At 38.4% G+C, this 115343-nt stretch carries 115 protein-coding genes and 1 pseudogene (2 of these 116 only partly in view); 114 read left to right on the forward strand and 2 right to left on the reverse strand.

Annotated elements, in window-relative coordinates; all coding sequences use genetic code 11:
- The 8 genes from pyrF to O7776_RS04335 all read left to right on the forward strand — a co-directional run.
- Positions 1–526: the 3' portion of an orotidine-5'-phosphate decarboxylase gene (gene pyrF, locus O7776_RS04300; protein WP_274309403.1), read on the forward strand. The gene continues 185 nt to the left of window position 1, outside the view; only the last 526 of its 711 coding nucleotides appear in the window; the start codon falls outside the window, past its left edge; the stop codon is at positions 524–526.
- 1 nt (position 527) lies between these two features.
- Positions 528–1160, forward strand: coding sequence for an orotate phosphoribosyltransferase (gene pyrE, locus O7776_RS04305; protein ID WP_274309404.1), 633 nt, complete (start codon positions 528–530; stop codon positions 1158–1160).
- Positions 1161–1623: 463 nt separating this feature from the next.
- A complete protein-coding gene (locus tag O7776_RS04310) occupies positions 1624–2637 on the forward strand; it encodes an ABC transporter ATP-binding protein (RefSeq protein WP_274309405.1) in 1014 nt (337 codons plus the stop codon).
- Positions 2634–3581 carry an ATP-binding cassette domain-containing protein gene (locus O7776_RS04315; protein WP_274309406.1) on the forward strand — a complete coding sequence of 316 codons (948 nt, stop codon included), beginning with the start codon at positions 2634–2636 and terminating at the stop codon, positions 3579–3581. The genes O7776_RS04310 and O7776_RS04315 overlap by 4 nt, the downstream gene beginning before the upstream one ends.
- Before the next feature lies 1 nt (position 3582).
- Entirely contained in the window at positions 3583–4545 is a 963-nt protein-coding gene (gene opp4B, locus O7776_RS04320; protein WP_274309407.1) for an oligopeptide ABC transporter permease, read from the forward strand.
- 36 nt (positions 4546–4581) lie between these two features.
- Positions 4582–5493, forward strand: a complete 912-nt coding sequence (locus O7776_RS04325) for an ABC transporter permease (protein ID WP_274309408.1) — start codon at positions 4582–4584, stop codon at positions 5491–5493.
- A 20-nt stretch (positions 5494–5513) separates the two neighbouring features.
- On the forward strand, positions 5514–7346 hold the full coding sequence (locus O7776_RS04330) for an oligopeptide ABC transporter substrate-binding protein (RefSeq protein ID WP_274309409.1): 1833 nt from the start codon (positions 5514–5516) through the stop codon (positions 7344–7346).
- Positions 7347–7796: 450 nt separating this feature from the next.
- A complete protein-coding gene (locus O7776_RS04335; protein ID WP_274309410.1) occupies positions 7797–9299 on the forward strand; it encodes a succinyl-CoA:acetate CoA-transferase ScpC in 1503 nt (500 codons plus the stop codon).
- Between the two features lie 45 nt (positions 9300–9344).
- Here O7776_RS04335 and O7776_RS04340 read toward each other — a convergent pair whose 3' ends face one another.
- Positions 9345–11027 (reverse strand): Rqc2 family fibronectin-binding protein, encoded by a 1683-nt coding sequence (locus tag O7776_RS04340; RefSeq protein WP_274310441.1) that lies wholly within the window; start codon positions 11025–11027, stop codon positions 9345–9347.
- Between the two features lie 515 nt (positions 11028–11542).
- Between O7776_RS04340 and O7776_RS04345 the strand changes: the two genes are divergently transcribed.
- The 15 genes and pseudogenes from O7776_RS04345 to spoVM all read left to right on the forward strand — a co-directional run bounded on the left by O7776_RS04345 (position 11543) and on the right by spoVM (position 25416).
- Positions 11543–12418 (forward strand): YicC/YloC family endoribonuclease, encoded by an 876-nt coding sequence (locus tag O7776_RS04345; RefSeq protein ID WP_274309411.1) that lies wholly within the window; start codon positions 11543–11545, stop codon positions 12416–12418.
- A gap of 15 nt (positions 12419–12433) precedes the next feature.
- Complete coding sequence (gene gmk, locus O7776_RS04350) at positions 12434–13051, forward strand: guanylate kinase (protein ID WP_274309412.1); 618 nt, start codon at positions 12434–12436, stop codon at positions 13049–13051.
- Between the two features lie 5 nt (positions 13052–13056).
- The gene (gene rpoZ / locus O7776_RS04355) at positions 13057–13281 is read left to right on the forward strand and encodes a DNA-directed RNA polymerase subunit omega (RefSeq protein WP_241367931.1); all 225 of its coding nucleotides are present in this window, start codon (positions 13057–13059) and stop codon (positions 13279–13281) included.
- Positions 13282–13456: 175 nt separating this feature from the next.
- Positions 13457–14002: pseudogene (gene coaBC, locus O7776_RS04360) on the forward strand (bifunctional phosphopantothenoylcysteine decarboxylase/phosphopantothenate--cysteine ligase CoaBC); the annotation flags it as partial.
- 14 nt (positions 14003–14016) lie between these two features.
- Entirely contained in the window at positions 14017–16425 is a 2409-nt protein-coding gene (gene priA / locus O7776_RS04365; protein WP_274309413.1) for a primosomal protein N', read from the forward strand.
- A gap of 25 nt (positions 16426–16450) precedes the next feature.
- Positions 16451–16942: a peptide deformylase gene (gene def / locus O7776_RS04370; RefSeq protein WP_274309414.1), complete on the forward strand. Its 492-nt coding sequence runs from the start codon at positions 16451–16453 to the stop codon at positions 16940–16942.
- A gap of 3 nt (positions 16943–16945) precedes the next feature.
- Positions 16946–17887: a methionyl-tRNA formyltransferase gene (fmt, locus tag O7776_RS04375; protein ID WP_274309415.1), complete on the forward strand. Its 942-nt coding sequence runs from the start codon at positions 16946–16948 to the stop codon at positions 17885–17887.
- Entirely contained in the window at positions 17884–19245 is a 1362-nt protein-coding gene (gene rsmB / locus O7776_RS04380; RefSeq protein WP_274309416.1) for a 16S rRNA (cytosine(967)-C(5))-methyltransferase RsmB, read from the forward strand. Before fmt ends, rsmB begins: the two co-directional genes overlap by 4 nt.
- Before the next feature lie 4 nt (positions 19246–19249).
- Positions 19250–20398: a dual-specificity RNA methyltransferase RlmN gene (rlmN, locus tag O7776_RS04385; protein ID WP_274309417.1), complete on the forward strand. Its 1149-nt coding sequence runs from the start codon at positions 19250–19252 to the stop codon at positions 20396–20398.
- A gap of 10 nt (positions 20399–20408) precedes the next feature.
- Complete coding sequence (locus tag O7776_RS04390; RefSeq protein WP_274309418.1) at positions 20409–21155, forward strand: Stp1/IreP family PP2C-type Ser/Thr phosphatase; 747 nt, start codon at positions 20409–20411, stop codon at positions 21153–21155.
- 3 nt (positions 21156–21158) lie between these two features.
- Positions 21159–23123 carry a Stk1 family PASTA domain-containing Ser/Thr kinase gene (pknB, locus tag O7776_RS04395; RefSeq protein WP_274309419.1) on the forward strand — a complete coding sequence of 655 codons (1965 nt, stop codon included), beginning with the start codon at positions 21159–21161 and terminating at the stop codon, positions 23121–23123.
- A 14-nt stretch (positions 23124–23137) separates the two neighbouring features.
- Positions 23138–24019, forward strand: a complete 882-nt coding sequence (rsgA, locus tag O7776_RS04400; RefSeq protein ID WP_274309420.1) for a ribosome small subunit-dependent GTPase A — start codon at positions 23138–23140, stop codon at positions 24017–24019.
- A gap of 2 nt (positions 24020–24021) precedes the next feature.
- Complete coding sequence (gene rpe, locus O7776_RS04405) at positions 24022–24687, forward strand: ribulose-phosphate 3-epimerase (protein ID WP_241367940.1); 666 nt, start codon at positions 24022–24024, stop codon at positions 24685–24687.
- Positions 24684–25313 carry a thiamine diphosphokinase gene (locus O7776_RS04410; protein ID WP_274309421.1) on the forward strand — a complete coding sequence of 210 codons (630 nt, stop codon included), beginning with the start codon at positions 24684–24686 and terminating at the stop codon, positions 25311–25313. The genes rpe and O7776_RS04410 overlap by 4 nt, the downstream gene beginning before the upstream one ends.
- Positions 25314–25323: 10 nt before the next feature.
- Positions 25324–25416 carry a stage V sporulation protein SpoVM gene (gene spoVM, locus O7776_RS04415; protein WP_241368672.1) on the forward strand — a complete coding sequence of 31 codons (93 nt, stop codon included), beginning with the start codon at positions 25324–25326 and terminating at the stop codon, positions 25414–25416.
- 590 nt (positions 25417–26006) lie between these two features.
- Here spoVM and rpmB read toward each other — a convergent pair.
- Positions 26007–26195, reverse strand: coding sequence for a 50S ribosomal protein L28 (gene rpmB / locus O7776_RS04420; protein WP_049668398.1), 189 nt, complete (start codon positions 26193–26195; stop codon positions 26007–26009).
- A gap of 450 nt (positions 26196–26645) precedes the next feature.
- On the opposite strand from rpmB, the gene O7776_RS04425 reads away from it, so the two are divergent.
- From O7776_RS04425 to pnp, 91 genes are all read left to right on the forward strand, one after another.
- Positions 26646–27008 carry an Asp23/Gls24 family envelope stress response protein gene (locus tag O7776_RS04425; RefSeq protein ID WP_241367942.1) on the forward strand — a complete coding sequence of 121 codons (363 nt, stop codon included), beginning with the start codon at positions 26646–26648 and terminating at the stop codon, positions 27006–27008.
- Between the two features lie 18 nt (positions 27009–27026).
- Positions 27027–28673, forward strand: a complete 1647-nt coding sequence (locus O7776_RS04430; RefSeq protein ID WP_274309422.1) for a DAK2 domain-containing protein — start codon at positions 27027–27029, stop codon at positions 28671–28673.
- 167 nt (positions 28674–28840) lie between these two features.
- Positions 28841–29503 (forward strand): L-serine ammonia-lyase, iron-sulfur-dependent subunit beta, encoded by a 663-nt coding sequence (gene sdaAB, locus O7776_RS04435; protein WP_241367944.1) that lies wholly within the window; start codon positions 28841–28843, stop codon positions 29501–29503.
- A gap of 11 nt (positions 29504–29514) precedes the next feature.
- Positions 29515–30435, forward strand: coding sequence for an L-serine ammonia-lyase, iron-sulfur-dependent, subunit alpha (sdaAA, locus tag O7776_RS04440; protein WP_274309423.1), 921 nt, complete (start codon positions 29515–29517; stop codon positions 30433–30435).
- A 117-nt stretch (positions 30436–30552) separates the two neighbouring features.
- Complete coding sequence (gene recG, locus O7776_RS04445) at positions 30553–32592, forward strand: ATP-dependent DNA helicase RecG (protein ID WP_274309424.1); 2040 nt, start codon at positions 30553–30555, stop codon at positions 32590–32592.
- Positions 32593–32660: 68 nt separating this feature from the next.
- Positions 32661–33083 (forward strand): VOC family protein, encoded by a 423-nt coding sequence (locus tag O7776_RS04450; protein WP_274309425.1) that lies wholly within the window; start codon positions 32661–32663, stop codon positions 33081–33083.
- 121 nt (positions 33084–33204) lie between these two features.
- Entirely contained in the window at positions 33205–33777 is a 573-nt protein-coding gene (gene fapR, locus O7776_RS04455) for a transcription factor FapR (protein ID WP_274309426.1), read from the forward strand.
- On the forward strand, positions 33774–34769 hold the full coding sequence (gene plsX, locus O7776_RS04460) for a phosphate acyltransferase PlsX (protein WP_274309427.1): 996 nt from the start codon (positions 33774–33776) through the stop codon (positions 34767–34769). Before fapR ends, plsX begins: the two co-directional genes overlap by 4 nt.
- Positions 34770–34795: 26 nt before the next feature.
- On the forward strand, positions 34796–35749 hold the full coding sequence (gene fabD / locus O7776_RS04465; protein ID WP_274309428.1) for an ACP S-malonyltransferase: 954 nt from the start codon (positions 34796–34798) through the stop codon (positions 35747–35749).
- Positions 35740–36486 (forward strand): 3-oxoacyl-[acyl-carrier-protein] reductase, encoded by a 747-nt coding sequence (gene fabG / locus O7776_RS04470; RefSeq protein WP_241367951.1) that lies wholly within the window; start codon positions 35740–35742, stop codon positions 36484–36486. The genes fabD and fabG overlap by 10 nt, the downstream gene beginning before the upstream one ends.
- Positions 36487–36519: 33 nt before the next feature.
- Positions 36520–36756: an acyl carrier protein gene (gene acpP, locus O7776_RS04475; protein ID WP_241367952.1), complete on the forward strand. Its 237-nt coding sequence runs from the start codon at positions 36520–36522 to the stop codon at positions 36754–36756.
- A gap of 217 nt (positions 36757–36973) precedes the next feature.
- Positions 36974–37735 (forward strand): ribonuclease III, encoded by a 762-nt coding sequence (rnc, locus tag O7776_RS04480; protein ID WP_274309429.1) that lies wholly within the window; start codon positions 36974–36976, stop codon positions 37733–37735.
- 1 nt (position 37736) lies between these two features.
- Positions 37737–41318: a chromosome segregation protein SMC gene (gene smc, locus O7776_RS04485; protein ID WP_274309430.1), complete on the forward strand. Its 3582-nt coding sequence runs from the start codon at positions 37737–37739 to the stop codon at positions 41316–41318.
- Positions 41315–42577, forward strand: a complete 1263-nt coding sequence (gene ftsY / locus O7776_RS04490; protein WP_274309431.1) for a signal recognition particle-docking protein FtsY — start codon at positions 41315–41317, stop codon at positions 42575–42577. Before smc ends, ftsY begins: the two co-directional genes overlap by 4 nt.
- 322 nt (positions 42578–42899) lie before the next feature.
- Entirely contained in the window at positions 42900–43235 is a 336-nt protein-coding gene (locus O7776_RS04495; protein ID WP_274309432.1) for a putative DNA-binding protein, read from the forward strand.
- Between the two features lie 12 nt (positions 43236–43247).
- Positions 43248–44606 (forward strand): signal recognition particle protein, encoded by a 1359-nt coding sequence (gene ffh, locus O7776_RS04500; RefSeq protein WP_274309433.1) that lies wholly within the window; start codon positions 43248–43250, stop codon positions 44604–44606.
- Positions 44607–44698: 92 nt separating this feature from the next.
- A complete protein-coding gene (gene rpsP, locus O7776_RS04505; protein WP_241367956.1) occupies positions 44699–44971 on the forward strand; it encodes a 30S ribosomal protein S16 in 273 nt (90 codons plus the stop codon).
- Positions 44972–44998: 27 nt separating this feature from the next.
- Positions 44999–45229 (forward strand): KH domain-containing protein, encoded by a 231-nt coding sequence (locus O7776_RS04510; RefSeq protein ID WP_274309434.1) that lies wholly within the window; start codon positions 44999–45001, stop codon positions 45227–45229.
- A gap of 346 nt (positions 45230–45575) precedes the next feature.
- Entirely contained in the window at positions 45576–46094 is a 519-nt protein-coding gene (rimM, locus tag O7776_RS04515) for a ribosome maturation factor RimM (RefSeq protein WP_241367958.1), read from the forward strand.
- Positions 46094–46822, forward strand: a complete 729-nt coding sequence (trmD, locus tag O7776_RS04520; protein WP_274309435.1) for a tRNA (guanosine(37)-N1)-methyltransferase TrmD — start codon at positions 46094–46096, stop codon at positions 46820–46822. Before rimM ends, trmD begins: the two co-directional genes overlap by 1 nt.
- Positions 46823–46951: 129 nt before the next feature.
- Positions 46952–47296, forward strand: coding sequence for a 50S ribosomal protein L19 (rplS, locus tag O7776_RS04525; protein WP_241367960.1), 345 nt, complete (start codon positions 46952–46954; stop codon positions 47294–47296).
- Between the two features lie 123 nt (positions 47297–47419).
- Positions 47420–47983 carry a signal peptidase I gene (gene lepB / locus O7776_RS04530; protein ID WP_241367961.1) on the forward strand — a complete coding sequence of 188 codons (564 nt, stop codon included), beginning with the start codon at positions 47420–47422 and terminating at the stop codon, positions 47981–47983.
- An 86-nt stretch (positions 47984–48069) separates the two neighbouring features.
- Positions 48070–49023 (forward strand): ribosome biogenesis GTPase YlqF, encoded by a 954-nt coding sequence (ylqF, locus tag O7776_RS04535; RefSeq protein WP_274309436.1) that lies wholly within the window; start codon positions 48070–48072, stop codon positions 49021–49023.
- A gap of 99 nt (positions 49024–49122) precedes the next feature.
- Positions 49123–49896 carry a ribonuclease HII gene (locus O7776_RS04540; RefSeq protein ID WP_274309437.1) on the forward strand — a complete coding sequence of 258 codons (774 nt, stop codon included), beginning with the start codon at positions 49123–49125 and terminating at the stop codon, positions 49894–49896.
- A 5-nt stretch (positions 49897–49901) separates the two neighbouring features.
- Positions 49902–51800, forward strand: a complete 1899-nt coding sequence (locus O7776_RS04545) for a hypothetical protein (protein WP_274309438.1) — start codon at positions 49902–49904, stop codon at positions 51798–51800.
- Positions 51797–52105 carry an EscU/YscU/HrcU family type III secretion system export apparatus switch protein gene (locus O7776_RS04550; protein ID WP_274309439.1) on the forward strand — a complete coding sequence of 103 codons (309 nt, stop codon included), beginning with the start codon at positions 51797–51799 and terminating at the stop codon, positions 52103–52105. Before O7776_RS04545 ends, O7776_RS04550 begins: the two co-directional genes overlap by 4 nt.
- A 307-nt stretch (positions 52106–52412) precedes the next feature.
- Complete coding sequence (gene sucC / locus O7776_RS04555) at positions 52413–53594, forward strand: ADP-forming succinate--CoA ligase subunit beta (protein ID WP_274309440.1); 1182 nt, start codon at positions 52413–52415, stop codon at positions 53592–53594.
- On the forward strand, positions 53591–54493 hold the full coding sequence (gene sucD / locus O7776_RS04560) for a succinate--CoA ligase subunit alpha (protein WP_274309441.1): 903 nt from the start codon (positions 53591–53593) through the stop codon (positions 54491–54493). Before sucC ends, sucD begins: the two co-directional genes overlap by 4 nt.
- Before the next feature lie 137 nt (positions 54494–54630).
- Entirely contained in the window at positions 54631–55524 is an 894-nt protein-coding gene (gene dprA / locus O7776_RS04565; protein ID WP_274309442.1) for a DNA-processing protein DprA, read from the forward strand.
- Positions 55525–55648: 124 nt separating this feature from the next.
- Complete coding sequence (gene topA, locus O7776_RS04570) at positions 55649–57733, forward strand: type I DNA topoisomerase (protein ID WP_274309443.1); 2085 nt, start codon at positions 55649–55651, stop codon at positions 57731–57733.
- Positions 57734–57750: 17 nt separating this feature from the next.
- Positions 57751–59064 (forward strand): FADH(2)-oxidizing methylenetetrahydrofolate--tRNA-(uracil(54)-C(5))-methyltransferase TrmFO, encoded by a 1314-nt coding sequence (gene trmFO, locus O7776_RS04575; RefSeq protein WP_274309444.1) that lies wholly within the window; start codon positions 57751–57753, stop codon positions 59062–59064.
- Positions 59065–59416: 352 nt separating this feature from the next.
- Positions 59417–60313, forward strand: coding sequence for a tyrosine recombinase XerC (gene xerC / locus O7776_RS04580; RefSeq protein ID WP_274309445.1), 897 nt, complete (start codon positions 59417–59419; stop codon positions 60311–60313).
- Between the two features lie 17 nt (positions 60314–60330).
- Complete coding sequence (hslV, locus tag O7776_RS04585) at positions 60331–60873, forward strand: ATP-dependent protease subunit HslV (RefSeq protein ID WP_274309446.1); 543 nt, start codon at positions 60331–60333, stop codon at positions 60871–60873.
- Positions 60870–62261, forward strand: a complete 1392-nt coding sequence (gene hslU, locus O7776_RS04590; protein WP_274310442.1) for an ATP-dependent protease ATPase subunit HslU — start codon at positions 60870–60872, stop codon at positions 62259–62261. Before hslV ends, hslU begins: the two co-directional genes overlap by 4 nt.
- An 83-nt stretch (positions 62262–62344) precedes the next feature.
- On the forward strand, positions 62345–63124 hold the full coding sequence (gene codY / locus O7776_RS04595; RefSeq protein WP_274309447.1) for a GTP-sensing pleiotropic transcriptional regulator CodY: 780 nt from the start codon (positions 62345–62347) through the stop codon (positions 63122–63124).
- A 580-nt stretch (positions 63125–63704) separates the two neighbouring features.
- Entirely contained in the window at positions 63705–64097 is a 393-nt protein-coding gene (flgB, locus tag O7776_RS04600) for a flagellar basal body rod protein FlgB (protein WP_274310443.1), read from the forward strand.
- Between the two features lie 2 nt (positions 64098–64099).
- Positions 64100–64564, forward strand: a complete 465-nt coding sequence (flgC, locus tag O7776_RS04605; RefSeq protein ID WP_274309448.1) for a flagellar basal body rod protein FlgC — start codon at positions 64100–64102, stop codon at positions 64562–64564.
- 7 nt (positions 64565–64571) lie between these two features.
- On the forward strand, positions 64572–64880 hold the full coding sequence (fliE, locus tag O7776_RS04610; protein ID WP_274309449.1) for a flagellar hook-basal body complex protein FliE: 309 nt from the start codon (positions 64572–64574) through the stop codon (positions 64878–64880).
- 58 nt (positions 64881–64938) lie between these two features.
- Entirely contained in the window at positions 64939–66528 is a 1590-nt protein-coding gene (gene fliF / locus O7776_RS04615; RefSeq protein WP_274309450.1) for a flagellar basal-body MS-ring/collar protein FliF, read from the forward strand.
- A 15-nt stretch (positions 66529–66543) separates the two neighbouring features.
- Positions 66544–67557, forward strand: a complete 1014-nt coding sequence (fliG, locus tag O7776_RS04620; RefSeq protein ID WP_241367979.1) for a flagellar motor switch protein FliG — start codon at positions 66544–66546, stop codon at positions 67555–67557.
- Positions 67550–68347, forward strand: a complete 798-nt coding sequence (locus O7776_RS04625) for a FliH/SctL family protein (RefSeq protein WP_274309451.1) — start codon at positions 67550–67552, stop codon at positions 68345–68347. The genes fliG and O7776_RS04625 overlap by 8 nt, the downstream gene beginning before the upstream one ends.
- Before the next feature lie 5 nt (positions 68348–68352).
- On the forward strand, positions 68353–69678 hold the full coding sequence (gene fliI / locus O7776_RS04630; protein WP_274309452.1) for a flagellar protein export ATPase FliI: 1326 nt from the start codon (positions 68353–68355) through the stop codon (positions 69676–69678).
- Positions 69678–70127, forward strand: a complete 450-nt coding sequence (fliJ, locus tag O7776_RS04635) for a flagellar export protein FliJ (protein WP_274309453.1) — start codon at positions 69678–69680, stop codon at positions 70125–70127. Before fliI ends, fliJ begins: the two co-directional genes overlap by 1 nt.
- A 4-nt stretch (positions 70128–70131) precedes the next feature.
- Entirely contained in the window at positions 70132–70758 is a 627-nt protein-coding gene (locus O7776_RS04640; protein WP_274309454.1) for a MotE family protein, read from the forward strand.
- Positions 70759–70783: 25 nt separating this feature from the next.
- Positions 70784–72040, forward strand: a complete 1257-nt coding sequence (locus O7776_RS04645) for a flagellar hook-length control protein FliK (protein ID WP_274309455.1) — start codon at positions 70784–70786, stop codon at positions 72038–72040.
- Positions 72041–72772: a flagellar hook assembly protein FlgD gene (flgD, locus tag O7776_RS04650; protein WP_274309456.1), complete on the forward strand. Its 732-nt coding sequence runs from the start codon at positions 72041–72043 to the stop codon at positions 72770–72772.
- 12 nt (positions 72773–72784) lie between these two features.
- Positions 72785–73159 (forward strand): TIGR02530 family flagellar biosynthesis protein, encoded by a 375-nt coding sequence (locus O7776_RS04655; protein ID WP_274309457.1) that lies wholly within the window; start codon positions 72785–72787, stop codon positions 73157–73159.
- A 109-nt stretch (positions 73160–73268) separates the two neighbouring features.
- The gene (locus tag O7776_RS04660; RefSeq protein ID WP_274309458.1) at positions 73269–74255 is read left to right on the forward strand and encodes a flagellar hook-basal body complex protein; all 987 of its coding nucleotides are present in this window, start codon (positions 73269–73271) and stop codon (positions 74253–74255) included.
- Between the two features lie 75 nt (positions 74256–74330).
- Positions 74331–74552 (forward strand): flagellar FlbD family protein, encoded by a 222-nt coding sequence (locus O7776_RS04665; RefSeq protein WP_274309459.1) that lies wholly within the window; start codon positions 74331–74333, stop codon positions 74550–74552.
- Positions 74542–74967, forward strand: coding sequence for a flagellar basal body-associated protein FliL (gene fliL, locus O7776_RS04670; RefSeq protein ID WP_274309460.1), 426 nt, complete (start codon positions 74542–74544; stop codon positions 74965–74967). The genes O7776_RS04665 and fliL overlap by 11 nt, the downstream gene beginning before the upstream one ends.
- Positions 74968–75012: 45 nt before the next feature.
- Positions 75013–76008: a flagellar motor switch protein FliM gene (gene fliM, locus O7776_RS04675; RefSeq protein ID WP_241367990.1), complete on the forward strand. Its 996-nt coding sequence runs from the start codon at positions 75013–75015 to the stop codon at positions 76006–76008.
- Positions 76001–77233, forward strand: a complete 1233-nt coding sequence (gene fliY, locus O7776_RS04680) for a flagellar motor switch phosphatase FliY (protein ID WP_274309461.1) — start codon at positions 76001–76003, stop codon at positions 77231–77233. The genes fliM and fliY overlap by 8 nt, the downstream gene beginning before the upstream one ends.
- A gap of 24 nt (positions 77234–77257) precedes the next feature.
- Complete coding sequence (locus O7776_RS04685) at positions 77258–77620, forward strand: response regulator (protein ID WP_274309462.1); 363 nt, start codon at positions 77258–77260, stop codon at positions 77618–77620.
- A 4-nt stretch (positions 77621–77624) separates the two neighbouring features.
- A complete protein-coding gene (locus O7776_RS04690) occupies positions 77625–78308 on the forward strand; it encodes a flagellar biosynthetic protein FliO (protein WP_274309463.1) in 684 nt (227 codons plus the stop codon).
- Positions 78305–78970, forward strand: a complete 666-nt coding sequence (gene fliP, locus O7776_RS04695; RefSeq protein ID WP_274309464.1) for a flagellar type III secretion system pore protein FliP — start codon at positions 78305–78307, stop codon at positions 78968–78970. The genes O7776_RS04690 and fliP overlap by 4 nt, the downstream gene beginning before the upstream one ends.
- Before the next feature lie 13 nt (positions 78971–78983).
- Entirely contained in the window at positions 78984–79253 is a 270-nt protein-coding gene (fliQ, locus tag O7776_RS04700; RefSeq protein ID WP_241367995.1) for a flagellar biosynthesis protein FliQ, read from the forward strand.
- Positions 79254–79257: 4 nt separating this feature from the next.
- Complete coding sequence (fliR, locus tag O7776_RS04705; RefSeq protein WP_274309465.1) at positions 79258–80043, forward strand: flagellar biosynthetic protein FliR; 786 nt, start codon at positions 79258–79260, stop codon at positions 80041–80043.
- A 7-nt stretch (positions 80044–80050) separates the two neighbouring features.
- Positions 80051–81139 carry a flagellar biosynthesis protein FlhB gene (flhB, locus tag O7776_RS04710; protein WP_241368650.1) on the forward strand — a complete coding sequence of 363 codons (1089 nt, stop codon included), beginning with the start codon at positions 80051–80053 and terminating at the stop codon, positions 81137–81139.
- 24 nt (positions 81140–81163) lie between these two features.
- Positions 81164–83197 (forward strand): flagellar biosynthesis protein FlhA, encoded by a 2034-nt coding sequence (gene flhA / locus O7776_RS04715; RefSeq protein WP_274309467.1) that lies wholly within the window; start codon positions 81164–81166, stop codon positions 83195–83197.
- The gene (gene flhF / locus O7776_RS04720) at positions 83194–84393 is read left to right on the forward strand and encodes a flagellar biosynthesis GTPase FlhF (protein ID WP_274309468.1); all 1200 of its coding nucleotides are present in this window, start codon (positions 83194–83196) and stop codon (positions 84391–84393) included. The genes flhA and flhF overlap by 4 nt, the downstream gene beginning before the upstream one ends.
- Positions 84377–85255 carry a MinD/ParA family protein gene (locus O7776_RS04725; protein ID WP_274309469.1) on the forward strand — a complete coding sequence of 293 codons (879 nt, stop codon included), beginning with the start codon at positions 84377–84379 and terminating at the stop codon, positions 85253–85255. The genes flhF and O7776_RS04725 overlap by 17 nt, the downstream gene beginning before the upstream one ends.
- Positions 85256–86401: a protein-glutamate methylesterase/protein-glutamine glutaminase gene (locus O7776_RS04730; protein WP_274309470.1), complete on the forward strand. Its 1146-nt coding sequence runs from the start codon at positions 85256–85258 to the stop codon at positions 86399–86401.
- A 17-nt stretch (positions 86402–86418) separates the two neighbouring features.
- Positions 86419–88500, forward strand: coding sequence for a chemotaxis protein CheA (locus O7776_RS04735; RefSeq protein WP_274309472.1), 2082 nt, complete (start codon positions 86419–86421; stop codon positions 88498–88500).
- Positions 88501–88521: 21 nt separating this feature from the next.
- Positions 88522–88968 (forward strand): chemotaxis protein CheW, encoded by a 447-nt coding sequence (locus tag O7776_RS04740; RefSeq protein WP_274309473.1) that lies wholly within the window; start codon positions 88522–88524, stop codon positions 88966–88968.
- Between the two features lie 61 nt (positions 88969–89029).
- Positions 89030–89668, forward strand: coding sequence for a chemotaxis protein CheC (locus tag O7776_RS04745; RefSeq protein WP_274309474.1), 639 nt, complete (start codon positions 89030–89032; stop codon positions 89666–89668).
- Positions 89665–90168 carry a chemotaxis protein CheD gene (locus tag O7776_RS04750; RefSeq protein WP_274309475.1) on the forward strand — a complete coding sequence of 168 codons (504 nt, stop codon included), beginning with the start codon at positions 89665–89667 and terminating at the stop codon, positions 90166–90168. The genes O7776_RS04745 and O7776_RS04750 overlap by 4 nt, the downstream gene beginning before the upstream one ends.
- A complete protein-coding gene (locus O7776_RS04755; protein ID WP_274310444.1) occupies positions 90168–90539 on the forward strand; it encodes a multidrug transporter in 372 nt (123 codons plus the stop codon). Before O7776_RS04750 ends, O7776_RS04755 begins: the two co-directional genes overlap by 1 nt.
- 297 nt (positions 90540–90836) lie before the next feature.
- Positions 90837–91625, forward strand: a complete 789-nt coding sequence (locus tag O7776_RS04760; protein ID WP_420802149.1) for a FliA/WhiG family RNA polymerase sigma factor — start codon at positions 90837–90839, stop codon at positions 91623–91625.
- A 12-nt stretch (positions 91626–91637) separates the two neighbouring features.
- Positions 91638–91946, forward strand: a complete 309-nt coding sequence (locus O7776_RS04765) for an RNA polymerase subunit sigma (protein WP_274309477.1) — start codon at positions 91638–91640, stop codon at positions 91944–91946.
- A gap of 8 nt (positions 91947–91954) precedes the next feature.
- On the forward strand, positions 91955–92572 hold the full coding sequence (locus O7776_RS04770) for a DUF6115 domain-containing protein (RefSeq protein ID WP_274309478.1): 618 nt from the start codon (positions 91955–91957) through the stop codon (positions 92570–92572).
- 160 nt (positions 92573–92732) lie between these two features.
- Positions 92733–93455, forward strand: a complete 723-nt coding sequence (gene rpsB / locus O7776_RS04775; protein WP_241368009.1) for a 30S ribosomal protein S2 — start codon at positions 92733–92735, stop codon at positions 93453–93455.
- A gap of 159 nt (positions 93456–93614) precedes the next feature.
- Entirely contained in the window at positions 93615–94502 is an 888-nt protein-coding gene (tsf, locus tag O7776_RS04780; RefSeq protein WP_274309479.1) for a translation elongation factor Ts, read from the forward strand.
- Between the two features lie 225 nt (positions 94503–94727).
- On the forward strand, positions 94728–95453 hold the full coding sequence (gene pyrH / locus O7776_RS04785) for a UMP kinase (RefSeq protein ID WP_274309480.1): 726 nt from the start codon (positions 94728–94730) through the stop codon (positions 95451–95453).
- Positions 95453–96010 carry a ribosome recycling factor gene (gene frr, locus O7776_RS04790; RefSeq protein WP_274309481.1) on the forward strand — a complete coding sequence of 186 codons (558 nt, stop codon included), beginning with the start codon at positions 95453–95455 and terminating at the stop codon, positions 96008–96010. Before pyrH ends, frr begins: the two co-directional genes overlap by 1 nt.
- Positions 96011–96243: 233 nt before the next feature.
- Positions 96244–97038 (forward strand): undecaprenyl pyrophosphate synthase, encoded by a 795-nt coding sequence (locus O7776_RS04795; RefSeq protein ID WP_274309482.1) that lies wholly within the window; start codon positions 96244–96246, stop codon positions 97036–97038.
- Positions 97035–97829, forward strand: a complete 795-nt coding sequence (locus O7776_RS04800) for a phosphatidate cytidylyltransferase (RefSeq protein WP_274309483.1) — start codon at positions 97035–97037, stop codon at positions 97827–97829. Before O7776_RS04795 ends, O7776_RS04800 begins: the two co-directional genes overlap by 4 nt.
- A 253-nt stretch (positions 97830–98082) precedes the next feature.
- Positions 98083–99228, forward strand: coding sequence for a 1-deoxy-D-xylulose-5-phosphate reductoisomerase (dxr, locus tag O7776_RS04805; protein WP_274309484.1), 1146 nt, complete (start codon positions 98083–98085; stop codon positions 99226–99228).
- Between the two features lie 57 nt (positions 99229–99285).
- Positions 99286–100545 (forward strand): RIP metalloprotease RseP, encoded by a 1260-nt coding sequence (gene rseP, locus O7776_RS04810; protein ID WP_274309485.1) that lies wholly within the window; start codon positions 99286–99288, stop codon positions 100543–100545.
- A gap of 206 nt (positions 100546–100751) precedes the next feature.
- A complete protein-coding gene (locus O7776_RS04815) occupies positions 100752–102458 on the forward strand; it encodes a proline--tRNA ligase (protein ID WP_274309486.1) in 1707 nt (568 codons plus the stop codon).
- Positions 102459–102543: 85 nt separating this feature from the next.
- Positions 102544–106869: a PolC-type DNA polymerase III gene (locus O7776_RS04820; RefSeq protein ID WP_274309487.1), complete on the forward strand. Its 4326-nt coding sequence runs from the start codon at positions 102544–102546 to the stop codon at positions 106867–106869.
- Between the two features lie 211 nt (positions 106870–107080).
- Positions 107081–107566, forward strand: a complete 486-nt coding sequence (rimP, locus tag O7776_RS04825; RefSeq protein ID WP_241368019.1) for a ribosome maturation factor RimP — start codon at positions 107081–107083, stop codon at positions 107564–107566.
- A 13-nt stretch (positions 107567–107579) separates the two neighbouring features.
- A complete protein-coding gene (nusA, locus tag O7776_RS04830; RefSeq protein ID WP_274309488.1) occupies positions 107580–108707 on the forward strand; it encodes a transcription termination factor NusA in 1128 nt (375 codons plus the stop codon).
- Positions 108708–108745: 38 nt separating this feature from the next.
- On the forward strand, positions 108746–109024 hold the full coding sequence (gene rnpM / locus O7776_RS04835) for an RNase P modulator RnpM (RefSeq protein WP_274309489.1): 279 nt from the start codon (positions 108746–108748) through the stop codon (positions 109022–109024).
- On the forward strand, positions 109021–109329 hold the full coding sequence (locus tag O7776_RS04840) for a YlxQ family RNA-binding protein (protein WP_274309490.1): 309 nt from the start codon (positions 109021–109023) through the stop codon (positions 109327–109329). The genes rnpM and O7776_RS04840 overlap by 4 nt, the downstream gene beginning before the upstream one ends.
- Before the next feature lie 14 nt (positions 109330–109343).
- On the forward strand, positions 109344–111644 hold the full coding sequence (gene infB, locus O7776_RS04845) for a translation initiation factor IF-2 (RefSeq protein WP_274309491.1): 2301 nt from the start codon (positions 109344–109346) through the stop codon (positions 111642–111644).
- Positions 111644–111922: a DUF503 domain-containing protein gene (locus O7776_RS04850; protein ID WP_274309492.1), complete on the forward strand. Its 279-nt coding sequence runs from the start codon at positions 111644–111646 to the stop codon at positions 111920–111922. Before infB ends, O7776_RS04850 begins: the two co-directional genes overlap by 1 nt.
- Before the next feature lie 42 nt (positions 111923–111964).
- A complete protein-coding gene (rbfA, locus tag O7776_RS04855; RefSeq protein WP_241368025.1) occupies positions 111965–112309 on the forward strand; it encodes a 30S ribosome-binding factor RbfA in 345 nt (114 codons plus the stop codon).
- 195 nt (positions 112310–112504) lie between these two features.
- Positions 112505–113416 (forward strand): tRNA pseudouridine(55) synthase TruB, encoded by a 912-nt coding sequence (gene truB, locus O7776_RS04860; protein WP_274309493.1) that lies wholly within the window; start codon positions 112505–112507, stop codon positions 113414–113416.
- A gap of 14 nt (positions 113417–113430) precedes the next feature.
- Positions 113431–114381 carry a riboflavin biosynthesis protein RibF gene (gene ribF, locus O7776_RS04865; RefSeq protein ID WP_274309494.1) on the forward strand — a complete coding sequence of 317 codons (951 nt, stop codon included), beginning with the start codon at positions 113431–113433 and terminating at the stop codon, positions 114379–114381.
- 262 nt (positions 114382–114643) lie between these two features.
- Complete coding sequence (rpsO, locus tag O7776_RS04870) at positions 114644–114913, forward strand: 30S ribosomal protein S15 (protein ID WP_274309495.1); 270 nt, start codon at positions 114644–114646, stop codon at positions 114911–114913.
- Between the two features lie 363 nt (positions 114914–115276).
- Positions 115277–115343, forward strand: the 5' portion of a protein-coding gene (gene pnp / locus O7776_RS04875) for a polyribonucleotide nucleotidyltransferase (RefSeq protein ID WP_274309496.1). 2045 nt of this gene lie beyond the right edge of the window; only the first 67 of its 2112 coding nucleotides appear in the window; it begins with the start codon at positions 115277–115279; its stop codon lies beyond the right edge, outside the window.

Below are 115343 nucleotides of genomic sequence, written 5' to 3' on the forward strand. Positions count from 1 at the left end.
ACATGATATTCCAAACACTGTGAAATCTGCGATGAAAGGCTTAGCACGCTTAGGTGTAGACTTAGTCAACGTACATGCTGCAGGTGGAAGTGCCATGATGGAAGGTGCGCTTGAAGGGTTAGAGGCAGGAACAGAAGCAGGTAAAACACGTGCTGCGTTAATTGCCGTTACACAATTAACATCAACAACAGAACAACAAATGCAACAAGAGCAAAAAATTTCGTTATCGCTAAACGAATCAGTTTTACAATATGCTCAGTTATCGAAACAAGCAGGTCTTAACGGAGTTGTGTGTTCTGTACATGAAGCAAACGCTATTCGTGAAATTTGTGGAGAAGATTTTTTACGTGTTACTCCTGGCATTCGTATGCTTGGTGGAGAAGCGCATGATCAAAAGCGTATTGCAACTCCTGATGGTGCAAAAAAAGACGGTTCATCATTAATTGTAGTAGGTCGTGCAATTACAGGTGCACAAAATCCTGTTACTGCATACAAAGAAGTTTGTAAATTATGGGAGGCAAAATAATATGTCATTACAAAAAGAAATCGCACACGCAATGTTACAAGTAGGAGCTGTTGAATTAAACCCAACAGAACTTTTCACATGGGCTTCAGGTATTAAATCACCAATTTACTGTGATACACGATTAACTATTTCGGACCCAAAAATCCGTAAGCAATTAGCAAGTGGTTTAGCATCTGTAATTCAAGAAAACTTTGCAGAGTGTGAAGTTGTAGCGGGTACAGCAACGGCTGGTATACCACATGCTGCTTGGGTTTCAGATATTTTAGAGTTACCAATGGTGTATGTACGCTCAAAGGCAAAAGAACATGGCCGTGGTAACCAAATCGAAGGAAAATACGCAGCAGGACAAAAAGTTGTTGTTGTAGAAGACATCGTTTCAACAGGCGGTTCTTCGATTACAGCGGTAGAAGCATTACGTGCAGCGGGCTGTGAAGTGCTTGGGGTTGTATGTGTGTATACATATAATTTACCAAAAGCAGAAGATGCATTTAATGCAGCAGGTGTGAAATATGTTTCTTTAACAAACTTTGATTATTTAATTGAAGCGGCAAATGAATCAGGTACCATTCAAGAAAATCAAATTCCTTTCTTAAAAAACTGGCATAAAGATTTAAAAGAGGGTAACTTGAAATAAATAAATATTAAAAATATTCAAAAACGTGTGAAGTATTAAAAAATATACTTTACACGTTTTTATTATAGTTATATAATTCCATTATAAAATAATTCAGTTTTTTTAAAATTGAAGTTTAATATATTTACTTGATTTTAAACTTTTTTGAAAGAATACAGCCCATATAGAGCTCATATTGATTATTATCTGTAAGAAAATAATAATATAAGACTATTTTTTACGCTAAATTATCGGAAAATTTAAACTTTAAAGAATAGTTTGCTATTATTAAAAGAAAAATGTTAAATTAGAATAGTTAGAAAGTTTAATAATTGACATTAAAAAAAATTTATGGATAATTTAAAATGTAATGTAATAATTTACATATTATTCACAAATTAGAGCTTGAGCTTTAGAAAAGTTTAACAAATAGACTGAGATTAGTAGAGCCGGTTGTGTGATTAAAGAAAGGAGCGATTATTTAGTGTCTACGACGAACGATTTATTAGAAATCCGTAATTTACGTACAAGCTTCAGAATTAAAGATACTTACTATCCAGCAGTAGACAATGTTTCATTAACGCTTCGTAAAAATGAGATTTTGGCTATTGTAGGAGAATCAGGTTGCGGGAAAAGTACTTTAGCAACGTCGATTGTTGGTCTACATAATTCCATTTCAACAAAAGTTGAAGGTGAAATCCTTTACAACAATCAAAATTTAGTAAATTTAACAGAAGATCAATTTAACAAACTACGTGGAAATGATATCGGTTTCATTTTCCAAGATCCATTGTCAGCATTAAACCCATTAATGCGCATTGGTGAGCAAATTGAGGAAGGGTTAATTTACCATACAAAATTAGCCAAAAAAGATCGTGAGAAACGCGTGCTAGAGTTATTAAATCAAGTAGGTATTCCACATGTAGAACGCGTTGCTCGTCAATTCCCTCACCAGTTATCAGGTGGTATGCGTCAGCGTGTAATGATTGCGATTGCTTTATCAGGTAAGCCAGCGATCATCATTGCCGATGAGCCAACAACGGCACTTGACGTAACGATTCAAGCGCAAATTTTAGACTTATTAAAATCGCTTCAAGATGAAATCCAATCAGGCATTATATTAATTACACATGACTTAGGGGTAGTTGCTGAAGTAGCTGACCGAGTAGCTGTAATGTATGCTGGTCAAGTAATCGAAGAAGCACCAGTAGTTGAATTATTCAGAAATCCGAAGCACCCTTATACAAGATCATTATTAAATTCAATACCACAAACACATAGCGAGAATGAGAAATTAGAAGTCATTCAAGGCATGGTTCCTTCGTTAATGAAATTGGATCGTGAAGGCTGTCGTTTCTCACCACGTATCCCGTGGATTCCTGCATCAGCACACGAAGCAAGCCCACAGCTTCACGAAATTGCACCAGGGCATCTTGTACGCTGCACTTGCTGGAAAGAGTTCCACTTTGAAGACGAGGAAGGGAGCATAAATCTATGAGTTTCATGCAAGTTAAAGATTTAAAAGTTCACTATCCTATTCGAGGGGGATTTTTCAATACAGTAGTTGACCATGTATACGCTGTTGATGGTGTAACAATGGATTTTGAACGAGGCAAAACTTATGGTTTAGTAGGGGAGTCTGGTTCTGGTAAATCAACAACAGGTAAAGCGATTATCGGTTTGGAAAAAATTACATCAGGTAACATCGTTTATGAAGGGGAAGATGTAACAAACTCTCGCCGTAAACGTGATTCAGCTTATAACCGTGATATCCAAATGATTTTCCAAGACTCGCATTCTAGTATGAATCCTCGTAAACGTGTACTAGATATTTTAGCAGAGCCAATTCGTAACTTTATGAAATTGACGCCGCAAGAAGAACGTAAACGCATCAATGAACTACTTGCGATTGTCGGAATGTCAGAAGACGTATTATTAAAATATCCACATGAATTCTCTGGTGGTCAAAAGCAACGTTTAGGGATTGCGCGTGCTGTAGCATGTAACCCAAAAATGATCATTGCCGATGAGCCAGTTTCAGCACTTGATTTATCCGTTCAAGCGCAGGTTTTAAACTTTATGAAGGATATTCAAGAGCAATATGGAATTAGTTATTTATTCATCTCACACGATTTAGGGGTTGTTCGTCACATGTGTGACCACATCTCGATTATGTACAAAGGCCGATTTGTAGAAACGGGTAAACGTGAAGATATTTACACGAATCCACAACACATCTATACAAACCGTCTATTATCTGCAATTCCTGATATTGAACCAGAAACACGTAATGAACGTAAGTTAGAGCGCCAACGTGTCGAGGCAGCATATCGTGAAGAACAGCATAAATATTATGATAAGGATGGAAAAGTATATCCTTTAAAAACAGTTTCAGACACGCATAAAGCAGCCATGTCTGAAGACGAAAAGGAGCGTGCTTAGTATGTGGAAAACAATCGTTCGACGTACGTTAATTATGATTCCGCAGCTATTTATTTTAAGCCTCCTAATCTTCATATTAGCGAAGCAAATGCCTGGGGATCCATTTACAGGTTTAATTACACCGGAAACTGACCCGAACGTAATTGAAGAATTACGAATTAAAGCAGGTTTCTATGATCCGTGGTATATACAATACTACAACTGGATTACAAACGCAGCACAAGGTGACTTCGGTCAGTCTTATACATTTAAAAAGCCGGTTGCAGATATTATCGGTGACCGTGCGATGAATACGTTTTTACTATCTTTGCTTAGTGTGATTTTCTTATATGCATTAGCAATTCCACTTGGCGTATTAGCAGGACGTTACCAAGAATCGTTCTTAGATAAAACAATCGTACTATACAGCTTTATCTCATATGCGATTCCAACGTTCGTATTATCATTAATCTTTGTTTATGTTTTTGGTTATCGTTTAATGTGGTTCCCAACAAATGGAACGGTTGATATTGGGCTAGATGCAGGAACCTGGGAATATTATTGGAATAAATTCTATCATTTAATATTGCCGGCTGGAACTTACGCATTATTAGGTACGACAGGTGTTATTCAATATTTACGTACTGAAATTATCGATGCGAAAACGATGGATTACGTAAAAACAGCGCGTAGTAAAGGGATTCCAATGAAGAAAGTGTATTCACGTCACATCTTCCGTAACTCATTATTACCGATTGCAGCTTTTTTAGGATTTACAATTACAGGATTACTTGGTGGATCAATCTTTATTGAAACAGTATTCGCATATCCTGGAATGGGTAAATTATTTATCGAATCAATTTCTGGTCGTGACTATAGTGTTATTACAGCATTAGTAATGTTATATGGCTTCTTAGCATTATTAGGTAGTCTATTATCCGATATTATTTTAAGTATTGTCGATCCGCGTATTCGCATAGACTAATCAATTAATAATGACTAAGGAGAGGTGATTTTAATCATGGAAAACAAAAATGAACAAACAGTAGCAAAATTAGAATCTCAAAGCTCTCCGCCAACGGGAATTCAAGTTATTCTGCGAGAGTTTAAAAAAGATAAATTAGCACTAGGCTCATTAATATTCATCATACTATTAATGGTGGCAGTATTAGTATTATCGGTTGTTATCGATCAAGCGGCTGTAATGAAAATTCAATTATTAGAGCGCTTCACTGAACCGGGTGTTCGTGGCTATGTTCTGGGAGCTGATGAGGCTGGACGAGATATGTTCGGTCAGTTAATCATTGGTGCAAAAAACTCTATATTAATTGCAGTGGCCATTACAATTATAGCAAACTTTGTAGGTATTGCTCTTGGTATTATCATGGGTTACTACGGTGGATTTATCGATAATTTCTTTATGCGTATTATTGATTTCTTCATCACTTTACCAACTACAATGATCATCATCGTAGTTGTAACAATCATTCCATCATATGGAATTTTGGATTTAATCCTGATTATCGCAGCATTTCAATGGATGGGGACGGCTCGACTTGTGCGTTCAAAAGCGCTTTCGGAAGCACGTCGCGACTATATTAGTGCCTCTAAAACAATGGGTACAAGTGATTTCGCGATTATGTTTAAAGGGCTATTACCAAACTTAAGTTCTCTATTAATCGTGGAAGTTACACTTAGCTTCGCGGGTAACGTAGGGATTGAAACGGGTCTTTCATTCTTAGGTTTCGGTTTACCACCGTCAACACCAAGTTTAGGAACTTTAGTAAGTTATGCCATGAACCCGATTATATTATCGAGTAAATGGTGGGTATGGTTACCTGCATCGATCTTAATATTAGTGATGATGCTTGGTATAAATTATGTCGGTCAAGCGTTACGACGCGCAGCTGACGCAAAACAACGTTTAGGATAAAAAAAGGGAGGAAAAAACGAATGATGAAAAAGAAAGGCTTAATGCTTACAACTGTATTTGCATCTGCTTTAGCACTTGCTGCATGTAATGGTGACGACAAAGAAACATCGACTGAAAAACCAGCAGGAGACAGCACTGAACCAACTACTGAAGAAAAACCAAAAGATGAAGGTGCTTCTACTGCAGAGACGCCAACATTACCAATGAGTGTTGAACACGAAGGGGACGCTATCGATGGCGGTACATTAAAATTCGCTTTAGTATCAGATTCTCCATTCTCAGGTATTATGTCTTGGGAACTATATGAAAATGCATATGATGCAGATGTAATGGATTTCATGACGAACTCAATTTTCGATACTGATGGTGACTTCTTAATCACAGATAAAGGTATCGCGAAATTAGGCGTTGATGCTGATAACAACAAAGTTACAGTAACAATCCAACATGATGTTAAGTGGTCAGATGGTACGCCATTAACTGCTGATGATATCATTTATTCTTATGAAATCATTGGTCACCCTGATTATACGGGTATCCGTTATGACGGCGACTTCCAAAACATCATCGGTGCTGCTGAATATAAAGCAGGTACAGCAGATACAATTTCTGGTATCAAAAAAATCGATGATAAAACTGTAGAAATCTCTATGACAAAAGTGTCTCCAGCAATCTATTCTGGTGGTGACGGTTTATGGGGCTATGCAGCACCTAAACACCAATTGAAAGATATTCCTGTTAAGGATTTAGTTTCTTCTGAAGCGGTTCGTAAATCTCCTGTAACTTTAGGACCATTCAAACTTGATAAATTAGTAGACGGTGAGTCTGTACAGTATGTTGCAAATGAACACTACTGGCAAGGCGCTCCGAAATTAGATAAAATTGTATTACAAGTAGTGCCTTCTACTTCAATTGGTGAAGCATTACGTACAGGTCAATATGATATGGTATCTTCTTACGCAACAACTCAGTATGACGGTATTAAAGATTTAGAAAATATTTCAATTTTAGCTCGTCCTGAATTAGCATACTCTTACTTAGGATTCAAACTAGGTAAATGGGATTCAACTGCTAACAAAAACGTAACGGACGAAAATGCAAAAATGAATAATAAGCAATTACGTCAAGCAATCGCTTATGCTATGGACGTTGAATCGGTAACTGAGCGCTTCTACCAAGGCTTACGTTCTCGTGCAACTTCTTTAATTCCACCAGCATTCTCTACATTCCATGACAATACGTTAACTGGATACAACTATGATCCAGAAAAAGCAAAAGCTTTATTAGATGAAGCTGGCTATAAAGACGTTGATGGCGATGGAATTCGTGAAGACGCTAAAGGTGAGAAATTTGCAATCCGCATGGCGGGTATGTCTGGTTCAGATACTGACGAAGCAATCGTAGAATACTACCGTCAAAACTGGAAAGATGTAGGTTTAGATGTACAGTTAACAACTGGTCGTTTAATTGAGTTCAACAGCTTCTATGATAAAGTAAAAGCTGACGATGCTGAAATCGATATGTTCATGGCTGCTTGGGGTACTGGTACAAACCCATCTCCACTTGGCTTATATGGTGAAGCATCTGCATTCAACTACAGCCGCTATGTAACACCTGAATTAGAAAGTTTATTAGTTGCTATCGACTCTAAAGAGGCGATTGATCCAGCTGTACGTGCGGATGCATTCCGTGCATGGGAAGAGTATATGTTCGAACAAGCTACAACAGTTCCAACATACTTCCGTACAGAAATCTTACCAGTCAACAAGCGTGTTAAAAACTTTGACTCTTCGTACGCTAACCTTACGCAATGGCATGAAGTTGAGTTAACAGCAGAAGAGCCAATTAAATAATTGGTCAATTAAGAAACCGCCTAGGGATTATCCTAGGTGGTTTTTTTAATATAAAAGGGCTTATTCAGAAAATGATTTACATCGTTAACTTGTTCCATTTTAGTGGATTATCCCTCACTTATAGAAGTAGGGGTCTTCTGTACCTGTCGCTTTACTTATGGTACAAAAAAGATTTTGCTTAATCAATTTAAAACTCGAAATATGTAGGTTATACATCAGTTTAATCAAACGATTTAATGTGTGCAAACCTTTTATTAACACGAAAATTAAATATTTTCTCGAAAGGCTATTATACGGAATTTGGTATTTTAGGGAGGATTTTTCTATTTTATGTAGAAATTTAATATGTCGGCAAAAATGATGGATACATATAATTATTTTTGTTTTAGCGACGTTGCTCTAATTTCGGAGCTGACACTACAAAGGGAATAAAAAAGAGGAGGAAAAGAAATGGATGCAACTTTAAATGCAAGAATTCGTCACAGCGCACTTGAGGGTAAAGTCGTATCTGCTGAAACAGCAGCTTCATGGATTCAAGATGGTATGGTTGTTGGTATGAGTGGCTTTACACGCGCAGGGGATGCAAAAACAGTACCATTAGCGCTAGTTGAACGAGCGAAAAATGAAAAATTCCAAATCGATATTTACACAGGCGCATCATTAGGTCCTGAAGTGGATCAATTAATGGCTGAAGCAGGTATCATTCGTAAACGTGCACCATATCAAGGGGACCCAGCAATTCGTAAACTGATTAATACAGGACAAGTTTTATATTCAGATATGCACTTATCACATAACGCAGAGTTAATTCGCCAAGGGATTATCGGACCAATTGACTTTGCAATTATTGAAGCAACTGCAATTACAGAGGATGGTATGATTATTCCGACAACATCAATCGGAAATTCACCAATTATTATACAAATGGCGAAGGAAATTATTATTGAATTAAATCCAGAACAGCCAAATCTAGAAGGTATTCATGATATTTATTTACCAGGACCACAGGGCGACCGTGATCCGATTCCACTACTAACAGCAAGTGATCGTATCGGTACAACTGGAATCCCAGTAGATATTAGTAAAATTAAAGGTATTGTCCATTCAACGATTAAGGATGCACCGTCATTAATTGTGCAGCCTGACGAAGAAACAGAGCAAATTGCGCAGCACTTATTAACGTTTTTACGTGATGAAATTACTGCAGGGCGCTTACCGAAAAACTTATTGCCATTACAATCAGGAGTTGGTTCGGTAGCGAATGCGGTATTAAATGGCTTTTTAAATTCTGAATTTGATGAGCTAGAAATTTATTCAGAAGTTTTACAAGATGCGGTATTCAATTTACTTGATGCGAACAAAGTAAAAATAGCTTCAGGTACGTCAATTACGTTAAGCGAAGAATGTGGCAATAAAGTATATGGCGATATCGGACAGTACAAGGATCGATTAGTATTGCGTCCGCAAGAAATTTCCAACCATCCCGAAGTAATCCGTCGAATCGGAATTATTGCAATTAATACAGCGCTTGAGGCAGATATTTACGGAAACGTGAACTCAACACATGTAAACGGGACACATATGATGAACGGTTTAGGTGGTTCAGGAGACTTTACGCGTAATGCACGCTTAGGAATTTTCGTAACGAAATCATATGCGAAAGGTGGAGACATTTCGTCAATCGTGCCAATGGTTGCGCACCATGACCATACGGAGCATGATGTTGATGTAATTGCAACAGAGCAAGGTATTGCCGATTTACGCGGAATGGCGCCAAAAGAGCGTGTAAAAGCGATTATTGAAAACTGCGTACATCCTGACTTTAAAGAGGCAATGTGGGATTATTACAACGGTGCAGTTGAAAAAACAGGTAACGCACATACACCACATGATTTAGAAAAAGCGTTGTCTTGGCATGTGAGTTACCAAAAAAATAAAACGATGAAGCAATAATATAAAAGCGCACTCTAAAAACCTACTAGAGTGCGCTTTTAGTGTTTATTTTTTTAGCTGCATAACAACGGCTTCATCCGGTGTGACGAAGAGTGTTTTTTGCTCGAAATAAATGACAAAGCCAGGTTTCGAACCATTAGGCTTTTTCACATGTCGAATTTCTGTATAGTCTACTGGTACAGAGGCCGATTCACGAGCCTTACTGAAGTACGCACTTAACATTGCCGCTTCTTTTAATGTTGTCTCATCTGGATGTTCTGAATGGATGACAACGTGTGAGCCAGGGATATCTTTTGTGTGTAACCAAATTTCGTTACGCTTGCCAATTTTGAATGTTAAATAATCATTTTGCTTATTATTTTTACCGACAGAAATAAGTGTACCTGTAGAAGAAATGAATTTCTCTGGCTCGGGTTTTGTCGGTTTCTTTTTGCGTTTCGCATGGCGTAAACGCAGTAGCCCTTGCTCTGCTAGTTCTTCACGAATTTCTTCAATATCTGCAGGGGATGCTTGTTGTACTTGCTGGGCTAACATTTCTAAATAGTAAATGTCATCTGTTGTTTTTTCCTGTTGCTCTTCAATCATGACAAGCGCTGTTTTTGCTTTATTGTATTTTGTGTAATAGCTTTGCGCGTTTTCAATCGGCGTTTTGCGCGGGCTAATGGGAATACGTACTTTTTCGGCGGTTTCACTGTAGTAATTTTCAACGTCTACATATTCCGCGCCTTTTGCAAAATTGTACAGGTTAGCCATTAATAGTTCTCCGTACAGTTGGAATTGCTCTAAATTTTGTGCACGTTCTAAATCTTTTTGTAGCTTTTTTTGTTTCAGTTTTAGTTTGTTCAATTCATTTTGTAACCAGCGTTCTAAATCGCCCGCTTGTTGCTTTACGCGATCGCGCTCTGCACGTGCGAAAAAGACACGGTCTAACAGCTCGCCAAGTGTATCATACTGTGTTTCTGTACCATTTAGATGTGTTAAATTTGTTGGCGAGAAATAACTTTTCCCGTCTTGCTCCACGTATGTTGGACAAGCGGTTGTTACAATTTCGTTCATAAATTGGCGCGTAGCTGTCACGGGCTCTTTCATTGTTAAACGATGTAATAATTCATTGGCATGCAATGGTGAAAAGCCAGCGAATTTTTCAATCAGCTCTTTTGCTACTAGATTTTGTGCGAATGTTTGTTTTAGTTCTTCATCGGATAAACTTGTCAGAGATAATTTATCTTGCTTTGGTGGCTCGATGTAAGTCTGGCCAGGTAACACTGTACGATAGCTATTTACGGATGGAGGTAAGTGCTTTAAACTATCGATAATTTTATTATTCTCGGCATCGATTAATAGTAAATTACTATGGCGCCCCATAATTTCGATTACAAGTTTACGTTTTACCGAATCACCAATTTCGTTTTTGCTGTCGATATCAAATGTAATGACACGTTCGAAGCCTTGCTGTGTAATGTCTGAAATAAACCCTCCCTCTATATGCTTGCGTAGCAGCATACAGAACATTGGTGGGTCTGCTGGGTTTTCGATTGATTGTTGTGTCGTATGTACGCGGGAATACGAAGGATGAATCGAAAATAAAAGTTTTGTGTTTGCACCGGCAGCGCGTATTTGTAAAACTACTTCAAGCGCGTTTGGTTGATAAATTTTAGTAATGCGTCCAGATGTGAGCGTTTGTAATTCTTTGCTCATCGAACGGGTAAATAATCCGTCAAATGCCATTGTATATTCCTCTTTCGTTTCCATAAATTCATTGTGCATTTATCATACCATTTTTTAACGATAATGCTGTAGTTAGTAGTACAATCGGATATTATAACATTAAAATTGACTAGTTTTATTGTGTCAAAACAAAACCATTCTTTAGCTAATTTTACTTTGATTCAGTAACAAGATTCAATTCAGCACACTTTTTTCAAAATCTTTGTAATAGAAACCAATTTCATTTTAATAATAGAGTGGCGCGAAGTGAAGGGGGCGACTTCTAGGGGATTAAGCGTGTGCGGAAAATCCACTCAATTGTGCCACCGTAAGGCACAATTGAGTTAGTTGTAGCCACGCCCCCAGAAAAGCGTCCCCCGTAACGTAGCAGAACGGACTATATTAGAGTAATGCACTATTTTCTAAATTTTGTTTTGGAAAATGCTCGTTATGAGGATGATATATAAATCGGTAACGAAAAGTGGTAGAACATATGCTATAATTGTTTCAATATGCAAAGAAGGATGTGACGAACCTTGGTACGTAGTATGACCGGTTTCGGCAGGGGGGTCACAACAACGAAAAAATTTCAACTTACGGTTGAAATTCGTGCTGTGAATCATCGTTTTTTAGAATTGAACACAAAGTTTCCAAGAGAATGGATGGAAGCAGAAGTTCTTGCAAAAAAAATGTTGTCGGATGCAGTTTCTCGTGGGAAAATAGATGTTATCATTTTTCTTAAAGAACTAAAGGATGCCGAGCAGACAATTCAAATAAATTGGCCGCTACTTAATGCATTTTTACGAGCAAAAGAGGAGCTTGCACAGTCCGTTGTAATGGAAGAAAAATGGACAATGCAAGAAATCGTCAGTCTTGAGCAAGTGCTACAAATTGAAAAAATGGAACTTGAACAAACGCAAATTTTAGAAGCAGTGCACATAGCATTAACAGAAGCTATTGCCAATTTACTTGCGATGCGTGAGCGTGAGGGCGGGCAATTACAGCAAGTTATGCTGCAATATAAAGCTGAGCTTGAAACAGAAATTGCACAAATTCGGACGCATGCACCAGTGGCTGTTGACAAGTATCGTGAACGTTTAGTGAATCGTTTACAAGATATTGCAAGTGGACAAGTAATAGAAGATCGCTTATTAACAGAAGTGGCGATTTTTGCGGAGCGTATTGATATTACCGAAGAACTGGATCGTCTAGAGAGTCATTTTGGTCAATTAGTAGAGACATTAACTGAGCAAAATGCAATTGGTCGTAAATTAGACTTCATCATGCAAGAAATGAATCGTGAAATTAACACCATTGGTTCAAAAAATCAGTCGACGATTTGTTCTGCGGCAGTAGTGCAAGCAAAAACAATTTTAGAAAAAATGCGAGAACAAGTTCAAAATATTGAATAACAAAAGGAGTTACATATGAATAAACACCGTGGATTATTAATTGTTCTATCTGGTCCATCAGGCGTTGGTAAGGGAACAGTTCGAAAAGAGCTCTTTTCTCAGCCTGACACAAATTACGAATATTCGATTTCGATGACAACGCGTAATCCTCGCGAAGGTGAAGTAGATGGTGTAGACTATTTCTTTAGAACACGTGAGGAATTTGAGGCGCTAATTAAACAGGGAGGCTTGCTAGAGCACGCACAATTTGTAGGAAACTACTATGGTACGCCGCTTGCTTATGTTCAAGAAACATTAGATGCTGGCCGTGATGTATTTTTAGAAATCGAAGTGCAAGGAGCAGCTCAAATTCGTGAAAAGGCGCCAGATGCGTTGTTTATTTTTTTAGCACCACCAAGCATTACCGAGCTAGAGCAACGTTTAGTTGGTCGCGGCACAGAAACAGAAGACGTAATCGCACAACGTATTGCAACTGCTCGTGAAGAAGTTGAAATGATGTCACTTTACGATTATGTTGTCGAAAATGACCAAGTTCAGAATGCATGTGATAAAATAAATGCAATCATAGTAGCGGAACACTGCCGTCGTGAACGTGTAGAAAAACGCTACTTGTCAATGTTGAGAGGAGAATAAAAACAATGTTATACCCATCAGTAGATAAATTAAAAAAACAAATCGATTCTAAGTACTCTTTAGTGAGCTTAGCATCAAAACGTGCACGTCAAATGCAAGAAGAAGGCGGCGAACAGTTAGACAAATACGTTTCGTATAAGCCAGTAGGTAAAGCGTTAGAAGAAGTTGCTTCTGGCAAATTACGCAAAGTTCAGCAAGACGCTTCAACAGTTTACGAAGACGAAATCTAACTTGTTTCAGCAAATTTCTTTTGTACCATAAGTAAAGTGACAGGTACAGAAGTCCCCTTCTTCTATAAGTGGGGTTCAAAGCCGGCTGATAATTAATTACAGTAAAAATATGTGTTGAGTTGGAGCTCCCTTAGAATCTTTCTTAGGGAGCTTATCCTTTGAAAAGGCGGTTATGATGATGAAAAAAAACAATATATTATTGTGTGTTTCAGGCGGCATTGCCGTATATAAAGCAGTGGCACTCGTTAGTAAGTTATCGCAGGCTGGAATGAACGTAAAGGTGATTATGACAGCTTCGGCCAGGAAATTCGTGACGCCGCTAAGCTTTCAAGTGATGTCAAAAAATGATGTGTTTTTTGATACGTTCGATGAAAAAGACTCTAATGTTATTGCACATATTGATTTAGCCGATTGGGCGGATTTAATTATTGTAGCACCTGCGACAGCCAATATGATTGCAAAAATGGCACACGGGATGGCAGATGATATGGTAACAACGACATTGCTTGCGACAACTGCACCTGTTTGGGTGGCGCCTGCTATGAATGTGCATATGTACGAGCATCCAGCAGTATTACGAAATATTCAACAACTGCATGAAGATGGTATTCGTTTTATCGAACCGTCTGAAGGGTTTTTAGCATGTGGTTATATTGGAAAAGGGCGCTTAGAGGAGCCTGAAAAAATTACTGCACTTGTTGTGAAGCATTTTACTGAGCAACGAAGTGATGGGCAATGAAGTTTGCGCAAGTCATTGTCGATGTATCGGCTTATCCGGTAGATCGTCCGTTTGATTACATTATTACAACAGAGTGGGAAGAATTGATCGATATTGGTTGTCGTGTGAAAGTACCATTTGGACCGCGAAATGTGCTCGGTTTTGTTGTCGGTATTTCGGAGCAATCGGATGTGCCTGTTGAAAAAATGAAGGCAGTAGCACAAGTGCTGGACATTGAATCAATTTTAACCCTTGAAATGCTTGAGCTAGCTAAATGGCTAAAGCATCAAACAATTTGCTATGAAATTGATGCCTTACAAGTGATGCTACCAGGTGCGTTACGCGCGAATTATGAAAAATATGCGCTATTACAAGGTGAGGTCACACAATTAGTGCCACAATTACAGCTGTATTTTGAAAAAACAACAAAGGTAAATATTACACAACTAGAAAAGGCTGATTTATTAAAGCCTTTAAAACGTGCGGTAAATGACGGAATTGTCGTGATTGAAAACGAAGTAAAGCAAAAAGGGCAAATAAAGCAAGTACGTAAAGTGCAAATTGCTGCCATTGAACAGTTAGAAATTATTCAACAACAAATCGGCAAGCGTTCAGCGAAACAACTCGCGCTCATCGAATGGATGAAGCCTTATGCTGGCGCCATTTTAATGCCAAATGTGATTTGTGAAACGGTAAATGTATCGACTGCAGTGTTAAAGGGCGTAATTGAAAAGGGTGCAGCTACTTATATTCAAGAAGAAGTGTATCGCGATCCATATAAGAAAGAGATTGTTCACTCAGACTTTTTACAATTAACAGATGAGCAGCACGAAGCATTGTCGAATATTAAACAGGCAATGGATGATGTGCGTCAAGAAACCTTTTTACTGCATGGGGTTACGGGTAGTGGGAAAACCGAAATTTATTTACAAGCGATTCAGCGTGCAATTGCAGAAGGTAAAGAAGCGATAGTACTTGTGCCTGAAATTTCATTAACACCGCAAATGACCGAGCGCTTTAAGTCGCGATTTGGTGATGAAGTTGCAGTAATGCATAGTGGGTTGTCGGTTGGTGAAAAATACGATGAATGGCGCAAAGTACAGCAAGGAAAAGTAAAAGTTGTAGTCGGTGCTCGTTCAGCGATTTTTGCACCGTTTAAAAATTTAGGGCTTATCATTTTAGATGAAGAGCATGAATCCACATATAAACAAGAAGATTCTCCTCGCTATCATGCTCGAGATGTTGCGATTTGGCGCGGGAATTATTACAATTGTCCAGTCATATTAGGGAGTGCAACACCTGCATTAGAATCATTTGCACGTGCCAAAAAAGGTGTGTATACACTATTAACACTGCAAAATCGTGCGAAGAAACAAGCATTACCAACTGTTCACATTGTCGATATGCGTGAGCAATTACAAGCGGGCAATCGTTCGATGTTTTCGGAACCGTTAACGGAAGCGTTAAGGGAAAGACTTGAACGCGGTGAGCAAACAGTATTGTTTTTAAACCGCCGTGGCTATTCTTCTTTTATACTTTGCCGAGATTGTGGAACGAGCGTGCAATGTCCAAACTGCGATATTTCACTAACGTACCATCGCTATCAAGAAAAGCTAAAATGTCATTATTGTGGACATGAGGAATACATCCCACAAACATGCCCTGAATGTCAAAGTGAAAACATTCGCTATTTTGGAACAGGTACGCAAAAAGTGGAGGAAGAAATTTTTAAGCTTTTTCCACAGGCGCAAGTACTACGTATGGACGTAGATACGACTAAGCAAAAAGGCTCGCATGAAAAAATGCTCGATGCGTTTGGACGTGGGGAGGCAGACATTTTACTTGGCACCCAAATGATTGCTAAAGGACTAGATTTTCCGAATATTACATTAGTTGGTGTGTTAAGTGCCGATACAAGCTTGCATTTACCTGATTATCGTGCAGCAGAAAAGACATTTCAACTGATGACGCAAGTAAGTGGACGTGCAGGGCGCCATGAAAAGCCTGGGGAAGTATTTATTCAAACGTATACGCCGGAGCATTATGCTATTGAATTATCAAAAGAACAACTGTACACGCCGTTTTATGAGCAAGAAATGCAAGTGCGTCATATGGCGGGCTATCCACCGTATTACTTTTTAGCACTTGTGCAAGTTTCGCATGAGGATGTTGTGATGGCAGCAGAGTATGCGGGCCGTGTTGCTGAGTATTTACGCTCAAATTTATCGTTTCAAGTTTCAGTCATTGGACCAACGACAGCAAGTATCGCTCGTCTCCAAAATAGATATCGTTATCAATGTTTGATAAAATATAAAATAGAACCTAATTTAATTCCTACGTTATTACAGCTCATAAAGTTGTATCGTTCAGAATGGATTAAAAAGGGCATTGTGTTAACGGTTGATTTAGATCCTCAGATGATCTAATGCATATAGAAAGAGGTAAAAGGTTATGGCAATTAAAGAAGTTATTAAAAATCCGGCAGATGTATTAAACACACAAACAAAAGAAGTAGAAGTAATTGATGAAGCAATCATTGAATTATTAGATGATTTATATGAAACGATGGTTGAGCATGACGGCGTTGGTATTGCAGCACCACAAATTAACGTTAGCTTACGCGTTGCAATTGTTGAGCTAGGTGAAGACATTTTAGAAATGATTAACCCAGTTGTCATTGAAACTCGTGGAGAAGAAGAAGATGTAGAGGGTTGTTTAAGCTTCCCTGATTTATTTGGAATGGTAAAACGCCCGACTTATGTGAAAATCGAAGCGGCTGACCGTGAAGGACGTATTTACGAATTAGAAGCAGAAGATTTCGAAGCGCGTTGTATTTTACATGAAATCGATCATTTAGATGGCGTATTGTTTGATTCTAAAATGACACGTGTATTAACAGAAGAAGAGTTAGAAGAGCTATACGCTGACGCTGAGGAGGAATAATTGATGACAAAAATCGTTTTCATGGGAACTCCAGCGTTCTCAGCGCCGATTTTACGCATGCTGCATGAGGAAGGTCATGATGTATTAGCTGTTGTTACACAGCCTGACCGCCCAGTAGGACGTAAAAAAGTGTTAACTCCACCTCCAGTAAAGGAAGAAGCGTTAGCATTAGGTTTACCAGTTATTCAGCCTGAAAAATTACGAGGCTCGGAGGAATTACAGCAAATACTTGCGTTAAATCCCGATTTGGTAGTAACGGCGGCATTCGGTCAAATTTTACCGAAAGAATTACTTGATGCACCACGCTTAGGTTGCATAAATGTACATGCTTCTTTATTACCGGCTTATCGTGGTGGTGCACCAATTCACCAAGCGATTATCGATGGTCAAACAAAAACAGGTGTAACCATTATGTATATGGCAGAAAAGTTAGATGCTGGCGACATTATTTCACAGCGCGCCATTGCGATTGAAGATACAGACCACACAGGTGGTATGTTCGACAAATTAAGTGATGTTGGCCGTGAGTTATTAAAGGACACATTGCCGTCAATTATTGATGGTACAAATGAGCGCACGGTTCAGGATGAGGCATCCGTAACATATGCAAGTAATATTAGTCGCGAGCAGGAGCTAATTGATTGGAACAAAGATGCACGCACATTATATAATCAAGTGCGCGGATTACATCCATGGCCAGTTGCTTATACAACATTCGAGGATGCAAACTTCAAAATTTGGTGGGCAAAGCCAGGCGAAACTCAGGCAAATGCTATACCGGGTGAAGTGGTGAAAATTGCAAAAGAATATTTCGAAGTAGCAACAGGCGACGGCTCAACATTAGCATTATACGATGTACAGCCAGCAGGTAAAAAACGTATGACAGTAGAAGAATATTTACGTGGTACGGGCTCGAAATTACAGATTGGGGACCGTTTTCAATGAGTAAGAAAAAGCAAGTCATTTGGGATGGAAATGTACGTGATGCGGCATTAACGATACTACTCACGGTCGATAAAAGCCAAGCGTACAGCAATTTACTATTACACCAAACGATTGAAAAATATAAAATTGACGCCAAAGACCGTGGATTATTGACAGAATTAACGTATGGAACGTTACAACATAAGTATACACTTGATTATTATTTAGAGCCGTTTATTCGTGGTAAAGTGGATATTTGGGTACGTTGGTTACTACGCATGTCACTATACCAAATGCATTATTTAACACGTGTTCCAGCACACGCCGCAGTAAATGAAGCGGTAGAAATCGCAAAACGACGTGGTCATAAAGGAATTGCGTCAATGGTCAACGGTATTTTACGTTCGATTTTACGAGAAGGTGTGCGTTCGACAGATCTAATCGATAATGCCAATGAGCGTTTAGCCATCGAAACGAGCCATCCGCAATGGTTAGTTGATCGTTGGGTAGAAAGCTATGGCTATGAACATACACGTGAAATGCTACTAGAAAACAATATTGCACCATTACAAACGGTGCGTGTTAATACAACAAAAGCAACGGTAGACCAAGTATTAACTACGCTGGAGCGTGAAGGCATTAAAGCACGTCGTAGCGAATTTATGCCACAGTGTTTATATATTGAAAGTGGTCAAGCAGCACGTACAGGTGCATTCCGTAATGGTTTAATTACGATTCAAGATGAAAGCTCGATGTTACCAGCTACAGTGCTAAATCCACAGCCAGGTATGAAAGTTCTTGATATGTGTGCAGCACCAGGTGGAAAAACAACGCATTTAGCGGAAATTATGAACAACGAAGGCTCGATTTTAGCGACCGATTTACATCCGAAGAAACTAGATTTAATCGAAGAAAATCTGGCACGCTTAGGGTTAAACATTGTTGAAACCGCACCACTTGATGGGCGAAAAGCGGCGAACTTTTTACAAAAGGAAGGCTATGATGCGATTTTAGTCGATGCACCATGCTCAGGCTTGGGTGTTATGCGCCGTAAGCCAGACATTAAATATACGAAGCGCGAAGAGGATTTAGAAAGTTTACAAACAATCCAATTAGCGATTTTAGATAATGCCGTTCAACTTTTAAAAGACGGTGGACGATTAGTGTACTCAACTTGTACAGTCGATCGTCGCGAAAATGAAGGTACGGTACAAGCCTTCTTACAGGCACATCCTGATATGCAGGCAGTGTCTTTAGAAAATTTACCAGCACAACTAGATGCGAAACAACAAGACGGGATGCTACAAGTATTCCCTCAAGATATTGGCAGTGACGGATTTTTTGTTGCTGCATTCGTAAAAAAAGGAGCGTCCAATTAAACTAATGGAGCAAGAACAGTTAAAACAATTTGATGAACGAATTCAGGATTTAGTCGAAGAAGCAGCAGACCAACCTGTACGCCGTGTGAAAAAAGAAAAGCCACAATTAAAACCTTCTATCTATTCATTACGTCTAGATGAAATGAAGGAATGGTTAACTGCGAATGGTGAAAAAGCATTCCGTGCGGGCCAAATTTATGAGTGGTTATATGAAAAACGTGTTAAAACGTTTGAAGAAATGTCAAACCTTTCAAAAGGCTTACGTGAAAAGCTAGAAGCACAGTTTGCGTTAACAACACTTTCAACAATTATTAAACAGGAATCAAAAGACGGAACAATTAAGTTTTTATTCCAATTACAAGATGGCTATTCAATCGAAACCGTATTAATGCGTCATGATTACGGAAATTCCATTTGTGTTACAACACAAGTAGGTTGCCGTATCGGTTGTACGTTCTGTGCCTCAACTTTAGGTGGGCTTAAACGTCACTTAATGGCAGGGGAAATCGTTGAGCAAGTTGTCAAAGTACAGCAACAGCTTGATGAAACGAATGAACGTGTCTCTTCTATAGTAATTATGGGTATCGGTGAGCCATTTGATAACTATGACGCGATGATGAATTTCTTAAAAATTATGAACGACGACAAAGGTTTAAATATCGGTGCGCGTCATATTACGGTATCAACGTCAGGAATTGTACCTAAAATTTATCAATTTGCTGATGAAGGTATGCAAATTAACTTTGCGGTATCATTACACGCACCAAACCAAGAGGCACGTCAAAAATTAATGCCGATTGCCAAAGCATATAAATTAGAAGAGCTGATGGAAGCGGTAAAATACTACACAAAGAAAACTGGCCGCCGTGTGACCTTTGAATACGGTTTAATGTCTGGTGAAAACGATACAGAAGAAGTGGCGTTAGAGTTAGCAAAATTAATTAAAAATGTTAAATGTCACGTCAACTTAATTCCAATCAACTACGTACCAGAACGCGATTATGTGCGTACATCACGTAGTAAAATCTTTGCATTTGAAAAAACGTTAAAGGATCAAGGGATTAACGTAACAATTCGTCGTGAGCAAGGTGCGGATATCGCAGCAGCTTGTGGCCAGTTACGTGCACAGGAACGATCACAAGAAACAAAGTAGGTGGACGATAGTGAACTTTACAGTGGAAAGTGATATTGGGTTAAAACGAACAATTAATGAAGATCGGGCAGCGTTTTTTGAGCGCCCCGATCGTTTTAAGCTTGCGATTTTAGCAGACGGCATGGGTGGACATAATGCAGGCGATGTAGCGAGTGAAATGACGATTACTGGAATGCAGCAGCTTTTCGAATTAGTCGAAAGTTCACAACTAGCTACGAAACAAGCGCAATTAGAATGGTTGCGTGATGCGGTTTCACATATTAATCAGCAAATTTATCAATATTCCTTAACGCATGAAAATTGCCAAGGGATGGGGACGACAATGATTGCCGTATTAATTGATCAACAGCAATGTATCATTAGTCATGTCGGCGATAGTCGCGTATATCATTTTACAAATGAATCCGTAGAGTTAGTAACAAGTGACCATTCATACGTAAATATTTTATTGGTAAATGGAGAAATTAGTGAGGAAGAGGCGAAAATCCATCCGAAACGTAACTTCATTTTAAAAGCATTAGGCACAGAAGTTTCTATTGAACCTGATTTTTATGAAATAACTTTAACAGATGATTCACATTTACTCATTTGCTCAGATGGTTTAAGCAACAAGCTAACAACTGAAGAAATGGTGGAAGTAGTAGAAATGGACATTTCGATTCAAGAAAAAGGTAGGAAGTTTGTTCAATTTGCCAATGATCGTGGCGGAGAAGATAATATTTCCCTTATTTTAATGACGACAAAGCAGGAGGTGTAGTCAATGCTAGTAGGAAAACATATTAGCGGCCGTTATAAAATTTTGCAATTAATTGGCGGCGGTGGTATGTCGAATGTGTATTTAGCACATGACATTATTTTAAATCGTGATGTAGCAATTAAAATTTTGCGATATGACTTGTCAAATGAAGAAGAATTGCATCGTCGTTTCCAACGTGAGGCATTGTCTGCAACAAGCTTGACACATCCAAATATTGTAAGTATTTATGATGTTGGTGAAGATGGAGATATGCATTATATCGTCATGGAGTACATTAAAGGGAAAACATTGAAACAATACATACAAGAGTTTTCGCCTTTATCATCTGCGCGTAGTGTGCACATTATGAAGCAACTGACTTCAGCTATGACACATGCACATGAACATGGTATTATCCATCGCGATATTAAGCCGCAAAACATTTTAATGGACGAAGCTGGAAACGTAAAAATAACGGACTTTGGAATTGCAACATCATTAAATGCAACAAGCTATACACAAACGAACTCCGTTATTGGTACGGTTCATTACTTATCACCGGAGCAAGCACGTGGTGGGCTTGCTACGATGAAGTCTGATATATATGCGCTAGGTATTGTGTTATACGAATTATTAACAGGTGAATTACCGTTTTCGGGAGAATCTGCAGTATCGATTGCTTTAAAGCATCTACAATCGGAAACACCCTCTGTGCGTGAATTCGATGCAACAATTCCACAAAGTGTTGAAAATATCGTATTAAAGGCAACTTCAAAAGATGCCAACCATCGATATGCAAATGCTGAAGAAATGGAAGCAGAATTAGATACGTGTTTATCATTACAACGTGTCAACGAACCAAAATTTGCACCACCTGTTGATAATGATGCAACGAAGCTCATTCCGGTTATTAAAAATCCAAAAATAGAGCAGCCGCATATACAAAAGCCTTCTATGGATGTGACGAAGCAAACGGAGTTGAAAGAAAAAACGCCAACGCCACCAAGCAAGCCGGAAGTAAAACAGAAGCAAAAGAAAAAATGGCCGATAATTGTAGGGATTATCGCAATGTTAGTAATAGTAGGGATTGCTGCCGCGGTTGTATTAACACCGAAAAAATACGCGGTTCCGGATGTTACAAATATGCCACTAGATGAAGCCATTGCTGAAATTGAAAAAGCTGGCTTCGTTGTTGGAGAGCAAGAAGAGCTTAATAACGAAGAAGTTGAGAAAGGCCATATTATTGAGTCAACACCACAAGCAGGTCTTGAAAAAGTAAAGGGTACTGAAATTGATTTAGTTGTCAGTATCGGTAAATTGTCATCTGAAATGCCCGATTTTGTTGGTAAACAAAGAGCGCAAGTAGAACCTGTTAGCGATGGCTATAAAAGTTTTAACTTTGAAGAAGTTCACTCAGATGAACTGGAAGGTGAAATTGTAGAGCAATCGCCATTACCGGGGACTGAAATTATCGCTGAAGAAACGAATGTTGTTCTGAAAGTAAGTAAAGGAAAAGCAATGGAAACGGTCATTAGCTTAAATAACTTTAGTGCTGCAGACCGTAAAGAATATGCACGTACATCTGGCTTTAATATCAACGTTGTCGAGGAAAGGTATTCAAATACAGTGCCAGTAGGTCTTGTAATTGAACAAAAGCCAAAAGCAGGTAAATCAGTGGCAGTAGGAAGTACGATTGAAGTCGTCATTTCAAAGGGACCAGCAGCGAAAAAAGAACAGCTTTATACGAAAACGATTGAGATTCCGTATGAGCCTTTAGAAGAAGGGGCAGAGCAAACGGTCTCAATTTTCGTTCAAGATAAAACACGTACGATGGTTGAACCGATTGAAGTGATAACGATTACGGAATCGACGACCTATTTATTACAGCTAACGATTGTTGAGGGCGATAAGGCAGCTTATCAAGTTGTCCGTGATAATATTGTCATTGAAAGTAAAACAATTCCATATGAAAGCCTCAATAGGAATTAGTAAGGAGGAATTGGATGGCGCAAGCCCAAATTCGAAAAGCATTAAGTGGTTATTATTATGTTGAAAAAGAAGGCGAATTAATTCAATGTCGCGCACGTGGGATTTTCCGTAATCGCGGAGAATCTCCACTCGTTGGTGATTTTGTTGAATATTCGTATGACGGAGAATCGGATGGATCGATTGATAAAATTTTAGAGCGTCATAACTCTTTAGTTCGTCCACCAATTGCCAATGTTGATCAAGCATTGCTTGTGTTTTCAGCGAAAGAACCTGATTTTAATACGATTTTATTGGACCGTTTTTTAGTGGTCTTGGAGTCATTCCGTGTACAGCCGATCATCATTTTAACTAAACTGGATTTATTAAATAATGATGAGCGTGCCAATTTACAGCACTACATTAATGATTATAAAGAAATTGGCTATGAAATTATCGAAACATTTAAAGATGATGAGACGTTAATGGAGAAGCTAGAGCCAATTTTAAAGGATAAAACGTCGGTATTAGCAGGTCAATCAGGCGTAGGGAAGTCTACGTTACTGAATACACTTTTACCGGATTTAGATTTAAAAACAGGCATCATTTCAAAAAGCTTAGGACGTGGGAAGCATACAACACGTCATGTAGAGCTAATTGAAGTGTGTGGCGGGTTACTTGCGGATACGCCGGGCTTTAGTTCGTTTGATTTTGATACAATCGAAAAAGAAGAGTTAACCGCATGCCTACCAGAATTTTTACGTACGAGTGAGGACTGCAAATTCCGTGGTTGCTTACATATGAAGGAGCCAAAGTGTGCAGTAAAGCAAGCGGTAGAAGTTGGGGAAATCCGTGCATATCGCTATGAACATTATGAACAATTTTTACAAGAAATAATGGATCGAAAGCCGAGGTACTAAACATGATTAAAATTGCACCATCGATTTTAGCAGCAGATTTTGCAAAGTTAGGTCAAGAAGTAAAAGAAGTGGAAGCAGCAGGAGCAGAACTGATTCATATCGACGTAATGGATGGCCATTTCGTACCGAATATTTCATTTGGAGCGATTGCTTTAGAGGCGATTCGTCCACTTTCTACATTGCCAATGGACGTGCATTTAATGATTGAAAACCCAGACCAGTATATTGAACAGTTCGCAAAAGCGGGCGCGGATTATATTACTGTTCATGTGGAAGCGTGCCGACACCTCCACCGCACGATTCAATTAATTCGCTCATTTGGCGTGAAACCAGGTGTTGTGTTAAACCCACATACTCCGATTGAATCAATCCAACATGTGTTAGAAGATGTGGATATGGTATTGTTTATGACGGTTAACCCAGGTTTTGGCGGGCAGAAATTCATTGAGTCGGTTGTACCAAAAGTAGAAGCATTGTCGAAAATTGTTAAAGAGCGCGGCTTAAATATCGAGATTGAAATTGATGGCGGTATTAATGCTGAGACAATCGTACCTTGTGCGAAAGCGGGGGCAACGATTTTCGTAGCAGGCTCAGCAATTTACGGAAAAGAAGATCGCGCACAAGCTTTACAAGAAATTAAACAAGCAGGACTTTCAGCAATTAAGTGATTGTAGCTATTTGCGCAGGCGGCCCCTTAAGTGAGGTCGCCTTTTCTTTAAAGCCTGATATATGGATTGGTGTCGATCGAGGGGCCATATATTTAGTGGATGAGGCAATTGTTCCTAATGCCATTGTCGGTGATTTTGATTCGGTATCTGCCGAGGAATTTGCGCGAATTTCGAAAGCGGTACAGCATATTGAACAATTTCAGGCTGAAAAGGATGAAACAGATACAGATTTAGCGCTTGAAAAGGCATTGGGTTATGCTCCAACAGAAATTTGGCTGACAGGTGTTACAGGCGGCCGTCTAGATCATTATGAGGCTGTATTACGTTCTGTCTACCATTTACAGCAGCAACATCCAAATATCGTTATTAAAATCGTCAATCCTTATAATGAAATTCAGTTTTTAATGCCGGGGCAGCATGTAATACGAAAAGGAAATTATTCGTATGTATCGTTTTTTGCCTATGGTCAAACGCTGGTAAATGTTACGTTACGTGGTGTCAAATACGAAACGACGGATGAAGTCATTAAACAAGGAACTACGCGCTTTACAAGTAACGAAATACTTTCTGAAGGGTCTATATCTTTTCTTGGCGGCATATGTTTAATGATAAAGAGTAGAGACTAGGAGGAGTAAAATGAAGGTGTATACATTTCAATTACCAAAATGGGTGAGTGGGATGGCAAGAGGCTGTGTAAAGCTGTTTCGACGAGACAAGAAAGAAAAATGATGGGTAGCTATCGTTCGCTAATATGCGGGCGGTAGCTTTTTTTTGCGGAGCGGGGACGTTTTTCTAATATTCATAATGGAAGCTATAAAAATACTTTGATGTGATATGCGTGTGGGAACATGAAAGTTGCAACCGTTAAATGAACTAGTGTTTGATCGGTTTTACAAGTCTATGTATTTAGAAAGTGTTGAATTTGATGTGGAATTAACATTGACGTTTGCTAGTGACAATTACCACTATCAGTTCAGCTATAAACAATTTGTAACATATTATAATCCAATTCGCATACATCACATACTTCAAGGGCAAATTAGGACAGATTTAGAAATGCTGATAGCACTAAATGTAACGGAATTAAAGGTGCGATTATTGTCATCAATGTTATATGGTGATACTTATTTGAAGTGTATCGAGTTGTAGTTCATCTTTTCTGGATTTTGGTCAGTATTATTTATATATTGTGGATGATTTTTTGATTGACGTATTTCATTGATTCTGCCCACTATAAGTGAATTTTCTTTATAAAATAAGTGTCTTAAATTATCTCAAAATAAAAAGAGCATCAGCAAAAGCTGACGCTCCGTACGCGATTATACGCGCTCGATTTTACCTGATTTTAAAGCACGAGCAGAAACCCATACACGTTTTGGCTTACCGTCAACTAAGATACGAACTTTTTGTAGGTTAGCACCCCAAGTACGTTTAGAAGCGTTCATAGCGTGTGAACGGTTGTTGCCTGTACGAGCTTTACGGCCAGTAATTACGCATTGTTTTGGCATTGTAAAATTCCTCCTTACAGCTGAATCTGAAATCTATATTTCAGTTCGATATTTCACATACCATAATAATTTAACATACCTCCTGAATGAGTGCAAGACATTTTGCACAACCTTTCAAGAAAAAAACCTTTACACCTATTTTTGGCTGAATGGCTTATAACTTTTTCGATGTAAAAATAGAGTGAAGTGACTGTACATGCAGTTAATAGCATGTCTTAAACGTCAATGGAGACTTATTATATGAAATATCTGCAACGAATTCAATCGTGCAAAATCATACTGAATTTTTAGGAGAATTTAGGTAACTCACTAAGATTTTGTTACTTTGCACTCGTCGAATTTTGTCAGAAAAACAAGTTCAAACTAGACGAATACGAACGTTTTCTTTTATAATCGACTTTTGTATAGTACAATGTAGATTAGTTAACTAGAGCCAAGGGGGCATACACTATGTCAGTTGAATTAAATAATGAATTCGGCCATATTGATATTTCCAACGATGTAATTGCACAAATTGCTGGTGGAGCGGCAATCGAGTGCTACGGAATCGTGGGCATGGCTTCAAAACATCAAATTCGTGATGGTTTAACAGATATTTTACGAAAAGAAAATTTTGCAAAAGGTGTACTTATTCGCCAAGAAGGTGAAGACTTACATATTGATATGTATATTATTGTAAGCTATGGTACGAAAATTTCAGAAATCGCATATCAAGTACAATCAAAAGTAAAATACACAGTAAATAAAACATTAGGCATGAGCGTTAAGTCAGTTAACATTTTTGTTCAAGGCGTTCGTGTAGCGAACGTGTAAGAGGAGGAAATGAATCGGATGAAGTCTTTAGACGGAATTAAATTTGCTGAAATGGTACAAATGGGCGCACACCACTTATACCAAAACGCAGCATATGTAGATTCACTAAATGTATTCCCTGTACCAGACGGGGATACTGGGACAAATATGAATTTGTCTATGACATCTGGTGCAAAGGAAACGGAAGCAAACGTAAGCGAGCATATTGGGAAAGTAGCGCAAAGCTTATCAAAAGGCTTACTTATGGGGGCACGCGGAAACTCAGGCGTTATTTTATCGCAATTATTCCGTGGTTTCGGCAAAGCAATCGAAAAAGAGGCAACAATCGACGCATTAGGTTTAGCAAAAGCATTCCAAGCGGGTGTTGATACAGCGTACAAAGCTGTTATGAAGCCAGTGGAAGGGACAATCCTAACAGTAGCCCGTGAAGCAGCTGCTAAGGCGGTAGAGGTTGCGGAAACAGAACAAGACATGATCGCAGTGATGGAAGTATTCACTAAAGAAGCAAAAGCATCACTTAACCGTACACCGGATCTTTTACCAGTGCTAAAAGAAGTTGGCGTAGTAGATAGTGGTGGTCAAGGTTTACTATTCGTATACGAAGGTTTCCTTGCCTCAATGAAGGGCGAGCCATTACCAGAGAAAAATGAATCTTCATTAGATGATTTAATTAATGCAGAACATCACCGTGTACAAGACTTCATGGATACATCGGAGATCGAGTTCGGCTATTGTACAGAAATTATGGTTCGCTTTGAAGAAGACAAAGCACCATTCGACGAAGAACAATTCCGCCAAGAACTAAATCCAATGGGTGACTCATTATTAGTTATTTCAGATGATGAAATTGCGAAAGTACATATTCACTCGGAAACTCCAGGTGCTGTACTAGCTGCGGGTCAAAAATACGGTAGCTTAATTAAAATCAAAGTAGATAACATGCGTGAGCAACACTCTGCTATTGTAAGTGACGCGCCAAAAGCACCTGCTAAAAAAACGCAAACAAAAGTACCATATGCTGTTGTTACCATTGCAATGGGTGAAGGTGTGGCTAATTTATTACGTTCAATCGGTGCTTCTTATGTCATTGAAGGCGGTCAAACAATGAATCCTTCAACAGAGGATATCGTAAAAGCTGTCCAAGAAATTGGTGCTGAGCGCGTATTAATTTTACCGAACAACAAAAATATTATTATGGCTGCAGAGCAAGCGGCAGAGTTATTAGAAATTGAAGCAGCGGTTGTACCAACAAAAACGATTCCTCAAGGGATGGCGGCAATTTTAGCATTCAACCCAGAAGAGTCAGTTGAAAATAACAAAAACAACATGACAAATGGCTTTGCACACGTAAAAACAGGTCAAGTAACATTTGCTGTACGTGATACTTCAATCGACGGCGTTGAAATTCGTAAAGACGATTACATGGCTTTAGCAGAAGGGAAAATCATTTTATCAACAAAAGAAATGATGGATGCTGCGAAGACAGTATTAGAAAACTTAATGGATGAAGATGCAGAAATCGTAACGTTGATTTACGGTGAAGATGCAACAGCTGAGCAAGCTGAAGAATTACAAAGCTTTATCGAAGAAAATTATCCAGATGCAGAAGTAGAAATCGTGGAAGGTAAGCAATCACTTTATCCATTCATCTTATCTGTAGAATAATTGATCTTTGTTTTCAAGAAAATCAATATTTTGATTTTTAAAACATTCGACTCTCGTAAAATAGCGAGAGTCGTCTTTTCGTTTCGTGACAAGAAATTTGTTTATTGTAGCAAAAATGGTTACAATGGTAGTAAATAAAAGAATCAAAGAAAAGGGAGGGACCACTTATGAAATTTACATCAGTTTTTGATATTATCGGTCCTGTAATGATCGGTCCTTCTTCGTCGCATACAGCAGGTGCAGCGCGAATTGGACGTGTAGCACGCGATTTATTTGGACGTCAGCCAAAATGGGTGAAAATTTATTTATATGGCTCGTTTGCAGAGACCTATCGTGGTCACGGGACAGATGTTGCAATTGTTGGCGGCTTGCTGGATTATGATACAGATGACGAGCGCATTAAAACGGCATTTGAAGAAGCGCAAAAAGCAGGCTTACAATTTGAATTTATTCCAGAAACGGCAAATAAAGAACATCCAAACACAGCGCGTTTATTGATGGGCGATGATGCAGGCGAAATGAGTGTTGAAGGGATTTCAATCGGTGGCGGTAAAATCGAAATTAGCGAAGTAAACGGATTCAAGCTACGATTAACTGGTGGTATGCCAGCAATTTTAGTAGTTCATGATGATCGCGCGGGCTGTATTGCCAACGTTGCGAACTGTTTAGCGATGCACGATGTCAATATTGGTCATATGGAAGTGTCTCGCATTGAGCGAGGGTTAACGGCATTAATGGTTATTGAAGTTGACCAAAATATAGATGATCGCATTATAGAACAAATTTCTTACATCCCACATATAACAAAAGTTTCAAAAATTAATAACTAAGGGGTGAGCGTATGGATGTATTATTTCGTAGTGTTCGAGAATTAGTAGACCTTGCTGAAAATGAAGGGAAGCTAATTTCAGAATTAATGATAGAGCAAGAAATGTTAATTAGCGGTCGTTCGCGTGATGAAATTTTTGCGCAAATGGATCGTAACTTAACGGTGATGGAAGAAGCAGTTGAGCGCGGGCTTCGCGGTGTACAATCCGTAACGGGCTTAACTGGTGGTGACGCAGTATTACTGCAAAACTATATAGCGCAGGGGAAGTCGCTAGCGGGTGATTTATTATTAGATGCAGTTAGTAAAGCGGTTGCTACGAATGAAGTTAATGCGGCAATGGGGACGATTTGTGCAACACCAACTGCGGGCTCTGCCGGTGTTGTACCAGGTACACTATTTGCAGTAAAAAATAAATTAAACCCAACGCGTGAGCAAATGATTCGCTATTTATTCACTTCAGGTGCATTTGGCTTTATCGTAGCAAACAATGCGTCGATTTCTGGTGCTGAAGGTGGTTGTCAGGCAGAGGTCGGAAGCGCGTCTGCAATGGCAGCAGCGGCAATTGTTGAGATGGCGGGTGGTTCACCACAGCAAAGTTCAGAAGCGTTTGCCATTACACTAAAAAACATGCTCGGACTTGTTTGTGACCCAGTAGCTGGACTTGTAGAAGTACCTTGTGTGAAACGTAATGCGATGGGGGCGTCAAATTCGCTTGTGGCAGCAGATATGGCATTGGCTGGCGTAACTAGCCGTATTCCATGTGACGAAGTAATTGGCGCGATGTATCGAATCGGTCAAGCTATGAGTCCGAACTTAAAAGAAACGGCACGTGGTGGTTTAGCGGCAACGCCAACAGGAAAAGCAATTACACATGCGATTTTTGAAGGTGGCAATTTAAAAGATATTTTAAAATCACGAACTGTTAGTCATTAAATTGAAATTGAATGTGTCCAAATGTGGATGCATTCATTTTTTGGTTTCTAACAGAACATATGCACTCATTTTGTGCTATGCTAAGTACAAGCATTAAAGTAAAGGAAGTGTCGATCGATGATTCATGAACCGGTTTCGAAGTTAAAAGGTATCGGAAAAGAAACAGCAGAACATTTAGCAAAAATCGGCATCGATAGCGTACATGATTTAATTTGGACATTTCCATATCGTCATGAAGATTTTAGATTAAAAGATTTAGCAGAAACACCGCATAATGAACGTGTCACTATTGAAGCGCGTGTAGAAAGTGAACCAACGGCATTATTTTTAGGGAAAAATAAATCACGTTTACAATTTACGGCATTAGCGGGAAGACATTTGATTAAAGTAGTGTTTTTTAATCAAAACTATTTACGTCAAAAAATTTCAACAGGTATGATTATTACAATTACAGGGAAATGGGATCGGGGTCGACAAACAATCATTGGCAGCTCGGTAACTTTTGGACCGAAAACCGAGCAAATCGATTTTGAACCTGTATATAGTTTAAAAGGGGGTTTACAGCAAAAGCGCTTCCGCAAATACATGCGCCAAGCCCTTGATGCTGTAAAAGAAGAATTACCAGAAACGTTACCGTATACGATTCGTGATAGCTATCAATTATTGGCACTACAAGATGCGCTTGAGGGGGTACATTTCCCGACAGACGCCGATCACGCAAAGCAAGCACGACGTCGTTTTGTTTACGAGGAGTTGCTTGAATTTCAGTTGCGCATACAAGCTTTGCGAAAAGCAAATAAAGAACATGAAAAGGGCATTTCAATTCGCTATGATTTAGAGAAATTAAAAACATTTATTAAGACATTACCATACGAATTAACCGGCGCCCAAAAACGTGTAGTAAATGAAATATGTAAAGATTTATTGGTCCCGCAACGTATGAATCGCTTATTACAAGGTGACGTTGGTTCTGGTAAAACGGTTGTAGCGGCAATTGGTTTATACGCAGCAGTAACAGCTGGCTATCAAGGGGCATTAATGGCCCCGACTGAAATTTTAGCCGAACAGCATGCGGAAAACTTGCATGCTTGGTTTGAACCAATTGGCATTAACGTGGCGATATTATCTGGTTCGACAAAAGCAAAGGCACGTCGAGAACTGTTAGCACAACTCACCGCTGGAGAAATCGATATTTTAATCGGGACGCATGCACTAATACAGCCAGATGTGGAATTTAATAATTTAGGCTTAGTTATTACCGATGAGCAACACCGTTTTGGCGTCGAGCAACGACGTGTTTTACGAGATAAAGGTGAAAATCCAGATGTCTTGTTTATGACGGCAACACCAATTCCTCGAACACTTGCTATTACGGCATTTGGTGAAATGGATGTATCGATTATAGATGAGCTACCAGCTGGACGAAAAGAAATTGAAACACATTGGTTGAAAAAAGAACAGCTTAATAGTGTGTTAATGCGAATGTCACAAGAGTTGGAAGCGGGGCGCCAAGCGTATGTCATTACACCACTAATTGAAGAATCAGATAAGCTTGATGTGCAAAATGCGGTTGATGCGTATGAACATTTAGCGTTGTACTTTGGGAGTCGTTTTAAAGTAGGGTTAATGCACGGTAAATTGCATCCAGATGAAAAAGATGCGGTCATGCGCGCCTTTAGTGATGGTGATATTCATGTACTCGTATCTACAACCGTTGTCGAAGTTGGTGTAAACGTTCCGAATGCGACGTTTATGACGATATACGATGCCGAGCGCTTTGGTTTAGCACAGCTTCATCAATTACGTGGACGTGTTGGACGTGGTGAACATCAGTCGTATTGTGTATTAATAGCTGATCCGAAAACCGATGAGGGAAAAGAGCGTATGATGAGCATGACCGAAACAAATGACGGCTTCCGATTAGCCGAAAAAGATTTAGAGTTGCGCGGCTCGGGCGATTTCTTCGGTAAGCGTCAAAGTGGGGTGCCAGAATTTAAAATGGCAGATTTAGTGCATGATTACCGAGCGCTTGAAATGGCGAGACAAGATGCGGCTAAAATGCTGTACGATGAAGCGTTTTGGCGAGATGCTGAGTACGAACCGTTACGTGGAAAACTTGTTTCTTCGGGTGTACTCGAAGGAAATCGTATCGATTAAAGATTAGAAATTTAGGATTTGTGGTAAAATAGAAGGCTAATAATTATAAAAGAAATGAGGAATAATGAATGGCAAAAATGCATCCGTATTTTGTATTTAAAGGTGAAACAAAAGAGGCAGTGGCGCTTTATGCAAAGCTATTTAATGCGAAGAATGTAAATGTATTAACATTTGGCGAGATGCCTGAAAATCCTGCGCATCCAGTGCCTGAGGAAGCAAAGCATTTAGTCATGCACGCTTTAATCGAATTAGAAGGCGATATTAAAATGATGTTCTCAGATACATTCCCGGGGTCACCACAAGTAACAGTAGGTGACAATATTACGATTGCCTATATGTCAGAAGATGAAAATCATATTCGCTCGATTTTTGAAGGGTTATCGGATGGCGGCTTGGTAACAATGCCTTTACAAGAAACTTTTTGGAGTAAATGCTATGGACAAGTAACAGATAAGTTCGGCGTCTTATGGCAATTAAGCTACGAACAATAATAGAATTATGCAGAACGCGGCAAAAAATTGTTGCGTTCTTTTTTTGTACCATGTATATTGATATTAGTACCAAGTGCTAATACTAATCTTATAAAAAATTAAAGGCAGGTAACAATTACGTATGAAGCGTTCCAAAAAAGAGCGTCAGTCGTTATTGACTGAAAAAATAGCCGACAATCCTTTCATAACAGATGAACAATTAGCAACAGAATTTTGTGTCAGTGTTCAAACGATTCGTCTGGATCGCATGGAGCTAGCTATCCCGGAATTGCGTGAGCGTATAAAAAATGTTGCTGCGAAAAAATATGATGATGTAAAGTCGCTACCACTGGATGAAGTGATTGGTGAAATTATTGATATAGAGTTAGATAATCGTGCTATCTCGATTTTTGACGTCGGAGAAGAACATGTTTTCCAACGCAATGGCATTGCACGAGGGCATCATTTATTTGCACAGGCCAATTCATTAGCGGTTGCAGTAATAGATGATGAGCTTGCTCTAACAGTAAAATCAAATGTAGCTTTTGTTAAGCCTGTTAAAGCAGGTGATCGTGTTGTAACCAAAGCGATTGTAAAAGGGCGAAACACTGAAAAAAATCGTACATTTATTGACGTTATTTCAACAGTGGATAATGAAGTCGTTTTTAAAGGTGAATTTGAAATGTACCGCACGAAAGGTGAAGAAGCAATATGAAATTAGCAGTAGATGGTATGGGAGGAGACAATGCTCCCCAAGCAATCGTCGAAGGTGTCTTAATAGCCCTTGATGATTTTCCAAATTTAGAAATTGATTTGTATGGTGACGAGCAAAAGATGGCACCATATTTAAAGCAGCATAGCCGCTTAAATGTAATACATTGTACAGAAGTTGTAGAAGCAGATGATGATCCAGCACGCGCGGTTCGTCGTAAAAAAGACTCTTCCATGACACGTATGCTTGATGCGGTAGCAGAGGGGAAAGCGGATGCGTGTTTATCAGCAGGTAATACGGGTGCATTAATGGCAGGTGGCTTGTTTAAAGTAGGGCGTATTGAAGGCGTATCGCGACCAGCTTTAGCAACAACATTACCAACAATGAATGGTGATGGTTTCTTAATGTTAGATTTAGGCGCAAATGCGGATGCTAAGCCTGAAAACTTATTGCAATATGCAATTATGGGGGACATTTATGTCAAACAAGTGCGCGGTATTGCATCACCACGTGTGGGATTACTCAATATCGGTACCGAAGATAAAAAAGGGAACGAATTAACGAAATCCGCATTTACATTATTAAAAGAGGCAGATTTCAATTTTGAAGGTAATGTTGAATCACGCGAGCTATTAAATGGAGTAGCGGATGTCGTAGTGACAGATGGTTTCACAGGTAATATGACATTGAAGACACTTGAAGGAACAGCAGGCGCGATTTTTAAAATGTTAAAAGAGGCATTATTTGCAACGACGAAAACAAAAATCGCAGCGGCGTTAGTAAAAAACGATTTAAAACAATTAAAAGATAAAATGGATTACACAGAGTACGGTGGTGCGGCGTTATTTGGTTTAAAAGCACCGGTAATTAAAGCGCATGGCTCGTCTAATCCACGTGCAATCTATAGTGCGATTCGACAAGCTTCAATTATGGTAGAACATAAAGTTTGCGAAACAATTACTGAAAAAATTGAGCAAATGCCAAAATCACAATAAGGCTTTTTCATAAAGGGGAATTAGATATGACAAAAATTGCGTTTATTTTTCCGGGGCAAGGTTCGCAATCCGTGGGGATGGGTGCGGAACTTGTAGCAAACGACGAAAATAGTAACCAATATTATGTTCGTGCAGACGAAGTGTTAAATTTACCATTGTCGGACTATATGTTGAATGGTCCACAAGAAACATTAACACTGACGTATCATGCACAGCCAGCACTTTTAACTACAGGCGTAATGATTGCGAATAAGTTATTAGCAGCGGGGATTCAGCCGCATTTTACGGCAGGTCATTCATTGGGGGAATATAGTGCATTTGTTATTTCAGAAGTATTATCTTTTGAAGATGCGGTGCAAACGGTTCATCAACGTGGGGTGTATATGGACGAGGCAGTACCAGCAGGTCAAGGGGCAATGGCGGCAATTTTAGCAATGGACGGGGAACAGCTAAATGCCATTTGTGAACAAGTATCAACTACTGGTGAAGTCGTGCAAGTTGCGAACTTCAACTGCCCAGGACAAATTGTGATTTCGGGGACGAAACAAGGTGTCGATGAGGCATGTAAACGTGCGAAGGAAGCTGGCGCAAAACGAGCGCTTCCATTAGTTGTAAGTGGACCATTCCATAGTACGTTAATGCAAAAGGCGGCAGACAACTTAGCAACATCAATTTCTACATTATCGATTCAAAGTCCGAAAATTCCAGTTGTGAGTAATGTAACGTCACAATTGTTAACGACACCAGAGCAAATACAGCAAGAAATGGTCGCACAAGTAACGAGCTCAGTACTATGGGAACAAAATGTACAAACGCTTATTGCGCAAGGTGTTACGGTATTTATTGAATGTGGCCCAGGGAAAGTGTTATCTGGTTTGGTAAAGAAAATTGATCGCAACGTGCAAACATATTGTGTTTATGATGAAGCAAGCTTTGCGCAAGTTGTTGAAGCATCAAAGGAGTGGACGCAATGGGTTTAATGGGGAAATGTGCAATAGTAACGGGGGCTTCACGTGGCATAGGTCGTGCGATTGCGTTAGAATTAGCCAGTCAAGGTGCACGTGTTGTAGTAAATTACAGTGGTAGCGTGGAAAAGGCGAAACAAGTTGTAGAAGAAATTCAAGCAAACGGTGGCGAGGCAATTGCTGTACAAGCAGATGTAGCAAATGGTGAATCTGTACAGCAATTAATGCAAACTGCGCTTGAAACATACGGTTCAATTGATATTTTAGTTAATAACGCAGGCATTACACGCGATAATCTATTGATGCGTATGAAAGATGATGAATGGGATGATGTCATCAACACCAATTTAAAAGGTGTGTTCCTTTGTACAAAAGCGGTAACACGTCAAATGATGAAGCAACGTGCAGGTCGTATTATTAATATTTCATCAATTGTTGGTGTAGCAGGAAACCCTGGTCAGGCAAATTACGTTGCAGCAAAGGCAGGGGTAATCGGTTTAACAAAAACGACTGCTCAAGAGCTTGCTTCGCGAAATATTTTAGTCAATGCGATTGCACCAGGCTTTATTACAACAGAGATGACAGACGGTTTACCAGAAGATTTAAAGCAAGCGATGCTAAAGCAAATTCCATTAGCGAAGCTTGGACAGCCAGAGGATATCGCAAAAGCCGTAACGTTTTTCGCATCCGATAGCGCAAATTACATTACTGGCCAAACATTACAAATCGATGGCGGTATGGTGATGGCTTAGCTTTTTAACACACTCTTGAGGGGAGGTGACATTATGTCTACAGTAATTGAACGTGTAACAAAAGTAGTAGTTGATCGCTTAGGCGTTGACGAAAGTGAAGTAAAATTAGAAGCATCATTCCGTGATGATTTAGGTGCCGATTCATTAGACGTTGTTGAACTAGTAATGGAATTAGAAGATGAGTTCGATATGGAAATTTCTGATGAAGATGCAGAAAAAATCGCTACAGTTGGTGATGCTATCTCATACATCGAAAGCAAAGTAAGCTAATCAATAAACGTAAAGGGTGTTCTGTTGTATGAATCATATAACAGAACATCTTTTTTCGTGCGTGAAAGTTAAAAACAAATGGGGGAAAAATATTGCGCCAAAATTCATATTTGTCAAATTCCTTGGTTTTACGCGTTTTTTTAGCGACTACCCTTTGCACAATAGTATATAACAATGTAAACTAAACGATAGAAACTAGAAGGAAGGCAAAAAGTCCATGATGCAAAGAAGAAAAGGTAGTAACCAAAAAGTTGGGGTACTCCCTGAAAAAGTAAGAGCACAATTTCAATTAGTACAAGATGAAATGAATATTCATTTCACAAATAAGGCATTAATATACCAAGCCTTTACACATTCATCTTATGTGAATGAGCATCGCCGCAAACAATTTACGGACAATGAACGCTTAGAATTTTTAGGGGACGCAGTATTAGAATTATCAGTTTCAAAATATTTATTTGAAAAGTTCCCGAATATGAGTGAAGGTGAATTAACGAAATTACGTGCGTCAATCGTATGTGAGCCTTCGTTAGTCGTTTTTGCCAATGAACTAAATTTTGGCCAATTCGTTTTATTAGGTAAAGGCGAAGAACTAACAGGTGGTCGTGAACGTCCAGCTTTACTTGCAGACGTATTTGAATCATTTGTTGGAGCCCTTTATTTAGACCAAGGTTTAGAAGTCGTTGTCGCGTTTTTAGAACGTATCGTATTCCCTAAAGTAGAAGTCGGTGCTTTTTCGCATGTGATGGATTTTAAAAGTCAATTGCAGGAAATCATTCAACAAACAAATAATGGCCTTTTACATTATGAAATTGTCGATGAAAAAGGACCAGCGCATAACAGAACCTTTGTTTCACGCGTACTATTAAACAACCAAGAATTAGGCCTTGGTCGTGGTAAATCGAAGAAAGAAGCTGAGCAGCAGGCTGCGCAAAGTGCGATGGCTATGCTTAAGCAGTCAAAGCCAGAGGGGGAATAAAATGTTCCTTAAACGACTTGAAGTAGTAGGATTTAAATCATTTGCTGAACGGATTGGCATTGATTTTGTTCCTGGAGTAACTGCAGTAGTTGGCCCAAATGGTAGTGGTAAAAGTAATGTTACAGATGCCATTCGTTGGGTTTTAGGTGAGCAATCTGCAAAAAGTCTACGTGGTGCGAAAATGGAGGATGTTATCTTCGCCGGAAGTGAATCACGTAAAGCATTAAATTTTGCAGAAGTAACACTTGTTTTGGACAATACAGATGAGCAAATCGCTATTCCATATACAGAAATAAATGTCACAAGACGTGTGTATCGTTCAGGTGATAGCGAATATTTGCTGAACAATCAGCAATGTCGCCTGAAGGATATTACGGACTTGTTTATGGATTCGGGTCTTGGAAAAGAAGCGTTTTCGATTATTTCACAAGGGCGTGTTGATGAAATTTTAAACAGCCGTCCAGATGATCGTCGCAGTATTTTTGAAGAGGCAGCTGGTGTTTTAAAATATAAATTACGTAAGAAAAAAGCCGAGCATAAATTAGTCGAAACCGATGAAAACTTAAATCGTGTACTTGATATTTTACATGAAATCGAAATTCGCCTAGAACCGTTAAAAATCCAGGCTTCTAGCGCAAAAGACTATATTCGCATGACGGCAGAATTGAAGGACTTTGACATCGCGTTAATGGTCCACGACATGCTAGCACATGATGCAACATTAAAAGCATTCGATGTAGAGCAAGGTACGTTAGCAATTTCGGAAAAAGAGCATGCAACAAAAATGTCCCAGTTTGAGACAAATTTACGTAAAATGCGTAGCGAGTTAAAAACGATTGATGAAGTGCTAGACATTTCACAAGAGCAGCTTGTCGAAGCGAGTGCTGAAGTAGAGCGTTGGGAAGGACGTAAAGCATTATTTAATGAAAAGCGTTCGAATGCAGAAAAGCAAATCCAACAATTAAAACAGTCACATAAACAAGCGAATGACACAGTTTTAGAACTAGTAGGACAAGAGCAAGAAAAACGCAAGCAATTTACCGAAAAGCAAAAAGTAGTACAACAAGTGCGTTCATCATTAAAACAAGTTGAACAAGCATTGACACGTACAGCCTCTGAAATTGAACAAGAAATTGAACAGGCGAAAAATACGTTTATTAACTTATTAAATGAAGAAGCAACGGTTAAAAACGAACTGAAGCATATTGATCAGCAACTTTCACAAGAGCAGGCTTCTGCAGAGCGAATGACTGGTCGTTCGTCTGAGATGCAAAAAGAGCTCGCACAGGTAGTTGTAGAACAGCAAACAACAGCACGTGCACTTGAACAATCAGAGCTTGCAGTAAAAGAACAACTTGGCCGTTATGATGTATTACAAATGCAGCTAAAAACAGCAACAGCTAATTTAGATGAAAAGCAAGCGTTGTTATATAAAGCATATCAGCACCATCAACAGTTAAAAGCACGTAAAGAAACGTTAGCCGAGTTAGAGGCCGATTTTTCGGGCTTCTTCCATGGTGTAAAAGAAATACTACTTGCCCGTGATCGTGGTGAGTTACAAGGAATTGAAGGGGCGGTAGCGGAACTAATTCAAGTAGAGTCGAAATATTCACAAGCGCTTGAAACGGCATTAGGTGCAGCTTCACAGCATATTGTGACCGCCAATGAGCAACACGCACAAAAAGCAATAGGGTGGTTAAAGCAAAAGCGTGCAGGTCGTGCGACATTTTTACCGAAAACTGTTATGCGTTCACGAAAAATCCAACCTCATCAATTGCAAGATATTCAGTCGCATCCCGCATATATTGCATTGGCATACGAATTAGTAAGTTATGCACCTGAAAATACGAATATTATCGAAAACCTTTTAGGAAACGTCCTAGTAGCCGCGAATTTAGAGGGAGCGAGTCAAATCGCACGTATTTTAGGTTTTAAATACCGCGTGGTGACGCTAGAAGGCGATATCGTCAATGCAGGTGGTTCGTTAACGGGTGGTGCATTAAAGCAACAAAGTTCCCTATTTTCACGAAAGGCTGAGCTCGAAAAATTAGTGACAACATTAGCTGAAATGGAAGCGACGATTCAATCTGCTGAACAAAAGGTTTCAACGAAGAAGTCTGAAATTGCAGAGCTACGTCATACATTAGAAGAGATGAAGTTACAAGGTGAGACACTACGTGAACAAGAGCAAATTCATCGTTCAAAGCTATTAGAGTTGGATATGACGGTAAAGAGTTTACAAACAACGGTTACGTTAACTGAATCTGAACAATCGACAGTAACAACACGTAAAGAAACGTTAGCCGAACAGCAGCAACTTTCGACAGTACGTTTAGCACAATTACAAGAAGAATTACAAGAAGTACAGCAAACGGTAGATGAGCTCACGAAGGCAAAAGAACAAAGTGAAACACAAAAAGATGTGTTGCGTGAACAATTAGCGCAGCAACGTTCTGAGTTAGCCGTTGCACAGGAGCAGTTAACACAAGTACAAGCTGCAATTGCAGACATTGAGCTAAACTTAACGAAAGTAAAAAATCAATCTGATAAAATTTCCCAGGAAATCGAGTGGATTGAATCTGAGGATGGTGTGAATGGCCCATCTGCTGAAGAATTAGCACAAACGATTACAGACTGGACAGTGAAAAAAGATGCACTAACGGAAACGATTCAAAAAAACCGAAAGTCTCGTGATTCATTGCATGAACAAGTTACAGAAATTGAAATCCAACTACAAGAAGTACAACGTGTACATAAAAGCTATGTCGACGCAATTCGTGCATTAGAATTAAAACGTAGTCGTATTGAATTCGAAAAAACAAACTTGCAACAGCTATTACTCGAGCAATATGAGCTGGACATTATTACTGCACAAGATGAAGCAATCCATATTGAAGATGTAGAACAAGTGCGTCGTAAAGTGAAGCTATTAAAACAATCAATCGAAGAATTAGGGCCGGTAAACTTGTCGGCAATTGAAGAATTTGACCGAGTACAAGAGCGCTACTCCTTCTTAAGTGAGCAGCGTGAAGATTTAGTTGCTGCCAAAGATACATTGCATAAAGCTATTGGTGAAATGGATGAAGAAATGAGCGAACGCTTTAGCGAAACATTTAAGCAGATTCGTCAGCAGTTTGTTGTTTCATTCCGCGAATTATTTGGTGGCGGTACAGCTGATTTAGTACTGTTAGAACCAGATAACATGTTAGAAACAGGTATTGAAATTATTGCGCAACCGCCAGGCAAAAAGCTGCAAAGTCTAAGTCTTTTATCCGGTGGTGAACGTGCATTAACTGCAATTGCTTTATTGTTTGCGATATTGAATACACGTCCAGTACCGTTCTGTGTACTTGATGAAGTAGAGGCAGCACTTGATGAATCGAATGTTGCGCGCTATAGTGATTATTTACGGAAATTTAGCAGTCAGACGCAATTCATCGTTATTACACACCGTAAAGGTACGATGGAAGGAGCGGACGTTCTATACGGTATTACAATGCAAGAATCGGGCGTCTCGAAGCTTGTATCAGTAAAACTAGAGGAAGAACCCGATTTAGTAACGCAAGGGAGTGTCGAAAAATGAGCTTTTTTAAGCGACTAAAAGAAAAATTAGTAGGTAGTAACGAAGAACAAAAAGTTGAGCAACCAGAACTTGGTGAGCAACAAGTAGCCGAACTGTCTCCTCTAGAAGTTATTGAAGAAGCAGTGAAACCCGTTCAAGAAATTGAAAAAGAGATTGAACAAACTGCTGCAGAAGAAGTAGAAACAACATCAACAGCAAAAGAACCTGTCGAAGAAGTTTTATTTGGCAATGAGACAGTTGAAACCGTAGAAGAAATCGTTGAGGAACAAGTAGAAGAAGAGTCGACGAAACCTTCTGCATGGTCGATTACACAAAAATTCAAAGCTGGTTTAGAAAAAACCCGCAATTCGTTTACATCAAAAGTTAATGATTTAGTAGCGCGTTACCGTAAAGTAGATGAAGATTTCTTTGAAGAATTAGAAGAATTACTGTTACAAGCAGATGTAGGGTTTGAAACGGTTATGGATTTAATGGATAAATTACGCTATGAAGTACAGCGTCAAAACATTAAAGACACAAACGGCATTCAAGCAATTATCTCAGAAAAATTAGTTGAAATTTATGAGTCTGGCGAGGAAAACCTAACGGACTTGAATATGCAGCAAAACGGTGATTTAACAGTTATTTTATTTGTAGGTGTTAACGGTGTTGGTAAAACGACGACTATTGGTAAATTGGCACACCGTTTAAAATCAGAAGGGAAGTCGGTTATGCTTGCCGCGGGTGATACATTCCGTGCAGGTGCGATTGACCAATTACAAGTTTGGGGTGAGCGTGTCGGTGTTGAAGTGATAGCTCAATCAGAAGGTTCTGACCCAGCTGCTGTAATGTATGATGCGGTTCGTGCAGCGAAAAACCGTGGCGTTGACGTATTAATTTGTGATACAGCAGGACGTTTACAAAACAAGGTCAACTTAATGAACGAGCTTGAAAAGGTGCACCGTGTCATTTCACGCGAAATTCCAAACGCGCCACATGAAGTATTATTAGCATTAGATGCGACAACAGGTCAAAACGCGCTAGTACAGGCACAAATGTTCAAAGAGGCAACAAATGTTACAGGTATCGTATTAACGAAACTAGATGGTACGGCAAAAGGTGGTATCGTTTTAGCTATTCGCAACAAATTACACATTCCAGTAAAATTTGTTGGACTTGGTGAAAAAATGGACGATCTACAACCGTTTGATGCAGAGCGTTACGTATACGGTTTATTTGCGGATGGTTTAGAAAAAGAGCTGAAAGAAATAGAAGATTAACTTGCTTCAGCAGATTTTTTTTCGGCTGAATAGGGAAACGAAGGTTAAATCGTCACGTCCTGTGACAATGCCTTCGTGATCAACTTTTTGTTGACCTAATGCTCCGGCGGATGTCCCAGATTTTTTTCGAGTGAACTTGAAAAAAATCTGGACGAGAGTTAGCCGAGGTGTAATTGATTGTTTTACGGGCAACAATTTTGTTGCTCGTTTTTCTTTTTCGTAAATTTTGTCACAACCAAAATGAAAGACAAGGGAATTACCTTGACAGTAAGCGTTATCACGATTATGATAAGGTAGACAAAATATGATTGGAGAGATTAAGATGCTACTTGAAAAAACAACACGCATGAACTTTCTCTTCGACTTTTATCAAGCACTTTTAACAGATAAGCAGCGCAGTTATATGGAGCTTTATTATTTAGATGACAATTCACTTGGTGAAATTGCCGAAAGCTACAATATTTCGCGTCAAGCTGTTTATGATAACATTCGTCGTACTGAGGCGATGCTTGAAGAATATGAAGAAAAACTAAAGCTTTTTGAAAAATTTCAACAACGTCAAGATGTGTTAAAGCAGCTAACAGAGGCTATACAAGATGACGCTTCTACTATAGAAGTGCGTTTAGCATTAGTTGAACAATTGAAGGAATCGGATTAGGAGGCGAACGAGTTGGCTTTTGAAGGTTTAGCAGAGCGACTCCAAGGTACGATCCAAAAGATTAAAGGTAAAGGAAAAGTTTCGGAACAAGACGTAAAAGAAATGATGCGTGAAGTCCGATTTGCCTTAATCGAAGCGGACGTAAACTTAAAGGTAGTTAAGGAATTCGTTAAAAAGGTTAGTGAGCGTGCGGTCGGCGTTGATGTAATGAAATCATTAACACCTGGTCAGCAAGTTATTAAAATTGTACAAGATGAGTTAACTTCATTAATGGGCGGCGAACAAAGCCCAATTAAATTCAGCAACCGTCCACCGACAGTTATTATGATGGTCGGTTTACAAGGTGCCGGTAAAACGACGACAACAGGTAAGTTAGCGAGCGTTTTACGCAAAAAATATAATAAAAAACCTTTATTAGTTGCTGCTGACGTTTATCGTCCGGCTGCAGTTCAACAGCTACAAACTTTAGGGAAACAATTAAACTTACCTGTGTTTGCACTAGGTACGGATATTTCTCCGGTAGAAATTGCACGCCAAGCGATTGAACACGCCAAAGAAGAGCACCATGATGTTGTATTAATTGATACAGCAGGTCGTTTGCACATTGATGAGCAATTAATGCAAGAGTTAAAGGATATTCGCGCACTAAAAGAGCCAGATGAAGTATTCTTAGTAGTGGACTCAATGACAGGGCAAGATGCAGTAAATGTTGCGCAAAGTTTTAACGAAGCTGTAGGTATTACAGGCGTTGTTTTAACAAAATTAGATGGTGATACACGTGGTGGTGCGGCACTTTCAATTCGTGCTGTAACCGAAAAACCGATTAAATTCGTCGGTATGGGTGAAAAAATGGACGCACTTGAACCATTCTACCCTGATCGTATGGCGTCACGTATTTTAGGGATGGGCGACGTATTATCGTTAATCGAAAAAGCACAAGCAAACGTTGACATGGAAAAAGCAAAAGAGCTTGAAGAAAAATTCATGACACAAAGCTTTACATTCGACGACTTCATCGAGCAAATGCAAGCCGTAAAAAAAATGGGCCCATTAGAAGATTTATTGAAAATGATTCCAGGTGCCAACAAAATGAAGGGCTTAGACAATGTCAAAGTCGATGAAAAGCAAATGGGGCGTATTGAAGCAATTATTTATTCAATGACACCTGCTGAAAAAACAAACCCAGAAATCATCTCTTCAAGCCGTAAAAAACGTATTGCAACTGGTTCTGGGACGACAATTCAAGAAGTCAATCGTTTGTTAAAACAGTTTGAAGAAATGAAAAAAATGATGAAGCAAATGACTGGTATGACGCAAGGAAAAGGCAAGAAAAAGATGAAAATGCCAGGATTTGACCAATTATTTAAATAAAAATTTAGGTGTTAAGAAAAAACACTTTACAAACAACCAAGACATTGCTAATATAATATCTTGTGTGAAACTTATTCGGAGGTGCTATTAAAATGGCAGTTAAAATTCGCTTAAAACGTATGGGAGCTAAAAAATCTCCTTTCTATCGTATCGTAGTTGCAGACGCTCGTTCACCACGTGACGGTCGTCAAATCGAAACAGTAGGTACTTACAACCCACTTACTCAACCAGCTACAGTAGAAATCAATGAAGAGTTAGCTCTTAAATGGTTAGCTGATGGTGCAAAACCATCTGATACTGTACGTAACCTGTTCTCAGAACAAGGTATCATGGAAAAATTCCATAACGCTAAATACAGCAAATAATTCAATGATTAATTCGGAGGTGGCTTTATGCAGCAGCTGATTGAAGCAATTGTGAAACCATTAGTCGATTATCCTGAGGACGTACGTATTGAGACGGACGAAACTTCAAGTCGAGTTGTTTATAAGCTTTTTGTTCATCCAGAGGATCGAGGGAAAGTCATAGGCAAGCAAGGACGTGTTGCGAAGGCAATTCGTACGATTGTGTACTCAGCAGCGGGCGGCCACCAGAAGAAGACATACGTCGATATATTGGATTAGTAAAAGGAGGGTGGCATTTTGCTAACCCTTCTTTTTCATATTTGTTATGATAATTCAATCAACAATATTTTATGAATGAGCTAGTTGATTGAAATGGAGGTGGCGATTGTAGCTGACGGCTAACGCCTTTCGCTACAGAGCGAAGCTTCCTGTGGGAACAGCACATGTCTATTTGCGACGAAAGCAAAGCGATAGGAGCACCGACACTTGAGACGCATGGAACAAAAGCTAAGACAGCCACGCCCTGTGGCAACGCTTTTATGACCAACGTCGTGTTGGCCTTGTGCCCACGGAAAACGTCCACCGGAATGGAAATCAACAGGACTTTAAAAGAGGTGGATTAAACATGGAATGGTTTAACGTTGGACGTATTGTAAATACGCATGGTATTCGCGGAGAACTACGTATATTATCAACAACTGATTTTGAAGATGAGCGCTTTGCGATTGGTTCAAAATTAGCCGCATTTAAAAAAGATGACAAACACCCAACTTGGGTAACAATTGCCTCATCACGCCGTCATAAGAACTTTATTTTAGTGACGTTTGAAGGAATGGAAAACATCAATTTAGTAGAGCCTTTCAAAGAAGGGATGCTAAAAGTAACGATGGATCAATTAGCAGAAGACGAACTAGAAGAAAACGAATACTACTACTTCGAAATTAAAGATTGCGAAGTGTATTCAGAAGAAGGCGAGCTCATCGGCGTTATTACAGACATTTTAGAAACGGGTGCCAATGATGTATGGGAAGTAAAAGCTAAAGGTGGCAAAAAGCATTATATTCCGTACATTGAAGAGATCGTGAAAGAAATCGATGTAGAAGAAAAGAAAATTGTGATTCATGTGATGGAAGGCTTATTATAATGAACATTCATGTATTAAGTTTATTTCCGGACATGTTTACAGGTGTTTTCGGTGCGTCCATTCTAAAAAAGGCGCAAGAAAAAGGTGCTGTTGAATTAGCTGTTACTGATATTCGTGAATTTAGTGAAAATAAGCACAAGCAAGTGGATGACTATCCATACGGTGGTGGCGCTGGCATGGTGTTGAAGCCAGAACCGATGTTTAATGCTGTAGAAGCGATTACAGCGGGTCGAAAGCCACGTGTCATTCTCATGTGTCCACAAGGCGAACGCTTTACACAGAAGAAAGCCGAGGAACTTGCGCAAGAAGATGATATAGTATTCTTATGTGGGCACTATGAAGGCTACGATGAACGTATTCGAGAGCATCTTGTAACGGATGAGATTTCGATTGGTGACTTTGTATTAACAGGCGGAGAGTTACCAGCTATGACAGTCATTGATGCGGTTGTACGTCTTTTACCGGGTGTTTTAGGGCAAGCAGATTCACATATTCAAGATTCGTTTTCGACAGGATTACTTGAACATCCACATTACACACGCCCCGCTGATTTTCGCGGAATGAAGGTACCAGATGTGTTGTTATCGGGCAATCATGCGAAAATTGATGAGTGGCGAGAAGAGCAGTCATTTTTACGTACATTGCAACGTCGACCAGATCTTTTAGGTGCATTAGAATTGACGGAAAAACAACAAAAAATCCTTGAGAAAATTAAATCACAAATGTAAAGCAAAACTACTTGAAATGCCATATTTTTTATGTTAAAATTCAATCTGTGCTAAATATGCACTGAATTACGGTGTTCCGCTGTGGCGTAAAGTGCGCGTGCAAGAGCATCTGTCTAAGGAGAGAAAACAATGTCAAACATTATTACAGAGATCACAAAATCTCAATTACGTACAGACTTAGCTTCATTCAAACCGGGTGACACAGTTAAGGTACACGTTAAAATCGTTGAGGGTACTCGTGAGCGTATCCAATTATTCGAAGGTGTAGTTATTAAACGTCGTGGTGGCGGAATTAGCGAAACTTTCACAGTACGTAAAATTTCTTACGGCGTTGGTGTAGAGCGTACTTTCCCAGTACACACTCCAAAAATCGCTCAATTAGAAGTAGTTCGTAAAGGTAAAGTACGTCGTGCTAAACTTTACTACCTACGTAACTTACGTGGTAAAGCTGCTCGTATTAAAGAAATTCGATAAGAACTTTTTAGAAGGGGGCTTGTACTTACAAGCTCCTTTCTTTCTTTAACAAATGTAGACTATATTTTTGCTTGTAATACATATTTCGTATACAATGAGTGTATAAGCAAGGGGGATCGCTACGTGGAAAAAACTGAAAAAGAGAAAAATGAGCTTTGGGAATGGACGAAAGCTCTACTAATTGCGTTTGCAATCGCAGCATTTATTCGATATTTTTTATTTACACCGATTGTAGTTGATGGGGATTCAATGATGCCAACCCTTGAAAATGGAGATCGAATGATTGTTAATAAATTTAGCTATAAAATCGGAGAGCCAGAGCGCTTTGATATCGTAGTGTTCCATGCGCCAGAACAAAAGGATTACATCAAGCGTGTAATCGGGCTTCCTGGTGATTATGTTGAATATAAAGATGACCAGCTATACATTAATGGTGAAGCGATCGACGAGCCATATTTAGACGCTTATAAAGCACAAATTAGCGAAGGGAATTTAACAGGTGATTTCTCGCTAAATGATATTGATCCATCACTCGATGTGATTCCTGAAGGCTATGTATTTGTAATGGGGGATAACCGTCGTTTCAGTAAGGATAGTCGTCATATCGGGATAGTCGAGCAAAAAGAAATTATTGGTAATACAAGCATTATTTTTTGGCCGCTTAATGAAATTGAAATTGTAAAATAACTATGCAAACAAATTTAAACACAACTAATGAGGGGGCATTTTATCTCCTCATTTTTTTATTGGAAGAACATTAGGAGGTAATTTTTATGACAATACAATGGTTTCCAGGACATATGGCGAAAGCGCGTCGCCAAGTATCAGAAAGCTTAAAATTAGTTGATATCGTATTTGAGTTAGTAGACGCACGCTTACCATTATCTTCACGTAACCCGATGATCGATGAAGTCATTCATCAAAAACCACGCTTACTTATTTTAAATAAACAAGATATGGCGGATGAAACTGAAACACGCCGTTGGATTCAATATTTTGCTGATAAAGGATTTAAGGCTGTAGCAATCAACTCACTTGAGGGGAAAGGCTTACAGGCGGTTACAAAAGCTGCTCAGGAGATTTTAGCAGACAAGTGGGAGCGCATGAAAGCAAAAGGGATGAAACCACGTGCCATTCGTGCAATGATTGTTGGGATTCCAAACGTAGGGAAATCGACATTAATTAACCGTCTAGCAAAGAAGAATTTAGCGAAAACTGGGAATACACCAGGTGTTACAAAAGCACAGCAATGGATTAAGGTGGCGAAAGACATCGAGCTGTTAGACACACCGGGTATTTTATGGCCAAAATTTGAGGACCAAGAAGTTGGTTATAAATTAGCGTTAACAGGTGCTATTAAGGATACGATCACAAACATGGAAGATTTAGCGGTGTACGGCTTAAATTTTTTAGCCTTACATTACCCAGAGCGTATGGAAGAACGTTATAAATTGACTTCTGTAAGTGAAGAATTAGTAGAAACGTTCGATCATATCGGCAAATTACGCCGCGTATTTGGCCAAGGTGGCGAAATTGATTACGATCAGGTAGCGGTACTAATCGTACGTGATATACGTGACCAAAACTTAGGTAAAGTAACATTTGATTTTGTAGATGAGCAAATCGAAAAAGAACAATTAGCAGAAGCAATCGAAAAGGAAAACGAAGAACGCCGCAAAAAAACAGCAGAACTTCGTCGTCAAAGTCGTATACAAATCAAAGAATAATGAAGCGAAAACCTTTTTCATTTTTATGAGGAGGGTTTTTTCTTTTATAATAAAAAGAAATGTCGATATAACAGGTAATGAAAGATTTGAGGGTTGAATATGAAAACGATTAAAGAAATTACACAAGCATTAAAGGAAGCAAAACAAGTAGAGCAATGGATGACAGAAATTGAACAAGATGAGCGCGCGGGTGTCGTAAAAGCGTGGGCGCAATTTCAAAAGCGTTTGGAGAAGCAAGAGGCATTGAAGCAGGCGCATCAAGTTAAACTTGATTTTGATGCAAGCTATTTACCATATGAAAATGCATATATTGCTGGTACAGATGAAGCTGGCAGAGGACCACTTGCAGGCCCAGTTGTAACGGCAGCAGTTATATTACCAAACAATTGTATGGAATTATTGGGCGTAAACGATTCAAAGCAACTATCAAAAGAAAAGCGCAATGATTTTGCAGCACTTATTAAACAGCATGCACTCTATTACTCAGTGCATTTTCAAAGTGCTGAAGAAATTGACCGATTAAATATTTATGAGGCAACGCGTCAATCCATGCTAAAAAGTATCGAAGCATTAGACGTAGCACCAAGCTTTATTTTAGCGGATGCCATGACATTACATACGAATATTCCGCAAGCATCTATTATTAAAGGGGATTCACAAAGCTTAGCGATTGCAGCCGCATCGATTTTAGCGAAAACGGCACGTGATGACTATATGGAGGTTCTTGATCAGGAATTTCCGCAATATGGCTTTGCTCAACACGCAGGCTACGGGACGAAACAGCATGTAGAGGCTTTAGAAAAATATGGACCTACAATCCATCACCGTAAAACATTTGAACCGATTAAATCTATGATTGAACAAAGGGAGTGACTATGATGAATTTTACATCCTTTAATCCAATACCAGTAAATGCACAGCAGCAAGTAAGCGCAAATCAACCACTATCATTACGTCAAGATCAAGTATTTCACGGTACAATTAAACAGCTCTATCCAGATCAAATGGCTGAAGTACAGGTGGGGAACCAAAAGCTAATGGCGAAGCTTGAGGTACCATTGAAAGTAGGGGACGCTCACTTTTTTCAAGTGACTGCAACAACTCCACAAACTGAGCTTAAAGTAGTAACTGGGCCAATGTCACAAGCGATGACACCAGCACAACAAATGAATCAATTGTTAGAAACGATGAATCTACCGAAGTCTTCAGAAATGCAACAAGTGTTGTCGCATTTTATGAAAGCACAGCTACCGATTTCTAAGGACCAATTGATAGCTGCTGAAAACTGGATGAAAAATTTGCCTAATGGTGTGGATAAAAATAATGCCCTACAAGCATTACAGCGCATGGTAGAACTAAAAATGCCTTTTAACAGTACCGTGTTCCAAGCGTTAACACAAGGTACGAAAACAGAAGGAATGTCAGCAAATTTAGCAAATTTAGCACAGCTATTAGCCAATCAAACAGGGGGCAATGAGGTATTAAAAAGTAATCTACTTCAACAAATTAATGCTATTGCAAAACCGCTAAACAATGAAACGGGCGGTGTATTATTAGCACGTGCTACCCAAACATTACTAGACCAATCTGCGCCAACTGCTGAGAAAATCCAAGCGCTAGCTACTTTAAAAGAAGCAGGAATCTTGCCGAATCAAGCAACACTGCAAAACTGGCAAAGTATAAATCAATCCGCAACAACTCAAAATGCAACAACAACGTTACCTGCGCAAGCTGGGCCAATGATTCAGCAACTTGCGAATACATCCCAAGAGCTAGTAAAGCCGATGTTAGATCAAGTAAAGGCATGGGTGAATAATGAATCACTGCTAACATCAAATCAAAAACAACAAATTCAACAGCTAATCATTCGCTTTGAGCAAATTCCACCGTCTAAGCAAGCCATTGAAGTATTTGCCAAACAGATGCAGGAGCAATTAACAAAAGCTTTCAGTGACAATTCAACTGCCCGTTTATTTACACAAAATGAGCAGGGGGTATCCGCGAAGGACCAGCTACTGAGTTTAATCAAGCCAGATTCGAATTTCACGTTGAATGATGCTTTACTGCGAAATTTAGTGAAAGCAACACAGGATAGCCCTCAACCGCAAAGTATATTGACACAGGCAGAGGCACAAGTGCAATCAGCTGCTGATAGTAAAGCGATGGAACAAGCGATTAAAACGGTATTAAGAGGGCTTGGTGTCAGTTATGAGGCGACCCTTGCAAGCAAAGCAGGTGATGTCCAAGCTATCGCACAGCAAATGAAGCCGCAGCTGTTAGCGTTAATTCAAGATATGCAAACGCCTCCTGCATTACGTGACGCAGCTGAAACAGTAATGGCCAGATTAAATGGTATGCAATTATCTTCGGGGGAAAATGGTCATCAGCATCAGCTTGTCATGCAAGTTCCGTTAGAGTTTTTTGGTAAAAAAATGGACGCAACATTGCAATGGAATGGCAGGATGAAGGATGACGGCAAAATTGATGCGAACTTTGCACGTGTTATGTTCTATTTGAATATGGAATCATTACAACAGACAGTGATAGACATGCAAGTACAAAACCGTGTCGTGATCATTAATGTGTACAATGATATCCCTAATTTAGAAACGCTTGCAATGTCGTTAAAAAATTCATTGAAGGCTGGTTTATCAGATAAAGAATATACATTATCCGGTTTATTTGTTAAGCCGTTTGGTGAGCAGCATACGAAAAATGTCACAAAAAGTTCAAATCATCCAGATGAACAGCAGGGCGGGGTGGATATTCGCGTATGAGCGACAAAAAATATAAACGAAAAGAAGCTATTGCGTTATCATATGATCCACACAAAAAAAATGGTCCAACAGTTGTCGCAAAAGGAAAGGGAAAAATTGCTGAAAATATTTTAGAGCAAGCTACACTTCATGATGTGCCTGTATATGAAGACCCAAACCTTGTAGAATTATTGGGACAGCTTGATTTAAATACATCCATTCCTGAAGAGTTATACCAAGCAGTAGCTGAAGTATTCGCTTTTATCTATCATTTAGATGAAAAGCATAAATTAACATCTAGCAACAAAAACGGTAAACTATTATAGTGGTTTGCCGTCTTTTGGTAGAATAGGATTATTTTTCGGGGGATTAAATGGAAAATTAAGTGAAAAAACCAACAAAACGATTCTTTTTCAGTAATATTTTTTTGATTCTGTGACAAAATAAAGCTGTATAATGAATTTATGTTTAATATATCTTTTCCTTTATTGTAAAAATTACCTAAAGAGAATTTTTCGACATAAACAAAAGGAAAAAATGAAACTATGACAAATCTAGACATTATCAGAATTATTGTATAAAATAGATTATGTTAGTAGAATAATTTCCAAATGTCCGATGGGAGGATGTATCATGAATATCCATGAGTATCAAGGGAAAGAGATATTAAGAAAATACGGTGTAGCAGTTCCAAAAGGGAGTGTAGCGTTTTCACCAGAAGAAGCGGTTAAGGTAGCAAAGGAACTAGGTGCGAATGTAACGGTTGTTAAAGCGCAAATCCATGCAGGTGGTCGTGGTAAAGCTGGCGGTGTAAAAATCGCAAAAAATTTAGATGAAGTGCGTTCTTATGCAAAAGAATTACTAGGGAAAATTTTAGTAACACACCAAACAGGTCCAGATGGCAAAGAAGTAAAGCGTCTTTATATAGAGGAAGGCTCAGACATTAAAAAAGAGTATTACTTAAGTTTAGTTCTTGATCGTGCCACTTCTCGAGTAGTAATGATGGGCTCAGAAGAAGGCGGAATGGATATTGAAGAAGTAGCAGAGTCAAATCCTGAAAAAATCTTCAAAGAAGTGATTGACCCGGTAACAGGTCTAATGCCATACCAAGCGCGTCGAATGGCATTTAATATGAATATTCCTTCAAAATTAGTGAACAAAGCAGTTGCGCTTATGCTTGGGATTTACAAAGCGTTTATTGACAAAGATGCATCAACAGTAGAAATTAACCCGTTAGTAGTAACAGGTGATGATCAAGTTGTTGCATTAGATGCAAAATTCAACTTCGACTCAAATGCATTGTATCGTCAAAAAGATATCGTTGAATTACGCGACTTCGATGAAGAAGATCCAAAAGAAATCGAAGCTTCAAAATATGACTTAAGCTATATTTCATTAGACGGAAATATAGGCTGTATGGTTAATGGTGCAGGTCTTGCGATGGCAACAATGGATACGATTAGTTATTATGGCGGTTCACCGGCTAACTTCCTTGATGTTGGGGGCGGTGCTACAACTGAAAAAGTAACTGAAGCATTTAAAATTATCTTATCAGACAAAAATGTTAAAGGGATTTTCGTTAACATTTTCGGTGGTATTATGAAATGTGACATCATCGCAGAAGGTGTTATTACAGCTGCGAAAGAGGTCGGCTTAGCTGTGCCTTTAGTCGTGCGTTTAGAAGGAACAAACGTAGACTTAGGTAAAAAATTATTAAATGAATCAGGCTTAAACATTGTTGCAGCAGATTCAATGGCTGACGGTGCACAAAAAATCGTAAAATTAGTCGAAGCTGAAGGCGGGGTTATGGCATGAGCGTGTTCATTAACAAAGAGACAAAAGTAATCGTACAAGGGATTACAGGGGAAACAGCCCTATTCCATACAAAACAAATGCTTGAATACGGTACAAAAATCGTTGCAGGGGTAACGCCAGGTAAGGGTGGCCTTGAAATTGAAGGTGTTCCAGTATTCAACACAGTAGAAGAAGCAGTAAAAGCAACAGGTGCCAATGTATCGGTTATTTATGTACCAGCACCTTTTGCAGCGGACGCGATTGTAGAAGCAGTAGATGCTGGTTTAGATATGACAATCTGTATTACAGAGCATATTCCAGTGCTGGATATGGTAAAAGTAAAACGTTATATGGAAGGGAAGAAAACACGTTTAGTGGGACCAAACTGCCCAGGTGTAATTACGGCTGATGAATGTAAAATTGGTATTATGCCAGGCTATATTCACACAAAAGGTCACGTAGGGGTTGTATCACGTTCGGGTACATTAACTTATGAAGCTGTACACCAACTGTCACAATCAGGAATTGGTCAAACAACAGCGGTAGGTATCGGGGGAGACCCAGTAAACGGTACAAACTTTATTGACTGCTTAAAAGCATTCAATGAAGACCCTGAAACATATGCAGTAGTTATGATTGGTGAAATCGGTGGAACAGCAGAGGAAGAAGCTGCTGAATGGATTCAAGCAAACATGACAAAACCAGTAGTTGGCTTCATTGGTGGTCAAACAGCGCCTCCAGGCAAGCGTATGGGTCACGCAGGTGCGATTATTTCGGGTGGTAAAGGTACAGCAGCTGAAAAAATCAAAGCAATGAACGAAGCGGGCATTGAAGTTGCGCCAACGCCTTCTGTTATTGGAGAAACATTAATTAAAGTTATTAAAGAAAAAGGTCTATACGAAGTTTGTAAGACACATTAAAATAAAAGATGTAGCGAACGCCTCGCTACATCTTTTTCTATGAAAATATCTATTTTGTCGAAATTTGCTTACAAAACTTCCCCATTCAAAAGAGCGGTCATTTAAATTTCTTCTATTTAAAATAAGGAGTGTTTAATATGACAAATTCTATGGACGAAAAATTATTAAGGCTTCATTACATTCATCCTCTACCCTGGCAAAAAATCCAACATTTGTTGACGCTTATTAGTGATTTAGATGAGTTACGTAACTTATCACCGACTATTTTAGCGATGCATTTAAATATCAAACAGTCTACTGCGTCATCAATGATTGAGCTATACGATAAAATGCAGGCGACATTATTGCAACAATATTACGAAAAACATCAAATTTATGCGATTCCATATACAAGTAAATTCTATCCACTACGTTTAAAGGAAGTGTTTGATCCGCCAGCGGTTATTTATGCCAAAGGAAATATTTCGTTATTACAAGAGCCGCATATGATGGCGGTAATTGGTTCGAGAATTGCAACGAACTATAGTGAAAATGCGTTAAAATTACTGATACCCCCACTTATTCAACAAAAATTTGTTGTTGTTAGTGGTCTTGCGAAAGGGGCAGACCGACTAGCTCATGAAGCGGCAATACGATATGGTGGCAATACGATTGGTGTATTAGGACATGGGTTATTCCATAGCTATCCAAAAGAAAATGATGAATTACATCGTTACATGACGGAACATCAGCTTGTGATTACCGAATATCCCCCATATGTTGGCGTGAAAAAATGGCATTTTCCTGCACGCAACCGTATAATAAGTGGCTTAAGTGAAGCATTACTTGTGACAGAAGCAAAATTAAAAAGTGGTACTTTAATCACGACCGAGCTTGCCCTCGAGCAAGGAAAGGATGTATTTGTTGTGCCGGGAAATATATTTAGTGAACTGTCAAAAGGGACGAATAAATTAATAAAAGAAGGCGCCATTCCTGTGTGGGATGGACATCAAATGTTAGCTGAATTGCAAATGTTTTCAAGTTTTCGTTGAAAAAAAGTTGCATTCTCCGCCAATCTGTTATACATTTTGCAACAGGAAAAGCTTTGAAAAACATTGACAAATTCATTTAGAGTGAATTTAAGAAAATAACAAACCTCTATAAGGAGGAAAACAGATGGCAGATTATTTAGTAATTGTAGAATCACCTGCGAAGGCGAAAACTATTGAACGCTATTTAGGAAAAAAATATAAAGTAAAAGCATCAATTGGGCATGTGCGTGATTTACCACGCAGTCAAATGGGAATTGATACTGAGAACAACTATGAACCAAAATATATTACGATTCGCGGGAAAGGCCCTGTGTTACAAGAATTAAAAACAGCAGCCAAAAAAGTAAAGAAAATCTATCTCGCAGCCGACCCCGACCGTGAAGGGGAGGCAATCGCTTGGCATTTAGCGAATGCGTTAAACATTGATATTCATTCAGATTGCCGCGTAGTATTCAATGAGATTACTAAAGAAGCGATATTAGAAAGCTTTAAGCATCCACGTCCGATTAATATGGATTTAGTTGATGCGCAACAAGCACGTCGTATTTTAGACCGTTTAGTAGGTTATAACATTAGTCCGATTCTTTGGAAAAAAGTAAAAAAAGGTTTATCAGCGGGTCGTGTGCAATCGGTCTCATTGCGATTAATTATCGATCGTGAAAATGAAATTAAAAGTTTTGAACCAGAAGAATACTGGTCAATCGAAGCATCGTTTGAGAAAGGTAAAAAGGAATTTGAAGCCTTTTATTATGGCGATGGCAAAGAAAAAGTGAAGTTAACAAATGAAGAACAAGTAACGAAAGTACTGAAAAACGTTAAAGGTTCTGACTTTGAAGTGATGAATGTTGTGAAAAAGGAACGTAAACGGAATGCGGCACCTGCCTTTACAACTTCTTCTTTACAACAAGAGGCAGCACGTAAATTAAATTTCCGTGCTAAAAAGACGATGATGCTTGCCCAACAGTTATATGAAGGGATCGAGCTGAGCAAAAAAGAAGGCGCGGTCGGGTTAATTACGTATATGCGTACTGATTCAACACGTATTTCTGATTCAGCTAAAGCTGAGGCTATTTCTTATATTGAAGGCAAATACGGTAAAGACTTTATAGCCCAAGAGCAAAAGCAAGTAAAGGCAAAAGCGAATGCCCAAGATGCCCACGAAGCGATTCGTCCAACTAGTGCGATGCGTACACCAGATGAGTTAAAAGCGGTGTTAAGTCGTGACCAATTACGCTTATACCGTCTTATTTGGGAGCGCTTTGTTGCCAGTCAAATGGCATCGGCAATTTTAGATACGGTAACGGTAGACTTACAAAACAATGATGTGATGTTCCGAGCAAATGGTTCACAAGTGAAATTTGCAGGATTCATGAAACTTTATATTGAAGGAACTGACGATCAAACAGAGGAAACAAACAAGCTGTTACCGGAAATGGAAGTTGGCGATAAAGTGAAATCACTTGAAATCGAACCGAAGCAGCATTTCACACAGCCACCACCACGCTATTCAGAGGCTCGATTAGTAAAAACGCTTGAAGAGCTAGGTATAGGTCGTCCATCAACGTATGCACCAACGCTTGATACAATTCAAAAACGAGGCTATGTACAGCTGGATGCAAAACGTTTTGTACCGACTGAGCTTGGTGAAATTGTTCATCAGGCAACATTAGAATTTTTCCCGGAAATCATTAACATTGAATTCACAGCTCAAATGGAGCAAAACTTAGATGAAATCGAAGAAGGCATCACACAATGGGTCAATGTCATCGACGAATTTTATAAAGACTTTGAACCACGAGTGAAATATGCCGATGAAGCAATGGAAAAAATTGAAATTAAAGACGAGCCAGCGGGAGAAGATTGCGAAAAATGTGGCGCGCCAATGGTATTTAAACTAGGGCGCTATGGTAAGTTTATGGCATGTTCAAACTTCCCAGATTGCCGCAATACAAAAGCAATCGTCAAACCAATTGGTGTACAATGCCCAACGTGTAAGGAAGGCGAAATCGTAGAGCGTAAATCAAAAACAAAACGTATTTTCTACGGTTGCAACCGCTACCCAGAATGTGACTTCGTATCATGGGATAAGCCAATTAGTAGACCATGTCCTAAATGTAGTGCATTATTAGTAGAGAAGAAATTGAAAAAAGGTGTTCAAATTCAATGTACAAACAGTGAATGTGACTATGAAGAAACACCATCACAATAAGATTTGAGGTAATAACAATGACACAACCAGTAGTAAATGTAATTGGTGCAGGTCTTGCGGGATCTGAGGCAGCTTGGCAAATCGCAAAGCGCGGCGTGAATGTTCGCCTTTATGAAATGCGCCCAGTAAAGCAGACACCAGCTCACCATACTGATAAATTTGCAGAGCTAGTATGCTCGAACTCATTACGTGCAAACGGCCTCACAAATGCAGTTGGCGTAATTAAAGAAGAAATGCGTAAACTAGATTCGGTGATTATGTCAGCGGCAGATAATTGTTCTGTACCTGCAGGTGGTGCATTAGCGGTCGACCGTCATGAGTTTGCAGGCTATGTAACCGAGCACGTGAAAAACCATCCATTAATCGAAGTGATTCATGAAGAGGTAACGGAAATTCCAGAAGGTATCACAGTTATTGCAACAGGCCCATTAACATCTGAAGCATTAGCGCAAAAAATTCAAGGCCTAACTGGCGAAGAGTATTTATACTTCTACGATGCAGCAGCACCGATTATCGAAAAAGATTCAATCGACATGGACAAAGTTTATTTAAAATCTCGTTATGACAAAGGCGAAGCAGCCTACTTAAACTGCCCAATGAACAAAGAAGAATTTGATGCATTCCGCCTAGCGTTAATTGAAGCAGAATGTGCACCATTAAAAGAATTCGAAAAAGAGAAGTATTTCGAAGGCTGTATGCCAATCGAGGTTATGGCGGCGCGTGGTGAAAAAACGATGACATTTGGACCAATGAAGCCAGTTGGTTTAGAAGATCCGAAAACTGACAAACGTCCATATGCGGTCGTTCAATTACGTCAAGATGATGCAGCAGGTACGCTTTACAACTTAGTAGGCTTCCAAACGCATTTAAAATGGCCAGAGCAAAAACGTGTATTCTCGATGATTCCAGGTTTAGAAAACTTAGAAATCGTTCGTTATGGTGTTATGCATCGTAACACTTTCATCAACTCACCGAAAGTGTTAGCACAGACGTATCAATTAAAAGCACGCCCAAACCTATTCTTTGCTGGTCAAATGACAGGTGTTGAAGGTTATGTAGAATCTGCTGGTAGTGGCTTAATCGCAGGGATTAACGCAGCTCGTATGGCATTAGGTCAAGAGCTTCTATACTTCCCGCATGAAACGGCACTTGGGTCGATGGCACGATATATTACACATACTGATGCGAAAAACTTCCAACCAATGAATGTTAACTTCGGTATTTTCCCAGAGCTTGGTGAACGTATTAAATCGAAACCGGAGCGCGCGGAAAAACATGCTACAAGAGCATTAGATGCGATTCAGAATTTTATAAATACTCAGGTAATTTAATTGCGGAAAGCCCCTAAAGACTGCTATACTTTAGGGGCTTTTATGTTTTAGTTTGTAATTTTAAAAATTTTCTATGAAAAGGTGAATCATCACCGTATCAGATCGAGCTATATTCATTTAAACCATTTAGTCTTAAAGAAGGAATTAATTACGTGGAAAATGTTGCTTAATGGTACTTTTTAACAGAATATACTATAAATTTTCGGAATAAAAGAAGAAATGTGAATAAAATAAGAGAAATTAGCTTGAAATCTTTACTCGATAAGTATAGTGTCAATATGTATGTTTTTTATGTGATTCGATTTAAATCACACGATTCAATATTACTTCTGTAATAAGGGGGTCATGTACAATGAGTGTACAAATGGAAGAAGCGCTCGAACAATTTATTCGCTATGTACAACTAGAAAAAAACTTTTCTCTACATACCGTGCGCGAGTATCAGTCCGACCTTGAAAATTTCTTTACATTTTTACAATCAGAAGGCATTGCCGATATTGCCGAAGTTGATTATATTCATGCAAGACTATACGTTACGAAACTGTATGATGAACAAAAAGCGAGAACTTCAATTTCAAGAAAAATCTCATCTATCCGTTCTTTTTTTCGTTTTTTAAATCGTGAACAGCATATTGATGATGCTCCGTTTCGTTCACTTTATCATCCGAAAAAGGAAGAACGATTACCGAGCTTTTTTTATGAGGAAGAACTAGCCCAGCTATTCGAGAAAAATCGAGGAGACGAACCGAAGCAAATTCGTAATATCGCGCTTTTGGAGCTACTTTATGCAACGGGGATGCGTGTTAGTGAATGCGTAGGTTTAGAGCTTTCAGATGTTGATTTTCACTATAGCATTATTCGCGTAATGGGGAAGGGGCGTAAAGAACGTATTATTCCGTTTGGGCAATTTGCGCATGATGCACTGACGCGTTATTTCCACGTTCGGTCCACGTTATTGAAAAACAATCAGCATCAAAAAGTATTTGTCAATTTACGGGGTGGAGAACTTACTGCACGTGGCGTACGTTATATATTAAGCGAGATGATTGAACATGCGAGTATGCATACCAAAATATATCCACATATGTTGCGACATACATTCGCAACGCATTTATTAAATAATGGGGCAGATATGCGTACCGTTCAAGAATTACTAGGGCATGCGAACTTATCTTCTACTCAAATTTATACTCATGTAACCAAGGAAGCTCTTAGAAAGACGTATATGAATAGTCATCCAAGGGCATAAGTTAAGGAGGGAATAGGATGGGACAAATTCATGCAACAACGATCTTTGCCATTCATCATAAAGGTGAGTGTGCGATGGCTGGTGACGGTCAAGTAACATTAGGCAATCAAGTTGTTATGAAGCATACGGCAAAAAAGGTCAGACGTCTGTTTAATGGTAAAGTACTTGCTGGTTTTGCAGGTTCAGTAGCAGATGCTTTCACATTATTTGAAATGTTTGAAGCGAAGTTAAACGAATATAATGGTAATTTACAGCGCGCAGCTGTTGAGGTGGCAAAGCAATGGAGAGGGGATAAAATGCTACGTCAATTAGAAGCGATGTTGTTAGTTATGGATAAAACGACATTATTATTAGTTTCAGGGACGGGTGAAGTAATTGAGCCGGACGATGGGATTTTAGCAATTGGTTCAGGTGGCAATTATGCGTTGTCAGCTGGACGCGCGTTAAAAACACATGCCGGAGAACATTTGTCTGCAAAGGAAATTGCACATGCAGCTTTAACAACAGCAGCGGATATTTGCGTGTTTACAAATCATAATATTATCTTGGAGGTATTATAATGACGACAAATTTAACGCCAAGACAAATTACGGAGCATTTAAACCGCCATATTGTGGGGCAAGAAACGGCAAAACGCGCTGTTGCAATTGCGTTGCGTAATCGCTATCGCCGTTCATTATTAAGTGAAGAACTAAAAGGTGAAGTCATTCCGAAAAACATTTTAATGATTGGGCCAACTGGTGTTGGTAAAACTGAAATTGCGCGTCGTATTGCGAAACTAACAAATGCACCGTTCATTAAAGTTGAGGCGACAAAATTTACGGAAATAGGCTATGTTGGTCGCGACGTAGAATCGATGGTTCGAGATTTAGTGGAAGCAGCACATCGACTGGTAAAAGAAGAAATGGCAGCTGCTGTTCAGGAGCAGGCAGAACACAATGCAAATGAAGTGCTAGTAAAACTGTTAGTTCCTTCGAAAATAAAGGAAAAGTTAACGCAAAATCCTTTTGAAATGTTATTTGGCCAAAATAACGGGCAACAAGATGAAACTGTCCAGCAAGACGAACCAGAAATTCGTTCGCGCCGAGCTCAAATCGCTCAAGATTTAAAAGGTGGTAAATTGGAGGAGCAATGGGTAACGATTGAAGTGACAGAAAATGCACCATCCTTATTTGAAGCAATGCCTGGCATGAATATGGACGGCGCAAATGGTATGCAAGACATGTTATCAAACTTTATGCCGAAAAAAACAAAAAAGCGAAAAGTACAAGTAAAAGATGCACGTCGAATTTTAACGCAAGAAGAAGCGAATAAATTAATCGATACAGATGCACTTTCTAGTGAAGCGATTCAACGTGCAGAGCAAGCAGGTATTATTTTTATTGATGAAATCGATAAAATCGCGAGCAAAGGTTCTTCCTCTGCTGAAGTTTCGCGTGAAGGTGTGCAACGTGATATTTTACCAATAGTTGAAGGCTCTACGGTAACGACAAAATATGGACCAGTGAAAACAGATTATATGTTATTCATTGCAGCTGGTGCTTTCCATATGTCAAAACCAAGTGATCTAATTCCTGAATTACAGGGGCGCTTCCCGATTCGTGTTGAATTAGAAAAATTAACGAAAGCTGATTTTGTACGTATTTTACAAGAGCCAGATCAGTCGTTAATTTTACAATATAAAGCGTTATTAGAAACAGAAGGTGTGACTATTGATTTTACTGAAGCTGCAATTGAGCGTATTGCAGAAATCGCAACAGAAGTAAATCAAGAGACAGATAACATTGGTGCGCGTCGCTTACATACAATTTTAGAACGCCTTTTAGAAGAGTTATCTTATGAGGCTTCTGAAATTGCACCAGCGCACATTGAAATTACACCAAGCTATGTCGATCAAAAATTGACGAATATCGTAAAAAACAAAGATTTATCTCAATTTATCCTTTAATGTAAGTTGAAATAGTATCTTTAAATTATAAAAACCTTTAGAATATTAGGTGAATTAATTAGCCCGTAGGAGGAAATATAAAAATGAATTTATTAGCAAAGACAAGAAAAATTAATGCAATGTTACAAGCTTCAGCTGGTAAGCCTGTTAACTTTAAAGAAATGGCTCAAACATTAGGTGATATTATCGAAAGTAACGTTTTCATCGTTAGCCGAAAAGGTAAATTATTAGGTATTTCAATTCACCAACAAATTGAAAATGATCGCATTAAAAAAATGTTTGAAGAACGCCAATTCCCAGAAGAATATACGCAAAATTTATTCAACATTACGGAGACTTCTCCAAACTTAGATATTAACAACGAACATACAGCATTCCCTGTTGAAAATAAAGATTTATTCGAAAAAGGTTTAACAACAATCGTACCAATTATCGGTGGTGGTGATCGTTTAGGTACATTGATGCTAGCTCGTATTAGCGATCAATTTGAAGATGATGATTTAATTTTAGCTGAATACGGTGCAACTGTAGTAGGTATGGAAATTTTACGTGAAAAGTCAGAAGAAATCGAAGAGGAAGCACGTTCAAAAGCTATTGTACAAATGGCAATCAACTCTTTATCATACTCAGAATTAGAAGCGATTGAGCATATTTTTGAAGAGCTTGATGGCCACGAAGGTTTATTGGTAGCATCTAAAATTGCTGACCGCGTAGGAATTACTCGTTCTGTAATAGTAAACGCATTACGCAAATTAGAATCTGCTGGTGTAATTGAGTCACGTTCATTAGGCATGAAGGGTACTTACATCAAAGTACTAAACGATAAATTTTTAACAGCTTTAGCTGAAATTAAAATGAAATAATAGGATTGAAGCGATAAAGTTGTAAAAACTTTATCGCTTTTTTTGATATAGGGTTTAGTTCTTTGACATATGAGGATATAATTATCAACGGGAATACAATAGTTACATTATATGGATATAATTATTAAATACATTGCTACAAAAGATTTAATTTCATTAAGTCAAATAATTATTATTTCGGGAAATTAATTTCTACAAATATGAGTCAAAGGTTTTGTTACAAAATAATGAACAATCCCATTAAATACATGATTGATGCTATTATATTCTAAAGATATCCATATCGAATACATATTTGTGTCTGGGTAATTAACATGTATGGGTAATTATTAATAGGAGTTTTATAGTAATATTCTATTGTTATATGGAAGTTTCCGATAATATTTTCGGTAAAAAAGGGTGAAATCACGGAAAGCGATACAATATTATTTTTAAATCAAATTATATTAACTAAAAAATAGTTCATTAAGACTATTAAAAAGTGCCAAAAGTCAATAGACACTCGAAATTAATATAATTACAATTGAAGTATTAAGTTGTCGTGACTAAAGGATTGGCAAAAGTAAATGAGGTGAAAAATTTGAATTTATTTGGTGGTACGATTAGCAAATTAGAAAAAGGACTTTCATATGCTACGCTAAAAAATAAAGCGATAACACAAAATATAGCGAATGTTGATACACCGAATTACAAAACAAAAGAAGTAAGTTTCCAAGATATTTTTAATGAAGCGAAAGAATCTTCTATTTCTGCAAATCGCACGGATGCGAGACACTATGATTTTTCGATTGAAATAGGAACAAGCGGTGTATACTCAAACGAAAATTTCCGAACAAGACCAAATGGAAATGCTGTAAACATGGATGCAGAGCAAGCTAAATTAGCGGAAAATACTATTTACTATAATGCATTGATAGAGCGATTAAATAGTAAATTTTCAACATTAAACACGGTAGTAAAGGGAGGTAGATAATTATGTCGATTTTTCATAGTATGAATACAACTGCGTCGGCATTAACTGCACAACGTTTAAGAATGGATGTTATTTCCTCCAATATTGCCAATGTTGATACAACAAGAGCAAAGCAAGTAAATGGTGAGTGGGAGCCATACCGAAAAAAATCAATTACATTGAAAGAAAATGAAGGACAATTTTCAAGTTTTTTGAACATGGCAATGGGGAAAACGGTAAAGGCTGGAGTAGGAAACGGCGTAAAAGTAACTTCTATTAAAGAAGATACAGAAACACCTTTTAAATTAGTTTTTGACCCTACACACCCAGATGCAAATGAAGATGGTTATGTTCAAATGTCAAATGTTGACTTATTAAAAGAAATGGTGGATTTAATTTCAGCTTCACGTTCTTATGAAGCAAATATTACAGCATTTAATGCAAACAAAAGCATGTTAACAAAAGCGCTTGAAATTGGGAAAGGGTGATAACTAAATGGCGATAAATGCAGTTTCGTTTATGTCTCCTGCACAATCTACGAATGAAGTGAGTCAGAGTAACCAAATAACATCAGCGAATGCACAACAACAGTTTGCTGACGCTTTAAAAGAAGCCATTAGTAGTGTAAATGAGCACCAAAAAACATCAGATATGATGACACAAAAATTAATAAGTGGTGGAGATGTTGATTTATTTGAAGTAATGGTTGCTGCTCAGAAGGCGAGTGTTACTTTAAATACAACTATTGAAATTCGTAACAAAGCTGTAGAAGCTTATCAAGAAATTATGCGTATGAGTGTATAATTATTTTGTTTAACGAATAATTACTTGTTGGGCATTCACTATAACCGGAGGATTCATAATGAATGAACGATTTACAAAAATTAAAAGCGACTCCACTACCTTTTGGCAGAGTCGAACGAAAAACCAAAAAGGTGCAATGATTGGTGGTGCTGTAGCGATTATTGCGCTTGCAGCTGCTATTACATATTTTTCGACCCGCACAACGATGGTGCAACTTTTCCCAGAAATGTCTCAAGCAGAGGTGGGAAGCATAACAGAAGTACTTACTTCTCAAGGGGTTAAGTATGAAGTAACAAATGGAGGGACAACGATTTTAGTCCCTGAAAATCAAGTGCAAGACTTACAGGTATCTCTTGCTTCTCAAGGGTATCCTGACTCAGGAGAAATCGATACATCTTTCTTCACATCTAATGCTGGTTTTGGTATGACAGATAACGAATTCAACGTTATTAAAAAAGCGGCTATAGAAACAGACTTAACAAACCTATTACGCAAATTTGATGGTGTAAAAGATGCAAAAACAATCATTACATTACCAGATGAAGGTGTATTTCTAAAGGATGCTCAAGGTGAGTCAACAGCAGCAATTGTTTTAACAACATCACCAGGTCATAAATTTACAGATGATCAAATTAAAGGACTATTTAATTTAGTCGCAATGAGTATTCCAAACTTATCGAAAGAAAATATTCAGATTTCCAACCAATACGGTGATTACTATGATTTAGAATCTGCTGAAAATGGCGGTAATGGTATTAATACTGTAGAAGGTCAAATGGACGTTAAAAAAACAATCGAACGTGATCTTCAACGCCAAGTGCAACAAATGCTGGGCACATTAATTGGTCAAGATAAAGTAGTTGTAAATGTTTCGGCTGATATTGATTTTAAAAAAGAAAATCGTGAAGAAAACTTAGTGCAACCTGTGGATGAAGAGAATATGTCTGGCATTGAAATTAGTGCACAGCGTATTACAGAGACATATTCGGGTGGTACAGCAGCAGCTGGTTCTCCAGAAGCTGAAAACGCAACAGATAATTTCGTTGATTACATAGAAGGTACAACAGGCGATGGTGATTATGAACGTGTAGAAGAAACGATTAACAACGATGTCAATCGTATTCGACGTGAAATTCAAGAAAGCCCATATAAAATCCGTAATTTAGGGATTCAAGTAATGGTTGAACCACCAGGCACTGCAGAAGAGTTTGATCCAAGTATTCGTACAGACATTGAACAAATTTTATCAACAATTGTTCGTACATCAATTGATCAAGATGCTGCTGGTGACTTAACAGATGAAGAAATTGCAAATCGAATCGTTGTATCAGTACAACAATTCCAAGGTAATGATGCTGAAAATGCTGAACCTGAATCAATTATTCCTTGGTGGGTATGGGTTATTGGCGGTATCTTACTAGTAGCAATTGCATTATTAGTGCTTTATGTATTACGAGCGCGTAAACGTAAGCAAGAGGAAGAAGAGCTAGATATTTTAGAACAACAACAGCAATTAATTGACGTTGAAGATATTTCAGAAGAAAAAGAAACGGAAGCGACTGTACGCCGCAAGCAACTAGAAAAAATGGCGAAAGAAAAGCCAGAAGACTTTGCGAAGCTATTGCGTAGTTGGATTGCTGACGAATAATAGGAGGTTCGGTTCTTGTCCAAGAAAGATAAAGATTTATCAGGAAAGCAAAAGGCTGCTTTACTGCTAATTTCTCTAGGGCCAGAAGTTTCGGCTTCTGTTTATAAGCATTTAAGTGAAGAAGAAATTGAACGTCTGACACTTGAAATTTCGAGTGTAAAAAAAGTGGAAGCTTCGGTGAAGGAAGATATCATCGAAGAATTTCACCAAATTGCGTTAGCACAAGACTATATCACGCAAGGTGGTATTGGTTATGCGAAAACAGTGCTAGAAAAAGCATTAGGTGCTGAACAAGCACAAGCAATTTTAAATCGTTTAACATCATCTTTACAGGTGCGCCCATTTGATTTTGCGCGTAAAGCAGATCCGTCACAAATTTTTAACTTTATTCAAAACGAACATCCGCAAACGATTGCTCTTATCCTATCTTATTTAGATCCAGGGCAAGCAGGGGTTATTCTTTCTTCATTACCACAAGAAGTACAGGCAGATATCGCAAAACGTATCGCCATTATGGAATCAACATCACCAGAAGTTATTAGTGAAATCGAATCTGTATTAGAGCGGAAATTATCGTCTACTGTTACGCAGGATTACACGGAAACAGGCGGTGTAGATGCAGTGGTCGAAGTATTAAACGGTGTGGATCGTCAAACAGAAAAAACGATTCTCGATGCACTTGAAATTCAAGATCCAGAGCTTGCAGAAGAAATCAAAAAACGTATGTTTGTATTCGAAGATATTGTTACGCTGGACAACCGTTCAATTCAACGTGTTATTCGCGATTGTGAAAATGAGGATCTATTACTGTCGATGAAGGTTTCTTCAGACGAAGTAAAAGATATTATTTTCCGCAATATGTCACAACGTATGGCTGAAACATTCCGCGAAGAAATGGAAATCATGGGTCCTGTCCGATTACGTGATGTGGAGGAAGCTCAGACTCGCATTGTAGCGGTTATCCGTCGATTAGAAGATGCAGGTGAAATCATTATTGCACGTGGTGGAGGAGATGACGTAATTGTCTAGAATCATCCGTTCAACGAATGCACAATCAACTGAAGAGAAATCAAGTGTTGAAATTAAACTTCATAGTTTCTTTGAGCCTATCCATTATGGAGATGCAGCAGAAGAGCTTGTAGACGATACTCCTCAGTTAACGTTAGAGGAGATTCAACAAGAACGTCAAATGATGTTGCTTCAAGCTGAACAAGAAATTGAACAACAAAAGCGAGAATTTGATCAATTTCGTAATGAGCAATTGCAAGCAGTAGAGGCATTAAAGCAAATGTGGGAAGAAGAAAAGATCGTACTTCAACAAGAAGCATATGATTCAGGTTTTGCCCAAGGGTATGAAGACGGCGTGCATAAAGCAAACGCAAATATGCAGCAGTCCATTCTTACAGCAAATGAAACAATGCGTAATGCGCAAGTAAATGCAGCTGCCTATATTGAATCGCAAGAGTCGGTATTATTGGAGCTTGCCTTAACATCAGCCGAACGTATTTTAAATACCAAATTAGAGCGAGACGATGAGGCCTTTGTTTCAATTATTGAACGTGCTCTAAAAGAAGCGCGAGAAATGAAAGAAATAAAAGTCTATGTTTCACTAAAATATCACAAAATTCTGACGGCGCATCAAGCAGAATTAGCTGAAATGTTCCCGCCAAACGTACAGTTCTTAATCTTTGTTAATGAAGATTTACAAGAAACGGAAAGCTATATCGAAACGAATCATGGACGAATTGTTGTATCTGTAGACGAGCAATTACAGGAGCTGCGTAGACAATTATACGAATTAATTGAAAGTAAGGAATGATACGGATGAAAACGGCTCAATTAATTGAACAAATTCCTAATCTTAATACATTTAAAAAGTATGGAAGAGTGACGAGAGTAGTCGGTTTGATGATTGAGTCTCAAGGTCCGGAAAGTTCAATCGGCGATGTTTGTAAAATCCATGTACAAACTTCGAAAAATGGTCCTCAAGTTATTTTAGCGGAGGTAGTAGGATTTAAGGATGAAATTGTAATATTAATGCCTTATTCTTCTCTAAAAGAAATTTCAATTGGTTGCCTTGTGGAAGGGACGGGAATACCGCTTGAAGTCAAGGTTGGACCAGAATTAATTGGAAAAGTATTAGATGCTTTAGGTAACCCTTTTGATGGGCAATCTTTACCAAAAGGATTAACTTCTGTCCAAACAGAAAAAGAACCACCAAACCCTCTAAATCGCCCGCCTATTGATGAGCAATTAGAGGTAGGTGTAAAAGCGATTGACGGGATGCTTACAGTAGGTAGTGGTCAGCGTGTAGGTATATTCGCAGGTTCTGGTGTAGGTAAAAGTACATTGCTCGGAATGATTGCACGTAATACGAAGGCTGATATCAACGTTATTGCACTAGTTGGTGAACGTGGGCGTGAGGTTCGGGAGTTTATCGAACGTGATTTAGGTCCTGAGGGGTTAAGTCGTTCAGTGGTAGTGGCGGCAACAAGTGACCAACCGGCATTAATGCGTATCAAAGCTGCATTTACTGCAACGGCAATTGCTGAGTATTTCCGAGATCATGGCAAAAACGTCATGCTTATGATGGACTCTGTAACACGTGTTGCAATGGCGCAACGTGAAATTGGATTAGCCATCGGGGAACCGCCAGCGACACGAGGATATACTCCATCTGTATTTGCTATTTTGCCATCATTGCTAGAGCGTTCTGGTACGAACATTCATGGAACAATTACCGCATTCTATACGGTACTAGTTGACGGTGATGATATGAATGAACCAATTGCTGATGCGGTACGAGGGATATTAGATGGACATATCGTATTAGATAGAAACCTTGCGAATAAAGGCCAATATCCAGCAATAAATGTGTTAAAAAGTGTAAGTCGTTTGATGAATCATATTGCTGAGCCAGAGCATGTCAAGGCAGCAAGTCGTTTACGTGAGCTGTATTATACATATTCAAAGTCCGAAGATTTAATAAATATTGGCGCTTATAAACGTGGAACATCAAAGGATATTGATGAAGCCATTCATTATGAACCACTTATAACTTCGTTTTTAAAGCAAGGATTTAAAGATAAGGTTTCGATTGAACAAACCGTTCAAGAAATTAAGACATTATCGAATGGTGGTGCGAAGTAATGACCAAATACACGTATCGCTTTGAAAAAATTTTAGTCGTAAAAGAACAAGAAAAATCAGAAACAGAGCTTGCTTTTAAAGAATCTGTTCGGGTGTTTGAGGAAATTGCGACTAAACTTTATGATTTATTAAAGAAAAAAGAAGATTTAATAGCGTATCAACAAGAACGATTAACAATAGGTTCTTCAATCGACGAAATTAATCATTACTCGAAATTTATCGATAGTATGGAAAAAACAATTGCAGATGTGCAACTAAAAGTAATGCAAGCACGTGCCAAAATGAATTGGCACGAGGAAAAGTTATTAGAAAAAAACTTGGAAGTACGCAAATACGAAAAAATGCGTGAAAATGACTTCGAACAATTTAAAGAAGATCAATTACGTATAGAAGCAACTCTTTTAGACGAGCTTTCGACAATTGCGTATTACAAAAAGGAAATCAGGTGATTTCGTGGCAAAAAAAACAAAAGAACAACTAGAGCTCCAAATGGAAAAAACAGAGATGGAGATGGAAGAACAATCTCCTGGTTTTTTCAAAAAGTTTTTTTATTTATTTTTAATTCCACTTATGTTCATCATTGCGCTTTGTTTAATTTTAGCAACAGTAACAGAGTATAACGTATTTAAAATGGCGGATGATGCAATTGAAAAAATTCCATTCATCGGCTCAAGTGATGATGGGAAAACAGTTGTTGAAAATAGCTCATTAAACGAACAAAAAGTAGTAGAGTTACAAGCTGAAATTCAAGAAAAAGAATTGCAAATTACAGAACTTCAATCACAAATTGATTCTTCAGCAACAGAAAAGGAAGAGTTATTAGCTGAACAAGAACGATTGAAGTTTGAAATCGAAAAATTAAAACGTAATCAAGAAGAATCACAGAAAGAATTTAATGAAATTTTAACTACATTTGAAAAAATGTCTGCGAAAACAGCTGCACCAATATTAGTGCAAATGAGCGATACCGAAAGCTTAAGAATTCTGTCGAATATGAAGCCAGATACACTTTCAGCAATCTTTACAAAGATGTCTCCAGAAGATGCAGCTCGTTATACAGAGCTTCTATCTCAAGAATAGTCAAACTTGAAAGGAGGTGGAAAGAATGAATATCGCAATGTTACAAGCAATGTCTGCAAATAAAGTCCAGCAACCTACACAAAAAAATGCCGTTGAAAAAAGTGCAACAGACTCTAATACGTTTGGTAGTGTCTTTAAATCGATGATGTCAACAAATAATTCAACTGAAACATCTTCTACTACATCTACGGAGTCATTAAATAATGTTGAAGAAATTGCTACAACTTTAGCAACTGACTCCTTAGAAGATTTATTAGCACAGTTAGGAATTGAAATGGACGAGGCTGGATTATTCGTATTTGTGGGTGAAGATCAAATGCCTGTTGCCATGGATGTAATGCTCTCGTTAGAAAACTTAACAGAAATTTTAGGGATAACACAAGAGCAATTAACCGAAATTATCCAGCAGCTAGTAGGACAAGATACACAGCTTGAACTTACAGATGTATGGTCAATTATTGAGCAAGCACCAGCAATTTTAAGTGAAATTATGGCAGCATTACAAGGCACACAACAATCAAATATCTCGACAAATGAGATGGAGAAAGTTGTTCAATTTTTAAAGCTAGCGGAATTAGTCGGTGCAAAAGTTGATACGGTATACCAGCAAGAAGTACAGCTTTCAAGCTTAAAAGATGCTTTACTTGCATTAGCAAATCAAGCGCAGCAATCAGTACAGGCACAACAAACACCTAAAACAACATTTGAACAAGTGGTTCAGCAAGTAACGCAACAACAATCAGCTCAGACAACGCAACAAACATCTGTAAAAACTGAAACAGAACAACCGACAGTAGGCTTGCAGCAGCAAGTAACGCAAACAAAAACGGTAACAATTACATTACCAGCCGAAAAGCCAGCACAATCGGAAGCACTTGTTAAAGAAATTCAAAACTTAATTAACCGTAGTCAAGTTTCTGGGCAACAAGGAAATATGAAATTATTCCTGAAATTATTCCCGGAAAATCTAGGGCAAATTCGTATTGAATTAGTACAAAAAGATGGCGTATTAACGGCTCGTCTATTAGCAACAACTTCATTAGGTAAAGAGTTACTAGAAAATAATATTAACCAACTAAAAGCAGGATTTGTTTCACAAAACATTCAAATGGATCGTATCGATATTGCGCAATCTTTACAAGATGCTGACCGCAATACACGTGATCAAAGTTTCTTTAATAACTTCTTCGGTCGTCAAAAAGAAGAAGATAAAGGGCAAGACAACGATAGTGAAGAAGATACAATTTCCTTTAAAGATTTATTAAGTGAGGAGGTAGAGTAGATGGCAGGCATTACAAATGATTATTATATACCAACAAATGATCCCAACTTCAAAATAACAGACAAACAAGATAACGGTGCTCTTGGTAAAGATGCGTTTTTAAAAATTTTAATTACTCAACTTCAAAATCAAGATCCAACAAGTCCGATGGATGATAAAGAATTTATCGCACAAATGGCGCAGTTCTCATCTTTAGAGCAGATGCAAAATATGACAAAAGCGATGGAAGATTTATTAATGTCACAACAACAATCACAAATGATGAGTTATTCAACATTTATTGGGAAAGAAGTAAAGTGGCATGAAATAACGGAAGAATTGGATAGTGAAGGCAAACCAGTTATAAACGAAGGAACAGGTGTCATTAAGGAATTAAAATTTGTTGATGGCGGTGTCGTGTTTGTATTAGCTGACGGCAAAGAAATTTCACCTGGTAATATTTCATCCATTTTAAGTGGGGGAACAACAGAAACAGCACCACCTACTCCAGCGAACCCAATCGTGAAAGCAAGTGAATTATTAGGGAAAACCGTACAATACAAGTCTCCAACGACTGATGAACTAATTAATGCGGTTATTGAATCCATAGTTCATAAAAAGAATGGAGACATCGAATATATTTTAAATGATGGGTCTCGTCTAACAAAAGATCAATTTACAGTAATTGAAGATTCGAAGGAAGAAACAGACGAGGATAAAAATTCTTCTGAATCGGAATCTGTAACTGAATAAGAGGTGATAGAGATGAATCGCGTTCGTATTCAACATATTCCGTATCATCCTCCTATACAACCGACTGTAAAACAACAGGTTAATGCAACGACTAAGCAATCGTTTATTGATCATCTAAAGCAAGCAGCGGAGCAACAATTAAAAATTAGTAAGCATGCCACTGAACGTCTGAATGAACGAAATATTGCAATTTCAGAAGGAGAATGGCAGCAAATTACTGAAAAAGTATTTGAAGCGAAAGATAAAGGCGTTAATCAACCGTTAGTGTTATTAGACCAAGCCGCATTAGTCGTGAGCGCGAAAAATGCGACTGTGATTACGGTGTTAGATCGAAATGAAGCAAGAGAGCAACTATTCACAAATATTGACGGTACGATTGTTTTATAGGCCGGACCTTCAGAAGTAAGGATGCCTATTGCTGTGGACTGATTGAAACAGCAACGAGAAAAGATAAGATCCAATGTAAAATTGAAGATTGAAGGGAGAACGACATTTTATGTTACGTTCAATGTATTCAGGTATATCAGGATTAAAAAACTTCCAAACCAAACTAGATGTTATTGGTAACAATATTGCCAACGTTAATACGTACGGTTTCAAGAAAGAGCGTACAATTTTTAAAGATTTAATTTCACAAACACAATCAGGTGCTTCAGGTCCATCTGCTTCGCGTGGTGGTGTCAATGCCATTCAAGTTGGTTTAGGTTCACAATTAGCTGCAATTGATACGATTCATAGTCCAGGTTCAATGCAATCTACTGGTCGTACATTAGACGTAGCTATTTCGGGTGATGGATTCTTCATGGTAGCGGATTCTGCTGCAGAAGAAATGCCAGATGTTGAGGATATGGCTTCTTTAACAGAAAACGCACTTTACGGTGAAGGTTTTACAAATACACAATATACACGTGCAGGAAACTTCTATATGGATCGTAATGGATTCTTAGTTAATGGCGATGGTAAATATTTAGTTGGCTATGCTAACGAAACATTATACGGTGAAGTAGATGAGGATGCTACAAGTGAATCGGATAACGATAAAGCTACTGCGGCAGGGGAAATTGGCGTAGATAATTTATATGAAGATGGCGCTATTTCGATTGAAACAAATGCAATCAAAATCCCTACAAATGCTCAATCAATGTCAATTGGACAAGATGGTTCTGTACACTATGTTGATGTGAACGGGAAGTTACAATTCGCTGGTCAATTAATACTTGCTAAATTCCCGAATGCATCAGGTCTTGAAAAAACAGGCTCTAACTATTTCCAAGTGACAGCAAACTCGGGAGATCCATTAGTTCAAGTAGGTACACAGGCAGGTATTGGCTCTGTGCAATCGAACTTCCTAGAAATGTCTAACGTTGACTTATCTGAAGAGTTCACAGAGATGATCGTTGCACAACGTGGTTTCCAAGCAAACTCTCGTATTATCACAACATCTGACGAGATTTTACAAGAGCTTGTAAACTTAAAACGATAATTACCTAATTTAACATAAAAACTCATTGTAAAGGGGGGTCGGGCCGGCTCTCATAGAAGGTCCGGCCCTATTTCAATGATAGAAATAACAAAGCTAAATGGTAAAACATTTACTTTAAACGCTCTATACATAGAAACAGTCGAAGCATTTCCTGATACTACTATTACGCTGACGACTGGGCGTAAATTCATTGTTTTAGAATCTGAAGAACAGGTGCGACAAAAGGTGAAAACCTTTTATCAACATATACAAGTTTTATCAAACCCGCATCTAAGAGGTGAAGAAAATGAAGAATAATAAATTATTAACGATTATGCTCATTATCTTAGTGACGATTACGTTAATCGGTGTTATCGTGGTAGTGTTATTAACACAACTCGACAAAGGAGAACCAAAAGGTCCAACAATCGATGAAATTGTTGAATCTGCGGTAGATATTCCAGAAATTACGACAAATTTAGCAGATGGAAGCTTTGTTCGAATTTCATTAAAAATCCTAGCATCAGATAAAGATGCTGGTGATGAGTTATTGAAACGTGATTTCCAAGTGAAAAATATTGTCATTCAAGAACTTTCTGAAATGGAAGAAGAAGCTTTAAAGGGAAAACAAGGTAAAGTTACATTCCAAAATGCCATTAAATCGCAAGTAAATGAGTTAATGCAAAATGGTGAAGTAACACAAGTGTACATTACTTCTTATGTACTTCAATAACCGATTCAATTACAACTTGAATCATCATGAAATGGAGGTGGGCAAATGGCGGGAGATATAATGTCACAGTCTGAGATTGATGCGCTTTTATCGGCCATCTCAACTGGCGAAATGTCAGCAGCAGACATGAAAAAAGACGAAGAAACACGCAAAGTAAAAGTATATGACTTTAAACGTGCACTTCGTTTCTCAAAAGACCAAATCCGAAGTTTGACCCGAATACACGAAAACTTTGCTCGCCTGTTAACAACATTCTTTTCAGCACAGCTAAGAAGCTATGTTCAAATAACAGTAGCATCGGTTGACCAAATTCCTTTTGAAGAATTTGTTCGTTCCATTCCGAATATGACCTTAATAAACGTATTCGAAGTACCACCACTAGATGGTAATATTTTGATGGAAATCAATCCGAATATCGCCTATTCTATGTTAGATCGAATAATGGGTGGTACTGGTACGAGTCATAGCAACGTGGATAATTTAACTGAAATTGAAACTAAAATAATGACGAATCTATTCGAGCGTTCTTTCGACAATTTACGTGAGGCTTGGGAAAATATCGCTGAAATTGACCCGATGCTTGTAGAATTAGAAGTGAATCCTCAATTCTTACAAATGATATCGCCGAATGAAACGGTTGTCGTTATTTCGTTAAATACGATTATTGGTGAAACAACAGGGATGATTAATATTTGTATTCCTCACGTTGTACTTGAGCCAATCGTGCCAAACTTATCAGTTCGTTATTGGATGCAAACTAATACAAAAGAAATGTCTCCAGAGCAAACTAAAATGCTTGAAACACGCGTGAAACAAGCAAATTTACCAGTCATTGCTGAATTAGGAACAACGGATATTACGATTGAAGATTTCTTAATGATGGCAATGGGAGATGTCATTCAATTAGATCAAAAAATTGAAAACCCATTAACATTAAAAGTCGGGAACTTACCGAAGTTCACCGTACAGCCAGGTAAATTAAATAAAAAAATGGCTGTTCAAATTATCGACCCTTTGAAAGGAGGAGACGAAGATGAGTGATGAAATGCTCTCCCAAGAAGAAATTGAGGCTCTATTAAGGGGCGAGACACTAGAGGATGTTCCTGCAACTAACCAAAGTGTAGAAACAGAAGAAATTAAAGTTGAAGATCATTTAAGTCCAATAGAAATTGATGCATTAGGTGAGGTTGGAAATATATCTTTCGGTAGTTCGGCTACCGCACTTTCGTCTTTACTAGGACAAAAAGTTGATATTACTACACCTAGTATTGCAATGATTAATCGAAATCGTCTGGAACATGAATTCCCACATCCGTATGTTGCCATTCAAGTGGAATACACAATTGGATTATCAGGTATGAACTTATTGGTAATCAAACAATCGGATGCAGCAATTATTGCAGACTTAATGCTAGGTGGAGATGGGTTAAATCCTAAACCAGAATTAAGTGAAATTCAATTAAGTGCTGTTCAAGAAGCAATGAATCAAATGATGGGTTCTGCTGCAACATCTATGTCTACTATGTTTAACCAAAAGGTAGATATTTCGCCACCTTCAATCGATTTAATGAATATTTCGAAAAATGAAGGTGCTGATAATATCCCACCAGATGATTTATTGGTGAAAATTTCATTCCGATTACGAATTGGTGAGTTAATCGATTCAAATTTAATGCAACTATTACCTTTAAAATTTAGTAAAAAAGTAGTAAAGTCATTAATGGGAGAGACTGATGAACCAGTAGCTACTATAGCGCCAGCACCACCGACACCAGCTATACAATCTGTACCTCAGTCAGAGCCAGTACAACAGCCTGTTCAGCAACCAATGCAACAACCGGTTTACCAGCAACCAATGTATGAACAACCAATGCAACAACCGATGTATCAGCAACCAATGTATCAACAGCCAATGCAGCAGCAACCTGTGTATCAAGCACCACCTGCCAATATTCAACAAGCTCAATTTGCAAGCTTCGATTCAGCGAATATTTCGCAAACTGAAGCACGCAATTTAAATATGTTACTAGATATTCCATTACAAGTAACTGTAGAGCTGGGCCGTACAAAACGCTCAGTAAAAGAGATTTTAGAGCTATCTAGTGGTTCAATTATTGAGCTTGATAAACTTGCAGGTGAGCCTGTTGATATTTTAGTGAACAGTCGCTTAATTGCGAAAGGTGAAGTTGTAGTAATTGATGAGAACTTCGGCGTTCGAATCACAGATATTTTAAGTCAAGCAGATCGCTTGAACAATTTAAGATAGTTTTCTAATTGGAGGAATCAGAATATGTCTAAAAAGATTTTAATTGTTGACGATGCAGCTTTTATGCGCATGATGATTAAGGATATTTTAACGAAAAATGGTTTTGAAGTTGTAGGAGAAGCAGCAGACGGATTACAAGCTGTAGAAAAGTACAATGAATTACGTCCTGATTTAGTAACAATGGATATTACAATGCCTGAAATGGACGGTATTGCAGCATTAAAAGCGATTAAAGGTACAGACCCAGGTGCAGTAGTAATTATGTGTTCAGCAATGGGGCAACAAGCAATGGTTATCGATGCGATTCAAGCAGGCGCAAAAGACTTCATTGTAAAACCATTCCAAGCTGATCGTGTAATCGAAGCAATTCAAAAAGCTTTAGGTTGATCATATGCAAGCAAAAAACTCATTTCGAATTTGGCTAGTTGTTGGAATAGTATGGTTAACTGTGCTGTTCTCACCAATTTCAAATGGCACTTTTGCGATGGTAAGTAACGTATACGACGACTGTAATGAAAACCCTGAATTATGTTCAGATGAAAACATTTCAAAAGACAACTCAACAGATGCCGAAACAGAATCTACTGAGTCGGCATCTGTTAGTGTAGGGGTATGGGACTACATAAAAATCGTATTAGCCCTTGTATTTGTCATTGGGCTATTATTAGTAATTATTAAATTTTTAAATAAGCGTAACTTAGCGTATCAACAAAATACCATAATCAAAAACATTGGTGGTTTGTCTGTAGGACAGCAAAAATCCATACAATTATTACATATCGGTAAACGAATTTATGTAGTCGGTGTAGGGGAAGATATCCAATTGATTAAAGAAATTGAATCTGCTGAAGAAGTTGAACAATTACTGAACCAAATTGAGCAAAGTCAAAAAATGGTGATAACACAACCATATATTACGGAATTATTTAAGAAATTCTCAAAAAAAGATCAGCCAAAAGATATTTCGAATAGTCCAAAATTTAATGACATGTTTAGTGAAAAATTAGATGAACTCAAGCAACAACGAAGTGATGAATTAGAGCGTTGGAAAGAACAGGAGCGTGATAAACGATGAACGATCTGCTGTCTGTTTTTTCAGAAAGTGATCCGAGTAATGTTTCGACATCGATTACGCTTTTATTCCTACTGACGGTCCTCTCATTAGCACCAAGTATTTTAATTCTAATGACGTCGTTTGCACGTATTGTAATTGTCCTTTCTTTTACACGTACGGCACTTGCGACAAACCAAATGCCCCCAAACCAAGTAATTATTGGTTTGGCATTATTTTTAACATTCTTTATTATGGCACCAACTTTTTCTGAGGTGAATGAGCAAGCGCTTCAGCCATTATTCGATGAAGAAATCGGGTTAGAAGAGGCATATGAGCGAGCGACAATACCTTTTAAAGAGTTTATGTCAAAACATACAAGACAAAAGGACTTAGAGCTGTTTTTAGCATATAACGAAGCAGAATATCCAGAAACGATTGAGGAAATTTCGTTAACTTATCTAGTACCAGCCTTTGCCTTAAGTGAAATTAAAACAGCATTTCAAATGGGCTTTATGATTTTCATTCCATTTTTAGTTATTGACATGGTCGTTGCAAGTACACTTATGTCAATGGGGATGATGATGTTGCCTCCAGTAATGATTTCACTACCATTTAAAATTTTATTATTTGTACTCGTTGATGGTTGGTATTTAGTAATGAAATCTTTACTTCAAAGTTTTTAGGGGATGATACAAAATGACACAAGAAATGGTCATTGCAATTGCAGAAAACGCAGTGTTTACGGTATTAATTGTCTCAGGACCACTATTGTTGGTCGCATTAATATCAGGCTTAATCGTAAGTATTTTTCAGGCAACAACTTCGATTCAAGAGCAAACATTAGCGTTCGTACCAAAAATTGTCGCTGTGTTAGTAGCGCTCATTTTTTTTGGACCGTTTATGATTTCGAGAATGACAGATTATTTTTATGGCATTTTAAATAATTTAGTGCGATTTATTGGGTGAATCGATGACAGAGCTACTTGACGTATTGCCTAATATATCTATTTTATTATTAATTGTGGTTCGGGTTTCTGCATTTTTTGTATCAGTCCCTTTATTTTCATATCGAACAATTCCTCAACAAGTTCGAATTGTTCTAGCGGTTGCGTTAGCATGGATGATGTATTATACATTCGACATAGAGCCATTTGAAATTAATGGAGAATACATATTGCTCGTTTTAAAAGAAGCGTTGATTGGATTGATGCTAGGCTTAGCTGCCACAATGGTAATGTCGGCTATACAGATTGCTGGTGGCTTCATAGACTTCCAAATGGGATTTGCCATGGCTAACATTATCGATCCACAAACGGGTACACAATCGCCTTTAATGGGGCAATTTTTAAACTTTCTCTCACTACTATTATTACTTTCTATAAATGGCCATCATCTAATTTTAGATGGCATTTATTATAGTTATCAGTTTATGCCAATGGATCAATTTTTCCCTAATTTTGGGGAAGAAGGAACCGCACTTTTTATTATGAAAATGTTTGTCGCTGTTTTTGCTATAGCGTTTCAAATGTCAGCTCCAATAGTTGCAACACTATTTTTAGTAACGTTAGCGCTAGGGATTACTGGGAAAACTGTTCCTCAAATGAATATTTTCGTTATTGGTTTCCCGATTAAAATCGCAGTTGGTTTTCTTGTCTTAATCGTCACTATGGGTGTATTAGTTGGAGTTATGAAAGAACTAATTGAATATATGATTATTTCTTTACGTGATTTAATGGTTATTTTAGGTGGTGAATAGCGTGGATATGAAGCTATTAGTATTGTTAGATCTTCAGTTTTTTGCAGGTGAAAAAACGGAGAAGGCGACACCAAAAAAGCGACAAGATGCACGTAAAAAAGGACAAGTTTTAAAAAGCCAAGATGTAACGGCAGCCGTGTTATTGTTAATTACCTTTTTCTTTTTGCTATTTTTTGCGCCATTTATGTTTGAAGGTGTAAAGGGCTTTTTATTGCAGGCGCTAAATCGCAATCTTTTAATTGAAACATTAAATGAAGATACTGTCATGGATATGTATGTGGAGTCCTTAAAGGAAATGGCGATTATTACGTTACCAATAATGCTGGTTGCTATGATTGCAGGTATTGGAGCTAACTTTTTTCAGTTTGGCTTATTATTTTCAACAGAGACATTAAAACTTGATTTAAAAAAAATGGACCCGATTAAAGGGATTAAAAAAATTATTTCAGTTCGTGCGATTGTCAACTTAGTGAAATCCTTATTAAAGGTTACGTTAATTGGCGCGGTTACGACGATTGTTATTATTGTTTATTTAGAAGAAGTTCTTTCGTTAGCATTACATAGTCCCGGACAAATTTTAGCAACAGTTGCGTATTTATCGGCTATTATGGGCATTGCGGCTTCGCTAATGTTAGTCGCCATCGCGTTATTTGACTACATTTACGAACGTTTCGAATATGAAAAGCAATTAAAGATGTCTAAGCAAGATATTAAAGATGAGTACAAAAACTCAGAAGGGGATCCGCTCATTAAATCAAAAATAAAGCAGCGTCAACGTGAAATGGCGATGCGCCGTATGATGCAAGAAATTCCTTCAGCAGACGTTGTTATTACAAACCCAACGCACTACGCAATTGCGTTAAAGTATGATGAAAATGAAATGGATGCACCAAGAGTTGTTGCGAAAGGTACGGATTTTGTAGCGCAAAAAATAAAAATGATTGCAAAAGAACATGATGTCATTATGGTTGAGAATCGACCATTGGCACGCGCTATGTACGATCAAGTGGAAATAGGACAAGCTGTACCAGAGGAATTTTTCAAAGCGGTGGCAGAGGTTCTTGCTTACGTATATCGTATTAAGCGCAAAATTTAACGTAGAATTTCAGGAGGGACAACAATGCAAATACGCGACATGGGGGTTTTAGCTGCAGTTATTATGGTTGTAGCAATGCTCATCATCCCTCTCCCACATTGGTTATTAAGTTTTTTAATTATTGTTAATATAACACTCGCATTACTAGTATTATTAACGGCAATGAATATGAAAGAAGCACTAGACTTCTCAATTTTCCCAACCGTTATTTTATTATTAACACTGTTTCGTTTAGCGTTATCTGTTTCGACTACACGTGCAATTTTAGCAGAAGGGGATGCAGGTAAAGTAGTTGAAACATTTGGTAATTTCGTAACGGGCGGAAATATATTAGTCGGTCTCGTAATCTTCTTATTACTCGTTATTATTCAGTTTATCGTAATTACGAAAGGTTCGGAGCGTGTTGCTGAGGTAGCTGCACGTTTCACATTAGATGCGATGCCGGGTAAACAAATGAGTATTGATGCCGACTTAAATGCTGGTATCATATCTGAAAAAGAAGCGCGTGAACGTCGTGAAAAAGTATCTGGCGAAGCAGACTTTTATGGAGCTATGGACGGGGCGACAAAATTCGTAAAAGGGGATGCCATTGCATCGATTATCATGGTAGGGATTAACTTACTATTCGGTATGATTATTGGTATGGTGCAAATGGATTTAAGCTTTGGCGAGGCGGCTGCGAAATATTCGATGTTAACAGTCGGTGATGGTCTTGTATCACAAATTCCAGCACTATTAATCTCTACTGCAACGGGTATCGTAGTAACGCGTGCTGCCTCAAAAGGGAATCTTGGTGCAGATATTACAGATCAACTGTTTGCACAATCCAAGTTATTATATGTAGCAGGTGCGACGATTTTCTTATTAGGTTTATTTACACCAATTCCAGACTGGATTACAATTCCAATCGCAGCCGCTTTAGCGATAGGTGCATACTTAATGGATAATAAAAAAGTCGAAACACCAGAAGAAATTTTGGAGTTCGAAGAAGAAGTAGCAAGCGATACGATGAAAAGTCCAGAGAATGTTATTAATTTATTGAATGTTGACCCAATTGAATTTGAATTTGGTTACGGGCTTATTCCTTTAGTAGATGCAGCACAGGGCGGGGATTTACTGGACCGAGTTGTTATGATTCGTCGTCAGTTAGCACTGGAGCTAGGTATTGTCATTCCTATTGTGCGAATTCGAGATAATATTCAACTTCAACCGAATGAATACCGCATCAAAATAAAGGGTAATGAAATGGCACGTGGTGAACTATTGTTAGATCATTATTTAGCAATGAGCCCTGGTGACGATGATTCGATTGATGGTATTGATACAATTGAACCTTCATTTGGTCTTCCGGCGAAATGGATTACTGAAGAAGTAAAAGAAGACGCAGAAATGTATGGCTATACAGTAGTTGACCCGCCAAGCGTCGTATCTACACACTTAACGGAAATTATCCGTGCAAATGCCCATGAGTTACTAGGTCGACAAGAGACGAAGCAACTCGTCGATCACTTACGCGAAACCCATGCGATTTTGGTAGACGATTTAATTCCAACACCACTTTCAATTGGAGAAGTACAAAAAGTATTGGCAAAGATATTGCGTGAAAATGTATCTGTCCGTAACTTACCAATTATTTTCGAAACACTTGCTGATTATGCAAAATTAACAAGTGATACGGATATATTGACGGAGTATGTTCGTCAGTCATTGGCACGTCAAATTACGGCACAATATGTTGCTGGTCAACCGGCCTTAAAAGTGATTACAGTTTCAGGGAATGTTGAAAAATTAATTTCCGATAGTATTCAGCAAACGGATCACGGGAATTATTTAGCAATGGACCCTCAAGAATCACAGTTTGTACTAGAAGCAATTGCAAGAGAAGTAGAGCGTATTTCATATATGGAACAATCGCCAATTATTCTATGCTCACCAGGTGTTCGTATGTATTTAAGACAATTAACAGAACGTTATTTCCCTCAAGTTCCGATACTTTCATATAACGAGCTTGATGCAGCAGTAGAAATTCAAAGTGTAGGGGTGGTGAATGTTGAATGAAGATGAAAAAATATAATGCACCATCTATTGCAGAGGCTATGAAGCAAATTCGTGCAGATTTAGGTGACGATGCCGTTATTTTAAATTCTAAGGTTGTTGTAATTAAGAAGTTTTTTGGATTAGTGAAAAACAAAAGCTATGAAGTAGTAGCGGGCTATGATCGAATCGAAAAGAAGCCGATGATTCCATCTTTACCAGACATCCCATCGTTTACAACTAATGATAAAGAACAGCCATATATACTAAGTCAACCAATGATTCAACCTGAGAAGCCCGCGCCAGCGAAAGCTCCTCAGGCCAACTCATCATTACCAGAAAATCTGGTAAAAGAAATTGCGGATTTAAAAGCTATCATGCAGTCTATGCAACGCATGTCGACACAATCTCAATATCCAGATGAACTCTTACCATTTGTCGATTTTTTAAAACAGCAGGAACTTGGAGAAGAGCTTATCACGGTAATTTGTGATGAGCTTTTTATGCATTACAATAATAATGGTAACATTATTACATGGGATGAAATGCAAACAATTGCCAAAGACTTTTTACGTAAAGAACTCTATGCGTTGCCGATAAGTGGATTGTCATATGAAAAAAAATACATCAATGTCTTAGGTCCAACAGGCGTTGGAAAAACAACTACAATCGCGAAAATGGCTGCGCGCTCTGTTTTAGAAAAGAAAAAGAAAATCGGCTTTATCACAACCGATACGTATCGAATTGCTGCAATTGAACAATTAAAGACGTATGCAGCATTACTCCAGGCACCAGTGGAAGTTGTTTATAATGCAGAGGATTACGCTGCAGCAATAAAAAAGCTATCCCATTTAGATTTAATTTTTATCGACACAGCCGGACGCAATTACCGTGAAGCAAAGTATGTGGATGATTTAAAGGCATTAATAAATTTTAATGAACAAGCAGAATCATACTTAGTATTAGCCTTGACAGCTAAGCAAAAAGACTTAGAGTCCATAATTGAACAATTTAAGGACTTAATAATTGAGAAATTTATCTTTACAAAGTTAGATGAGACAAATTCTATTGGCACTATGTTTAATTTAATGATTAAATATAATAAAGGACTCGCGTACTATACTAATGGTCAAGAAGTACCAGAGGATATCGAACAGCCAAGTAGTGATAGTCTACTAGAGCTTTTTTTCAAGGAGAATTTAGATGAAAGATCAAGCTGAAAAACTTCGCCAAAAAATGCTTGGGAATGATGTAGGGATAGGTCGGTCGATTGCGGTGATTAGTGGGAAAGGCGGAGTTGGCAAAAGCAACTTTACAACGAACTTTGCTGCAATGTTGGCTAAATCAGGTAAAAAAGTAGTAATATTGGATATGGATATTGGAATGGGCAATGTGCATATTTTAGTTGGAAAATCCGTGAAATATAGTTTAAAGGATTACTTAGATGGAAATTTAGCTTTAGAGGATGTTATGGTTACGACTTCTGAAGGTATGAATTATATTTCAGGTGGTTCGGGCATGTCTTCGTTAATGGATTGGTCACCAGAAGTATTCGGTCGATTACTTACAGCGTTAGAGACTCTTCAAAGAGATTATGACTTTGTGCTGTTTGATATGGGCGCAGGTATTGTTGATTGGTCATTGGAATTATTGACATCACTTGACGAAATGATTGTCATTTCAACAGCAGAACCAACATCGATTATGGATGCCTATTCGATGATGAAATTCATCCACTTAAAAGATGACTCGAAAACATTTTATATTTTATGTAATCGGGCTTTTAATATTGAAGAAGGTCAAGATACGACAAAACGTTTAAAAACTGTGATGGAGCATTTTTTAAAAAAAGAAGTTGTCGTATTAGGATCATTACCAGAAGATCCAGTAGTTCGCCAAGCAGTTCGTCAGCAATCATTGTTTACAACATCATATCCAGATGCACCCATTTCACGAACAATGAAAAAAATTGTCCAGCAATTTTTACATTATCAAAATGAAATGGAAGAGGTACATGCTGGTGAAAAATCGAATAAGTTCATATCAAAATTAAAAAGCATCTTTTCGAAAGGTCGTGAGTAAATGGACAACGCAAAGAAAAAAAAGTTATTAGTAGTTGATGATTCGGCATTTATGCGGAAGTTAATTAGTGATTTTTTTACTGACCATTTACAAATTGAAGTTGTGGGGTCTGCGCGCAATGGGAAAGACGCAATTAAAAAAATTCAACAGCTAAATCCAGATGTTGTGACGATGGATGTTGAAATGCCAGAAATGAATGGTTTAGACGCACTAAAAGAAATTATGGTTCAGTGCCCAGTACCTGTTGTAATGCTTTCGAGTACCACTCAAAAAGGTACAGAAAATACGTTAATTGCAATGGAGTATGGAGCTGTAGATTTTGTAGCTAAACCAAGTGGCACTATTTCATTGGATTTACACAAAATCCAAGACGAGCTCGTACATAAGGTTATCGAAGCAGCAAGAGTACCAATAGCAAAATTGAAAAAGCCAATTTCTTTTTCAACAACTTTAACAACAAATAAACTATCGACACCAGAAAAAACAGCAATGGTTACGTCGAGTATCGTACCACCAAAGCCGGCGCCAGTTTTTAAGAAACCTACAAATCAAGTAGATTGGAATAAACATTCTAAAAAAATTATTTTAATCGGGACATCAACTGGGGGACCTCGAGCTTTACAAGAAGTTATTACAAAAATTCCTGCCAATGTTGATGCGCCAATTTTGATTGTACAGCATATGCCAGCAGGGTTTACAAAATCACTTTCAACAAGGTTAGATCAATTAAGTCAAATACATGTAAAAGAAGCAGAACAGGGCGATATATTACAAAAGGGGACAGCTTACATTGCACCAGGTGGTTACCACTTGAAATTACGTAAAGTCGGTTCAACTTTTGCGATTGCACTTGATCAAAATGAGCCGCCTCGTTCGGGTCATCGTCCTTCAGTGGATGTGATGTTTGAAGATGTTAGTCAATACTCAGACTTCGATAAAGTAGCTGTGATTATGACAGGTATGGGCTATGATGGTTCAAAAGGGCTTGTTGCTTTAAAGAAAACAGGAAATGTAATTGCAATTGCAGAGTCAGCAGATACATGTATTGTATATGGAATGCCAAAAGCTGCCGTGGAAACGCAGCTCGTTGATGAAGTGGCAGATGTTGATGATATTGCACAAACAATTATGAAATATATGCCTTAAAAAGGGGTGCCTTTTATATGGAAGTAAATCAATATTTAGAAATGTTTATTGAAGAAAGTAAAGAGCATTTACAAGCTTGTAGCGAACACTTATTAGAATTAGAAAAAAACCCGGAAGATTTAGCGATTGTTGGGGAAATTTTTCGTTCGGCTCATACTTTAAAAGGTATGTCTGCTACGATGGGCTTTGAAGATCTCGCTGATTTAACACATAAAATGGAAAACGTGTTAGATGCAATCCGTAACGAAAAAATTAAAGTAACGCCTGAAATTTTAGATGTTGTTTTTGAATCAGTAGATCATTTAGAAGAAATGGTTTATGACATTGCTGATGGAGGCAATGGAAAACGTAATGTTCAAGAAACAGTTGAAAAATTAAAGAGTATCGAATCTGGTGAACCGGTTGCAGCAGCAAAAGCGCCTACTGCTCCTGTTGCTGAAACACCGATAACATCAAATGCAAACTTAAAATTAAAGTATGATGACTTTGAAAAAACAGTCATTTTACAATCTTCTGAGCAGGATTTTAACGCATATGAAATTACAATTACTTTACGTGAAGATTGCTTATTAAAAGCGGCTCGTGTTTTTATGTTATTTGAAATCTTAGAGAAAAACGGTGATGTTATTAAATCATTACCAACTGTAGATAAGTTAGAAGAAGAGCAATTTGATAGTGAGTTTCATGTAGCGTACATTTCAAATGAGCCAGCTGAAGACTTACAAAAAATGCTGATGAAAGTCTCAGAGGTTGATCATGTAGAGGTCAATGAAATTAATCAAGATGTATTTAAAACGTCAGCTACATCTGTAACCGAGGAAATTGCAGCGGCAGTCCAAGAAGTTGCTGCCACTACGGAAGTTGCACCAACAGCACCGACTACAGCGCCAGCAGAGCCAAAAGCAGCAACAAGCACAAATGGCAATAAATCTTCTGGCGGTCATACAACAAGTAAAACAATTCGTGTAAATATCGAGCGCCTTGATATTTTAATGAACTTATTCGAAGAACTTGCAATTGACCGTGGGCGTTTATTATCAATTGCTGCTGATGTAAATCATAGTGAGTTAAACGAAACCGTTGAGCGTATGAGTCGTACAATGGGTGATTTACAAAATATTGTATTAACGATGCGAATGGTTCAAGTAGAGACGGTATTTAACCGATTCCCAAAAATGGTACGTCAGTTATCTCGTGATTTAAACAAAAAAATTACGCTTAATATTGTCGGTGCTGAAACTGAGCTTGACCGAACTGTAATCGACGAAATCGGTGATCCACTAGTTCACTTAATTCGTAACTCAGTTGACCATGGTATTGAATCGCCAGAAGTTCGCCGTGCAAAAGGTAAGCCAGAAGAAGGTACAGTAGAGCTTCGAGCATATCATAGCGGTAACTATGTTTTCATCGAAATTGAAGATGACGGAGCAGGTATTAACCGTGATCGAGTTTTACAAAAAGCAATTTCAAAAGGTGTTGTCACGCATGAACAATCGTTATCGATGACAGATAAGCAAATTAACGAACTGATTTTAGCATCAGGCTTCTCAACTGCAGATGTCATTTCTGACGTATCGGGCCGTGGCGTAGGTTTAGATGTTGTAAAATCAACGATTGAATCTTTAGGCGGGAACATCTCGATTGATTCAACACAAGATGTAGGTTCAGTATTCTCAATTCAATTACCATTAACATTATCGATTATTTCTGTAATGTTAGTTGAAATTGAACGTGAAATTTATGCGATTCCATTATCATCAATTATCGAAACATCAATTATCCGTAACTCAGATATTTTAAATGCCCACAATCAAAAAGTAATTGATTTCCGTGGCAAAGTTGTACCATTAGTATTCCTTGAAGAAATCTTTGAAGTACCACGTCAAGAGCAAAAAGACGATGGATTCCATTCAGTAGTTATTGTTCGTAAAGGCGATAAGTTAGCTGGGTTAGTCGTTGATTCATTCATCGGTCAGCAAGAAATTGTTTTAAAATCATTGGGTAACTACCTAACTAATATTTTTGCAATTTCAGGTGCAACAATTTTAGGTAACGGTAAAGTAGCGTTAATTGTAGACTGTAACGCACTTATGAAGTAAATAGGATAAGAGGTGTGAATAATGACAAATGCAATCGAGCAAAAAAATTTGAAAGTCATTGTGTTTCAATTAGCTGATAAAGAATATGCAATTCCTGTTTCCCATGTAAAAGGGATTGAAAAATTAATGCATATTACACGAGTACCAAAAACGATGCGCTACGTAAAAGGTGTAATTAATTTGCGCGGGGTTGTAACGCCTGTAATCGATTTACGTGAACGTTTTGACTTACCGATTTCAGGCAACGAAGAAACGACACGTATCATTATCATCACGCTAGAAACAATGGATGTTGGCTTTGTTGTTGACTCAGCAAATGACGTTTTAGATATCGATGCAGAATCGATTGAACAACAACCTGAAGTAGTAGGTTCTTTAGAAGAAGAATTTATCGCAGGTGTAGCAAAATTAGAGAATCGCTTATTAATTTTACTTCACTTAGATAAAGTGTTAAATCCACTAGATTAACGATTAATTTTCTAGGCAAGCTTTTGGCTTGCCTAGAATCTATTAAAGTAGGGATTAAAAAATGAACTTCAATGAAAAAATTACTTTGCTCCATTTAGATGTATTAAAAGAAATTGGGAATATCGGTGCTGCCCATGCAGCAACGGCATTATCAGATTTATTGCAAAAGAAAATTGATATGCGCGTCCCCGATGTCAAAATGGTTTCTTTTAATGAAATGATGGAGCTTGCAGGTGGATCAGAGAATGTTGTGGTAGGTATTTTTCTCCGTATTGAAGGTGACGCAGAAGGAAGTATGTTTTTCGTGTTACCTGTGGAGCAAGCAAATCGCTTTATCCGTCGCTTGATTCGTGATGAATCATTTGATTTTAATAAGCCACCATGCTCTGAATTAGGTTTATCAGCGATGCAAGAAATGGGGAATATTTTATCGGGTTCTTATTTATCCGCATTATCTGATTTCACAGGGTTAAAGATATATCCAACTGTACCTGGCTTAAGTATCGATATGTTCGGTGCAATTATAAGTATTGGGTTAATTGAATTATCACAAGTAAGTGATACTGTAATCGTTATTAATACATCCATTTATGAAGAAGTTATTTCTGATGATGAAGCCGTAAAAGGTCACTTTTTCTTATTGCCGGATCCTGATTCCTTTGAATCCATCTTTAAAGCTTTAGGGGTGCCGACTACATGATTTTAACAAACACGAACGATGTAGTAAAAGTGGGCATTGCACAAATGGATGTAGTAAAAGTCCCTAGAACGATTCGTACGTCGGGTTTAGGGTCGTGTGTTGGTGTCGTCATTTATGATGAATCAAAGAAAATAGCTGGCATGGTCCACGTCATGTTACCTGATTCAAGTTTAAGTCGTACTGAAACAATTAATGTCGCAAAATTTGCAGATACAGGAGTCAATGCCTTAGTAGATATGCTAAAACGTGAAGGGGTTCAGAGCTTTAAACTCAAGGCGAAAATTGCTGGTGGCGCCCAAATGTTTCAATTTACTTCGGACAAAGATTCGATGCGCATTGGCCCTCGGAATGTAGAGGCTGTAAAGGCACAATTGAAAAAGTTAAATATTCCAATCGTTGCGGAAGATACGGGCGGTAATAGTGGCCGTACAATTGAATTTAACCCTGACACCAATAAATTAAATGTACGGACAGTTAATCAAGGAGTGAGTGACATTTGATGTTTGGATCGCTTTTTTATAATTTCTGGGGTGCTTTATTTTCATTCGCTGTTTATTTCATTTGGGCAATTCGTGATCCGTATGCTATGCCATGGCCGACAATCGGTATTGCAGCTGTTGCGGCAATTATTGGCTTCATTACCATGTTTGCTGTCCGTTACTTTGTGGGGTATATCTTTTATACACCGCAAGACGTTGTACATAATGAAACTGAAATAATTAATGATGGTGCTTTTGTTGAAGAAGACGGAAATCAGCAATTTATTCCTCAAAACAATCGTACAACAGCAGAGTTTGAAGAAGAAAACACAGAAGAAATTGCTCAAGTTGTACGTTCAATGTTGCATGGTGAGGAAGTCGTTTCACGTTAAGTGAATGGTTTGGCAGTATGACAAATACTCTTCGGAATACAAGGGAATTTGTATAAAGAAGGCTGTGCAAAAAGTATAAACTTTTTATACATTGTCTCCTCATGTGTTAATAAACCGCTTTAGGTGGTGCTTCTGCGGTGGCCGGAATAAATTCTCTCCATCCTCGGCGAAAAGAGCTTGACTGGAAAATACTTTCCAGACAAGCTCTTTTCTATGAAATTATTGTGTCTCATTCTTCGATCACATGTTTATTTGTATGCTTTTTGATATAATAGTTAATAATTATGCTTACATTTCATGAGAGAGGTGATACGAGTGACTGAACAAGGACATTCAGAAGAGCAATCACTATGGCTTCGCTGGATAAAAGACAAAGATCCAGAAGCAGGCGACTTACTAATAAAAAAATATAAGCCACTCGTTTCGTATCATGTACAACGGATTGCTGTTGGATTACCAAAAAACGTTTCGAGAGATGATTTAACAAGTCTTGGAATGATGGGATTATTTGATGCGCTAAATAAGTTTGATATAAATCGTGATTTGAAATTTGATACATACGCATCGTTTCGGGTACGCGGTGCAATTATTGATGGACTTCGTAAAGAAGATTGGTTACCACGTTCTGCGCGTGAAAAGGCGAAAAAGCTAGATGCACAAATTGAGCAGCTTGAGCAAAAACTAATGCGCCATGCTACACCAGAAGAGCTTGCAGAGCATATGAATTTACCGGTTGAGGAGATTTATCAAACGGTTCATGAGCACTTTTTCTCAAATGTTCTATCGATAAATGAACAGCTAGATCAAGAGGAAGCTGAAGGGAAATCTTTCGTCATTCGAGATGATCATACAAAAACACCAGAACAGCAAATGGTACATACAGAGCTATTAGGTGATCTAGCAGAAAAGATTCAAAAACTTAATGAAAAAGAGCAGCTGGTTATTAGCTTGTTTTACACGGAAGAAATGACGTTAACTGAAATAGGCGAAATGTTAGAACTTTCGACATCGCGTATATCTCAAATTCATTCCAAAGCATTGTTTAAGTTACGTAAATTATTGTCTTCTGAAATGATTAATACGTAGGAGGGATTTCCGATGAGCTTAAAAGGCATTGAGTTACAGATTGCAATCCCAAAAACATTTGACGCAGGGAAAGTGGCAGATCAGCAACAACAAAATAGTATTCTCCAACAAATGCATGCAAATGAAGCATTAAAAAAAGAAATAGAACGCAAGCAATTTACAGTAAATGAAACAGAAAAAATGGATGTCGTTGATGGCGAAGAAGAAAGAGAAAATGAACAAGGGCAATCGCCTGACCAACAAGTAAAGAAGAAAAAGCAACAGCTACAACAAAAAGTACAGCATCCTTTTAAAGGGAACTTTGTTGATTTTAGCGGCTAGGAGAAAGTATGATAACAGCATTAATAACTGCCCTATTTGTCATTCAATTAATTACAATATTTGTGGTAGTACTGCTATATAGTAAATTATCGAAATTTAAAGAATTAGAAATTCGACAAAATCAATTAGTAGAAGAGATGGATAATGCGATAGGTGTATATTTAATGGAAATGAAAGAGGAAAATGATCGCCTCATTCAAGAATTAAAAACAGCAAAAATTAGTATACCTAAAACAGCACCGGTTACAACTCAAATTGAAACTTCTTCAGCAAGTGCTGTAAATGCAAAAAAAATATTTGCTGAGTTAGTTGAACATGAAGTACAAGCTGAACCCATAAATACTACTGTCCATAAAGAGCCTCAAGAATTTGAACCTCGAAAATTTATGTCCGTACAAAATGCAGCAAGTGCTTATAGCAAGCAAAAAGTACAAACAGATGATAATCGAGAACTTGAACAAGTACAAACAGAGGTTTTTACAAAAGAACCACCAGTAATGCAAGAACTATCATTTGAACAGCAAGTAATTGTGCATTATAAAGAGGGCAAATCAATAGAGGAAATCGCGAAAATGTTGCAACGTGGTAAAACCGAAATTGAGCTTTTAGTAAAGTTTCACGCGTAAAGTAGTTGCACTTGAAAGCTAGGTATGATATAGTTACAAACGGTGTTAAACCAATTCACACGTATTCTGATGTAGTAAGTGGTGCTCGTGACTCACGGGTAGCTTGTTGCAGATGAAGAATACGGAGGAAAAAAACCAAACATACTAGGAGGAAACACTCATGTCAGTAATTTCTATGAAACAATTACTTGAAGCTGGTGTACATTTCGGTCACCAAACTCGCCGTTGGAACCCAAAAATGAAGAAATATATCTTCGTTGAACGTAACGGTATCTACATTATCGATTTACAAAAAACGGTTAAAAAATTAGAAGAAGCTTACGATTTCATGCGTCAAGTTGGTCAAGACGGTGGTAAAGTTTTATTCGTTGGTACGAAAAAACAAGCACAAGAAGCGATCAAAGAAGAAGCAGAACGTTCTGGTAACTACTACATTAACCAACGTTGGTTAGGTGGTACTTTAACTAACTTCGGTACTATTCAAAAACGTGTTCAACGTATGAAAGATATCGAAAAAATGGAAGAAGATGGCACTTTCGCTGTACTTCCTAAAAAAGAAGTTATCCAACTTAAAAAAGAACACGAGCGCTTAGTTAAATTCTTAGGCGGTATCCGTGATATGAAAGCTATTCCGGACGTAATGTTCGTTGTAGACCCTCGTAAAGAGCGTATCGCAGTTGCAGAAGCAATCAAATTAAACATCCCTCTAGTTGGTATCGTAGACACTAACTGTGATCCAGATGAAATCGATTACGTAATCCCTGCAAACGACGATGCTATCCGCGCTGTTAAATTATTAACTGCAAAAATGGCTGACGCTTTATTAGAAGCTAAACAAGGTGAAGAAGAAGCTCCAGTAGCTGAAGAAGCTGCAGCTGAGTAATTCACTGTTAGAAAAGGTGATAAGTGGATCAAACCCTTATCACCTTTTTTTGAGAAAACTTTTGTGAATATGCATGAATCATTGAAAATTCATAGTTTTTCGCTTAAAGTATGAATAGTTAATTAAAATTTTTAAATAGATCTTAGGAGGAAACTCAACATGGCAAACATTACTGCACAAATGGTAAAAGAATTACGTGAAAAAACAGGCGCAGGTATGATGGACTGTAAAAAAGCTTTAGTACAAACTGACGGCGACTTCGAAGCTGCAGTTGACTTCTTACGTGAAAAAGGTTTAGCTGCTGCAGGCAAAAAAGCTGACCGTATCGCTGCTGAAGGTACAACTTACATTTTAGAACAAGGTAACGAAGCAATCTTAGTTGAAATCAACGCCGAAACAGACTTCGTATCTAAAAACGACAAATTCATCGCTTTAGTAGAAGAATTATCTGCACACCTTTTAGCTACTAAACCAGCTAACGTAGAAGCTGCTTTAGAAACTGAAATTAACGGTGCTAAAGTTTCTGATTACATCTCATCTGCTATCGCAACAATCGGAGAAAAAATCTCTTTACGTCGTTTCGAAGTAAAAACAAAAACAGATGCAGACGCATTCGGTGCATACTTACACATGGGCGGCCGTATTGGTGTATTAGTAGTTCTTGAAGGTTCTACTGACGCTGCAGCTGCAAAAGATATTGCTATGCACATCGCTGCAATCAACCCAACTTACGTTTCTCGTGACGAAGTTTCTGCTGAAGAAGTAGAACGTGAGCGCAAAGTATTAACTGAGCAAGCGTTAAACGAAGGTAAACCAGAAAACATCGTAGCGAAAATGGTTGAAGGTCGTCTTGGTAAATACTTCGAAGACGTTTGTTTATTAGACCAAACTTTCGTTAAAAACTCGGACCAAAAAGTACGTACTTTCGTAGAGTCTACTGGTGGTACAGTAACTGGTTTCACTCGCTATGCTGTAGGTGAAGGTATTGAGAAAAAAGAAGATAACTTCGCTGAAGAAGTAATGAGCCAAGTTAAAGGTAACAACTAATTTTAATACAACTTAAATGACTTTTAATTTAAGTGAACAAGTAGGGAGCACCATTTGCGTGTTCCCTATTTTTAAAGAAAATTGTTTTTAATATACTGTTGTTTGAAATGAAAGTGTTCACCGTAATGAAAAACAACATTTATTATGTCAGTTAGTGAAATACTTTACATAAGAATATAGATGTTTAGTGTTTCCGTTTAAATAAATGAGTAACGGAGGTTTACTATGAGTGTGTCAAAATACAACCGAGTAGTAATTAAACTTAGCGGGGAAGCATTAGCTGGAGAATTAGGCTTCGGTTTCTCGCCAGAAGTGATTAAATCAATCGCAGCAGAAATTAAAGAAGTTATTGATTTAGGCGTTGAAGTAGCATTAGTTGTTGGTGGTGGAAACATTTGGCGTGGTAAAATCGGCGCTGAAATGGGTATGGAACGTGCCAATGCAGATTATATGGGAATGTTAGGAACAGTAATGAATGCATTAGCATTACAGGATTCATTAGAAAATCTTGGTGTTCCGACGCGTGTTCAATCATCAATCGTGATGACACAAGTAGCTGAGCCATATATTCGTCGTAAGGCAGTACGCCATTTAGAAAAATCACGTGTTGTTATTTTCGCAGCAGGTACTGGTAACCCATACTTCTCTACTGATACAACTGCCGCTTTACGTGCAGCAGAAATCAATGCAGATGCAATTTTAATGGCGAAAAACAATGTGGATGGTGTATATTCTGCCGACCCAAAATTAGACCCAACAGCAGTGAAGTATGACACACTTACGTATTTAGACGTTATTCAACAAGGATTACAAGTAATGGATTCAACAGCTTCAACATTATGTATGGATAATGATATTAAGCTTGTCGTTTTCAACTTATCAGAGTCAGGTAACATTAAACGTGCCGTAATGGGCGAAAAAATTGGAACAGTTGTAAGGAGAGATGCATAATGACTAAGCAAGTATTAGATCAAGCACAAGAAAAAATGACAAAATCGATTGCTGCTTTCTCACGTGAGTTAGCGTCAATTCGTGCGGGTGTAGCGAACGCTTCATTATTAGACCGCATTACTGTAGACTATTACGGTGCGCCAACACCAGTTAACCAAATGGCGGGTGTATCAGTACCAGAAGCACGTCTATTAGTAATTCAACCGTATGATAAATCAATTTTAGGTGAAATTGAAAAAGCAATCATGCGTTCTGATATTGGTATTACACCAACAAACGACGGTAACGTAATTCGTTTAGCAATCCCAGCTTTAACAGAAGAGCGTCGTAAAGATCTTGTGAAACAAGTGAAAAAAGAATCAGAAGATGCAAAAGTTGCTGTACGTAATGTACGTCGCGATGCAAACGATGACCTTAAAAAGTTAGAGAAAAACGGTGAAATTACCGAAGACGAATTACGTGGTTTCGGTGAAGATATTCAAAAATTAACAGATAACTCAATCGTAAAAATCGAAGAATTAGTGAAAGAAAAAGAAAAAGAAATTTTAACGGTTTAATTTCATTCGCGCTATTGAAAAGTAGCGCGAAAATTTTTTAAGAAACGATGAACTTTAAATGGATTGAAAACGTCCTGCTAGTTAGGACGTTTTTTTACTGATTATTAACAATAAATTCATGAAACGAAGAGCTGTGAAATAGGTATGTTCATGAAAAGATCGAGGACAGACTTCTTCTTTTTTGATATGATGGGGAGTAAGTTGTTTGATTTTTGCAGTTGGGGGAATTAACTATGTTTAAAAAACTTTTCAAAAGAAATTCAAATATGGGGCAGTCATTCAGTCATGAGGGCGAGGACTTAGTAATGGGTGAAGCAATCCCTACTCATATTGCAATAATCATGGACGGAAATGGCCGCTGGGCGAAAAAACGTGCACTTCCTCGTGTTGCTGGACACCATGAAGGGATGCAGACCGTGCGAAAAATTACGCGTTGTGCTTGTGATTTAGGGATAAAGGTGTTAACGCTCTATGCATTTTCTACAGAAAATTGGAAGCGCCCTAAATCAGAAGTAGAATTTTTAATGCGCCTACCTGAACAGTTTTTAAATTCGTTTTTACCAGAGCTAATGGAGCGTAATATTCGAGTTGAGATGATTGGTGTAATGGAAACGTTACCAGATTATACACAACGTGCGTTAAAAAATGCTATGGAGGTAACGAAGAACAATACAGGGCTTGTATTGAACTTTGCCATGAACTACGGTGGACGAGCGGAAATTGTAATGACGATGCAGCAACTGATGAAAGATGTTGAAGCGGGTACACTAACAATTGACGAAATATCAGAACAACATATTTCACAATATGTGATGACTGCCCATTTACCAGAACCAGACTTATTAATTCGAACAAGTGGTGAAGTGAGAATTAGTAACTTCATGCTATGGCAGCTTGCTTATACAGAGTTTTGGTTTACAGATACACATTGGCCTGATTTTGATGAGGCAAGTTTGAAGGAAGCTATTTTAGTGTATCAAAACCGTAATCGTCGTTATGGAGGGCTGAAAGGAGAAGGAACAAATTGAAACAGCGCATCATTACAGGCGTAGTAGCAGCGGCATTATTCATTCCATTTGTCGTATATGGAGGGGCACCGTTTGCTATTTTAATTAGCATTTTAGCAGTTATTGGATTTAATGAGTTGTTAAAGATGCGAGGAATTTCAATTTTTTCTGTGCCGGGCATAATAGGAGTAGTCGCATTAGTAATGCTTGTAATTCCGAATGACTGGTCAAGTGAAGTTGTAAGTTTCTTTAACTATGAATCAAACCTGATGATTATTTATGCGATTTCGACGCTTTTATTAATTTATATTGTACTTGTAAAAAATAAAATGACTTTCGATGAAGTGGGCTTTATTTTACTAGGAGCATTTTATGTAGGTTTAGGTTTCCATTACTTTATTGAAACACGCTTTGTTGGCTTAGAATTTGTTATTTTCATTTTATTAGTTGTATGGACGACTGATTCAGGTGCTTACTTTGTAGGTCGTAAGTTTGGGAAAAATAAACTTTGGCCAGAAATCTCACCTAAGAAAACAATTGAAGGTTTTGTTGGAGGTATTGTTATTGCAGTAATTTTTGCTGTGATTATGCAGTTAATTTATCCTTTTGCCTCAAGTTGGATACAATTAATTGTAGTAACAATGGTTGCATCGATTATCGGTCAAATGGGTGACTTAGTAGAATCAGCAATTAAACGTCATTACGGCGTAAAAGATTCGGGCAATATTTTACCAGGACATGGTGGGATTTTAGACCGTTTTGATAGTTTATTATTTGCAGTGCCATTACTTCATTTTGTACATTTCTTTTAACTTGCTTCAACAAAAACCCACACTTCTACTAGTGGCGGATGTTACAGATTTTTAAGAAGAGTATTAAAGATGAGGTCAGCCTAAAAGCATCACATCCAGTGACAACGGCTGACTAACCCACGTCCTGTGGCCCTAAACTCGAAAAAAATCTAGACGCCATTACGCCGAGGTTAAATTGATTATTTTATTGGGTGAATAATTTAAATGCGAGTTAGGAATTGCTTAAAAGGATTTTAGAGGGGAAGTATTCGTTGTGAAAAAAATTAGTTTATTAGGTGCAACAGGTTCGATTGGTTGGCAGACGTTTGATATCTTATTAGCGCAGCCTCAAGCATTTAAGCTTGTGGCTTTTTCTGCAGGTCAAAATATTGAAAAGTCTCGAGAAATTATTGAAAAGCTACAGCCGGAGCTTGTATCGATGCAAACGGAGGAAGCGGCTTTAGCTTTACAAAAAGATTATCCGCATATTTCCTTTGCATTTGGTCGGAAAGGCTTAGTGGAGGTGGCAACTCACCCGGATTCAACGGTGCTTGTAAACGCAGTGTTAGGAAGTGTGGGGTTAGAATCTACACTAGCTGCGATTCGCATGGGTAAAACCATTGCCATTGCCAACAAAGAAACGCTTGTTACTGCAGGGCATTTAGTAATGGCTGAAGCCAAAAAATACAACGCTCCAATCATACCAGTGGATAGTGAGCACTCGGCATTGTTTCAATCAATGAACGGTGAAAATAAAAAACGCATTGAACGACTAATTTTAACAGCATCTGGTGGTTCATTCCGTGATAAAACACGTGCAGAGCTAGAAGGTGTAACAGTAAAAGACGCTTTAAATCACCCAAACTGGTCGATGGGTGCTAAAATCACGATCGATTCAGCGACTATGATGAATAAAGGGCTTGAAGTGATTGAAGCACATGTATTATTCGACATGCCTTACGACAATATTGATGTCTTATTGCATCGTGAAAGTATAATTCACTCAATGGTCGAATATGAAGATACAAGTGTTATTGCACAGCTTGGTACGCCAGATATGCGTGTGCCGATTCAATATGCGCTTAGCTATCCAGATCGTTTACCACTAAAAAATGGTCAACGTTTAAATTTAGCGCAAATTGGTCAGCTTCATTTTAAAGAGGTAGATTTTGACCGTTTCCGTGCGTTAAAACTTGCCTACGATGCCGGACGAATGGGTGGTACGATTTTAACGGCAATGAATGCAGCAAACGAAGCAGCTGTCGCACTATTTTTACAAGAAAAAATTACATTTTTACAAATTGAAGAATGTATTGAGCGTGTGATGAATAGTCATAACAATATCATCATGCCAGATTTGCAAACGATTTTACATGTAGATAGCGAAACGAGAAAAACCGTTGCAAGCATGGTAAAATAGTGAAGATGAAAGTAAGCTATGTGAAAAGGACATAGCGCCATTTGAAGGTGGGGTATTATGGAAACAGTTATTGCCTTTATTTTAATCTTTGGCTCACTTGTATTTTTCCATGAGCTAGGTCACTTTATTTTTGCAAAGCGTGCAGGCATTATGGTGCGTGAATTTGCAATCGGGATGGGACCGAAAATTTTTTATATGACGAAAGGTGAAACAATCTATACGTTACGTCTTTTACCAATTGGTGGTTACGTGCGCATGGCGGGCGAAGACACAGATACAGTGGAACTGCAGCCAGGCTATCGTGTTGCTTTAGTAACAAACGAAGATAATATTGTTGAAAAAATTGTATTAAATCAAAAAACACAGTATCAAAATGTCGTGTTTTTAGAAGTAGAGCGTGCAGATTTAGAGCGTGAACTTTGGATTGAAGGTTATGATGAGGAAGACAAGCTGGTTCGTTATGAAGTATCTCGAACGGCAACGATTGTAGAAAACGGTACAGAGCAGATTATTGCACCGTATGATCGTCAGTTTAACTCAAAATCAGTTGGTGCACGTGCCATGGCGATTTTCGCAGGCCCGCTATTTAACTTTATCTTAGCATTCTTTATTTTTTTAGTAATCGGTTTAATTCAAGGCGTTCCATCTGAAGAGCCAATTATTGCAAGCGTTGTGGAAGATACTCCTGCAAGCGTTGCTGGGATACAAGATGGTGATAAAGTCGTAAAAGTTAATGGTTCAGCCATTTCAACATGGGAAGAGCTATCAGAGCAAATTCAAACAAATCCCGGTTCAGCAATCACGTTAGAAGTAGAACGTAAAGATGGTACGACTGCCACAGCAGAGGTAACGCCGAATGCGGTTGAACAATCGGATGGCACGAAATATGGCCAAATTGGCATCATGCGTTCAATGGATAGCAATCCGTTAAAAGCAGTTGCTTACGGCGCAGAAGAAACGTATAACATGACCGTCCTAATTGGAAAAATGCTTGGTAAGCTTGTAACTGGCCAGTTTTCAATTGATGATTTATCAGGTCCAGTTGGGATTTATAAAGCAACGGAAACGGTCGTTACATTTGGGCTATACAATATCCTTTATTGGGCAGCGATGCTAAGTGTCAACTTAGGGATTATGAACCTACTACCTTTGCCAGCACTTGATGGTGGACGATTATTATTCTTCGCATTTGAAGCTGTACGTGGAAAACCGATGGATCGTCAAAAAGAGGGTATGGTGCATTTTGTCGGAATTGTATTATTAATGATCTTAATGGTCGTAGTTACATGGAACGACATCCAACGTTTCTTTTTCTAATAAAATAAGACTCTAAAATGACAGCTTTGAGCGTTTTGTATGAATAATACTAGCGTTCAAAGCTAAATTTGTTTAGTATAGAAGCAGTAGAAATTTTTCGAGTGAACTTGAAAAAATCTGGATGCAACTTCACCGAGGTGAAATTGATTGATGACAGCATTTGTCCTATAATGATGAAGTGAAAACTAAAAAAGGTGGCACTATTTATGAAACAAAGTAAAACGTTTATCCCTACTTTAAGGGAAAATCCATCTGATGCAGACGTAAAATCGCACCGCACACTGCTTCGTGCTGGTTTTATTCGTCAAAATGCAGCAGGGGTATATTCATACTTACCATTAGCACGCAAAGTATTAGCGAAAATTGAACAAGTTGTTCGTGAAGAAATGGATGCAATTGATTCAGTGGAGCTATTAATGCCAGCATTACAAGCAGCTGAATTATGGCAAGAATCTGGGCGTTGGGAAGCTTACGGTCCAGAATTAATGCGTTTAAAAGACCGTCATGACCGAGATTTCGCGTTAGGCGCAACTCACGAAGAAGTAATTACAACTTTAGTACGTGACGAAATTAAATCATATAAAAAATTACCAATCACACTTTACCAAATTCAAAACAAATTCCGTGATGAAAAACGCCCTCGCTTCGGATTATTACGCGGTCGTGAATTCATCATGAAAGATGCGTATTCATTCCACGCCACTCGTGAATCATTAGATGCAACGTATGACGATATGTACCGTGCATACTCAAACATCTTCTCACGTCTTGGCTTAAACTTCCGCGCGGTAATTGCTGACGCTGGTTCAATCGGTGGTAAAGGGACACATGAATTCATGGTCTTATCTGAAATCGGTGAAGATACAATTGCTTACTCAGATACTTCAGATTACGCGGCAAATATTGAAATGGCTGAAGTCGTTGTAGAATACTCTGCACCAGCAACGCCAATGAAAGACATTGAAAAGGTTGCAACACCAGATCAAAAGACAATCGAAGAAGTATCGGCGTTCTTAAATGTTGAAGCTTCAAATGTGATTAAGTCATTAGTATTCGATATCGACGGCGAGCTAGTAGTTGTATTAGCACGTGGTGACCACGAAATTAACGATATTAAATTAAAAAATGCATTAGGTGCGACTTCGGTAGAATTAGCAGATGAAGCGGCGATCAAAGAATTACTTGGTTGTGCTCCAGGCTCAATTGGTCCAGTGAAATTACCTGTAAATGTAAAAGTAATTGCTGATAACGCCATCAAGTCAGTACGTAATGGTGTTGCTGGCGCAAACGAAGACGGCTACCATCTATTAAACGTAAATCCAGAACGCGATTTTGCAATTGGTTCTTATGAAGATATCCGCTTCATCCAAGTGGGTGACCCATCTCCAGACGGACAAGGTAATATCAAGTTTGCTGAAGGGATTGAAGTAGGTCATATCTTCAAATTAGGTACTACTTATTCAGCGAAAATGAACGGTACATTCTTAGATGAGCAAGGAAAAGCTCAACCATTCATCATGGGCTGCTACGGTATTGGCGTTTCTCGTTTACTTGCAGCAGTTGCTGAACAGTTCCAAGATGACAACGGTTTTGTATGGCCAGCTCAATTAGCACCGTATGATTTACACTTAGTGCCAGTTAATACAAAAGACGAAGCACAAGTACAATTAGCTGACGAATTATACGGCGTTTTAAAATCATACCGTTATGATGTACTTTATGATGACCGTGCTGAGCGCGCAGGTGTTAAATTTGCTGATGCAGACCTTATCGGCTTACCAGTACGTATTACAGTAGGGAAAAAAGCTTCTGAAGGCTTAGTAGAAGTGAAATTCCGCGCAACAGGCGAATCTGCAGAGTGGGCAAAAGAAGAAGTGGTAGATCGTTTAAACGAATACTTCCGCCAAAACTAATTATATCCACTAGATAGAAAGAATGGGAAAGTACAGGATTCATGTACTTTCCTTTCTTTTTCAGTAAATAGAAAGGATGAAACAAATGTCAAATCAGGAAGGAAGACAAAAATTCCTACTCTTATTACAACAGCTTGAGCTGACTGATGATGTCTATATGTCCTTTTTTGAAAAGGGTGCTCTCGAACGTGTCACTGTCCATAAAAAGAAGCGTGTATGGCATTTTAAAATTCAAATCGAAAATATTCTACCGTTCCAAGTCTATCAGTTACTCCGTATGCGCATGGCGGAAAAATTCTCACATATTGCAAACGTTTCTTTAACGATTGAATCGCAAAATCCCGTTGTAAATGAGCAGTATATTTTAGAGTATTGGCAGGCAGCAATTGAACAGCTTGGCGAAATGTCGCCTTTACTGCGTGAAAATTTAATGAAGCAAACACCTAAGTGGACGGGGAATAAACTTGTTGTGACTTCAATGCTAGAAGTGGAGTTTATGACATTAAAGGCGAAATATACGGAGAAGATTGCGGATGCCTATAAGACGTTCGGTTTTCCACATATTACATTAGACTTTAAGCTTATTGAGGAATCTGAGGAATTTGTCGCGCAGCAAGAGGCGTTCTATGAGCAGCGTAGGGAAGAAGAAGAACGCTTATCAAAACAGGCGATGGCGGACTTTGCGGCGCGTGAAAAAGATAAAGCTGAAAACCCAGGAGCAGTTGCACAAAACGATGCGCCATTCCAGCTTGGGTCACTTATTAAAAATGCGGAGATTGCTGAAATCCGTACAATATTAGAAGAAGAACGTTCGATCGTAATTGAAGGTTTTATTTTCTCGGCTGAAGTGAAAGAGCTTCGAAGCGGACGATCGATACTAGAATTTAAAATGTCCGATTATACAGATTCGTTGGCAGTAAAAATGTTCTCAAATAGCGACGAAGATGTAGTGAAAATGAATCAAATCAGTAAAGGGATGTGGGTGCGCGCGCGCGGCTCGATTCAAATGGATACCTTTGCACGCGATTTAGTCATGATGGTGCGTGATATCAATGAAGTAAAGCATGAGCCACGTAAAGACTTAGCACCTGAAGGCGAAAAACGTGTGGAACTGCATTTACATTCACCAATGAGTCAAATGGATGCAATGACACCAGTGGATAAGCTTGTTGCACAAGCTGCTAAATGGGGACACCCTGCGATTGCGATTACTGATCACGCGGTTGTACAAGCATTTCCAGAAGCTTATTCAGCAGGAAAGAAAAATGGAATAAAAGTAATTTACGGGGTAGAGGCGAATTTAGTTGATGACGGTAAGCCAATTGTCTATGACCCGCAAGACCGTATGCTAGAAGATGAAACGTACATCGTATTTGACGTGGAGACAACTGGTTTCTCGAATGTGTATGACACGATTATCGAGCTTGCTGCAGTGAAAATTAAAAACGGTCAAGTGATAGATACGTTTGAACGTTTCTCAAATCCACATCGTAAACTAACAGCCAAGATTATTGAGTTAACGCATATTACCGATGACATGTTAGTGAATGCACCCGAGTTAAATGATGTTATTTCCGAATTCCGTGACTTTATTGGAGATGGGGTATTAGTAGCCCACAATGCAGCGTTCGACTTAGGATTCTTATATGTTGCTTATAAAACGGCCGGAATTGATGTGCGACATCCAGGGATTGATACAGTTGAATTATCACGTTTAGTGAACCCTGGTCAAAAATCGCACAGCTTAAAAACATTAACGAAAAAATATAATATCGAATTAACACAACACCACCGGGCCATTTATGATACCGAGGCGACGGGTGAACTATTTTTACACTTAATGAAGCAATCAGCTGATTTAGGTATTAAAAACTTAAATGAAATGAATGACCACGTTGGTGGCGAAGATGGCTATAAGCAAGCTCGCCCAAGTCACTGTACGATTTTAGCGGTAGATAATGATGGATTGAAAAATTTATTTAAGCTCATTACGATTTCGCATACACAAACGTTCTATCGTGTACCACGAATTCGCCGCTCGGATTTGCAAAAGCTACGTCAAGGTTTAATTGTCGGTTCTGGCTGTTCTAACGGTGAGCTATTTGAAACGATTATGAATAAAACACCAGAGGAAGCTGAGCGCATCGCACGCTACTATGATTATTTAGAAATCATGCCAAAGCCTGTGTACTCACCGCTTGTTGATGGTGGTACGGTGCATGATGAATGGGCGCTAGAAGATATTATTCGCCGACTTGTTAAACTTGGGAAAAAATTGAATTTACCGGTTGTTGCCACGGGAAATGTGCATTATTTGCATGAAACCGATGCGAAATTCCGTCAAATATTAGTTGGTTCGATGGGCGGGGCAAATCCATTAAACCGTCATAAACTACCGCAAGTACACTTCCGTACAACGGATGAAATGCTAAAAGAATTCGACTTTTTAGGACCAGATTTAGCGAAGGAAGTTGTTGTAACAAACACGCAATTAGTAGCCGACATGATTGGTGATGTAAAGCCGATTAAAGATGATTTATATACTCCGAAAATTGAAGGCTCCGATGATGAGGTAACGAACTTAACATATGAGATGGCGCACAGTATTTATGGTGAGACCTTACCCGAAATTGTTCAGGCACGTATTGATAAAGAGCTAAAATCAATTTTAGGTCACGGATTCGGGGTAATTTACTTAATTTCCGCGAAGCTTGTAAAAAAATCATTGGCGGACGGTTACTTAGTAGGTTCGCGTGGTTCGGTTGGTTCTTCACTTGTTGCAACATTCATGGAGATTACTGAGGTAAATCCATTGCCACCACATTATGTCTGTCCAGACTGTAAGCACTCAGAGTTTATTGCGGATGGTTCTGTAGCATCTGGCTATGACTTACCGAATAAAGAATGTCCAGAATGTGGGGCACAGTATAAAAAAGATGGGCAAGATATCCCGTTCGAAACATTCCTTGGATTTAAAGGTGATAAGGTACCTGATATTGATCTCAATTTCTCCGGTGAATACCAGCCACAAGCGCATAATTATACAAAAGTGCTGTTTGGTGAAGATTATGTATTCCGCGCAGGAACGATTGGTACGGTTGCAGAAAAGACAGCCTATGGTTATGTAAAAGGCTATGCAAGTGATAATAATATTACGTATCGAAACGCAGAAGTTGACCGACTTGTGCAAGGGTGTACGGGTGTAAAACGTACGACGGGGCAGCACCCAGGGGGGATTATTGTAGTACCTGACTATATGGATATTTACGATTTCTCTCCAGTGCAATTCCCAGCCGATGCACAGGATGCAGAATGGAAAACGACACACTTTGACTTCCACTCGATTCACGATAATATTTTAAAGCTCGATATTCTCGGGCACGATGATCCGACCGTAATTCGTATGTTGCAAGATTTATCAGGCATTGATCCGAAAACAATTCCAACAGATGACCCAGTCGTAATGAAAATTTTTAGTTCAACGGAATCTTTAGGTGTAACTGAGAAGCAAATCGGAGCAAAAACAGGAACACTCGGCATTCCAGAGTTTGGTACAAAATTCGTTCGTCAAATGTTAGAAGAAACGAAACCAACCACATTTAGTGAACTCGTACAAATTTCAGGACTTTCTCATGGTACGGATGTTTGGCTTGGAAACGCAGCGGACCTCATTAAAGATGGTACATGTGTATTAAAAGAGGTAATTGGCTGTCGTGATGATATTATGGTTTATTTAATTTATCAGGATTTGGAGCCGAGTTTTGCATTTAAAATTATGGAATCTGTACGTAAAGGGAAAGGCTTAACCGATGAGATGGAAGCCGAAATGCGTGCAAAAAAAGTGCCAGAATGGTATATCGATTCCTGTAAAAAAATTAAGTACATGTTCCCGAAAGCCCACGCAGCAGCCTATGTATTAATGGCGGTACGTATTGCCTGGTTTAAAGTGCATCATCCAATCCTTTATTATGCAGCGTACTTTACTGTGCGTGCATCGGACTTTGATTTAATTTCGATGACGCAAGGTTCTGTGATGATTCGTAAAAAAATCGATGAAATTAATATGAAGGGCTTAGATGCAGCTCCTAAAGAGAAAAGTTTATTAACCGTTATGGAAATTGCACTTGAAATGTGTGAACGCGGCATGAGCTTTAAAAAGATTGATCTTTATAAATCACAAGCGAGTGAATTTATTATTGAAGGAAATTCGTTAATTCCACCATTTGACGCGATTCCAGGGCTTGGAACGAACGTAGCGAAACAAATTGTAGAAGCACGAAAAAATGGAGAGTTTTTATCGAAAGAAGATTTGCAACAGCGTGGTCGAGTTTCGAAAACGTTAATTGAGTATATGGATGAGCTAGGTTGCTTAGAAGGTATGCCTGATGCCAACCAATTATCATTGTTCTAAAACTTGTCAATGATGAAATGGGTTCTTTCATAGCCAATATTTGCATTAGCAATATGTTTGTGCTATGCTAATTGTAACAATTTGTTGATAGTTCGCCAGCAAAAGAGTGGGTTTTCCCGCTCTTTTCTGTTGTTTACATGGCTATTTACACAAATTTTTCAATGAAAACTCGTCTTTTGCTGTAAAAAGGCGAAAGCGTAAGGAGGATACGATGAGCAAAGTTACGTCGATCATTGAAGAGCTAGTGACACCGATCGTTGAAGAGCTTGAATTAGAATTAGTTGATATCGAGTTCGTGAAAGAAGGACGCGACTGGTTCCTTCGTATTTATGTTGACACACCTGCAGGCGGCATTGATATTTTACAATGTGCGCAAGTAAGTGAACGTTTAAGCGAAAAATTGGATGAAAATGATCCAATCGAGCAAAATTATTATTTAGAGGTTTCTTCACCTGGAGCTGAACGTCCGCTAAAAAAACAGCAGGACTTTGAAAAGGCTATTGGTAAATATATTTATGTGAAAACGTATGAGCCTGTGAAGGATTTAAAAGAATTCTATGGTTATTTACGCGCATATACAGATGAATTTTTAGAAATTGAAATCCGCATTAAAACACGTAAATTAACAGTACAAATTGAAAAAGAAAAAATTGCACAAGCTCGTCTTGCAATCGATTTTTCAGACAAGCAAATTTAGGAGTGAAAACAAAATGAGTAGTGAATTACTAGATGCCCTAACTGCCCTTGAAGAGCAGAAAGGTATTTCAAGAGATGTATTAATTGAGGCAATCGAGGCGGCTTTAGTAACGGCGTACAAACGTAACTTTAACCAAGCACAAAATGTACGTGTAGATCTTAACCTTGATACAGGTTCGATGGTTGTATATTCTCGCAAAAATGTCGTAGATGATGTTGAAGATGAGCGCTTAGAAATGGCATTAGAAGATGCACAATTCATCAACCCTGCATACCAAATCGGCGATATCGTAGAAGAAGAAGTAACACCACGTAACTTCGGTCGTATTGCTGCACAAACAGCGAAACAAGTTGTCACGCAACGTGTGCGCGAAGCAGAGCGCGGTTTAATCTACGAAGAATATGTTGATCGTGAAGATGATATCGTAACTGGTACAATCGAACGTCAAGATGCGCGTAATATTTACGTATCAATTGGAAAAGTAGAAGCTGCATTACCAGTAAATGAACAAATTCAAGGTGAAGTTTACAAGCCAACATCACGTATTCGTGTATACATCACGAAGGTTGAGCGCACAACTCGTGGCCCACAAGTAATTGTATCTCGTACACATCCTGGATTATTACGCCGTCTATTCGAAATGGAAGTTCCAGAAATTTATGATGGCACAGTAGAAATTAAATCGATTGCACGTGAAGCAGGCGACCGTTCTAAAATCTCAGTGTATGCACATAATGAAGAAGTAGATCCTGTAGGTTCATGTGTAGGCGCTAAAGGTGCTCGTGTTCAAACAATTGTAAACGAATTAAACGGTGAAAAAATTGACATTGTAGAATGGTCAGAAGATCCAGTTGTATTCGTAGCGAATGCCCTTAGCCCATCAAAAGTATTAGACGTTCAAGTTAATGAAGAAGAAAAGTCAACAACTGTAGTTGTACCAGATTATCAACTATCTTTAGCAATCGGTAAACGCGGTCAAAACGCTCGTCTTGCTGCGAAATTAACTGGCTGGAAAATCGACATCAAGTCGGAAACAGATGCGCGTGAATTAGGAATCTATCCTTCTGAAACAAGCACATTCGTTCCACGTGAAGACGATGAAGATGTAGTATTTGATTTATATGGTGACGACGAAGAGTAAGCAGTACTTGAAATAGTTTTGCTAAGGAGGGTGAGCAAATGGTTGTAAATAAAAAAGTCCCTTTACGAAAATGTGTAGCAACAGGCGAAATGTTACCGAAAAAGTCAATGATTCGTGTCGTCAGGTCAAAAGAAGGCGAAGTAAGCGTTGATGTAACAGGTAAAAAATCAGGTCGTGGTGCATATGTATCTAAATCAGAACAGGCTGTTGAAATTGCACGTAAAAAAAATATTTTAGATCGCCAATTAGAAGCGAAAGTGCCGGATGAAGTGTACGAAGAGCTATTGACGCTGATCCGTAGGGAGTCGATTTTATGACAAACCCTGCTGTGCTACAGCTATTAGGCTTAGCGGCACGTGCACGTAAAGTAATCTCTGGAGAAGAACTAGTAATTAAAGAAGTTCGAAGTGGTAAGGCAAAGCTTGTACTACTTGCTTCAGATGCTTCAGCAAACACTAGTAAAAAGATTCAAGATAAATGTACGTATTATCACGTTGAGTATTATGTTTTTGGGGATCGATATGATCTTGGACATGCTACCGGAAAAGAACACCGTGTAGCGATTGCTATTACTGATAGCGGATTTGCTAAAAAAATGTCTAGTCTACTCAACGAAAAATAATCGGGGGTGAGCAGATGAGCAAAGTAAGAGTTCATGAATATGCGAAAAAGGTAAACAAAACAAGTAAGGAAGTTATTGAGCAGTTAGCAAAATTTGATCAGCCTGTGAAAAATCATATGGCCGTTATCAATGATGCAACACTATCAAAACTTGATTCTGTCTTTCAGCAAGCAGTAGAACCAGCAAAAGATTCTCCTGCCAAACAATCATCTGCAAAGGATGTAAAGCCAGCACAAAAGCAAGGGCAGAACAAAGTGCAGCATGAGAAAAAGCAGGAACGTCAACAATCTGCTTCAATTAATCAGCAACCGAAAAAAACAAACAATGCCTCTGGGCAACCAAAATCGCAACAAGGCGAAAAACTAAGAAATGAAAAAGGTAACCAAAATCGAAATATGACTCAAAATAATAACAATAACCGCAAAGGCGGCAATAACCAAAACAACAATAATAACAAGGGCGGGTATCAACAACGTCGTAAACCAGGGATTAACGGTGGTAAGCGTCGTACGCATCGCCCTGCGCCACAGCCAATGGTCCAAAAAGAATTACCAGAAAAAATTACGTTCTATGAAAGCTTATCAGTAGCAGAGCTTGCTAAAAAGTTACACCGTGAGCCGTCTGAAATTATCAAAAAATTATTCATGCTTGGTGTGATGGCAACAATTAACCAAGAACTTGATAAGGATGCAATCGAACTAATCTGTGCAGACTATGGTGTAGAAGTAGAAGAAGAAATCCGTATCGATAAAACAGACTTAGATACTTACTTTGATGACTCAATCGTTGAAGTAGACGAAAACGCTTTAGAAGAACGTCCACCAGTTGTTACAATTATGGGACACGTTGACCACGGTAAAACATCGTTACTTGACTCAATCCGTAAAACGAAAGTAACAGCGGGTGAAGCAGGTGGGATTACGCAACATATTGGTGCGTACCAAGTTTCAGAAGGCGATAAAAAAATCACATTCCTAGATACACCAGGACACGCAGCGTTCACAACAATGCGCGCACGCGGTGCTTCTATTACGGATATCGCGATTATCGTCGTAGCAGCAGATGATGGTGTAATGCCACAAACAGTGGAAGCGATTAACCACGCGAAAGCAGCTGATGTGCCAATTATCGTAGCAATTAACAAAATGGATAAACCAACAGCTAATCCAGACCGTGTACAACAAGAGTTAACAGAGCATGGTTTAGTACCAGAAGCTTGGGGTGGCGAAACAATCTTCGTACCAATTTCTGCATTAAAAGGTGAAGGAATTGACGAATTATTAGAAATGATTTTATTAACTGCTGAAGTTGGTGAATTAAAAGCAAACCCAACTCGTTCTGCAATTGGTACTGTAATTGAAGCACAGCTTGATAAGGGCCGTGGTGCAGTTGCTACATTATTAGTTCAAGATGGTACATTACGTGTTGGTGATCCAATCGTAGTAGGTCATGCATTCGGTCGTGTACGTGCAATGGTAAATGACCTAGGCCGACGAATTAAATCAGCTGGTCCATCTATGCCAATTGAAATTACAGGTTTAAACGAAGTACCACAAGCAGGTGACCGTTTCGTAGTATTCGGAGATGAGAAAACAGCACGTCAAGTTGGTGAGTCTCGTTCAATGACTGCTATCCAAGCACAACGTTCAGAAAAACAACGTGTAACATTAGATAACCTATTCGAACAAATGAGCCAGGGTGACGTGAAAGAATTAAACCTAATCGTTAAAGCTGACGTACAAGGTACTGTAGAAGCAATGGCATCTTCATTAATGAAGATCGATGTAGAAGGCGTAAACGTAAAAATCATCCACACGGGTGCAGGTGCGATTACAGAGTCTGATATTTCATTAGCAGCAGCTTCAAACGCTATCGTAATCGGCTTCAACGTACGTCCTGATGTAAACGCAAAACGCGCTGCAGACGAAGAAGGCGTAGACATCCGTTTACACCGTATTATCTACAAAGTAATCGAAGAAATCGAATCTGCGATGAAAGGTATGTTAGACCCTGAATACGAAGAAAAAATCGTTGGTCAAGCAGAGGTTCGTCAAACAATTAAAGTATCAAAAGTTGGTACAATTGCAGGTTCATACGTTATTGAAGGTAAAATGGTTCGCGATGCCGGCGTACGTATCATCCGCGAAAACGTAGTTATTTTTGAAGGCGAGTTAGATTCATTAAAACGCTTCAAAGATGACGCAAAAGAAGTAGCAAAAGGTTATGAGTGTGGTATTACAATCAAAAACTACAACGACATTAAGGAAGGCGATATTATCGAAGCCTTCGTAATGGAAGAAATCGTACGTAAATAATGATTGTATACGCAGAAATTGAATTCATCATTCAGACTGCCCACTCATTAAAAGAAAAGCGTGCCGTGCTACAGCGCATGGTAACGCGCACGAAACAAAAATTTAATGTATCCATTGCAGAAATTGACCATCAAAATGTATGGCAACGTACGCGTTTAGCTCTTGTAGCGGTCGCTTCTTCAAAAGAGGCGGCTGAACGTGAGCTCATGCACGCGATTCACTTTTTGCAGTCGAATCCTGAGTGGGATCAATTAGATTTTTACCGAGAATATTTATAAAGTCCACATTAGTGGCAAGTTAGTAGTAAAGAGGTGACTTTTATGTCTCTACGTTCAAATCGTGTTGCTGAGCAAATGAAAAAAGAAATTACTGAAATCATTGCTCGCAAAATTAAAGATCCACGCGTAGGTTTTGTTACAGTAACAGAAGTTGCGGTAACAGGGGACTTACAGCAAGCAACTGTTTATATTACATCACTAGGCAATGAGCGTGAACGCGCGGAATCGTTAAAAGCTTTAGAAAAAGCATCAGGTTTCATTCGTTCTGAAGTAGGTTCTCGCATTCGCTTACGGCGCACGCCAGAACTAGCTTTCGAATTCGATACAGCAATCGAATACGGCAACAAAATCGACGCATTACTACGTGGTTTACACGAAGACAAATAATATACAAAAAAGTCTGCGCTGCATTTCATGCTTTGCAGGCTTTTTTTGCAAGAAAAGTGCTAAAGTGCCTGTTAAGCCCCGAACGATACTGGTAGGCCCGACGCAAAAGTAAACGCTCTATCACTTCTGCACGGAGGGACTGAAGTGACCGAGGGGCTAGCACTTTAGCCTAGACTATTTCAAAGGAGCAAAATAATGAACGGCATTCTTCCATTATGGAAAGAGCGCGGTATGACAAGCCATGACTGCGTATTTAAGTTAAGAAAAATTTTACGAACAAAAAAGGTAGGTCACACGGGTACACTTGACCCTGGTGTAGAAGGAGTCTTACCAATTTGTATTGGCCAAGCTACTCGTATTGCAGAATACTTAACGGATGCAGGTAAAACGTATGAAGCAGTTGTCTCAATCAGTCGTACTACAACGACAGAAGATGCAGAAGGCGAAACTGTTGAGCAAAATGCAGACTTTAAGTCATTTACACGCGCGGAAATTTTAGCAGCACTAGCGTCATTAACAGGTGAAATTGAGCAAACACCACCAATGTTTTCAGCGGTAAAAGTTAATGGGAAAAAGCTATATGAATATGCACGTGCGGGCCAAACCGTGGAACGTCCTACACGAAAAATTACGATTTATGAGCTAGAGCTTTTAGAGGATGCGGAAAAATTCGAAGGCGAAGAAGTGACGTTTTCGATTCGCATTAAATGTTCAAAGGGCACATACATCCGTACATTAGCTGTACAAATTGGTGAGGCGCTTGGTTATCCTGCGCATATGCATGAATTGGTGCGTACTGCCTCAGGAACATTTACAAAGGACAACTGTTTCACACTAGCAGAAATTGCGGACATGGTGGATGCAGGTGAGCAGGAAAAATTTTTATTACCAGTAGAATACGCGCTTTCAAATTATCCGTACATTGAAATTACGCCTGATATTGAAAAACAAATTATCAATGGACAAGTGCTCCCTATGCATGCATTATTAAAAGAGCATGATAAAATGGTCTATGGGGTAGAGGGACGAGCATTTGCGGTCTATATCGCACATCCGACAAAAACAGGACAAATGAAACCGGATAAAATGTTCCCCGAAATAGATTAGGAGGCACATTAGTTATGGACGTAATTCATTTAAAATATCCACATCAATTATCACAAGAGTCAAATAAACAGGCCTATTCATTAGCAGTTGGCTTTTTCGATGGTGTACATAAGGGGCATCAAGCGGTAATAAACGCAGCAAAAGCAACTGCAAAGGAGCTTGGTATCAAAAGTGCGGTGATGACATTCGATCCACACCCATCGATTGTTTTAGGTGGACGTAACGAAAAGGTATTTTATATTACACCGCTTGCGCAAAAGCTGGATACTTTTGAAGAATTGAATATAGATGCAGTATTTGTCGTGAATTTTACATCAGATTTTGCAAAGCTAACACCAGAGCAATTTGTGCAGTATTTCATTTTAGATTTAAATGTGCAGCACGTAACAGCTGGTTTTGATTATTCGTTTGGCGCATTCGGCAAAGGAAATATGGACATGATGAAGCAATTAGCGAATGACCAGTTTGGTGTGACAATTGTAGAAAAACAACAAGATGTAGAAGAGAAGATTAGCTCAACGCGTATTCGTAACGCATTACAAGATGGTGACATGGAGCAAGTGCGAACATTGCTTGGGCGCGCGTTCGAAGTACCGGGGATTGTCGTGCATGGTGATAAACGTGGACGTACGATGGGCTTCCCAACGGCAAATGTACAAGCAATGGAGGGCTGCTATATTCCAGCAACTGGCGTTTATGCAGTGAAAATTTTAGTGCAAAACGAATGGTATAACGGCGTATGTAATGTCGGCTATAAACCAACATTTAATAACCCAGAAGAAAAGCAATTATCGATCGAAGTACATATTTTAAACTTCGACAAAAATATTTATGGTGAAGAAGTTGTTGTTGGCTGGTACAAACGTATCCGTAGCGAGCGTAAGTTTAGTGGCATCGATGCATTAATCGAACAAATTGAGCTCGACAAAAAGCAGGCGATTCACTACTTTGAACAGTTAAGCTGAATCAAGATCAATTACTCCTCGGAGTAATTGCGTCCAGATTTTTTTCAAGCTTGCTTGAAAAAACTCCTCTAAAAATCTGTGACATCCGCCGGGGGATTTCACTTGAAGAAGTGGGGGACTTCTTCAAGTGAAATAGTTGATTTGTTGTAACTTTGTATGGTACTATTCATAAGTACGAAATGTACGAACCCTAGCTCGGCTATACGCAACTCCAGCGATTGCTGTGCTAACGGTGATATTTTAATTTAGGAGGTCATTTCACATGGCAATTACACAACAACGTAAAAACGAAATCATCGCTGAGTACCGTACTCACGAAAGCGACACTGGTTCTCCAGAAGTACAAATCGCTGTATTAACTGCAGAAATCAACGCTTTAAACGCACACTTAGCTACTCACAAAAAAGACTTTCACTCTCAACGTGGTCTTTTAAAAATGGTAGGTAAACGTCGTCACTTATTAAAATACTTACGTGAAAAAGACGTTGCTCGTTACCGTGAATTAATCAACAAACTTGGATTACGTCGCTAATCTAACAATAAAAAGCGGGATTTTTCCCGCTTTTTATTATGTTTAGATATTGTTTGGAAAATTTTATTAGTACATGTAACTTACGTATAAATTGAATAGTTGTCTGAAGTGAAGACGATAGGCAATTGCCATATCGAAAAACAACGATTTATTCATTATAAAGTATAGTATTTAATGATAAACTATTACAAATTAGCGTATACATTTTGATCATGCTTTTAATTGAAGGCACCAAATATAATATTTAGAAATTTAATGATGAATTTATTGAAAAAATTTAGCATAGATATAGCTTTTTTGATACACTAACTATGGTACATAAAAAGATGCGTAGAGTGTTTCAATAAGAAAGGGGTTCATTTAATGAACGAAAAAAAGGTCTTTTCGTATGAATGGGCTGGCCGACCTTTAGTAGTAGAGGTAGGACAGT

The sequence above is a fragment of the Solibacillus daqui genome (assembly GCF_028747805.1).
In the GTDB taxonomy this organism is placed as follows: domain Bacteria; phylum Bacillota; class Bacilli; order Bacillales_A; family Planococcaceae; genus Solibacillus; species Solibacillus daqui.

Excerpts from the sequence above, each read along its gene's own strand:
- ribF (WP_274309494.1), top strand. The coding sequence starts at position 113,431 with ATGGACGTAATTCATTTAAAATATCCACATCAATTATCACAAGAGTCA.
- O7776_RS04315 (WP_274309406.1), top strand. The coding sequence starts at position 2,634 with ATGAGTTTCATGCAAGTTAAAGATTTAAAAGTTCACTATCCTATTCGA.
- O7776_RS04340 (WP_274310441.1), bottom strand. The coding sequence starts at position 11,027 with ATGGCATTTGACGGATTATTTACCCGTTCGATGAGCAAAGAATTACAA.
- flhA (WP_274309467.1), top strand. The coding sequence starts at position 81,164 with ATGCAAATACGCGACATGGGGGTTTTAGCTGCAGTTATTATGGTTGTA.
- O7776_RS04840 (WP_274309490.1), top strand. The coding sequence starts at position 109,021 with ATGACAAACCCTGCTGTGCTACAGCTATTAGGCTTAGCGGCACGTGCA.
- fliJ (WP_274309453.1), top strand. The coding sequence starts at position 69,678 with ATGACCAAATACACGTATCGCTTTGAAAAAATTTTAGTCGTAAAAGAA.
- O7776_RS04745 (WP_274309474.1), top strand. The coding sequence starts at position 89,030 with ATGAACTTCAATGAAAAAATTACTTTGCTCCATTTAGATGTATTAAAA.
- O7776_RS04735 (WP_274309472.1), top strand. The coding sequence starts at position 86,419 with ATGGAAGTAAATCAATATTTAGAAATGTTTATTGAAGAAAGTAAAGAG.
- O7776_RS04740 (WP_274309473.1), top strand. The coding sequence starts at position 88,522 with ATGACAAATGCAATCGAGCAAAAAAATTTGAAAGTCATTGTGTTTCAA.
- O7776_RS04760 (WP_420802149.1), top strand. The coding sequence starts at position 90,837 with ATGAGAGAGGTGATACGAGTGACTGAACAAGGACATTCAGAAGAGCAA.
- O7776_RS04820 (WP_274309487.1), top strand. The coding sequence starts at position 102,544 with ATGTCAAATCAGGAAGGAAGACAAAAATTCCTACTCTTATTACAACAG.
- rplS (WP_241367960.1), top strand. The coding sequence starts at position 46,952 with ATGTCAAACATTATTACAGAGATCACAAAATCTCAATTACGTACAGAC.
- O7776_RS04430 (WP_274309422.1), top strand. The coding sequence starts at position 27,027 with ATGAAGTCTTTAGACGGAATTAAATTTGCTGAAATGGTACAAATGGGC.
- plsX (WP_274309427.1), top strand. The coding sequence starts at position 33,774 with ATGAAATTAGCAGTAGATGGTATGGGAGGAGACAATGCTCCCCAAGCA.
- fliI (WP_274309452.1), top strand. The coding sequence starts at position 68,353 with ATGAAAACGGCTCAATTAATTGAACAAATTCCTAATCTTAATACATTT.
- sdaAA (WP_274309423.1), top strand. The coding sequence starts at position 29,515 with ATGGATGTATTATTTCGTAGTGTTCGAGAATTAGTAGACCTTGCTGAA.
- fliY (WP_274309461.1), top strand. The coding sequence starts at position 76,001 with ATGAGTGATGAAATGCTCTCCCAAGAAGAAATTGAGGCTCTATTAAGG.
- rimP (WP_241368019.1), top strand. The coding sequence starts at position 107,081 with ATGAGCAAAGTTACGTCGATCATTGAAGAGCTAGTGACACCGATCGTT.
- tsf (WP_274309479.1), top strand. The coding sequence starts at position 93,615 with ATGGCAAACATTACTGCACAAATGGTAAAAGAATTACGTGAAAAAACA.
- fabD (WP_274309428.1), top strand. The coding sequence starts at position 34,796 with ATGACAAAAATTGCGTTTATTTTTCCGGGGCAAGGTTCGCAATCCGTG.
- rpsB (WP_241368009.1), top strand. The coding sequence starts at position 92,733 with ATGTCAGTAATTTCTATGAAACAATTACTTGAAGCTGGTGTACATTTC.
- O7776_RS04655 (WP_274309457.1), top strand. The coding sequence starts at position 72,785 with ATGAATCGCGTTCGTATTCAACATATTCCGTATCATCCTCCTATACAA.
- O7776_RS04685 (WP_274309462.1), top strand. The coding sequence starts at position 77,258 with ATGTCTAAAAAGATTTTAATTGTTGACGATGCAGCTTTTATGCGCATG.
- rpsO (WP_274309495.1), top strand. The coding sequence starts at position 114,644 with ATGGCAATTACACAACAACGTAAAAACGAAATCATCGCTGAGTACCGT.
- O7776_RS04730 (WP_274309470.1), top strand. The coding sequence starts at position 85,256 with ATGGACAACGCAAAGAAAAAAAAGTTATTAGTAGTTGATGATTCGGCA.
- dprA (WP_274309442.1), top strand. The coding sequence starts at position 54,631 with ATGACAAATTCTATGGACGAAAAATTATTAAGGCTTCATTACATTCAT.
- frr (WP_274309481.1), top strand. The coding sequence starts at position 95,453 with ATGACTAAGCAAGTATTAGATCAAGCACAAGAAAAAATGACAAAATCG.
- O7776_RS04750 (WP_274309475.1), top strand. The coding sequence starts at position 89,665 with ATGATTTTAACAAACACGAACGATGTAGTAAAAGTGGGCATTGCACAA.
- rpsP (WP_241367956.1), top strand. The coding sequence starts at position 44,699 with ATGGCAGTTAAAATTCGCTTAAAACGTATGGGAGCTAAAAAATCTCCT.
- flhB (WP_241368650.1), top strand. The coding sequence starts at position 80,051 with ATGAAGCTATTAGTATTGTTAGATCTTCAGTTTTTTGCAGGTGAAAAA.
- rnc (WP_274309429.1), top strand. The coding sequence starts at position 36,974 with ATGATGCAAAGAAGAAAAGGTAGTAACCAAAAAGTTGGGGTACTCCCT.
- O7776_RS04325 (WP_274309408.1), top strand. The coding sequence starts at position 4,582 with ATGGAAAACAAAAATGAACAAACAGTAGCAAAATTAGAATCTCAAAGC.
- ylqF (WP_274309436.1), top strand. The coding sequence starts at position 48,070 with ATGACAATACAATGGTTTCCAGGACATATGGCGAAAGCGCGTCGCCAA.
- fapR (WP_274309426.1), top strand. The coding sequence starts at position 33,205 with ATGAAGCGTTCCAAAAAAGAGCGTCAGTCGTTATTGACTGAAAAAATA.
- flhF (WP_274309468.1), top strand. The coding sequence starts at position 83,194 with ATGAAGATGAAAAAATATAATGCACCATCTATTGCAGAGGCTATGAAG.
- flgC (WP_274309448.1), top strand. The coding sequence starts at position 64,100 with ATGTCGATTTTTCATAGTATGAATACAACTGCGTCGGCATTAACTGCA.
- fliQ (WP_241367995.1), top strand. The coding sequence starts at position 78,984 with ATGACACAAGAAATGGTCATTGCAATTGCAGAAAACGCAGTGTTTACG.
- rpmB (WP_049668398.1), bottom strand. The coding sequence starts at position 26,195 with ATGCCAAAACAATGCGTAATTACTGGCCGTAAAGCTCGTACAGGCAAC.
- rseP (WP_274309485.1), top strand. The coding sequence starts at position 99,286 with ATGGAAACAGTTATTGCCTTTATTTTAATCTTTGGCTCACTTGTATTT.
- fliR (WP_274309465.1), top strand. The coding sequence starts at position 79,258 with ATGACAGAGCTACTTGACGTATTGCCTAATATATCTATTTTATTATTA.
- opp4B (WP_274309407.1), top strand. The coding sequence starts at position 3,583 with ATGTGGAAAACAATCGTTCGACGTACGTTAATTATGATTCCGCAGCTA.
- rsmB (WP_274309416.1), top strand. The coding sequence starts at position 17,884 with ATGAGTAAGAAAAAGCAAGTCATTTGGGATGGAAATGTACGTGATGCG.
- O7776_RS04660 (WP_274309458.1), top strand. The coding sequence starts at position 73,269 with ATGTTACGTTCAATGTATTCAGGTATATCAGGATTAAAAAACTTCCAA.
- rpe (WP_241367940.1), top strand. The coding sequence starts at position 24,022 with ATGATTAAAATTGCACCATCGATTTTAGCAGCAGATTTTGCAAAGTTA.
- infB (WP_274309491.1), top strand. The coding sequence starts at position 109,344 with ATGAGCAAAGTAAGAGTTCATGAATATGCGAAAAAGGTAAACAAAACA.
- sucC (WP_274309440.1), top strand. The coding sequence starts at position 52,413 with ATGAATATCCATGAGTATCAAGGGAAAGAGATATTAAGAAAATACGGT.
- truB (WP_274309493.1), top strand. The coding sequence starts at position 112,505 with ATGAACGGCATTCTTCCATTATGGAAAGAGCGCGGTATGACAAGCCAT.
- priA (WP_274309413.1), top strand. The coding sequence starts at position 14,017 with ATGAAGTTTGCGCAAGTCATTGTCGATGTATCGGCTTATCCGGTAGAT.
- gmk (WP_274309412.1), top strand. The coding sequence starts at position 12,434 with ATGAATAAACACCGTGGATTATTAATTGTTCTATCTGGTCCATCAGGC.
- O7776_RS04690 (WP_274309463.1), top strand. The coding sequence starts at position 77,625 with ATGCAAGCAAAAAACTCATTTCGAATTTGGCTAGTTGTTGGAATAGTA.
- rimM (WP_241367958.1), top strand. The coding sequence starts at position 45,576 with ATGGAATGGTTTAACGTTGGACGTATTGTAAATACGCATGGTATTCGC.
- sucD (WP_274309441.1), top strand. The coding sequence starts at position 53,591 with ATGAGCGTGTTCATTAACAAAGAGACAAAAGTAATCGTACAAGGGATT.
- rpoZ (WP_241367931.1), top strand. The coding sequence starts at position 13,057 with ATGTTATACCCATCAGTAGATAAATTAAAAAAACAAATCGATTCTAAG.
- fliF (WP_274309450.1), top strand. The coding sequence starts at position 64,939 with ATGAATGAACGATTTACAAAAATTAAAAGCGACTCCACTACCTTTTGG.
- O7776_RS04665 (WP_274309459.1), top strand. The coding sequence starts at position 74,331 with ATGATAGAAATAACAAAGCTAAATGGTAAAACATTTACTTTAAACGCT.
- rsgA (WP_274309420.1), top strand. The coding sequence starts at position 23,138 with ATGGCGCAAGCCCAAATTCGAAAAGCATTAAGTGGTTATTATTATGTT.
- O7776_RS04755 (WP_274310444.1), top strand. The coding sequence starts at position 90,168 with ATGTTTGGATCGCTTTTTTATAATTTCTGGGGTGCTTTATTTTCATTC.
- recG (WP_274309424.1), top strand. The coding sequence starts at position 30,553 with ATGATTCATGAACCGGTTTCGAAGTTAAAAGGTATCGGAAAAGAAACA.
- def (WP_274309414.1), top strand. The coding sequence starts at position 16,451 with ATGGCAATTAAAGAAGTTATTAAAAATCCGGCAGATGTATTAAACACA.
- O7776_RS04545 (WP_274309438.1), top strand. The coding sequence starts at position 49,902 with ATGAATTTTACATCCTTTAATCCAATACCAGTAAATGCACAGCAGCAA.
- O7776_RS04645 (WP_274309455.1), top strand. The coding sequence starts at position 70,784 with ATGAATATCGCAATGTTACAAGCAATGTCTGCAAATAAAGTCCAGCAA.
- fmt (WP_274309415.1), top strand. The coding sequence starts at position 16,946 with ATGACAAAAATCGTTTTCATGGGAACTCCAGCGTTCTCAGCGCCGATT.
- O7776_RS04450 (WP_274309425.1), top strand. The coding sequence starts at position 32,661 with ATGGCAAAAATGCATCCGTATTTTGTATTTAAAGGTGAAACAAAAGAG.
- ftsY (WP_274309431.1), top strand. The coding sequence starts at position 41,315 with ATGAGCTTTTTTAAGCGACTAAAAGAAAAATTAGTAGGTAGTAACGAA.
- fliM (WP_241367990.1), top strand. The coding sequence starts at position 75,013 with ATGGCGGGAGATATAATGTCACAGTCTGAGATTGATGCGCTTTTATCG.
- codY (WP_274309447.1), top strand. The coding sequence starts at position 62,345 with ATGAATTTATTAGCAAAGACAAGAAAAATTAATGCAATGTTACAAGCT.
- O7776_RS04850 (WP_274309492.1), top strand. The coding sequence starts at position 111,644 with ATGATTGTATACGCAGAAATTGAATTCATCATTCAGACTGCCCACTCA.
- xerC (WP_274309445.1), top strand. The coding sequence starts at position 59,417 with ATGAGTGTACAAATGGAAGAAGCGCTCGAACAATTTATTCGCTATGTA.
- pknB (WP_274309419.1), top strand. The coding sequence starts at position 21,159 with ATGCTAGTAGGAAAACATATTAGCGGCCGTTATAAAATTTTGCAATTA.
- O7776_RS04540 (WP_274309437.1), top strand. The coding sequence starts at position 49,123 with ATGAAAACGATTAAAGAAATTACACAAGCATTAAAGGAAGCAAAACAA.
- nusA (WP_274309488.1), top strand. The coding sequence starts at position 107,580 with ATGAGTAGTGAATTACTAGATGCCCTAACTGCCCTTGAAGAGCAGAAA.
- fabG (WP_241367951.1), top strand. The coding sequence starts at position 35,740 with ATGGGTTTAATGGGGAAATGTGCAATAGTAACGGGGGCTTCACGTGGC.
- rnpM (WP_274309489.1), top strand. The coding sequence starts at position 108,746 with ATGGTTGTAAATAAAAAAGTCCCTTTACGAAAATGTGTAGCAACAGGC.
- flgD (WP_274309456.1), top strand. The coding sequence starts at position 72,041 with ATGGCAGGCATTACAAATGATTATTATATACCAACAAATGATCCCAAC.
- O7776_RS04550 (WP_274309439.1), top strand. The coding sequence starts at position 51,797 with ATGAGCGACAAAAAATATAAACGAAAAGAAGCTATTGCGTTATCATAT.
- trmFO (WP_274309444.1), top strand. The coding sequence starts at position 57,751 with ATGACACAACCAGTAGTAAATGTAATTGGTGCAGGTCTTGCGGGATCT.
- topA (WP_274309443.1), top strand. The coding sequence starts at position 55,649 with ATGGCAGATTATTTAGTAATTGTAGAATCACCTGCGAAGGCGAAAACT.
- trmD (WP_274309435.1), top strand. The coding sequence starts at position 46,094 with ATGAACATTCATGTATTAAGTTTATTTCCGGACATGTTTACAGGTGTT.
- O7776_RS04765 (WP_274309477.1), top strand. The coding sequence starts at position 91,638 with ATGAGCTTAAAAGGCATTGAGTTACAGATTGCAATCCCAAAAACATTT.
- fliL (WP_274309460.1), top strand. The coding sequence starts at position 74,542 with ATGAAGAATAATAAATTATTAACGATTATGCTCATTATCTTAGTGACG.
- acpP (WP_241367952.1), top strand. The coding sequence starts at position 36,520 with ATGTCTACAGTAATTGAACGTGTAACAAAAGTAGTAGTTGATCGCTTA.
- rbfA (WP_241368025.1), top strand. The coding sequence starts at position 111,965 with ATGTCTCTACGTTCAAATCGTGTTGCTGAGCAAATGAAAAAAGAAATT.
- sdaAB (WP_241367944.1), top strand. The coding sequence starts at position 28,841 with ATGAAATTTACATCAGTTTTTGATATTATCGGTCCTGTAATGATCGGT.
- rlmN (WP_274309417.1), top strand. The coding sequence starts at position 19,250 with ATGGAGCAAGAACAGTTAAAACAATTTGATGAACGAATTCAGGATTTA.
- O7776_RS04510 (WP_274309434.1), top strand. The coding sequence starts at position 44,999 with ATGCAGCAGCTGATTGAAGCAATTGTGAAACCATTAGTCGATTATCCT.
- O7776_RS04770 (WP_274309478.1), top strand. The coding sequence starts at position 91,955 with ATGATAACAGCATTAATAACTGCCCTATTTGTCATTCAATTAATTACA.
- pyrH (WP_274309480.1), top strand. The coding sequence starts at position 94,728 with ATGAGTGTGTCAAAATACAACCGAGTAGTAATTAAACTTAGCGGGGAA.
- O7776_RS04425 (WP_241367942.1), top strand. The coding sequence starts at position 26,646 with ATGTCAGTTGAATTAAATAATGAATTCGGCCATATTGATATTTCCAAC.
- smc (WP_274309430.1), top strand. The coding sequence starts at position 37,737 with ATGTTCCTTAAACGACTTGAAGTAGTAGGATTTAAATCATTTGCTGAA.
- O7776_RS04330 (WP_274309409.1), top strand. The coding sequence starts at position 5,514 with ATGATGAAAAAGAAAGGCTTAATGCTTACAACTGTATTTGCATCTGCT.
- spoVM (WP_241368672.1), top strand. The coding sequence starts at position 25,324 with ATGAAGGTGTATACATTTCAATTACCAAAATGGGTGAGTGGGATGGCA.
- pyrE (WP_274309404.1), top strand. The coding sequence starts at position 528 with ATGTCATTACAAAAAGAAATCGCACACGCAATGTTACAAGTAGGAGCT.
- O7776_RS04815 (WP_274309486.1), top strand. The coding sequence starts at position 100,752 with ATGAAACAAAGTAAAACGTTTATCCCTACTTTAAGGGAAAATCCATCT.
- fliE (WP_274309449.1), top strand. The coding sequence starts at position 64,572 with ATGGCGATAAATGCAGTTTCGTTTATGTCTCCTGCACAATCTACGAAT.
- O7776_RS04495 (WP_274309432.1), top strand. The coding sequence starts at position 42,900 with ATGCTACTTGAAAAAACAACACGCATGAACTTTCTCTTCGACTTTTAT.
- O7776_RS04795 (WP_274309482.1), top strand. The coding sequence starts at position 96,244 with ATGTTTAAAAAACTTTTCAAAAGAAATTCAAATATGGGGCAGTCATTC.
- hslV (WP_274309446.1), top strand. The coding sequence starts at position 60,331 with ATGGGACAAATTCATGCAACAACGATCTTTGCCATTCATCATAAAGGT.
- O7776_RS04725 (WP_274309469.1), top strand. The coding sequence starts at position 84,377 with ATGAAAGATCAAGCTGAAAAACTTCGCCAAAAAATGCTTGGGAATGAT.
- O7776_RS04335 (WP_274309410.1), top strand. The coding sequence starts at position 7,797 with ATGGATGCAACTTTAAATGCAAGAATTCGTCACAGCGCACTTGAGGGT.
- fliP (WP_274309464.1), top strand. The coding sequence starts at position 78,305 with ATGAACGATCTGCTGTCTGTTTTTTCAGAAAGTGATCCGAGTAATGTT.